General features: G+C 67.3%; 98 protein-coding genes (2 of these 98 cut by a window edge). 40 read left to right on the top strand and 58 right to left on the bottom strand.

The features are described 5' to 3' along the window. The 5 genes from ACQ1RG_RS00570 to guaB form a co-directional block, all read right to left on the bottom strand. A protein-coding gene (locus ACQ1RG_RS00570) for a substrate-binding domain-containing protein (protein ID WP_009376209.1) crosses the window boundary here: on the bottom strand, positions 1–172 show its start. 947 nt of this gene lie to the left of the window's left edge; 172 of the gene's 1,119 nt are visible here — the first part of the coding sequence; the start codon lies at positions 170–172; its stop codon lies off the left edge, out of view. A gap of 118 nt (positions 173–290) precedes the next feature. Next, entirely contained in the window at positions 291–1,358 is a 1,068-nt protein-coding gene (locus ACQ1RG_RS00575; protein ID WP_009376213.1) for a LacI family DNA-binding transcriptional regulator, read from the bottom strand. 126 nt (positions 1,359–1,484) lie between these two features. Further along, on the bottom strand, positions 1,485–4,079 hold the full coding sequence (locus ACQ1RG_RS00580; protein WP_119296729.1) for a GNAT family N-acetyltransferase: 2,595 nt from the start codon (positions 4,077–4,079) through the stop codon (positions 1,485–1,487). Next, positions 4,076–5,785: a lysine N(6)-hydroxylase/L-ornithine N(5)-oxygenase family protein gene (locus ACQ1RG_RS00585; RefSeq protein ID WP_144588713.1), complete on the bottom strand. Its 1,710-nt coding sequence runs from the start codon at positions 5,783–5,785 to the stop codon at positions 4,076–4,078. Before ACQ1RG_RS00585 ends, ACQ1RG_RS00580 begins: the two co-directional genes overlap by 4 nt. Before the next feature lie 462 nt (positions 5,786–6,247). Next, positions 6,248–7,774, bottom strand: a complete 1,527-nt coding sequence (gene guaB, locus ACQ1RG_RS00590; protein WP_009376220.1) for an IMP dehydrogenase — start codon at positions 7,772–7,774, stop codon at positions 6,248–6,250. A gap of 199 nt (positions 7,775–7,973) precedes the next feature. Here guaB and ACQ1RG_RS00595 point away from each other — a divergent pair, with 199 nt between their 5' ends. Further along, positions 7,974–8,375 carry a hypothetical protein gene (locus tag ACQ1RG_RS00595; protein ID WP_119296731.1) on the top strand — a complete coding sequence of 134 codons (402 nt, stop codon included), beginning with the start codon at positions 7,974–7,976 and terminating at the stop codon, positions 8,373–8,375. A 78-nt stretch (positions 8,376–8,453) separates the two neighbouring features. On the opposite strand, the gene ACQ1RG_RS00600 is transcribed toward ACQ1RG_RS00595, so the two are convergent. Continuing rightward, positions 8,454–9,116: a GntR family transcriptional regulator gene (locus ACQ1RG_RS00600; protein WP_009376224.1), complete on the bottom strand. Its 663-nt coding sequence runs from the start codon at positions 9,114–9,116 to the stop codon at positions 8,454–8,456. A 46-nt stretch (positions 9,117–9,162) separates the two neighbouring features. Beyond that, positions 9,163–10,329: a pseudouridine synthase gene (locus ACQ1RG_RS00605; protein WP_101624623.1), complete on the bottom strand. Its 1,167-nt coding sequence runs from the start codon at positions 10,327–10,329 to the stop codon at positions 9,163–9,165. 39 nt (positions 10,330–10,368) lie between these two features. On the opposite strand from ACQ1RG_RS00605, the gene ACQ1RG_RS00610 reads away from it, so the two are divergent. Further along, the gene (locus tag ACQ1RG_RS00610; RefSeq protein ID WP_009376229.1) at positions 10,369–10,767 is read left to right on the top strand and encodes a polyketide cyclase / dehydrase and lipid transport; all 399 of its coding nucleotides are present in this window, start codon (positions 10,369–10,371) and stop codon (positions 10,765–10,767) included. 2 nt (positions 10,768–10,769) lie between these two features. Here the strand turns inward: ACQ1RG_RS00610 and ACQ1RG_RS00615 are convergent, their stop codons facing one another. The 11 genes from ACQ1RG_RS00615 to ACQ1RG_RS00665 all read right to left on the bottom strand — a co-directional run bounded on the left by ACQ1RG_RS00615 (position 10,770) and on the right by ACQ1RG_RS00665 (position 23,354). Next, positions 10,770–11,414, bottom strand: coding sequence for a TetR/AcrR family transcriptional regulator (locus ACQ1RG_RS00615; RefSeq protein WP_009376230.1), 645 nt, complete (start codon positions 11,412–11,414; stop codon positions 10,770–10,772). 284 nt (positions 11,415–11,698) lie between these two features. Beyond that, positions 11,699–13,117, bottom strand: coding sequence for an FtsX-like permease family protein (locus ACQ1RG_RS00620; protein WP_009376231.1), 1,419 nt, complete (start codon positions 13,115–13,117; stop codon positions 11,699–11,701). Next, complete coding sequence (locus tag ACQ1RG_RS00625; protein ID WP_009376233.1) at positions 13,114–13,887, bottom strand: ABC transporter ATP-binding protein; 774 nt, start codon at positions 13,885–13,887, stop codon at positions 13,114–13,116. Before ACQ1RG_RS00625 ends, ACQ1RG_RS00620 begins: the two co-directional genes overlap by 4 nt. Positions 13,888–14,132: 245 nt before the next feature. Then, on the bottom strand, positions 14,133–15,725 hold the full coding sequence (groL, locus tag ACQ1RG_RS00630) for a chaperonin GroEL (RefSeq protein WP_009376235.1): 1,593 nt from the start codon (positions 15,723–15,725) through the stop codon (positions 14,133–14,135). A gap of 33 nt (positions 15,726–15,758) precedes the next feature. Next, on the bottom strand, positions 15,759–16,052 hold the full coding sequence (gene groES, locus ACQ1RG_RS00635; RefSeq protein ID WP_009376237.1) for a co-chaperone GroES: 294 nt from the start codon (positions 16,050–16,052) through the stop codon (positions 15,759–15,761). Between the two features lie 446 nt (positions 16,053–16,498). Further along, entirely contained in the window at positions 16,499–17,725 is a 1,227-nt protein-coding gene (locus ACQ1RG_RS00640; RefSeq protein ID WP_009376239.1) for a resuscitation-promoting factor, read from the bottom strand. 240 nt (positions 17,726–17,965) lie between these two features. Beyond that, on the bottom strand, positions 17,966–18,964 hold the full coding sequence (locus tag ACQ1RG_RS00645) for a TatD family hydrolase (RefSeq protein ID WP_119296732.1): 999 nt from the start codon (positions 18,962–18,964) through the stop codon (positions 17,966–17,968). Continuing rightward, positions 18,964–20,679 (bottom strand): methionine--tRNA ligase, encoded by a 1,716-nt coding sequence (gene metG, locus ACQ1RG_RS00650; RefSeq protein ID WP_119296733.1) that lies wholly within the window; start codon positions 20,677–20,679, stop codon positions 18,964–18,966. Before metG ends, ACQ1RG_RS00645 begins: the two co-directional genes overlap by 1 nt. Positions 20,680–20,954: 275 nt before the next feature. After that, positions 20,955–21,905, bottom strand: coding sequence for a 16S rRNA (cytidine(1402)-2'-O)-methyltransferase (gene rsmI / locus ACQ1RG_RS00655; protein WP_009376245.1), 951 nt, complete (start codon positions 21,903–21,905; stop codon positions 20,955–20,957). Then, positions 21,902–22,336: a DUF4190 domain-containing protein gene (locus ACQ1RG_RS00660; RefSeq protein WP_009376247.1), complete on the bottom strand. Its 435-nt coding sequence runs from the start codon at positions 22,334–22,336 to the stop codon at positions 21,902–21,904. Before ACQ1RG_RS00660 ends, rsmI begins: the two co-directional genes overlap by 4 nt. Positions 22,337–22,685: 349 nt before the next feature. After that, positions 22,686–23,354 (bottom strand): DUF4190 domain-containing protein, encoded by a 669-nt coding sequence (locus ACQ1RG_RS00665; RefSeq protein ID WP_205772206.1) that lies wholly within the window; start codon positions 23,352–23,354, stop codon positions 22,686–22,688. 230 nt (positions 23,355–23,584) lie between these two features. Between ACQ1RG_RS00665 and ACQ1RG_RS00670 the strand changes: the two genes are divergently transcribed. From ACQ1RG_RS00670 to ACQ1RG_RS00680, 3 genes are all read left to right on the top strand, one after another. Further along, a complete protein-coding gene (locus tag ACQ1RG_RS00670) occupies positions 23,585–25,666 on the top strand; it encodes a dolichyl-phosphate-mannose--protein mannosyltransferase (RefSeq protein ID WP_009376251.1) in 2,082 nt (693 codons plus the stop codon). An 83-nt stretch (positions 25,667–25,749) separates the two neighbouring features. After that, a complete protein-coding gene (locus tag ACQ1RG_RS00675) occupies positions 25,750–26,961 on the top strand; it encodes an acylneuraminate cytidylyltransferase (RefSeq protein WP_009376252.1) in 1,212 nt (403 codons plus the stop codon). A 131-nt stretch (positions 26,962–27,092) separates the two neighbouring features. Continuing rightward, on the top strand, positions 27,093–27,980 hold the full coding sequence (locus tag ACQ1RG_RS00680; protein ID WP_009376254.1) for an N-acetylneuraminate synthase family protein: 888 nt from the start codon (positions 27,093–27,095) through the stop codon (positions 27,978–27,980). A gap of 77 nt (positions 27,981–28,057) precedes the next feature. On the opposite strand, the gene ACQ1RG_RS00685 is transcribed toward ACQ1RG_RS00680, so the two are convergent. Beyond that, on the bottom strand, positions 28,058–29,686 hold the full coding sequence (locus ACQ1RG_RS00685; RefSeq protein WP_430600418.1) for a polysaccharide pyruvyl transferase family protein: 1,629 nt from the start codon (positions 29,684–29,686) through the stop codon (positions 28,058–28,060). Between the two features lie 225 nt (positions 29,687–29,911). Between ACQ1RG_RS00685 and ACQ1RG_RS00690 the strand changes: the two genes are divergently transcribed. Genes ACQ1RG_RS00690 through ACQ1RG_RS00705 form a run of 4 tightly spaced genes read left to right on the top strand, consistent with a single transcriptional unit; the run spans position 29,912 to position 34,592 of the window. Further along, a complete protein-coding gene (locus tag ACQ1RG_RS00690; protein ID WP_009376256.1) occupies positions 29,912–30,886 on the top strand; it encodes a glycosyltransferase family 2 protein in 975 nt (324 codons plus the stop codon). Continuing rightward, positions 30,883–32,274, top strand: a complete 1,392-nt coding sequence (locus tag ACQ1RG_RS00695) for a polysialyltransferase family glycosyltransferase (protein ID WP_119296764.1) — start codon at positions 30,883–30,885, stop codon at positions 32,272–32,274. The genes ACQ1RG_RS00690 and ACQ1RG_RS00695 overlap by 4 nt, the downstream gene beginning before the upstream one ends. Position 32,275: 1 nt before the next feature. Next, on the top strand, positions 32,276–33,259 hold the full coding sequence (locus ACQ1RG_RS00700; protein WP_009376259.1) for a hypothetical protein: 984 nt from the start codon (positions 32,276–32,278) through the stop codon (positions 33,257–33,259). Beyond that, complete coding sequence (locus tag ACQ1RG_RS00705; protein WP_009376261.1) at positions 33,246–34,592, top strand: DUF6716 putative glycosyltransferase; 1,347 nt, start codon at positions 33,246–33,248, stop codon at positions 34,590–34,592. The genes ACQ1RG_RS00700 and ACQ1RG_RS00705 overlap by 14 nt, the downstream gene beginning before the upstream one ends. 44 nt (positions 34,593–34,636) lie before the next feature. On the opposite strand, the gene ACQ1RG_RS00710 is transcribed toward ACQ1RG_RS00705, so the two are convergent. Then, positions 34,637–35,149 (bottom strand): GtrA family protein, encoded by a 513-nt coding sequence (locus ACQ1RG_RS00710; protein WP_063250666.1) that lies wholly within the window; start codon positions 35,147–35,149, stop codon positions 34,637–34,639. A gap of 304 nt (positions 35,150–35,453) precedes the next feature. Here ACQ1RG_RS00710 and ACQ1RG_RS00715 point away from each other — a divergent pair, with 304 nt between their 5' ends. Then, positions 35,454–37,592 carry a catalase gene (locus ACQ1RG_RS00715; RefSeq protein WP_040341229.1) on the top strand — a complete coding sequence of 713 codons (2,139 nt, stop codon included), beginning with the start codon at positions 35,454–35,456 and terminating at the stop codon, positions 37,590–37,592. A gap of 88 nt (positions 37,593–37,680) precedes the next feature. Here the strand turns inward: ACQ1RG_RS00715 and ACQ1RG_RS00720 are convergent, their stop codons facing one another. Continuing rightward, positions 37,681–38,958 (bottom strand): metallophosphoesterase family protein, encoded by a 1,278-nt coding sequence (locus ACQ1RG_RS00720; protein WP_119296763.1) that lies wholly within the window; start codon positions 38,956–38,958, stop codon positions 37,681–37,683. A 355-nt stretch (positions 38,959–39,313) separates the two neighbouring features. Between ACQ1RG_RS00720 and ACQ1RG_RS00725 the strand changes: the two genes are divergently transcribed. From ACQ1RG_RS00725 to ACQ1RG_RS00735, 3 genes are all read left to right on the top strand, one after another. Then, positions 39,314–40,288, top strand: coding sequence for a methionine ABC transporter ATP-binding protein (locus ACQ1RG_RS00725; RefSeq protein ID WP_009376266.1), 975 nt, complete (start codon positions 39,314–39,316; stop codon positions 40,286–40,288). Continuing rightward, positions 40,285–40,959, top strand: coding sequence for a methionine ABC transporter permease (locus tag ACQ1RG_RS00730; protein WP_063250668.1), 675 nt, complete (start codon positions 40,285–40,287; stop codon positions 40,957–40,959). Before ACQ1RG_RS00725 ends, ACQ1RG_RS00730 begins: the two co-directional genes overlap by 4 nt. Positions 40,960–41,055: 96 nt before the next feature. Continuing rightward, complete coding sequence (locus tag ACQ1RG_RS00735; protein WP_009376268.1) at positions 41,056–41,892, top strand: MetQ/NlpA family ABC transporter substrate-binding protein; 837 nt, start codon at positions 41,056–41,058, stop codon at positions 41,890–41,892. 112 nt (positions 41,893–42,004) lie between these two features. Here ACQ1RG_RS00735 and ACQ1RG_RS00740 read toward each other — a convergent pair whose 3' ends face one another. Next, positions 42,005–42,406 (bottom strand): VOC family protein, encoded by a 402-nt coding sequence (locus ACQ1RG_RS00740; protein WP_119296762.1) that lies wholly within the window; start codon positions 42,404–42,406, stop codon positions 42,005–42,007. Positions 42,407–42,512: 106 nt separating this feature from the next. On the opposite strand from ACQ1RG_RS00740, the gene ACQ1RG_RS00745 reads away from it, so the two are divergent. Genes ACQ1RG_RS00745 through ACQ1RG_RS00755 form a run of 3 tightly spaced genes read left to right on the top strand, consistent with a single transcriptional unit; the run spans position 42,513 to position 44,973 of the window. Beyond that, complete coding sequence (locus ACQ1RG_RS00745) at positions 42,513–43,571, top strand: helix-turn-helix transcriptional regulator (protein ID WP_119296761.1); 1,059 nt, start codon at positions 42,513–42,515, stop codon at positions 43,569–43,571. After that, positions 43,568–44,362: an NAD(P)-binding domain-containing protein gene (locus ACQ1RG_RS00750; RefSeq protein ID WP_119296760.1), complete on the top strand. Its 795-nt coding sequence runs from the start codon at positions 43,568–43,570 to the stop codon at positions 44,360–44,362. The genes ACQ1RG_RS00745 and ACQ1RG_RS00750 overlap by 4 nt, the downstream gene beginning before the upstream one ends. Positions 44,363–44,409: 47 nt before the next feature. After that, complete coding sequence (locus ACQ1RG_RS00755; RefSeq protein WP_063250675.1) at positions 44,410–44,973, top strand: antibiotic biosynthesis monooxygenase; 564 nt, start codon at positions 44,410–44,412, stop codon at positions 44,971–44,973. Between the two features lie 71 nt (positions 44,974–45,044). Here the strand turns inward: ACQ1RG_RS00755 and ACQ1RG_RS00760 are convergent, their stop codons facing one another. Beyond that, positions 45,045–46,754 (bottom strand): formate--tetrahydrofolate ligase, encoded by a 1,710-nt coding sequence (locus ACQ1RG_RS00760; RefSeq protein WP_119296759.1) that lies wholly within the window; start codon positions 46,752–46,754, stop codon positions 45,045–45,047. 129 nt (positions 46,755–46,883) lie between these two features. On the opposite strand from ACQ1RG_RS00760, the gene ACQ1RG_RS00765 reads away from it, so the two are divergent. Both ACQ1RG_RS00765 and ACQ1RG_RS00770 read left to right on the top strand, forming a co-directional pair. Continuing rightward, positions 46,884–48,170 (top strand): ISL3 family transposase, encoded by a 1,287-nt coding sequence (locus tag ACQ1RG_RS00765; protein WP_430600222.1) that lies wholly within the window; start codon positions 46,884–46,886, stop codon positions 48,168–48,170. A 171-nt stretch (positions 48,171–48,341) separates the two neighbouring features. Then, positions 48,342–49,229: an alpha/beta fold hydrolase gene (locus ACQ1RG_RS00770; protein WP_119296758.1), complete on the top strand. Its 888-nt coding sequence runs from the start codon at positions 48,342–48,344 to the stop codon at positions 49,227–49,229. Positions 49,230–49,260: 31 nt separating this feature from the next. Here the strand turns inward: ACQ1RG_RS00770 and ACQ1RG_RS00775 are convergent, their stop codons facing one another. From ACQ1RG_RS00775 to lhgO, 4 genes are all read right to left on the bottom strand, one after another. Then, positions 49,261–50,406 (bottom strand): FAD-dependent oxidoreductase, encoded by a 1,146-nt coding sequence (locus ACQ1RG_RS00775; protein ID WP_119296757.1) that lies wholly within the window; start codon positions 50,404–50,406, stop codon positions 49,261–49,263. A gap of 81 nt (positions 50,407–50,487) precedes the next feature. Next, on the bottom strand, positions 50,488–51,843 hold the full coding sequence (locus ACQ1RG_RS00780) for a sodium/glutamate symporter (protein ID WP_063250680.1): 1,356 nt from the start codon (positions 51,841–51,843) through the stop codon (positions 50,488–50,490). A gap of 92 nt (positions 51,844–51,935) precedes the next feature. Next, positions 51,936–52,928, bottom strand: a complete 993-nt coding sequence (gene galE, locus ACQ1RG_RS00785; protein ID WP_063250682.1) for a UDP-glucose 4-epimerase GalE — start codon at positions 52,926–52,928, stop codon at positions 51,936–51,938. A gap of 168 nt (positions 52,929–53,096) precedes the next feature. After that, positions 53,097–54,305: an L-2-hydroxyglutarate oxidase gene (lhgO, locus tag ACQ1RG_RS00790; RefSeq protein WP_119296756.1), complete on the bottom strand. Its 1,209-nt coding sequence runs from the start codon at positions 54,303–54,305 to the stop codon at positions 53,097–53,099. Between the two features lie 544 nt (positions 54,306–54,849). Here lhgO and ACQ1RG_RS00795 point away from each other — a divergent pair. Continuing rightward, positions 54,850–58,356, top strand: coding sequence for a choice-of-anchor G family protein (locus ACQ1RG_RS00795; RefSeq protein WP_119296755.1), 3,507 nt, complete (start codon positions 54,850–54,852; stop codon positions 58,354–58,356). A gap of 65 nt (positions 58,357–58,421) precedes the next feature. Here the strand turns inward: ACQ1RG_RS00795 and ACQ1RG_RS00800 are convergent, their stop codons facing one another. After that, a complete protein-coding gene (locus tag ACQ1RG_RS00800; RefSeq protein WP_063250687.1) occupies positions 58,422–59,138 on the bottom strand; it encodes an alpha/beta fold hydrolase in 717 nt (238 codons plus the stop codon). A 168-nt stretch (positions 59,139–59,306) separates the two neighbouring features. Here ACQ1RG_RS00800 and ACQ1RG_RS00805 point away from each other — a divergent pair, with 168 nt between their 5' ends. Beyond that, the gene (locus tag ACQ1RG_RS00805) at positions 59,307–59,489 is read left to right on the top strand and encodes a hypothetical protein (protein WP_095376297.1); all 183 of its coding nucleotides are present in this window, start codon (positions 59,307–59,309) and stop codon (positions 59,487–59,489) included. A gap of 6 nt (positions 59,490–59,495) precedes the next feature. Here ACQ1RG_RS00805 and ACQ1RG_RS00810 read toward each other — a convergent pair whose 3' ends face one another. Then, entirely contained in the window at positions 59,496–60,200 is a 705-nt protein-coding gene (locus ACQ1RG_RS00810; protein WP_095376296.1) for a peptidyl-tRNA hydrolase, read from the bottom strand. Between the two features lie 254 nt (positions 60,201–60,454). Here ACQ1RG_RS00810 and ACQ1RG_RS00815 point away from each other — a divergent pair, with 254 nt between their 5' ends. Both ACQ1RG_RS00815 and ACQ1RG_RS00820 read left to right on the top strand, forming a co-directional pair. Beyond that, positions 60,455–61,570 carry an alpha/beta hydrolase fold domain-containing protein gene (locus ACQ1RG_RS00815; RefSeq protein ID WP_095376295.1) on the top strand — a complete coding sequence of 372 codons (1,116 nt, stop codon included), beginning with the start codon at positions 60,455–60,457 and terminating at the stop codon, positions 61,568–61,570. 228 nt (positions 61,571–61,798) lie between these two features. Then, entirely contained in the window at positions 61,799–63,418 is a 1,620-nt protein-coding gene (locus tag ACQ1RG_RS00820) for a DEAD/DEAH box helicase (protein WP_119296753.1), read from the top strand. Between the two features lie 64 nt (positions 63,419–63,482). Here the strand turns inward: ACQ1RG_RS00820 and ACQ1RG_RS00825 are convergent, their stop codons facing one another. From ACQ1RG_RS00825 to ACQ1RG_RS00845, 5 genes are read right to left on the bottom strand one after another with little or no spacing between them, the layout of a single operon-like run. Next, positions 63,483–65,195: an ABC transporter ATP-binding protein gene (locus tag ACQ1RG_RS00825; RefSeq protein WP_179952594.1), complete on the bottom strand. Its 1,713-nt coding sequence runs from the start codon at positions 65,193–65,195 to the stop codon at positions 63,483–63,485. Beyond that, on the bottom strand, positions 65,195–66,103 hold the full coding sequence (locus tag ACQ1RG_RS00830) for an ABC transporter permease (protein ID WP_201671972.1): 909 nt from the start codon (positions 66,101–66,103) through the stop codon (positions 65,195–65,197). The genes ACQ1RG_RS00825 and ACQ1RG_RS00830 overlap by 1 nt, the downstream gene beginning before the upstream one ends. After that, positions 66,100–67,053, bottom strand: coding sequence for an ABC transporter permease (locus tag ACQ1RG_RS00835; protein ID WP_063250695.1), 954 nt, complete (start codon positions 67,051–67,053; stop codon positions 66,100–66,102). The genes ACQ1RG_RS00830 and ACQ1RG_RS00835 overlap by 4 nt, the downstream gene beginning before the upstream one ends. Before the next feature lies 1 nt (position 67,054). Beyond that, the gene (locus ACQ1RG_RS00840; RefSeq protein ID WP_119296752.1) at positions 67,055–68,602 is read right to left on the bottom strand and encodes an ABC transporter substrate-binding protein; all 1,548 of its coding nucleotides are present in this window, start codon (positions 68,600–68,602) and stop codon (positions 67,055–67,057) included. After that, a complete protein-coding gene (locus ACQ1RG_RS00845; RefSeq protein WP_119296751.1) occupies positions 68,599–69,684 on the bottom strand; it encodes a TetR family transcriptional regulator in 1,086 nt (361 codons plus the stop codon). The genes ACQ1RG_RS00840 and ACQ1RG_RS00845 overlap by 4 nt, the downstream gene beginning before the upstream one ends. A gap of 311 nt (positions 69,685–69,995) precedes the next feature. Between ACQ1RG_RS00845 and ACQ1RG_RS00850 the strand changes: the two genes are divergently transcribed. Next, entirely contained in the window at positions 69,996–71,180 is a 1,185-nt protein-coding gene (locus tag ACQ1RG_RS00850) for a CDP-glycerol glycerophosphotransferase family protein (RefSeq protein WP_223289930.1), read from the top strand. 48 nt (positions 71,181–71,228) lie between these two features. Here the strand turns inward: ACQ1RG_RS00850 and ACQ1RG_RS00855 are convergent, their stop codons facing one another. From ACQ1RG_RS00855 to ACQ1RG_RS00885, 7 genes are all read right to left on the bottom strand, one after another. Beyond that, a complete protein-coding gene (locus ACQ1RG_RS00855; protein ID WP_119296750.1) occupies positions 71,229–72,152 on the bottom strand; it encodes a glycosyltransferase family 2 protein in 924 nt (307 codons plus the stop codon). Continuing rightward, a complete protein-coding gene (locus ACQ1RG_RS00860; RefSeq protein WP_238614670.1) occupies positions 72,149–72,979 on the bottom strand; it encodes a CDP-alcohol phosphatidyltransferase family protein in 831 nt (276 codons plus the stop codon). The genes ACQ1RG_RS00855 and ACQ1RG_RS00860 overlap by 4 nt, the downstream gene beginning before the upstream one ends. A 143-nt stretch (positions 72,980–73,122) precedes the next feature. Further along, positions 73,123–74,883, bottom strand: coding sequence for a glycosyltransferase (locus ACQ1RG_RS00865; RefSeq protein ID WP_430600421.1), 1,761 nt, complete (start codon positions 74,881–74,883; stop codon positions 73,123–73,125). Between the two features lie 111 nt (positions 74,884–74,994). Continuing rightward, positions 74,995–76,440, bottom strand: a complete 1,446-nt coding sequence (locus ACQ1RG_RS00870; protein ID WP_119296747.1) for a glycosyltransferase family 2 protein — start codon at positions 76,438–76,440, stop codon at positions 74,995–74,997. A gap of 122 nt (positions 76,441–76,562) precedes the next feature. Next, a complete protein-coding gene (gene tagD, locus ACQ1RG_RS00875; RefSeq protein WP_009376334.1) occupies positions 76,563–76,952 on the bottom strand; it encodes a glycerol-3-phosphate cytidylyltransferase in 390 nt (129 codons plus the stop codon). A 134-nt stretch (positions 76,953–77,086) separates the two neighbouring features. Beyond that, the gene (locus ACQ1RG_RS00880; RefSeq protein WP_164672025.1) at positions 77,087–79,567 is read right to left on the bottom strand and encodes a glycosyltransferase; all 2,481 of its coding nucleotides are present in this window, start codon (positions 79,565–79,567) and stop codon (positions 77,087–77,089) included. A gap of 320 nt (positions 79,568–79,887) precedes the next feature. Continuing rightward, complete coding sequence (locus ACQ1RG_RS00885) at positions 79,888–81,132, bottom strand: CDP-glycerol glycerophosphotransferase family protein (protein ID WP_164672026.1); 1,245 nt, start codon at positions 81,130–81,132, stop codon at positions 79,888–79,890. A gap of 140 nt (positions 81,133–81,272) precedes the next feature. Here ACQ1RG_RS00885 and ACQ1RG_RS00890 point away from each other — a divergent pair, with 140 nt between their 5' ends. From ACQ1RG_RS00890 to ACQ1RG_RS00910, 5 genes are all read left to right on the top strand, one after another. Next, positions 81,273–82,277: a glycosyltransferase family 2 protein gene (locus ACQ1RG_RS00890; protein ID WP_009376339.1), complete on the top strand. Its 1,005-nt coding sequence runs from the start codon at positions 81,273–81,275 to the stop codon at positions 82,275–82,277. A 56-nt stretch (positions 82,278–82,333) separates the two neighbouring features. Next, positions 82,334–83,461, top strand: a complete 1,128-nt coding sequence (locus ACQ1RG_RS00895) for a magnesium and cobalt transport protein CorA (protein WP_081590957.1) — start codon at positions 82,334–82,336, stop codon at positions 83,459–83,461. A gap of 173 nt (positions 83,462–83,634) precedes the next feature. Then, positions 83,635–84,303 (top strand): HdeD family acid-resistance protein, encoded by a 669-nt coding sequence (locus tag ACQ1RG_RS00900; RefSeq protein ID WP_009376343.1) that lies wholly within the window; start codon positions 83,635–83,637, stop codon positions 84,301–84,303. Positions 84,304–84,544: 241 nt separating this feature from the next. Further along, a complete protein-coding gene (locus ACQ1RG_RS00905; RefSeq protein ID WP_236586966.1) occupies positions 84,545–85,171 on the top strand; it encodes a glycerophosphodiester phosphodiesterase in 627 nt (208 codons plus the stop codon). 72 nt (positions 85,172–85,243) lie between these two features. Continuing rightward, on the top strand, positions 85,244–86,419 hold the full coding sequence (locus tag ACQ1RG_RS00910; protein ID WP_009376347.1) for an MFS transporter: 1,176 nt from the start codon (positions 85,244–85,246) through the stop codon (positions 86,417–86,419). A 10-nt stretch (positions 86,420–86,429) separates the two neighbouring features. Here the strand turns inward: ACQ1RG_RS00910 and ACQ1RG_RS00915 are convergent, their stop codons facing one another. The 4 genes from ACQ1RG_RS00915 to ACQ1RG_RS00930 all read right to left on the bottom strand — a co-directional run bounded on the left by ACQ1RG_RS00915 (position 86,430) and on the right by ACQ1RG_RS00930 (position 89,839). After that, on the bottom strand, positions 86,430–86,789 hold the full coding sequence (locus tag ACQ1RG_RS00915) for a hypothetical protein (RefSeq protein ID WP_201671971.1): 360 nt from the start codon (positions 86,787–86,789) through the stop codon (positions 86,430–86,432). A gap of 44 nt (positions 86,790–86,833) precedes the next feature. Next, positions 86,834–88,192: a DUF2252 domain-containing protein gene (locus ACQ1RG_RS00920; protein WP_009376351.1), complete on the bottom strand. Its 1,359-nt coding sequence runs from the start codon at positions 88,190–88,192 to the stop codon at positions 86,834–86,836. A gap of 140 nt (positions 88,193–88,332) precedes the next feature. After that, positions 88,333–89,298 (bottom strand): formate dehydrogenase accessory sulfurtransferase FdhD, encoded by a 966-nt coding sequence (locus ACQ1RG_RS00925; RefSeq protein WP_009376352.1) that lies wholly within the window; start codon positions 89,296–89,298, stop codon positions 88,333–88,335. A 1-nt stretch (position 89,299) separates the two neighbouring features. Beyond that, positions 89,300–89,839, bottom strand: a complete 540-nt coding sequence (locus tag ACQ1RG_RS00930) for a MogA/MoaB family molybdenum cofactor biosynthesis protein (RefSeq protein WP_009376354.1) — start codon at positions 89,837–89,839, stop codon at positions 89,300–89,302. A 202-nt stretch (positions 89,840–90,041) separates the two neighbouring features. Between ACQ1RG_RS00930 and ACQ1RG_RS00935 the strand changes: the two genes are divergently transcribed. The 6 genes from ACQ1RG_RS00935 (at position 90,042) to ACQ1RG_RS00960 (ending at position 95,373) form a co-directional block, all read left to right on the top strand. Continuing rightward, on the top strand, positions 90,042–90,536 hold the full coding sequence (locus ACQ1RG_RS00935) for a MarR family winged helix-turn-helix transcriptional regulator (protein ID WP_119296767.1): 495 nt from the start codon (positions 90,042–90,044) through the stop codon (positions 90,534–90,536). Positions 90,537–90,648: 112 nt separating this feature from the next. Further along, positions 90,649–91,836 (top strand): LLM class flavin-dependent oxidoreductase, encoded by a 1,188-nt coding sequence (locus tag ACQ1RG_RS00940; RefSeq protein ID WP_430600423.1) that lies wholly within the window; start codon positions 90,649–90,651, stop codon positions 91,834–91,836. Next, a complete protein-coding gene (locus tag ACQ1RG_RS00945; RefSeq protein ID WP_009376358.1) occupies positions 91,833–92,399 on the top strand; it encodes an NADPH-dependent FMN reductase in 567 nt (188 codons plus the stop codon). Before ACQ1RG_RS00940 ends, ACQ1RG_RS00945 begins: the two co-directional genes overlap by 4 nt. 186 nt (positions 92,400–92,585) lie before the next feature. Continuing rightward, positions 92,586–93,059 carry a DoxX family protein gene (locus ACQ1RG_RS00950; RefSeq protein WP_009376360.1) on the top strand — a complete coding sequence of 158 codons (474 nt, stop codon included), beginning with the start codon at positions 92,586–92,588 and terminating at the stop codon, positions 93,057–93,059. A gap of 140 nt (positions 93,060–93,199) precedes the next feature. Beyond that, a complete protein-coding gene (locus ACQ1RG_RS00955; RefSeq protein ID WP_201672074.1) occupies positions 93,200–94,504 on the top strand; it encodes a calcium:proton antiporter in 1,305 nt (434 codons plus the stop codon). Positions 94,505–94,662: 158 nt separating this feature from the next. Continuing rightward, entirely contained in the window at positions 94,663–95,373 is a 711-nt protein-coding gene (locus tag ACQ1RG_RS00960) for a hypothetical protein (RefSeq protein WP_201671968.1), read from the top strand. Positions 95,374–95,444: 71 nt separating this feature from the next. On the opposite strand, the gene ACQ1RG_RS00965 is transcribed toward ACQ1RG_RS00960, so the two are convergent. After that, entirely contained in the window at positions 95,445–96,236 is a 792-nt protein-coding gene (locus ACQ1RG_RS00965; RefSeq protein WP_201671967.1) for a sulfite exporter TauE/SafE family protein, read from the bottom strand. A gap of 188 nt (positions 96,237–96,424) precedes the next feature. Here ACQ1RG_RS00965 and ACQ1RG_RS00970 point away from each other — a divergent pair, with 188 nt between their 5' ends. After that, positions 96,425–97,429, top strand: coding sequence for an aldo/keto reductase family protein (locus ACQ1RG_RS00970; protein WP_197932051.1), 1,005 nt, complete (start codon positions 96,425–96,427; stop codon positions 97,427–97,429). A gap of 35 nt (positions 97,430–97,464) precedes the next feature. On the opposite strand, the gene ACQ1RG_RS00975 is transcribed toward ACQ1RG_RS00970, so the two are convergent. Together ACQ1RG_RS00975 and ACQ1RG_RS00980 are read right to left on the bottom strand one after the other, a co-directional pair. Next, positions 97,465–97,896, bottom strand: a complete 432-nt coding sequence (locus ACQ1RG_RS00975; RefSeq protein ID WP_430600426.1) for a hypothetical protein — start codon at positions 97,894–97,896, stop codon at positions 97,465–97,467. Positions 97,897–98,157: 261 nt separating this feature from the next. Further along, on the bottom strand, positions 98,158–98,646 hold the full coding sequence (locus ACQ1RG_RS00980; RefSeq protein ID WP_119296738.1) for an SRPBCC domain-containing protein: 489 nt from the start codon (positions 98,644–98,646) through the stop codon (positions 98,158–98,160). Between the two features lie 16 nt (positions 98,647–98,662). Between ACQ1RG_RS00980 and ACQ1RG_RS00985 the strand changes: the two genes are divergently transcribed. Then, complete coding sequence (locus tag ACQ1RG_RS00985; protein ID WP_179952593.1) at positions 98,663–99,043, top strand: ArsR/SmtB family transcription factor; 381 nt, start codon at positions 98,663–98,665, stop codon at positions 99,041–99,043. Positions 99,044–99,145: 102 nt separating this feature from the next. Here ACQ1RG_RS00985 and ACQ1RG_RS00990 read toward each other — a convergent pair whose 3' ends face one another. Beyond that, positions 99,146–100,594: an MFS transporter gene (locus tag ACQ1RG_RS00990; protein ID WP_131247980.1), complete on the bottom strand. Its 1,449-nt coding sequence runs from the start codon at positions 100,592–100,594 to the stop codon at positions 99,146–99,148. Between the two features lie 182 nt (positions 100,595–100,776). Here ACQ1RG_RS00990 and ACQ1RG_RS00995 point away from each other — a divergent pair, with 182 nt between their 5' ends. Next, the gene (locus ACQ1RG_RS00995; protein WP_009376380.1) at positions 100,777–101,328 is read left to right on the top strand and encodes a hypothetical protein; all 552 of its coding nucleotides are present in this window, start codon (positions 100,777–100,779) and stop codon (positions 101,326–101,328) included. Positions 101,329–101,430: 102 nt separating this feature from the next. Here the strand turns inward: ACQ1RG_RS00995 and ACQ1RG_RS01000 are convergent, their stop codons facing one another. The 5 genes from ACQ1RG_RS01000 to ACQ1RG_RS01020 form a co-directional block, all read right to left on the bottom strand. Next, positions 101,431–101,868, bottom strand: a complete 438-nt coding sequence (locus tag ACQ1RG_RS01000; RefSeq protein WP_009376381.1) for an NUDIX hydrolase — start codon at positions 101,866–101,868, stop codon at positions 101,431–101,433. Positions 101,869–102,000: 132 nt separating this feature from the next. Further along, positions 102,001–102,612, bottom strand: a complete 612-nt coding sequence (locus ACQ1RG_RS01005; RefSeq protein WP_063248876.1) for a DNA-3-methyladenine glycosylase I — start codon at positions 102,610–102,612, stop codon at positions 102,001–102,003. A gap of 97 nt (positions 102,613–102,709) precedes the next feature. Then, positions 102,710–104,770: a choline BCCT transporter BetT gene (gene betT, locus ACQ1RG_RS01010; RefSeq protein ID WP_063248920.1), complete on the bottom strand. Its 2,061-nt coding sequence runs from the start codon at positions 104,768–104,770 to the stop codon at positions 102,710–102,712. Positions 104,771–104,976: 206 nt separating this feature from the next. Then, the gene (locus tag ACQ1RG_RS01015; RefSeq protein WP_009376384.1) at positions 104,977–106,356 is read right to left on the bottom strand and encodes a short-chain fatty acid transporter; all 1,380 of its coding nucleotides are present in this window, start codon (positions 106,354–106,356) and stop codon (positions 104,977–104,979) included. A gap of 129 nt (positions 106,357–106,485) precedes the next feature. Then, a complete protein-coding gene (locus tag ACQ1RG_RS01020) occupies positions 106,486–107,868 on the bottom strand; it encodes an NAD-dependent succinate-semialdehyde dehydrogenase (protein WP_009376385.1) in 1,383 nt (460 codons plus the stop codon). A gap of 137 nt (positions 107,869–108,005) precedes the next feature. Here ACQ1RG_RS01020 and ACQ1RG_RS01025 point away from each other — a divergent pair, with 137 nt between their 5' ends. Next, the gene (locus ACQ1RG_RS01025) at positions 108,006–108,359 is read left to right on the top strand and encodes a nuclear transport factor 2 family protein (RefSeq protein WP_009376386.1); all 354 of its coding nucleotides are present in this window, start codon (positions 108,006–108,008) and stop codon (positions 108,357–108,359) included. A 3-nt stretch (positions 108,360–108,362) separates the two neighbouring features. Here ACQ1RG_RS01025 and ACQ1RG_RS01030 read toward each other — a convergent pair whose 3' ends face one another. Further along, positions 108,363–109,340 carry a 3-hydroxyacyl-CoA dehydrogenase NAD-binding domain-containing protein gene (locus tag ACQ1RG_RS01030; protein ID WP_009376387.1) on the bottom strand — a complete coding sequence of 326 codons (978 nt, stop codon included), beginning with the start codon at positions 109,338–109,340 and terminating at the stop codon, positions 108,363–108,365. Between the two features lie 95 nt (positions 109,341–109,435). On the opposite strand from ACQ1RG_RS01030, the gene ACQ1RG_RS01035 reads away from it, so the two are divergent. After that, the gene (locus ACQ1RG_RS01035; protein ID WP_009376388.1) at positions 109,436–110,299 is read left to right on the top strand and encodes an oxygenase MpaB family protein; all 864 of its coding nucleotides are present in this window, start codon (positions 109,436–109,438) and stop codon (positions 110,297–110,299) included. A gap of 163 nt (positions 110,300–110,462) precedes the next feature. Then, entirely contained in the window at positions 110,463–111,758 is a 1,296-nt protein-coding gene (chrA, locus tag ACQ1RG_RS01040; RefSeq protein WP_009376389.1) for a chromate efflux transporter, read from the top strand. A 54-nt stretch (positions 111,759–111,812) separates the two neighbouring features. Here chrA and ACQ1RG_RS01045 read toward each other — a convergent pair whose 3' ends face one another. The 3 genes from ACQ1RG_RS01045 to ACQ1RG_RS01055 all read right to left on the bottom strand — a co-directional run. Next, positions 111,813–112,526, bottom strand: coding sequence for a YceI family protein (locus ACQ1RG_RS01045; protein ID WP_009376390.1), 714 nt, complete (start codon positions 112,524–112,526; stop codon positions 111,813–111,815). A 132-nt stretch (positions 112,527–112,658) separates the two neighbouring features. Then, complete coding sequence (locus tag ACQ1RG_RS01050) at positions 112,659–114,296, bottom strand: long-chain-fatty-acid--CoA ligase (RefSeq protein WP_009376391.1); 1,638 nt, start codon at positions 114,294–114,296, stop codon at positions 112,659–112,661. A gap of 62 nt (positions 114,297–114,358) precedes the next feature. Continuing rightward, on the bottom strand, positions 114,359–114,454 hold the final stretch of the coding sequence (locus ACQ1RG_RS01055) for an enoyl-CoA hydratase-related protein (RefSeq protein ID WP_430600428.1). Its footprint extends 663 nt past the window's final position; 96 of the gene's 759 nt are visible here — the last part of the coding sequence; its start codon lies beyond the right edge, outside the window — the gene reads right to left on this strand; the stop codon is at positions 114,359–114,361.

Below are 114,454 nucleotides of genomic sequence, written 5' to 3' on the forward strand. Positions count from 1 at the left end.
TGACGTCACCGTCGGAGCCGGTACCGGATCCGGCCTCGTCGTTGCCCTGGCCCTTCTGGTTGCCGCAGCCGCTGAGGGCGAGCGCGGAGATCGCGACGGCGGCACCGAGGACGGTGAGCCGGCGGTGGGCGCGCCTCGGCGATGCTGATTCGCGGGTGTGGGAACTGCGCATTCTCGAAACCTTTCCTCATTCTGACAACGTTGTCAGGATGGTAGTCATATTTCGCTCACCGATGAGGTTTGTCAACTGTCCGCGCGGAATTCCCTCCGAGGATCCGACAGCCGCCTGCTCAGCGTGCTGCGACCTGGCGCGGTGACTCCTCACCGCTGCCGCGACGGATGAGGCGGACCGGGGTGAGGCCGTTCGCCGAGGTGAGGAGGGGTATCGACCCTGTTCCGGAGCTGCGACGGTGGTCCCCCGTGAGGACCCGCACCGCCTCGGCGGACATCGCGTCGACATCCGGGTCGACGACGGTGACGTCGAGGAGGTCTGCTCCGGGGAAGTCGTCGATGCCGACGACCGCGGGCCATTGGTCGAGTCGCCGGCTCGCGTCGATCGCCCCCATCGTCACCGTCGCAGAAAGCGTGATGAGCGCGGTCGGGGCGGCCCGGGACCCGAGCAGGGCGGCGACGACGTTCTTCGCGCTCGACTGGTCGTGGGCACCCGTCTCGAGGTAGGCCCGCCAGCCGATGTCCCCGCGACCGGCGAGGACCTCGCGGATGCCTGCGAACCTCCGCGCCTGCGATTCGATCAGGGATCGGTCGCCGATGACGCCGATGCTGATATGACCGTGACGGACGAGCTGTTCGGCGGCTCGGCGGCCCGCGGCGACGTCGTCGGCGCCGATCGTGGTGATTCCGGGTCCGGCGACGGCGGGATCGAGGGAGACGACCCCGACTTCTCCTGGCTTCGCCGAGGCGGCCTGCCCTGCGACTCGGGCGTAGAGGTCCGCGGACTCCGGCTGCGAGCACACGACGCAGATCCCCGACATGTCCCCGCCGAGGCAGTCGTCGACGAAGCTGCGCTCGATGTCCGGGTCTCCCCCGGTCACGGTGACGACGGGACGCAGCCCGCGGTCGGCGAGGTCGTGTTCGAGGCGGGCGAGGATGCGCACTTGGAGGGGGTCGCCCATGTCGGAGAGCACGACTCCGATGTAGGGCGAGCGACTGCCCTCCCGCAGCCGGCGCGCGGCCGAGTTGAGCCGAAATCCGAGCTCCTCCGCAGCCGACTCGACCTTGGCGGCGGTGGTGCTGGCGACGTGCTTCTCCCCGTTGAGCACGCGGGAGGCCGTCTTGATGCTCACTCCGGCGCGCTCGGCGACCGTGGCCAGCGTCGGCCGGTCGTGCTGCTTGACCATGTGTGCGCCTTCAGGACAGTCCGGAGCATCGGCCCCGGCAGCCGCCTCGGAGCAGACGACCGTGGGATCGATGATAGCCGGAGGCCGGGAATTCCACCCAGCAGCGGGCAACCGGCGGCCCGCCACTCACCGTCCCACGGGGTTGCGCATCGTTCCCGCATAGATGAGCGAATCGGCCTGGTTGCCGAGGTCGACCATCTGCGTCGTGTTGCGCAGCTGCAGACGGTTGAGGCACGAGTGCTTGAAGCGTCCGGCGCGCAGGTCGATGTCACCCGCGAGCCCACGGGCGGTCTCGGGATGCGTGGACTCGTAACGGTCGAGCACCTCGGCGACAAGCGACCAGAACCGACCGGCGGCGAGGATGCCGTCGACGTCGAGGATCCCCGCGAGGTGGCGCAGCACCCCATCGAAGACGTCGGTGAAGATCGACAGCGCCTTCTCCTCCCCCGGCACGATCGCCCGGATCCGCTCGACCTCGGTCGGCAGTCGGCCCTCACCGAGGTAGGCGACCTCCTCGCCGATGTCCTTCATCAACGCCCCGGTGACGACGTCGTCCTCGAGCACGAGGATGAGGTTCTCCCCGTGCGGCATGAACACGAGATCGTGGGCGAGCAGCGCGTGAACGAGCGGCTGGAGATAGGTCTCGAGATAGGCCCGGATCCAGTCCTCGGCATCCAGTCCCGACCGACGGATGAGTTCCCCGACGACAGGGGCGCCGAGGTGATCGCGGTGGAGCAGCGCAGCCATCGTCATCGTCCGCTCCCCCTCGCCGAGCAGCGGCAGCGGGTTCTCCCGCCACAGCCCGGCGAGCATCTTCCGGTGCGGATTCGTCTCCCGAGTGCGGTGGTAGGCGTCACCGGTGTAGCCGATCGCGCTGCGCTCCCGCAGCACCCCGAACCCGGAGGCGGCGAAGGTCGGATCACCGTCGACGAGGCGGGCCACCCAGTCGTTGATCGCCGGGGTGTCCCGCATATAGGCAGGTGAGAGCCCGCGGAGGAATCCCATGTTCTGCACGGCGAGGGCGACCTTGGCGTACGGCGCTCCGGCACGGGTGTGGTTGAAGAACGTCCGCAGGGACTGCTGGGCCTGGTGTTCGTCGAGGCCGGGACCGAGAGGGATGAGATCGCCCCGCGCGATGTCGGAGGCGAACGTGATCGCCAGCCGGTGCTCGGCCTGCCACGGGTGGATCGGCATGAGGTGGACCTCGTCGAGGCGACGCCCGGTTGCGGTGAGGCGAGCGCTGAAGAGTTCGCGTTCATCGGCGCTGAGCGCCCAGGACAGGTGCCCGCTCTCGTCGAGTCCGTCACCGAGCGCCAAGTGCGCATGCTCCCGGCTCACGGCGACCCATTCGAGCCGGTTGCGCCGCCCGATCTCCGGGGCCCAGCGCCGGTAGTCGCGCAGCCCGAAGCCGATGCGGCCGTTGTTCGCGACGAAACCGGGGTGACCCTCGGTCATCGCCGCTTCGATCGTCTGGAAGTCCGCATCGGCGAGGCCCGCGGCAGTGGGTCTCCTGCCCTCACGCGCCTCGGTGAGTTTGAAGGCCCCGCCTGCCAGGGTCGACGCGATCTCCTCGAGATACGTTGACATGAGGTTCTCCGGCACCCCGAGGACGTCCTGGAGTTCGAGGACGAACTCCTGCGCGTCGAGACCAATGGCCTGCCCGTCCCGACGGCGCACGATCGTCGTCTCGTCGATGACCCAATGCTCGAGGGGCAGCAGCGAGGCGTCGAAGGTGTAGTGGATCGTGCCAGTTCCAGTGTCAGTGCCGGTTCCGGTGGGGATCGTGAGCACCCAGGACGCCGCAGTCCTCTCTGGACCACCGTCCGGACCGCTCTCCTCACTGCTCTCCCCGACGCGGACCGGGGCGATGAGGCGTTCGTGGGCGAACTCGGCGAGCGCTTTGGCCACGAGGTGCCTGTTGACCTCGGCGAACACCTCCGGGCTGAGGTGGGCATAGTCCTCCCCGTCGAGGTGAGCGCTGCCCTCCCCGCCGAGGTGGGTCCCGGCCCGCGTCGCCCCCGAGGCTGCGCCCGCGGAGTTCCCGTCGCCCACGCTTCTCGCTGCCGCACGCACGGGCGAGTCGATGAGCTCAGCGAGCCTGCTCGCCGCGAAGTCCGCCCTTGTGCACACGCTGACGAGCGCTGTCTTCGTCTCATTGCCCATCGGGATCTCGGCCTCGCCGATGACCTCGAACCCGGCCGCCGCGTTCTTCGCATGGATCGCCGCATTGCGAACGTCGGGTTCGACGATGACACGGGTGGCACCCCGTCCGCCCTCCACTCGCGGGCGGATGCAGAAGTCGATGACGTGCGCCATGATCCGATCGGTCAGCCCGCGGACGACGCGCCCGTCCGGTGGCGCGACGAGCAGGTGCATGCCGATGTCGCCCGGGGTCTCGGGGACCACCTCGGTGGGGATGAGGATCGCCGGCAGGTAGGTCTCGACGTAGAAGGTCGGTCTCCCGTCGACGAGCCCGATCCATCCGTTCTCATCGACCGAGGCGCGGATTGCGGCGAGGTAGTTCCGCACCGCCGGTTCGTCGAGGTCGGTCATCTGCCAGAAGTGCGAACGCGGATGGCTCAGCCACGTATGAACGTCTGCGGAGTGCCGGTCGGGGCGCAGGGGAAGGATGATGATCTCCGGCGCCGAGGTGCTCGTGCCCCTGGTCTCGGTCGTGGGGTCGACCGTCGGTGTGTCGGCCGTTGTCGTGTCGGTGCTCATGCGTGGGTCATCTCCTTGGATGGTGCGGCTGCGTCGCCGAGATGGGTGTCGTCGGGATGCGTGTCGTTGGGGTGGGCCGTGTCGCCGGGATGGGCTGGGACTCCGGGGTCATCAGGGTGCCCGGGCTGGGCCACAGCGGCCGCAGGGGACTGCGCAGGCGCCTCGGCGCTGGGGACTCCGAAGGTCTGGAAGGCGATCCGACGTTCGATCAGGTAGGGCTCCCGGCCGGTCACCTGCGCGAGCACGACCGAGGCACGCCACGGGCCGAAGCCGAGGTCAGGCGCGGTGACGCCGTGGGTGTGCTCCTCGACTCCGAGGACGTGGAGCGTCCCCGCCTCGTTGAGCGTGTAGTCGCGGTCGGCGGCGAACCGCCCCTGATCGTCGAGGCGGATCTCCTCTCGGATCGGGGTGAGGAAGTCGGGAACGCTCGCTCGGTAGCCGGTCGCCGCGACGATCGCCCCGGTCCGGCGGGTGAAGCGCTCATCGAGGACGGTGTGGCGGAACTCGAGGAGGTACTCCCCCGGGGCGCTGCGGGTGTCAGCTCCGTGCTCGTGCGGGTGCGCGGACGCACCTGGCCCATCAGGGTGGGCGGCGGCGCCTCGCTCATCGGTGTGCGCGGCGATGAGTTCGGCGTCGGTGACGAGGTTCGTCAGCAGCGATCGGCCGCCGCGGCTGAGCCGGTAGAGCGTGTCGTGGATGTCGTCGATGAGGTCGCCGCTGATGCCCTTGTAGAGGGTGCGCTGTTCACGGCCGATGCGTCCGCGCAGGTCATCGGGCAGGGCGCGGAAGTGGTCGGTGTATTCCGGGGAGGTCATCTCGAGGGTGAGCTTCGTGTACTCCATCGGGAAGAACCGCGGCGAGCGGGTCACCCAGTCGAGGCGGACACCGCGCGCCTCGGCGTCTTCGATGAGGTCGCGGTAGATCTCGGCGGCGGACTGTCCGCTGCCGATGATCGTCACGGATCCGCTCTCGAGCAGCTCCTCGCGGTGATCGAGGTAGTCCGCGGTGTGGATGACCGGCCCGCCCCTGCGAGCGGCGCCCGCGTCACCGCGACGAGTCCCGGCGGTGCTGATGCCGGTCTCGGTCCGCTCGCCTGTCAGCAGTTCGGCGAGGGCCTCGGGCAGGACCGGCTGGGTGCCGACGCCGAGGACGACGTGGCGAGCGTGGTAGCTCTCGATGTCGACGATCCGTCCGCAAGTGTCGGTCACCTCGGCGGTGATCTCATAGATCCCATCGACATCGGTCACCGAGGTGACGGCCCGGTTCCAGCGCAGACTCCCGAGCTGCGCGGCGACCCACCGGCAGTACTCGTCGAACTCGGCGCGCAGGGGATAGAAGGATTCGCGGATGTAGAACGGATAGAGCCGGCCGCGGTCCTTGAGGAATTGGAGGAACGAGAAGGGTGAGGTCGGATCGGCCATGGTGACGAGGTCGGCAAGGAACGGGACCTGGACCGTGGCACCTTCGATCATCATGCCCGGATGCCATCGGAACTCCGGTCGCCGGTCGAGGAAGACCGCGTCGACGTCGGGCAGCGGGTCGGACAGGGCGGCAAGCCCGAGGCCGAAGGGCCCGATGCCGATGCCGACGATGTCGTGGACACGGGTGTCAGCGGCGCTGATCTGCTGTCGACCCGGGTCGCTCACCTGGGGGTTCGATCGAGAGATGGACGGCGGTGCGTGCGTGTGAGAATGCTGGGCAGTCATGGGCGTTCGGCAGCCTCCTTCGTATGCGGACCGGGTCAACCCGATTGCATTAGGGAAACCTACCCTAAGTCGACGGAAATGTGCTGAGCAACCACCCGCGCGCGGCGACTACAGAAGTGACCTTGCCGGAATGCCCGTGCGGGAGATCCCCGCAGGCGCGCGGATCGCAGGGACCGCCTGCGCAAGGTCTCCTGCCCTGAGATCCGATCTGTGATTCCCGTCACACCCGCACTCGTGGGCACGTCTGCGGCCGGTCGGAGCCACTCCCGGTCCGCCGCGTCGCCGCCTCGCGCCCGCTTGATTCACTTTTCGCCCGATCGGTCGGTTCGCGACCCGATGGATCGGGCGAAAAGTGAATCAGAACGGCCGCGGCGCCCTGCGTGTGCGGGGTGCCGCGGCCGATCCGGTGTTCCGCGAGGCGTGCTCAGCGAAGCGCGCTGAGCGCAGCGCGCTCAGTGTGCCTCACTTCGAGACGTAGTTCGGGGCCTCGACGGTCATCTGGATGTCGTGCGGGTGGCTCTCCTTGAGCCCGGCCGTGGTGAGGCGGACGAACCTGCCCTTGGCCTTGAGCTCGTCGATCGTGCGCGCGCCGACGTAGAACATCGTCTGGCGCAGACCGCCCGTGAGCTGGTGGGCGACCTGCTTGAGGTGCCCGCGGTAGGCGACGCGGCCTTCGATGCCCTCGGGGATGAGGTCGGTGTCGGTGGCGATGTCGGCCTGGAAGTAGCGGTCCTTCGAGTACGACTTGCCCTTCCGCGGTGCCATCGCGCCGAGCGAACCCATGCCGCGGTAGGCCTTGTACTGCTTGCCGTTGACGAAGATGAGCTCTCCGGGCGACTCGTTGCAGCCGGCGAGCAGCGAGCCGAGCATGACGGTGTCGGCACCGGCGACGAGCGCCTTGCCGATGTCGCCGGAGTACTGGAGGCCGCCGTCGCCGATGACCGGGACGCCGGCGGCACGGGCGGCCTGCGCGGCGAGGTGGATCGCGGTGACCTGCGGGACGCCGACGCCGGCGACGACGCGAGTGGTGCAGATCGAGCCGGGGCCCACACCGACCTTGACGGCGTCGACGCCTGCGTCGATGAGCGCCTGAGCGCCCTCCTTCGTCGCGACGTTGCCGCCGATGATCTGGACGTGGGAGAACGCCGGGTCGGCCTTGATCGTCTTGATCATGTCGGTGACCCCGCGGGCGTGGCCGTTGGCGGTGTCGACGACGAGGACGTCGACGCCCGCCTCGGCGAGGAGACCTGCGCGCTCGTAGGCGTCGCCGTAGAAGCCGACGGCCGCGCCGACTCGCAGGCGGCCTTCGGAGTCCTTCGTCGCCAACGGGTACTCCTCGGTCTTGACGAAGTCCTTGACGGTGATGAGGCCCTTGATGACGTTGTTCTCATCGACGAGCGGCAGCTTCTCGACCTTGTTGTCGGCGAGCAGTTCGAACGCCTTCTCCGGAGAGACGCCGACGGGGGCGGTGACGAGCGGCATCGGGGTCATCGTCTCGGCGACGGTGCGCGTGGGGAATTCGCTGCGCGTGACGAAGCGGAGGTCGCGGTTGGTGACGATGCCGACGAGGACGTCGTTCTCATCGACGACGGGCAGGCCAGAGATCCGGTAGCGGCCGCAGATCTCGTCGAGTTCCTCGAGGGTCTTCTCCGGGGTGATCGTCAGCGGGTCGTTGATCATCCCCGACTCGGAGCGCTTGACGTAGTCGACCTGGTCGGCCTGGTCCTCTTTGGACAGGTTGCGGTGGATGATGCCCAGTCCCCCGATGCGGGCCATGGCGATCGCCATCCGCGATTCGGTGACCGTGTCCATCGCCGCGGAGACGAGCGGGATGTTGAGTTCGATGTCCTTGGTCAGGCGCGTCGTCGTCGAGGCTTCGGAGGGAATGACATCGGTGTCGCCGGGCAGGAGGAGCACGTCATCGTACGTGAGTCCGGTGAGCGCGAACGGATCGTGTGCGGCCTGTGATTCCTGCTCGGAGTTCCCCATGAGTCCAGCCTTTCGACGCGGAAGATCAGTTGATCCATGGTATCGGAGCGGACTGTGAGGCTTCTACGGTTTCAACTACCTCGGGCTGTGAGAATGGACACCTCGCCGAGGCGGTCGATCGCTCGGCAATCCTGTCCCCGTTGTCAGTGCCGTGGGCGAATTACCATAGAGGCCACCCGCTCGAAAGGCCTGCACTCGAATGACGTCGAAGTTCTACACGGTCCTGCTCGGCGCCACTGTGCTCTGCGCGTGGGGTCCCCTCGCTGAGATCGTCAAAGCTCTCCTACGACAGCAACCGGTGGCGGGTGCCGTCTGGACGGCATTGGTCATCTCGGCACTCGGTGCAGTGGGAGTCTGGTTGCTCTTCCGGTCAAAAGGTGTCCGCCCCGAGGTGAAGAGCTTCGTCGGCAGCATTCCGCGGGGCGCGGCACTGTTGTGCACCTATGTGTTCGCGTTCGTGCTTCCCGGTTTCGTCGCTCGTGGTGCCGACGTGGTCGAGCTGGTGTTCACCGCAATCGTCGCAGCCACCGTCGTCTGGTTCGTCCTGTATCTGCTTAGGAAACGGTACTTCACCCCGCCCGACAGTCCCGAGGGCCTCTGACCCTTCATGGAACAGCCGGTCGATCGCGTCGGCACGAACATCGACACAGTCAGTCATCCGCGCGGCCGACCAGCGGTGTCAGCGACCCGCGCCGACCGAACGCGCGAGGTCGAGGGTCGAGGCCTCTGAGTCGTCGAGGTGGATGCGCAGGAGTCCTTCTGCGCCTTGGCGGTCCCCGGACTTAATCTTCTCGAGGATGTCCCGGTGCGGGTTCGCCCAGTGCGAGTGGTACTTCCCCGGTTCGGGCGAGCGGGAGAACGTCGTCGACAGGCGGGCCATGAGATTGAGGTAGAACTCATCGAGCAGGGGCGAGCCGAGGAGTCCGACGATCGCGCGGTGGAACGACGCGGAGTGCTCCTGCGCATCGGCCCAGCCTTCGTTCTCCGGGGCGTTCTCGGCGCGGACGACCGAGGCCTCGACGGCCGCCATCGCCTCGTCGGTGGCGTCCTGGGACTCCTGGACGGCGCGGATCTCGAAGACCCGGCGGGCGCGGTAGAGATCCTTGAGCTCGTCGATGCCGAAGGTGCGGACGAAGAACCCGCGGTTGGGCTCCTGAGTGAGCAGGCCGGCGTGGCGCAGCAGGCTGAGCGATTCGCGCGCGGTGTTGCGGGAGACGTTGAATTCCTTGGCCAGGGCACCGTCGCGGACCGGGGACCCCGCAGGGTACTCGCCGGTGGTGATTCGGGTCCGGACCAAGGCGACGATCGCCTCTGACGTGCATCCGGGTGCGTTCGGGCTCATACCCTCCAGGCTACCGTGTCCACCCGTCGCGCGCGGAACGCCCCCACTACGTCTGCGGCACACCCGGTGTCTCTGCGCCTGCACTGCCCGGGTCGTCGGCCGTCCCCGGCGACGAGGTGAGCGTCGGCCCCGGCCCCGGCATCGGCGAGGTTCCCCGACCGCCGTCGTCGTCAGCGCTGCCGTCGAGGGCGAGCCCCGTCGCGAAGCGCCGTAGTCGCCCATCGAGCGGGTCCGTGAAGTCGATCGTCGCAGCGAGCAGTTGGAGGGCAGTGCTGAAGTCGTAGGGATCGGGGCTGAGATCGCGCGGATAGACGGGATCGCCGAGGAGCGGCAGCCCGAGCGCGTTCATATGCACCCGCAGCTGGTGGGTCTTGCCCGTGAGCGGCTCGAGCCGGTATTCGCTCACTCCCACACGCCCCGCCACCTCGCCGAGGTGGTCGATCCGACTGATCGCATTGGCCTCCCCCGGGACTTCGAGGACCTGGCGACCGCCGGGCGGCTTGTGCAGGCGCGAGCGCCGGGTGAGCGGGAAGTCGAGGTCGTACGGTGGGCTCGAGGCGAGCGCCCGGTAGGTCTTGGTCACCTGCCGGTCCTGGAAGAGGCGCTGGTAGCGACCGCGGGTCTCCGGCCGCCGCGAGAGGATGAGGAGGCCGGCGGTGATCCGGTCGAGGCGGTGGATGGCGACGAGGTCGGGTTCGCCGCGGTCGACGCGCAGTCGGGTGACGACGCTTTCGCGGACGAACCGGCCGTTCGGGGTGCTTGCGAGGAAGTGGGGTTTGTCGACGACGAGGAGATCGTCATCCTCCCAGACGATGCTCACCTCGAAGGGGATGCGCTCCTCGGCGGGAACCGGCCGGTGGAAGAAGTAGAAGCCGCCGGGGATGACGGGATCATCCCAGTGCACTGGGGTGCCGAGGCTGTCGCACATCTGCCCGGGCAGCAACGGGCCGAGTGCCTCGGGGGCGGAAAGTGGCTCGCCGAGCCTCCCCTTGCCTGCCACGTCAGCATCGACGATCTCTGCCGCCTCGGCGGGGGTCTGGGCGACGAGGGCGCGCCGGTCGGACTCCGCGGCGGAGGGGAACTCCTCGCTCAGCCAGCGGCCGATCGTCGCCGGCACCGGGAGGTGGGCCTTCGCATGGGTGGCGAGTCCTCCGGGAGCGCGGAGCACGGTCGCCGAGATCCCCTCTCTCGGCGGTAACGGACTGCGCGGCATGCCCTTCATTCTACGAGGACCGTGTGGTCTACTGGGCTCATGGAAGCTCACCCGCGCGACGTCGCCTGCACGATCTCCCGGCCCCTCGCCGAGGTGGCCGCCTTCGCCGGGGAACCTGCGAACCTTCCCCGGTGGGCGGCCGGACTGAGCACCGGCATCCGCAACGATGACGGCCGGTGGATCGCCGACTCCCCCATGGGCCCGGTCGAGGTCCGCTTCGTCGGCGACGTCGGCTCCGGTGTCCTCGACCACGATGTCGTCTTCCCCGACGGCACGGTCAATCGCAATCGCCTGCGGGTGCGCGTCTGCGGATCCGGCTGCGAGGTCGTCTTCACCGTCGCCCAGCACCCGGGCATGAGCGCCGCTGACGTCGACCGCGATGCCGCGGCCGTGGCCGCGGATCTCGAGCGATTGAGATCGGTGCTCGAACAGCGGTGACGTCAGCTGCCTGCGGGGACGCGGGTGAGAGGGGCATTGTCGCGGGGCAGGGCGGTCAGAGCAGCCCGTGAGTAGGACGCGATCGTTGCGATGTGCCACTGCACCTCGGCGGGGTTCGGTCGCGCCCGGTCCGGGTCGAGGAGATCGACGAGGTTCTCCGAGATCGCGCCGATGAGGGAGCGGGCGAAAATCTCGGCGGGATAGTCGCCTCCCAGGGTGCGCCGGAGTCCGGCGGCGATGACGGCGACGTACCCGCGGCGCAGGGCTCGGCGTTCGCGCTGCACGGCATCGGGGACGTCCTCGAGGAGGAGGGCATGGGCGAGTCCGCGGCCGGCGACGGCGCGGGAGACGAAGACGTCGACGACGGCGTCGACGATCTGTGCCGGGCTCGAACAGGACCCGACGGCGTCGGAGACGACCTCGAGTTCACGGCCGGCCGCACTCGCGAAGACGGCGAGGAGGAGGGCGACGCGGTTGCCGTAGAGGGTGTGGATGTGCCGCGGGGTGCAGTCGGCGGCGCGGGCGATCGCACCGATGCTCGCAGCGCCGAAGCCGCGTTCGGCGACGACGAAGCGGGCGGCGTGCTCGATGCGCGCGCGTCGCTGTGCGGCACCGGCGCGGAAGATCGCGGTCTGTCGGTAGTCCACTCGCCCTCGCCTCTGATGAGATCGTTCGGTTTTCAACAGTTCACGAGTATGGCACTCATCACAGGCGGTGGCAACGACAGGCGGCGAACTCACAGGCGGGGTCGGACGCGGGCGCGTGGACGAGCGCATGGGGCGGGGGCCGGAGGACGAGGTCACGGGCGGAGCAGGAGGCGGTCGACCGCCTCGGCGAGGGCGCGCGGCAACGCACGGATGGCCCGGACCGTGTCGGTCCGGGCCATCGGTCAGGCGACGGTGGTGGAGCTTCGAGACCGGCCCGAGTGGCTTCACACCGCCTCGAGGGCCTTGATGGGGCTGACCCGCGTCGCCGCGCGTGCCGGTGCGCGGCTGGCGAGAATCGCCGCCGCCCCGGCTCCCAGAGCGACACCGAGGAGAACCATCCAGGGGATCGAGGGCGCGAAGAATCCGGTGAGTTCGGAGAGCACCGTCAGCGCTCCGATCCACCCGTAGACGATTCCCAGGGGGATCGCGATGAAGCAGGCGGTCACGCTCAGCTGCGCGCTCTCACTGAGTACGGCCTGCCTGACCTGCCGTGGCGTCTGACCGAGCGCCATGAGCAGACCGATCTCCTTGGTCCGCTGACGGACCGAGAGCATGAGCGCATTGGCGACGCCGATGACGGCGATGACCACGGAGAACGCCACCATGCCGAGGAAGAAGAGCATCGTGTTGTCGACGACTCGCATGATCTCGGAGCTCGCATCGCCCATCCCCCGCTCGTCGAGAGACGCTGTGTAGGCGACGAGCTGGTCGCGGAACGTCGTCATCGCAGTGGCGAACATGACGATGAGGGTGACGCCGACGACGAGTCCGATGACTGTGCGGGCGCTGCGCGTCGGATGACGTTCGATGTTCTTCGCAGCCAGACGGGCACTCGACCCGCGGGCAAGGGTGCGGCCGATGCGCGACTGCAGCGGCGGAACGAACCAGGCGTTGCCGATCACGAAGCCGAGGAAGGAGACTGCCCCGCCCAGCGTCGCGATGAGCAGACCCAGCGGAGTCTTCACGCCGATGCTGAGGACGGCGCCGCCAGCGAGCAGAACCACTCCGATGGCCACGAGCACGATCGCGCTCACCAGCGACTTCCTCGACCCGCCTGAGTCCTCCGGACTGCGCTCGACGGACTGGGACGTCGCTTCGATGGGCGAGATCGTCGAGATCCGCCGCGCACCCGAATAGGCCGCACCCCACGTGACCAGAACGGTGAGGATCGCCGGCAGGAAGGTCGTCCACGAGAGGACTCCGGCCTCGGCGGTGATCTCATCCCCGAGGAGGAGCAGCACACCGAATGCCAGTCCTGTCGATGCGACGAAGGCGGCCAGAGCACTGGGAACAGCGACGAGGAGGCCCTCCAATCCGGCCGCCCGGCGAAGGCGCTTCGCCGAGGCGCCGATGAGCCGCAGCAGAGCGAGCTGGCGGCTGCGACCGGCAATGATGATGCTGAACGTGTTGGAGATCACGATGGAGGAGACGAACAGCGCGATGACGAAGAACGTCAGTCCGACGAGGGTGATGAGGAGCTGTGCGGTGTCGGAGCCCGAAATGAGGGCGGACGAGTTCATCCATGCGGTGAGGATCCCGATGCCCTGGACGATGGCCGTGCCGAACAGGGAGGCGACGAAGACGACGAGGAAGCTCGGAATGAACTGCCGAGGGTTCGACCGGATCTCGTTGAGGGGGTTCACAGGGTCTCCCCCGCGGAGAGGTCTTCGAGTCCGAGCATCGTCTGAGCGACGCGTTCGGCGGAGATGTCGTCGACGAGTTCGGTGACGGGACGCCCGTCGGCGAGGAAGACCACCCGATCGGCCGCTGCTGCGACGACAGGATCGTGGGTGACGAGGACGATCGTCTGTCCGAGGTCCCGCACCGCGTCGGCCATGATGTCCATGACCTCGCGACCCGACCGTGCATCGAGATTGCCCGTCGGCTCGTCGGCGAAGAGGATATCCGGTCGTGTCGCCAATGCACGGGCGATCGCGACCCGCTGCTGCTGTCCGCCCGAGACCTCTCCCGGCCGGTGGTCGAGCCGGGATCGGATGCCGAGGCGATCGACGAGGTGGTCGATCCATGCCAGCTCGTCGGCCGTGGGCTTCCTGTCGTCGAGTTCGAACGGCAGAAGGATGTTGTCTCGCACGGTCAGTGAGGGGATGAGATTGAACGCTTGGAACACGAAGCCGATCCGGCGTCGACGCAGTGCCGTGAGATCGTCGTCGGTGAGGTCGGTGAGTTCACGGTCGCCGATGACGACGTGCCCCGAGCTCGGCCGGTCGAGTCCGGCGAGGATGTGCATGAGGGTCGACTTGCCCGACCCGGATGGGCCCATGATCGCGGTGAGTCGTGCGGGAGCGACCTCGAGGGTGACGTCGCGCAGAGCGGCGACTGCCACCTCGGTGGTGTCATAGCGCTTGGACACATTGATGAGCCGAGCGATCGGGGATGAGTACTGTGACGGCACGTTGCACCTGTCTGTTCTGCGCGGGTCTGGTCAAGGACGCGCTTCGGTGGGGTTGACGCCTCCCAGCCTAGGAACGATGATTCGGCGGCACACTGCGGTTCTCCGACCGGAGAGCGGGACCAACCCGGCCTTCGTCTTAGGGCAAACCCGAACGCACGAAGGGCCCGGACCGAATCGGTCCGGGCCCTTCGTCAGGCGACAGCTGCGGCTGAGCGTTCAGGCTGAGCGCTCAGCGCGGTCGGAGGTCAGTCCTCGTCCTCGTCGTCCTTCTTCTCCACGACCAGGGTCTCGGTGGTGAGCACCAGGGCCGCGATCGACGCTGCGTTGCGCAGAGCCGAACGGGTGACCTTGACCGGGTCGATGATGCCTGCGGAGATGAGGTCGCCGTAGGAGTCGGTGGCGGCGTTGTATCCCTGGCCGGACTCGAGGTCCTGGACCTTGGACACGACGACGTAGCCGTCCTGACCGGCGTTCTCGGCGATCCAGCGCAGCGGCTGGACGATTCCGCGCTTGACGATCTCCACGCCCGTGGCACCGTCGTAGTCGAGGCCGAAGTCCTTGCCGTCGAGGACCTTGGCGGCGTGGATGAGAGCCGAACCGCCGCCGGCGACGACGCCCTCCTCGATGGCAGCACGGGTCGCGGACACAGCGTCTTCGACGCGGTGCTTGCGCTCCTTGAGCTCCACCTCGGTGGCGGCGCCGACCTTGATGACGGCGACACCGCCGGAGAGCTTGGCCAAGCGCTCCTGCAGCTTCTCGCGGTCCCAGTCGGAGTCGGTGTTCTCGATCTCGGAGCGGATCTGGGCCACACGCCCGGCCACAGCGTCATCGGCACCGGCACCATCGACGATGGTGGTGGTGTCCTTGGTGACGGTGATCGTGCGGGCATTGCCGAGCTCGTCCAGGGTGACCTGGTCGAGCTTCATGCCCATGTCCGGGGTGACGACCTGGCCGCCGGTGAGGACGGCGAGGTCCTCGAGGATGGCCTTGCGGCGGTCACCGAATCCGGGAGCCTTGACCGCGCAGACGTTGAGGATGCCGCGCAGCTTGTTGACCACCAGCGTCGACAGTGCCTCGCCCTCGATGTCCTCGGCGATGATGAACAGCGGCTTGCCGGCCTGCTGAACCTTCTCGAGGACGGGCAGGAGCTCCTGGATGTTGGAGATCTTGCCCTGGTTGATGAGGATGAGCGCATCGCCCAGGATGGCTTCCTGGCGGTCGGCGTCGGTGACGAAGTGCGGGGACAGGTAGCCCTTGTCGAACTGCATGCCCTCGGTGATCTCCAGCTCCACATCGGAGGCCTGGGACTCGTCGATGGTGATGACGCCGTCCTTGCCGACCTTCTCGAAGGCATCGGCGATGAGTGCGCCGATCTCCTCGGACTGGGCGGACAGACCGGCCACGTGGGCGATCTCCTCGGAGCCGGCGACATCGCGGGAGATGGAGCCGAGCTCGTCGGAGACGGCCTCGACGGCGGTCTCGATGCCGCGCTTGAGGGCACCGGGAGCGGCGCCCGCGGCGACGTTGCGCAGACCCTCGTTGACGAAGGCCTGGGCGAGGACGGTCGCAGTGGTGGTTCCGTCACCGGCGATGTCGTTGGTCTTGGTGGCGACTTCCTTGGCCAGCTGTGCGCCGAGGTTCTCGTAGGGATCGTCGAGCTCGACCTCACGCGCGATGGTCACGCCATCGTTGGTGATCGTGGGTGCGCCCCACTTCTTGTCGAGAACGACGTTGCGGCCGCGGGGTCCGAGCGTCACCTTGACGGTGTCAGCGAGAGTGTTGACACCCTTTTCGAGTGAACGACGGGCCTCGTCGTTGAATTCCAGATTCTTAGGCATTCGTCCTCCTGTCTTGAGAGTCGTTCAGGGGATTCAGCCGATGACGGCGAGCACGTCGCGGGCCGAGAGGACGAGGTACTCCTCGCCGGCGTACTTGACCTCGGTGCCGCCGTACTTCGAGTAGATGACCTTGTCGCCGACAGCGACGTCGACGGGAACGCGGTTGCCGTTGTCAGCAACGCGGCCGGGGCCCACTGCGACGACTTCGCCTTCCTGCGGCTTCTCCTTGGCAGTGTCGGGGATGACCAGACCGCTGGCAGTGGTCTGCTCGGCTTCGACCTGACGGATGACGATCCGATCTTCGAGTGGCTTGATGGAGACCGACATATCGGGCTCTCTCCCTTCGCTGGGTTCGATACTGGTGGAGTCAGACGGCGGCGTGCGCCTGAGGAACCTCTCGTCGTCGCGGGTGCCGAGGAGTTCGACCGTCCGATGAAACTGGCACTCACTGAGTGTCAGTGCTAATGCGACTCTATGACTCCTTTAGCACTCGGTCAACTCGAGTGCCAAGATTTCGCGGGGCTCTCGGGGAAAGCTCAGCCTCGGGGTGCGCGGACCGCCACCTCGGCGGCCCGCACCCCCGCCTCGGCGGCCAGGGCACGCTACCGCAGGGCCACGGCCCGAGCACCGCTACCTCGGCGGGACGCGCAAGCCCATGAATGCGCGAGAGGGACCCCGGACGGATCCGGAGTCCCTCATCGGTGCGCTCATCTCGGCTGCGACCGCGGACGGTCGGCTGGTGCCGGCGCTCGGTCAGCGCCGCAGCGCTGAGCTCAGGCGCAGGCCCACTGTCCCCAGCCGGCCTTGGCCTGGAGCTTCTTCGCACGGTCGAACTGCTCGCGCGGGCTGGCGTCGATCGGGTTGCCCGAACCGCCCACGCTGCGCCACGTGGCGAGCTTGAACTGGAAGAGGCCGAAGTGGGCGTTGTTCTGCTTGTTCACGGCGCGCGGGTTGAAGTTCGACTCGCACTTGGCGACCTGGTACCACTTGGAGCCGGGTCCGCCGAGCATCGCCTTGATCTCCTCGGTCGTCATCGAACCGCCGCCACCGGAGCTCGAGCCGCCGTCGTCGGAGCCTCCGCCGGAGCCGCTTCCGCTGTCATCGGATCCCGAGCCGGAGCCCGAGCCCGAGTCGTTCGAGGAGGGCTTCTCCTTCTTCTTCGTGCCCTCGACGACGACCTTGGCCTTCGGTTCGGAGAGGACCTTTTCGCCCTTCTTCTCCTTCTCGACCTCTTCGCCGTTGACGATCTTGACCTGGTACTCGACTTCCTTCTGCCCGGCCTTGCCCTTCTCCTCGACCTTCGTCTCACCGACGAAGAGGGAGTCCGACTTCTTCTTCTCGACCTTGGGCTCGATGTCCTGCTTCTCCTTGACGGTCTTGTTCTCCACCCGGTTGACGGTGAGGACCTGACCGTCGGTGACGGATGCGCTCATCGGCACGGAGAGGTAGTCGTCCTTGTCGAGCTTGATGTCGGCTTCCTTGAGGGCGGCGCCGGCGGTGTCGACGGGCGCGGTGACCTTGTGGTCCTTACCGTCGGCGACGACGGTGAGCGCCTTCGCGGTGGTGACGTCGATGCTCGTCTCGCCGTCGACCTTGAGCTTGTCGGTGGCTTCGGCGCTGAGCTCGGCATCCTTGGCTTCGACGCCGAGGTCGGCGAGAGCCTGCCCGACGGTGTTCGCGTTCGTCCACTCGTCGGTCTTCTTGCCGTCGACGGTGAGCGCGACGTCCTTGGCGGTGTTGACCGTGACCGTCATATCGCGGTCGATCTTCGTGTTCACACCCGGCTTGACCTCATCGCGCTTCTCGAGCTCGATGTTCTGGCTGTCGAGGATCTCACCGACGGTTCCCCCGAAGGTGCGGATCTCTTCGGCCTTGCCGTTCACCTCGAGGGTGACGGGCTTGTTCATGGTGAGCACGGCACCGGTGCCACCGACGAGTCCGGTGATGACGACCGCCTGTGCGGCGATCTGCACCTTGCGGTTCTTGAGAAAATCAATCACAGAAATATCCCCGAGCAGAGTTGATCAGCTGTTTGCGACTCATCCACTGTAACCGATTCGTTACATCGCTTGCAAAAGATTACGAAACCGTAACAGGAATCTCTCAGACTCCCGGATTTCCGGGGTTCACAGCAGTCGGCATCCGTCCAGGTCAGACGTCATCCACGGCACGACCGACGACCGTGATGTGACGTCCATAACGACCGTGATCTTGGCCCTCACCCTCGCCGAGGCGGGGGCTCAGTCCCAGCTGCCGAGCGCGGTCTCCGCGTTCGCCCACACCGCCTCGGCGAGGTCACCGGCGTCCATCTCCCGCACCTCGGCGAGCATCCTGGCCGTGATCGGGGTGAGGTAGGGGCCGCCGGGCTTGCCGCGGTAGGGATGAGGGGTGAGGAAGGGGGCGTCGGTCTCAGTGAGGAGGAGCTCGAGCGGGGCGCTCGCGGCGGCCCGGCGCAGCTCATCGGCGTTCTTGAACGTGATGTTGCCGGCAAACGACATGAAGTAGCCGTGCTCGGCGCATTCGCGGGCCATCGCCTCGTCGCCGGAGAAGCAGTGGAAGATCGTCACCTCGGGCGCCCCCTCCTCGCGGAGGATGCGCAGGACGTCGGCATGGGCCTCACGATCGTGGATCTGCAGGGCCCGGCCGGTCCGCTTGGCGATCTCGATATGCGCCCGGAACGACCGCTGCTGCTCGGCGATGCCGTCCTCACCGGTGCGGAAGTAGTCGAGGCCGGTCTCCCCGACCACGCGCATCCGGTCCTCACTCGTCACAAGCGTCTCGATCTCGGTGAGCGCATCGTCGAGGAGGCCGCGCTCTGCCAGCCGCGGGGCCTCGTTCGGATGGAGCGCCGCTCCCCCGAGCATCCAGGTCCGCCCGGTGACAGGCGGTGTCGGCACCCGGGCGGCGACGGCAGGGTCGACGTTCGCCGCGGCGGCCAGGGCCGCATTCCCCTGTCCTGCGTACTGGGAGGCGACGAGCGCGGTCGTCCAGCGGGCGGCGGGCAGGTCGCAGCCGATCTGGACGATCCGGCGCACTCCGGCCGCCTCGGCGGTGTCGAAGAAGAAGTCGAGATCGGGGAACTCCTCGTCATCGGACGGGGTGACCTCCGGGGAGGGTTCGCCGGCACCGAGCGGCAGGCGCACGCCCGTGCCGATGTCGAGGTGGGTGTGGGTGTCGACGATCGGGTGGGGCAGCGGTTCGGGCACCGGCGGGTACGTTCCGGCAGCGCGCGAGGCCATTACTCCGTCTCCTCCACGAACTTCGGGAACACCGGTTCGGGCTTGGGTAGCGGGGTGCCGGGCACGAGCGGGAAGTCGATGGCCGCGAACGAGCGGGGGTCGACGTCGGCGGCCGACACCCCGCCCTCGGCGGTCTCAGCGGCGGCCGGGGCGATGCCGGCACCGGCGAATCCCGCTCCGGCGGCGACGCCGACGGCGGCACTCGCGGTCACGGTGTCCATCACCTCGGCACCGGTGCCGGTCTCGATCGCGGTGGGCAGAACCTTCGCGCCCGCCTCGGCGGACCCTTCGGCGACGCCGAGGAGGTCGAGGATCCTCCCTGCGGATTCGGGCATGACGGGCTGGATGAGGATCGAGACGATGCGCACGACCTCGATCGTCACCCAGAGGACGGTGGCCATGCGCTCGGGGTCGGTCTTCTTCAGCTTCCAGGGCTCCTGCGCGGAGAAGTAGCGGTTGGCTTCGCTGAGGACCTTCCAGCACGCGTCGACGTAGAGGTGGAGGCTCTGGGTGTCGACGTGCCGGCGGGCGGTCTCGAGGGTGCCGCGGGCGAGGGAGAGCAGGGACTCGTCCGCCTCGGTGAGGTCGCCGGGCTGCGGCACCTGTCCGTCGCAGTTCTTCGCGATCATCGACAGCGAGCGCTGGGCGAGGTTGCCGTACTCGTTGGCGAGGTCGGCGTTCATGCGGGTGATGATCGAGTCCTTCGTGTACGAGCCGTCCTGGCCGTAGGAGAACTCGCGGAAGAGGAAGAAGCGGACGGTGTCGAGACCGAATGCGTCGACGAGGTCGATGGGGTCGACGACGTTGCCGACGGACTTCGACATCTTCTCCCCGGCGTTGAAGAGGAAGCCGTGGGCGTGGACGCGACGGGGCAGCTCGATGCCGGCGGACATGAGGAACGCGGGCCAGTAGACACTGTGGAAGCGGATGATGTCCTTGCCGATGATGTGGACGTCGGCGGGCCACCACTTGGCAAACGCCTCGGAGTCGTCGGGGAAGCCGGCGGCGGTGAGGTAGTTCGTCAGGGCGTCGATCCACACATACATGACGTGCTTGTCGTTGCCGGGCACGGGCACGCCCCAGTCGAAGGTCGTGCGCGATATCGAGAGGTCCTTGAGGCCGGAGGCGACGAACGAGGCGACCTCGTTGCGGCGGGAGTCGGGGCCGAGGAACTCGGGGTGATCGCGGTAGAGCTCGAGGAGGGGCTCCTGGTACTTCGAGAGGCGGAAGAAGTAGGACTCCTCCTCCGTCCAGGTCACCTCGGTGCGGGTCTCCTTCGACAGGCGCACGCCGTCGACGACTTCGGTCTCGTCCTCGGTGTAGAACGCCTCGTCGCGCACCGAGTACCAGCCCGAGTACGAGTCGAGGTAGATGTCGCCGGCCTCTTCGAGTCGACGCCAGATCTCCTGCGAGGCGGCGTAGTGGTCGGGGTCGGTGGTCCGGATGAACCGGTCGAAGGTCGAGCCGAGCGCGAGCTGCGTGTCGCGGAAGTTCTTCGCGTTGTCGTCAGCGAGCTGCTTGGGCGTGATCCCCAGCCTGTTCGCCGCCTGAAGCATCTTCAGGCCGTGCTCGTCGGTGCCGGTGGCGAAGAACACGTCGTGGTTGTCGAGGCGCTTGAACCGCGCGATCGTGTCGGCGGCGATGTACTCGTACGCGTGCCCGATGTGGATGGCCCCATTGGGGTAGGCGATGGCTGTTGTCACGTAGTAACCCATAGGCAACTCAGTCTAGATGACGCGCGACGCCCCGCTTGCCGCGGTTCGGCTCGTGGGCGCGGGCGACGTGGGGACGCGCGTGGTGGCGGTGTGCCGGGGCCCGCGCCTCCGAGCCGAAAGCCCTCAACCCGAAGTGAGTCGCATTCTGCCCGATCGGTCGGTTCGACACCCGACCCCACGGGCGGAGAGTGATTCAGCACAGACCCGAGACCCCGAGCCGATCGCACCGACCCGAGCACGGGTCGACTCCCAGCCGCCCGCACTCGAGTCACCGCTTACTCGCGGTGGAGCCAGGCCTCGTAGATCTCGCGCTTGGACAGACCGAAGCGCTTCGCGATCTGCCCGGCCGCCTCCTTCGCCCTCACCCCCGAGGCGACGAGGGTCTCCATCTCGCCGAGGTGGTCCTCCGGAGCCGTCTCCACCTCGGTGGCGCCGGCGAGGACGAGTGTGAGCTCGCCGCGCAGCCCGTCTGCGGCGAGCTCGCGCAGCGTCCCGACGGTTCCGCGCAGTGTCTCCTCGAACGTCTTCGTCAGCTCCCGGCTGATGCTCATCGGGCGGTCGGGACCGATGACGGAGAGCAGGTCGTCCATCGTCTCGGCGATGCGGTGGGGGCTCTCGAAGAAGACCATCGTGCGCTTCTCGCTCGCGAGCTCCTCGAACAGAGCAGTCCGCGCCCCCGACTTGCGAGGGATGAACCCCTCGAAGCTGAAGCGATCACTCGGCAGACCCGAGACCGCAAGCGCCATGAGGACCGCGGACGGCCCGGGGGTCGCGGTGATCGGCAGCCCCGCCTCGGCGCACGCTTTGACCACCCGATACCCGGGGTCGGAGACGGCGGGCATGCCGGCGTCGCTGAGGAGGACGACGGTCTGACCTGCGCGGATGAGGTCGACGATCTCCGGTGCCCGCCCCGCCTCGTTGTGGTCGAAGACGCTGATGACGCGTTTCGTGTGGCTCAGCCCCAGCCGCTGGGACAGCGAGAGGAATCGACGGGTGTCCTCGGCGGCGATGACGTCGGCGGTCTCGATCGCCTGCCGCATCCGCGGTCCCGCATCGCCGAGGTTGCCGATCGGAGTCCCGACGAGGATGAGTCGCCCTCCGGTCGGGTCGAAGTCGGGGGCGTCGCGGTCGCCCGCAGGCCCGTGATCGTCGCTTTCACCCAGCGGACCGAGAGCTGTGTCCGTGTCGTCCGCGTGAGGCGCACCCGAGGTGGGAGAGGGGCTCAACTGTAGGACGTGGTTCCGGCGAAGAGCCCGAAGCCGAGGACGGCGACGAAGAAGAAGATGTAGACGACCCAGAAGAGGATCCACAGTGCGGTGCCGATGTAGCCGACCCAGAGCGCCGCGATCGCCATCCCGTCGCCGCGTTCTCCGCGTTCCCGGATCTGCTTGCGGGCGATGTGTCCCATGACGATGCCGGCGATTCCGGCAAGGAAGATGCTCGAGACGACGCCGAAGATCGAGGCGACGAGCGCGATGATCGCGAGAGTGTTCGTCGGCGGCAGAGCCTGATAGGCGACTCCCGCGCTGCCGTAGCTCGACGCGGGACTGTAATTCGCCGGCTGGTAGCTGTTCGATCCGTAGTTGTCAGTGGCTTGCCCGGACTGGGGCTGCTGGTAGTACATGTCTGGGTTGTTCCAGTTGTTCTGGCTGCTCATGGCTTCTCTCCTCGGGGTCACCACCAACGGTACAGAGACAATCATCTCGGCAAAAGGCGAGCGTGTTGCAATCCTGCATCGTCGTCGCAGTCCACACAGGCGAACACAACACAGTCCACACAGGCGAACACAGCACAGTTCACCGTGACGAACACGGGCGGGAGCGCGCGCCGGTTCCGGTTGACGGCAGACGTAGGCAGACGTGCCGAGCGGTCACAACGCCGACAGATCCGGGGCGCCGGCAGATCCCGAACGCCGACCCGTTCCTGGCATCACTGGTCCTGGGCGCCGTTCGTCGTCCCGACATCCTCGCCGGTCCGCCCACCGGTTCAGGACGTCATGCGCCAGATCATGAGGTCGTCGACAGCAGCGCGAGAATGCCGACGCCGACGACCGCGGCAACGATGATGGCGAGGAGGCCGAGCCCTATGCTGATGTATCCCATGATGAGGCCTGCCATCGCCTGCCCTCGGCCGTCTTCGCCGGAGCGTTTGATCTGGCCCAGGGAGACGTGGCCGAAGATCACCGCGAGGAATGGGGCGATCCAGAGGAACATGAGGATGAAACTGAAGAACCACCCGATGAACGGGATCATCGACAGCAGTCCGCAGACGAACCCGCCCGCCAATCCGATGATGCCCATCCACATCGCCCAACCGGCGAGGCCGTTCGACTTGCGGTAGACGACCGTCGGCGTTCCGTACGTGCCGTAGGTGACCGGCTGGCTGTAGGACGCCGGCTGAACCGAATACGGCTGCCCGCCCGATGGTCCCACCGAATCGAGGTACTGACCGTAGTCGGTGTACTGCCCACCGCCGTACCCGGCCTGCGACGGGTCGCCATACCCGCTCTGACCGTATCCGGCCTGGCCGGAGCCGTACCCGGCCTGGCCGGAGCCGTATCCGGCCTGGCCGGAGCCGTAGGGCGACGGGGAGGCCCCAGCCCCCGAGCCGAACTGCTGCGATCCCACCTGCGGAGGATCGCTCGGGCGGTAGTCCGGGTTGTTCGACACTCTCATCACCGTCTTCGCTCGTGTGCTGGGGCGCTCGCACCCGTACCGGTGCGATAGCCGTAGTCTCCACCCTAACCGCCCCGGCTCTCCCGCGGTACCGTCAGCCCGGCCACTCCGCTCCGCGTGCACGGAGCCTGCCCGCCCGCAGAGGTCTTGCTCCGCTCCTGGCACTCCTCGGACACGACGCGTCCAAGGCTGGGCGGCTTCCGAGTGTCCGCACCCTAGACTTGGCCGTGATGACAGCACCCGCAGATCCCCCGACGCCGAGGCGACCGACCGATCCCCGATCCGGTTCGACTTCCCCGTCCGCCCCGCACCCGACCGCCGAGGCGACAGCGTCGACCCCGGGCCCCACAACAGCGTCGACCTCGAACTCCACGGCCGCGACGAGCCCGAGCTCCACAAACTCTGCCCCAGCCGCAGCCACCGCCACGAAGGACCGTCAGCCCGCGTCGGGCCGGATCGCCAAGGAGGAGCGGGCCCGCCGCCGCGAGCAGATCCTCGCCGGCGCCGCCGCGCTGCGCCGGAAGTCCTTCACCGCCGGCATGTGGGCGACACGGGCACCGCTGTGGATGTGGCCGGCGCTGATCGTCATCACCGTCATCAGCGGCATCCTGCGCCTCTTCCGGCTCGAATTCCCCGGCCGCCTCATCTTCGACGAGACGTACTACGTCAAAGACTCGTACTCGATGATCACCTACGGATACGAGCGCTCCTGGCCGGAGAACGCCGACGCCTCCTTCAACGCCGGCGACCCGAGCGTCATCGGATCGGCGCCGGCGTACGTCGTCCATCCGCCGCTGGGCAAATGGGTGATCGGACTCGGCATCGATCTCTTCGGCGCCGACGATTCCTTCGGCTGGCGATTCTCCGTCGCCGTCGTCGGCACGCTCACGGTCTTCCTTATGGGGCTTGTCGCCTGGAAGCTCTTCCGCTCCGCGTTCTTCGCGTGTGCGGCGGCGGTCCTCCTCTCGATCGACGGCGAGCATTTCGTCCATTCCCGCACGAGCCTGCTCGACATCGTGCTCATGGCCTTCATCCTCCTCGCCTTCTGGTTCATCCTCCTCGACCGGGAGCAGGTGACGAAACGCCTGGCCCGCTGGGCTGCCGACACCACGGACGGGGTCCCCGTGGCCGCCCGCGGCCGCCGGTCCGCCGATGCCGAGCGCGCGGACCTCATCAACTTCGGCCCCCGCCTCGGCGTGCGTCCCTGGCTCATCGCCGCCGGCATCGCGCTGGGCATGGCGACGGGCGTGAAATGGTCGGGTCTCTACGCGCTCGCGGCCTTCGGCATCCTCGTCGTCGCGTGGGACGTCCACTCGCGCTACCGGGCCGGCGTCGTCCATCCGTGGCTCGGTGCCCTCATCCGCGACAGCATCCCGTCGTTCCTCAAGCTCGTGCCCACGGCGCTCATCACCTATATCGCGACGTGGACCGGGTGGATCCTCTCCGACGACGCATGGAATCGGCAGTGGGCGGCCGAGACCCCCGGCTGGTGGCAGGCCCTGCCCTCGTGGCTCGACTGGCTGCCCTCGCTCGCGCAGTACCACTACACCGCGTACTCCTTCCACGTCGGCCTCGACGCCGAGCACCCCTACATGTCGAACCCGTGGGGCTGGATCGTCCAATGGCGGCCGACCTCGTTCTACTACGAATCGCTCAGCCGCGGCGACCTCGGCTGCGCGGCGGCGAAGTGCTCCTCGGCGATCACCTCGGTGGGCAACCCCGTGATCTGGGGACTCGCCCCTGTCGCGCTCCTCGTCGTCCTCGCCGCGTGGATCGTGCGCCGCGACGTCCGCGCCGGGGTCATCCTCTCCGGACTCGCTGCGACCTGGCTGCCGTGGTTCGCCTACCAGGACCGGACGATCTTCACCTTCTACACGATCGTCATGGTCCCCTTCGTCGTCCTCGCGCTCGTCTACTGCCTCACCCTCCTCTGGGGCCGTCGCACCCCGAACCCGCCCTTCGCCCCGCAGATCCGTACGTCGACCATGCCCGTCCCCTCCCCCGCCGAGGCGGGTCCCTCCACCGAGCCGAGCCCGACGTCCGCCGCCCCTGCCCCCGGTCCCGCCGAGGCGGCCGCCGCCGTCTCCGACGCACCGACCACGCCACCGACCGACGGCCAGCCTGCGCCGCCGACGCACCGCGGGCGCCTGGGCTCGCGCCCCCCGTGGCCGCTGCTCGGCCGCCGACTCGCCGTCGGCGCAGTCCTCGCCGCAGCCGTCCTCGCCTTCGCGTACTTCTGGCCGATCTACACCGGCGAGGTCATCCCCTTCGAGGCATGGAACAACCGGATGTGGAACGTCACCTGGCGCTGATCTGAACCGGACATGACCTCGTCGTCTGTCCGACACCGATCGTTCACCTCCCGGACACGACCCGTCGTTAGCGTCGGGGCATTGTGACTGACGAAGCGATACTGAACCACCCAGCACCCACCTCGGCGAATCCCTCTTCGGATACCGGCCCCGGACCAGGGGTCGTCGCCATCATTCCCGCCCGTGGAGGATCCAAGGGGATCCCGCTGAAGAACCTCCAGAAGGTCGCCGGCGTCTCCCTCCTCGCCCGTGCGATCAACGCGGCGAAGGCCACGCCGAGCATCGACCGGGTCGTCGTCTCGACCGACCATGAGGGCATCGCCGCCGAGGCGGTCCGGGCCGGCGCCGAGGTGTCGCACCGTCCCGCAGAGATCGCCGGGGACACGGCGACGAGCGAATCGGCGATCATCCACACCCTCGGCGACCTCGGTGAGGACTACGGGGTGACGGTCTTCCTCCAGTGCACCTCGCCGTTCATCGACTCGGCGTCGATCGACAACGCCGTGTGCCGAGTCCGCGACGACGAGGACGACGTCGTCTTCTCAGCTGTCGAAGACCACTCGTTCCTCTGGCGCCTCGGCGACGACGGGGAGGCGGTCTCCGTCGGCCATGACAAGGCGTTCCGTCCGCGCCGGCAGGACCGCCCCAAGCACTACAACGAGACCGGAGCGTTCTACGTCATGCGCACCGCGGGACTGCTCGAATCCGGTCACCGCTTCTTCGGCCGGGTCGGCATCGAAGAGGTCCCGCCCGAGCATGCGAGAGAGATCGACGACATGTCCGACCTCACCCTCGTCCGCGCGATCGCCTCGACGCAGGAGACCGCGCAGGTCATCGACGTCGATGCGCTGGTGACCGATTTCGACGGGGTCCACACCGACGACGGTGCCTACGTCGACGAGGACGGCAATGAGCACGTCCGCGTCCACAGGGGCGACGGAATGGGGGTCTCACGCTTGGCGAAAGCAGGTTTCCCTGTCATGATTCTCTCAAAGGAACGCAACCCCGTGGTCACCCGCAGGGCGGAGAAACTTCATATTGGCGTAACCCAGGGTGTCGACAATAAGTCGGAGGTCCTGCAGTCGTGGATCGACGAGCAGGGCCTGGACGCAGCACGCGTGGCCTATGTCGGCAACGACATCAACGACCTCGAAGCCTTCGACGTCGTCGGCTGGCCCATCGCCGTCGCGGACGCCCACCCCAAGGTGCTCGCGGCAGCCCGAGTGGTCCTCGACCGACCGGGCGGGCGGGGTGCGGTCCGGGAGGTCTGCGACCTCATCCCGGTCCGCGCCTGAGGCCGCCGTTCGGCTCGGCGCAGAGCCGAAGCCGCCCGGGCCCCGTCACCCCACCGACAACTTCACACGGAACAGCACCACCCACCCCAGCGCGGAGGCATCGCACCGCGTTCGAAACGAAAGCAGGACTCATGACTGATCACATCGCCCCCGTGGCCATCGGCGACCAGCTCGTCGGCCCGGACCAGCCCGTCTACATGATCGGCGAGATCGGCATCAACCACAACGGCGACGTCGAGATCGCCAAGCAGCTCATGGATGCCGCTGCCACCGCAGGCGCTCAGGCCGTGAAGTTCCAGAAGCGCAACCCCGATGTCGCCGTCCCCGAACACCAGAAGTCGAAGATGCGTCAGACCCCGTGGGGCGAGATGACCTACCTCGACTACAAGTTCCGCGTCGAGTTCGAGAAGGACGAGTACCAGGAGATCGACCGGTACGCGAAGGAACTCGGACTGCAGTGGTTCGCCTCGCCGTGGGACACCGACTCCGTCGACTTCCTCGAGAACGAGTTCGACGCCCTCACCTACAAGGTCGCCTCGGCGTCGCTGACCGACTTCGAGCTGCTGCGTGCGATCGCCGCGACGGGCAAGCCCGTGCTCTGCTCCTCGGGCATGTCCGACTGGGCGACGCTCGACGCCGCCGTCGAGGTCTTCGACAAGGACAGGCTCGTCCTCATGCACGCGACCTCGACCTACCCGCTGCCCCCGGAAGAGGTCAACCTCCGCGCGATCCCGGCGATGGTCGAGCGCTACGGCGTGCCCGTCGGCTACTCCGGCCACGAGCTCGGGCTCGAGATCTCGTTCGCCGCGGTCGCCCTCGGCGCCGTCACCGTCGAACGCCACATCACCCTCGATTCGACGATGTGGGGCTCGGACCAGTCGGCGTCGATGGAGCCGCGCGAATTCTCCTCCCTCGTCAAGGGCGTCCGCGTCCTTGAGAAGGCCATGGGCGACGGCGTCAAGCGCGTCATGCCCGGCGAGGAGTCGAAGATCGAATCTCTGCGCAAGGTCACTGCCTGAGCTGAGGCACTGAGCTGAGGCACCGCACTCACGGAACTGCCCCGAAGCCGCCCGGCTCCGGGGCAATTCTGCGTCCGTCACCGGGTGCGACGCAGGCGCCGCACGCGCCGCCTCAGTCCCTTCGCCGCCTTGGCCATGGCCGAACGCGCCTCGGCCTGTGCCGTCCTTCCGGCCAGCGAGCGCAGGTCGTTCTCGGCACGCTCGGCACGCGCACGCAACCCGTCCCGCTCATGGGCGAGTTCCCTCGTCGCCGCCGTCGCCTCGTCGACGGCCGACTGCGCGGTCTCGAGCGCCGCCTGTACCATGTCACGTTCGGAAGTGACCCGCTCGAGCGTTGCGCGGTCGGCACCCGCCTCTCGGCGCACCCGGGCCAGCGCCCGCGTCTGTGCGACGCCTGCCTCCTCCGATTCGGCGACCGCCGCGAGGTGGAACTCCTCTGCGCGCACGTGGTCTGTGCTCCGGGTCCGGACCGCTCGCCGCGGTCGACCGGACTCCCCCAGAGCGTCCCCGATGGCCCGATGATTGTCCCGGGTCAGCTCCCAGAACCGCTCCCTCGTCGCCGCGAGGTCCTCCTGCAGGTCGACACCGTAGGAATAGGCGTCCATCACCGCCGCAACGATCCGGTCCGCGAGAACGCGGGCGCGTCGGCCGACGCTGCCGTCGCTCGTGTCCGCACCGCACGCGCCCGTGCCTCGCGCGACGTCAGCCCCCAGCCTTCCCGCCTCGGCGGCCCTTTCCTCGGGACCGCCCGCGACCATCCCTTCGGGTCCGACCGGGACGACGAACTCGGGATGGCCGATGTCGTGGGCGAAGTACCCGAGCTTCGCGTGGAGATCGAGCGAGAGAGGGATCGAACCGACCCCGAAGGGGATCATCTGCGCATGACCCCGGCCGCCGAGGACGTAGGGAACGGAGGAGAAGAGTGTGAACCCTGAGAAGAAGCCGATGTCCGCACCCCACAGGCGGATCTCCTCGACCTCGGGCACCTCCGCGCGGAGACGGCGTGACACCTCGGCGTCGTCAGGATGGAAGGGCACACTGAGGACTCTCCAACCGTCCGCGACGAGCGCGCGGGCGCTGTCGACGACGGCCCGGTGGATCACTTCGGCGTCGTAGCCGGCCGCCTGCTGTCGGCCGTGGACGAGCATCTGGATCGCGATGAGTTTCTCTCGGGGATCCGGTCGGCTCCCCTGCAGCGGTTCGTAGAGCAGACCACCCAGGGTCGTCGGACACGGCTGGAAGTCGATCGGCACCGCTGAGGGACCGAGAAGCGCCGACATCGACGCGATGCTCCCCGAGTTCCGCAGACCGAAGAACACCGACTGCTCACGGACCTGCTCGACGTGGGTGCGGAGAAGATCGTCGAACTCCGGTTGACCGGGGAACCGATTGTCACCCACGGCGTAGACGATGAGGGGAACCTCGATCCCAGCCAGCGTCTCGGCGGAGATCTTCCACTGCCACCCGGAGAGCCGATTGGGATTCGTGTCCTGGAGGAACAGTCCCCCGCCGCCGATGACGACGGCATCGGCGCGGGCGTTGATCCGGTCGACCAGGCCGCCGTCGACCTCCCGCCGCAGGGCCGCCGCCGAGGTGAACGCCGCCTCACCGTCGAAGGCGCGGAAGGCGTCGCGGACGACGGGGAAGAGCGCTTTGTCCCCGTAGTTGCCCCAAGTCGGGATGTCGAAGTGGAAGAGATCCGCCATAGAGCGACTGTAGTGGACCCGACCGAACGGCAGATGAATGCGCCAGGCCGCTGTCTGCCACCGAACCGTCGACCCAGACAACTGGAATGCGAACTTCGGGTGAATAGCACGCACAGTCTGGTTCACCGCTCAGTCACCGCGAGTTACCCGACCCTGTCTACCATCGTCTGAGCACATGCACGCGTCGTGCTCCCCCGCGGCCGTGCTCAGCAGCGAAAGGACCCCATGACCACTCCCCTGACCAGCGTCATCATTGCGGCGAAGAACGCCGAACAGACCATAGGGAGCAGTCTCAAGAGCTTGACCATGCAGGGGTTCGCCCCCGATGAGCTGGAAGTCATCGTCGTCAACGACGGCTCGGAGGACCACACGGCCGACGTCATCGCCGAATACGAGAACAGACTCAACCTGGTGCCCATCGAGAATCCCGCGTCGCTCGGAGTCTCGGCATCCCGCAACCTAGCCCTCGAAGCATCGACGGGTCAGACGATCACCTACCTCGACGGTGACGACTGGTATGCGCCGGGACACCTGCGGAAGATGACTGACGCAATCACCGGGCTGGGTGTCGACTTCGTCAAGATCGACTACGTGCTCGTCGAAGGCACGAAGCGCAGCCTCAGTCAGGCGCCCTGTGCCGTCCGGAACCGCGCGCTCAACCCGCGCGACTACATCATGCCGGCGAACATGCCGACGATGGTCGACTATCCGGCCTGCTGGACGGGCATCTTCACCCGCAGCATGGCCGATCGCGGCCTGCTCACCTTCGACCCCGCGCTGCGGACCTGCGAGGACAGGCCGTGGACCTGGCGGCAGCACCTCGAGTCCGATTCGTTCGCCGTCATCAACTCGGCAGGTCTGTGCTACCGCAAGGGGATGTCGACCTCGCTGACCTCGATCTACGACGAAAGGCAGCTGGACTTCATTCCGGCGTTCCGGACCGTCTTCGCGATGCTGGAGAACGACCCGGAGATCGACGAATTCGAGACCAAAGCGGTGAGGAACTTCCTCTCGATCCTCTACCACCAGCTTGTCAGGCGATCGGACCAGATGACGACCGAGGTCAAGCAGAAGCTCCTCGCCGGGGCCACGACGAACGTGAAGATGATCAAGCCCGAGTTGGTCGAGAGGGTGGTCGAAAGATTCGGCGACGACCGGGTTCCGGTCATCGCCCCGGTACTCAGGAGGGCACAGGCATGACACAGCTCATCCAGATCTCAACGCTGTATCAGCTCGCGAACGTTGCTGCGAACATCGATGCGGGCCACTTCGGGCCAGCTGACGAACGCCGCATCCTGGTCGTCGCCAACAACGCCTACGCGCCCGAGATCACACCCTCGGCGACAGATCTTCTCGGCTCCGCGACCCTGCTCAGCCGCTTCGACTCGGTGGTCGACTGGAACGCGGCCATCTGGCCGAGCCACCCCAAGCAGTTCGGGGTCTCGCCCACTCGCGCACCGATCATGCGTGCGCTGCTCGAGCGGCTGTGGTCGTTGTCGCCCGACGAGGACATCTCACTCGTCGTCGAATCGCTGCCCGGTCATCCTGCACACGCACTCACTCAGGTCTTCGCCGACGCACTCATCTCTGTGCACTCCGATGGCCTCATGAGCTATGGACCCATCCGCAACCCACTCGGACGCCCGCTGTGGCAGCGCCTCGAGAACGCCCACTACACCGATCTGCTGCCGGGGGTCATGCCACGCCAGCTCGCCGAACATGCGCCCAATCGCATTGCCCTGACCGTCGACGAGCTGCGACCGGTCATCGAGGAGATGGCTCGTGAATCCGACGAAGCGCTCGAGGCCTCAGGCCTATCGGAGCCGATCGACGACAGCGCCCTCGTTCTCGGCCAGTATCTCGCAGAGATCGACCTCATCACCGAAGAGGAGGAGATCCAGCTCCACCTCGACATGCTCGACGAGGTGAAGACGCGCGGTGTGAGCACGGTGATCTTCAAGCCGCACCCGACCTCGGCCCGAACGGTCGTCGAACCCCTGAGGCGTCGCGCCGAGTCCCTCGGCCTGCGCTTCGTCCTCGCCGATGTTCCTGTCCTCGCCGAGGTGGTGGCCTCGAGGACGCAGCCCCGTCTCGTCGTCTCGTGCTTCTCGACCGGACTGGTGACCACACAGGCACTGTTCGGAACCGAGACTGCGGCCGTCGGCACGGAACTGCTCCTCGAGCGCATTGCCCCGTATCAGAACAGCAACCGCATCCCGCTGACGATCGTCGACGCGCTCAACCGCGGCGGCTACTCCCTCACCGACCGTCAGAACGGCCGCGGTCTTCGGGACTTCAACGCCCTCATCGACGCCGTCACCTACTGCATGCAGTCGAACATCATGGCGCATCTGCGGGAGCCGGCGATCAGTTTCCTCACGCGTGCTCTCGGGACCGACGACATGGTCTACTTCAAGCGCAAACGCCTCACCCGACTCGACCTGCCGGGCAGTCTCGAAGCGTCGAGCCGCGGGCGGGTCCTGAGGACGGGGAAGCGCTTTCTGCGCAAGAACGCGAAATCGGCGCTGTCGAAGCTCGACAAGCGCGGAATCAAGATCGACGTCGCCAAACTGACCGGACGCCGCTGAGATGCCGCAAACGGCCATCGCCTTCGTCGAATCGCCGTTGCAGTTCCTCTCTGCCCTCGAAGCCCACGACCCCGAGGGCGACCTCCTCATCCGGGCGCGGGCGAACGCGAAGGGGATGTCCTCGTTCCTCGACGCCTTCGACCCGGAGTGGCTCCCCGCGAACGTCCGCCTCGAACGCCAGGGGGCGAAGCCGGGGATCCTCCGGTCCCTCAACCCCTCGGTCATCTACCTCGGCGACCCGTGCTCCGGACAGATCCACAAGGCTCTGTCCGTGGCCTACCTCGAGCGGAAGATGCCGCACATCGTCCTCCTCGACGACGGGTTGGCGACCTATTCGACGATCGAGACGCTTGCTGCCAAGCGCGGGCCGCTCGTCCGTCCCAGGCAGAAGCTCAAGGCCCACCGGGCTGTCATGGCCGCCTACATCGCCGACCGTCTGCGCGGCCTGGCGGGTTCCGGACGGCTGCGGTGGCACACCGCGCTGCCGGTGCCGAAGGGACTGCGCACCAAGTTCCTCCGCGCCGGGGGCGAGATCACCCGGCATCGCTTCGAGCATCTGCAGTCGCTGCCGACCGGGGGCGGTCACTCTCGTGACACACCGGTGATCGGCTCCGCTCTCGTCGCCGACGGGCTCATCAGCGAAGCCGACTACCGCAGATGGCTCGACGGTCTCACCGCCGCCGGCCCGATCACCTACTACCCGCACCGGCGTGAGACCGATGAGTTCCTCGAGCGCCTCGGTTCCGACGATCGGGTGCGCATCAAGCACGTGGGGCTGCCGATCGAGCTGCGGCTGATCAACCTTCCCCCGGGATCCGTCATCCGCAGCCTGCCGAGCACGGCCGCGGTCTCGCTGTCGGTGCTCAATCCCGATGTGCGCATCGACGTCACCGAGATTCCGGCGGAATGGTGGACCGGCGCCTCACCCGATAGTCTGCGGAAGTCCCTCAACGCGCGAACGGTCACCGGTGATGTCGATTCCTGATTCCCCCGTCCCCCCACTGGAGCCGGACACGGCCTCACTGCCGGTCGCCGACACCGTGGTGCCCTCGCCCGCCGACAGCCCGTCGGGGGCAGCGCATGCCCACGGCACCGACGAGCATACGATCCCGTCCGGACACGAACCGATCAGCATCGTCTCCGTCTCCGACAGCGAGTCCTACCTCAAATGGGCGACCCAGCTGCTGAGCACACTGCCCGATGTCGAGGCACACGTCTACCTCGTCGACAATCCGATCCTGCCGACCGACGAGCAGATCGCCAACGCCGTCGCCGACACCGCATGGGAAGGTCACACCATCCCTGTCGTGTCCCGCAGCGAACTCGGAGCAGTGATCTCCCATCATCGACCGGACATCGTCCTCGGTGCCGCGACGGGCCCGATCGTCGCCCAGCTCTTCCTCACCGCGAGCGCCCTCGAACGACGACCCGCACTCATCTCCGGGCTGCCGGGGATGGGTCTGCCGGCCAGCGGCAAGGGAATGAACTACCGGCGGCTCATGGACGCCTTCCTTGCGCACTCGTTCACCGAGGTGAGCGAATACCGGGCAGTGAGTGCGATGCGACGAGTCCCCGCCGAGATCCTCCTCGGCAGGCTTCCGATGCTCCGCTCGGAATCGCTTCCCGAACCGCCGGCCCCACAGTCGCTGGCCGCAACCCCGCGAACGCTCGTCTTCGCCCCACAGGCGAAGGTGCCGGCGAGCGCCGCGCAACGGGAGGCGATCATCGCCGCTCTCGCGGAGTTCGCCGAGCGTCATCCCGAGTCGCGGGCCATCGTCAAGATGCGGTCGCGTCCCGGTGAGCATGAGACCCATCACGAACAGCATTCCTACTTCGACATCATTGCCGACTTCAAGAAGCGCGCAGTTCCAGGGGCCGAGCGGCTCGAGATCGGCTACGGCCCGCTCACTGCGTTCCTCACCCCCGGTGCGGCCCTGGTCACCGTGTCGTCGACAGCCGCTCTCGAGTCGATCGACCGGGGGATCCCGACGCTGCTCATCTCCGACTTCGGGTTCGATCGGGGACTGCTCAACGAGGTCTACGCCGGTTCGGGCGCCGAGGGGACCCTCGCCGACGTTGCGGCCGGGCGGATCGGCTTCCCGGATCGGGCGTGGCTGGCGGAGAACTACTTCCACACCGACGACGGAAGTCTGCGCCGCAGCCTCGGCCTGCTCGCCGTCCGCTCTCGACAGAGGCAGCTGCCCGACAGGCGGAGGTCGGTGTGGAAGCAGAAGCGCATGCTCATGCGTGCCGAGGTCCGGACATTCACACCGACGCCGTTCATCCGGGTGTACCGGAGGATCCGCTACGGCCGCTGAGCGAGCACATCAGCCGACGAGTATCGGCAACAGACCGTGCGATCTCAGGCCCGATCGTCGGTGGCGGTTCGGGATTCGTCCAACTCGACGACCACCTCGGCGGGCGGGGTGGAATCTTTGAACACCCACGTCCGGTAGGCATAGAAGCGGAAGGCCGTCGCCAGGGCGATGCCGATGACGTTCGTCGAGATGTTGTAGGTGAGCTGATCGCGCATGCCGAGCAGATACCAGGTCACCCCGAGCGGGGCGACGGTGATGACCATGCCGACGAGGTTGACGACAATGAAGAGGATGATGCCGCGGAGATTCGAACCCGTCGTCCGGTCGCCGTAGGTCCACAGCCTGTTGCCGATCCAGACGACGATCATCGCCACGATCGTCGAGACGATCTTCGCCTTGATCGGGCTTCCGTCGAGGAGCGCGGGGATCGGCCCCAGACCATACGCGAGGACGTTCGAGAGCCCCACATCGACGACGAAGCCGACACCGCCGACAGTGAGGAACTTGAAGGCTTCCACCGCGAGGCGCCGCAGCCGGGCCGATACAGACTCATTCATGACAGCACTACTCTAGGGCGCGAGCTTCCGGACTCGCTGAGCGTCCTCAGGTGTGTCTCGACGTTGTGCCCGCGCAGTGCCGAACCCGATGACGATGAAGAGAACCGCCCGCCAGATACTCGACACAACCCGCCTATCCGATGGCCGCCTCGCGGTCGTGCACTCTCGCGACTCGAGGCCCGGGGCTCCCGCATCTCTATCGACAAGCGACAATTTGCGCACAAGGGGGCTTGTGCTCCCGGCGATGCGGACCTACTCTCAGAAATGGAACCTCGCTCACACAGGAGAAGAAGGAGACGGCGAAATGGCAGACGATCGCCCGGGCGTACCTGGAAATCCGACCCCAGCTGAGCCCACACCCGAAGAACCCACGACCCCGCATCCGCCGCTGCCGCCCAAACCCGATCAGAGCGGTCCTCGGCCGACGACGCCGACAGGGGTGCCCAGCAAGGACAGTCAGGCGGACCAGGCTCAGCAAGGTGACTGGCTGACTAGCGCGCAAGGGGCACGGCTGGTCGACACCGATCATTCGCTCAAGGCCGGCCCCCGCGGACCGGTCCTGCTTCAGGATCACCACCTGCGCGAGAAGATCACTCACTTCGACCACGAGAGGATTCCCGAACGAGTCGTCCATGCCAGGGGCGCGGCGGCGCATGGAACGTTCGTCTCCTATGGCACCGCGAGCAACGTGACAAAGGCGGAGTTCCTTCGCAAGGGCGTCGAGACTCCGGTGTTCACGCGTTTCTCCTCTGTGGTCGGCTCCCGTGGTTCAGCCGATGCCGTGCGAGACACCCGAGGCTTCTCCACGAAGTTCTACACCTCTGACGGCGTCTTCGATCTCGTCGGCAACAACATCCCGGTCTTCTTCATCCAGGACGCCGTCAAGTTCCCTGATGTCGTCCACGCTGCGAAGCCTCAACCCGACCGTGAGATCCCGCAGGCGCAGAGCGCTCATGACACGTTCTGGGACTTCGTCTCGCTGCACACGGAGGCGACCCACCACACGATGTGGCAGATGTCCGATCGCGGCATCCCACGGTCCTTCCGCACCATGGAAGGCTTCGGAATCCACACATTCCGAGTCGAGAACTCAGACGGGGACACGTCGCTCGTCAAGTTCCATTGGAAGCCGACCGCCGGGGTGCATTCGCTCGTCTGGGAGGAGGCTCAGATGGTCAACGGCATCGACCCGGATTTCCACCGTCGAGACCTTGCCGACGCGATCGAAGCAGGGGCCTTCCCCGAGTGGGAGCTCGGCATCCAAGTGTTCCCCGACACCCCCGAGGAGACCTTCGAGGGGATCGATCTCCTCGATCCGACGAAACTCGTACCCGAAGAGCTCGTCGCCGTCCAACCGATCGGCAAGCTCACTCTCAACCGCAACCCGAGCAACTACTTCGCCGAAACGGAGCAGGTGGCGTTCCATCCTGGACATCTCGTACCCGGCATCGATGTGACGAACGACCCACTCCTCCAAGGAAGGCTGTTCTCGTATCTCGATACGCAGATCTCTCGCCTCGGCGGACCGAACTTCAGCCAGATCCCGATCAACCGCCCCCACTGTCCGGTCAACGACCTCTTCCGTGACGGGATGCACCAGACCGCCGTGCACACCGGGGTCGCCCCGTACAAGCCCAACACCTTGGACGGCGGAAACCCCTTCACTGCCGACCCAGATGACGACCATACGTTCGTCGAGATCGCCCAAGAGCTGCCGAAGTCGGTCAAGGAACGCCGCTCCCCGGTCTCGTTCGACGACCACTTCACGCAGGCCCGCATGTTCTGGCTCAGTCTCACACCCGTGGAACAGTCGCACCTCGTCGACGCCTTCACCTTCGAGCTCGGAAAATGCTGGGACGAGACGATCAGGCAGCGCGAGGTCGACGTACTGGCGGCAGTCGACGCCGAACTCGCCCAACGGGTCGCTTCGGGTCTCGGGCTGAGTCCGGGAAGGCCGAACACACCCCCTGCCGACGACGTAGCCGCCAGTCCCGCACTCTCCCAGATCGGTGAGAAGTGGCCGGTCGACGGCCGCAGAGTCGGAATCGTCACCGGGCCGAAGACTGACCCGAAGCACGTCGTCACGGCTCGCGACTTCCTGGTCGAGGCGGGGATGGTGCCGATCACCATCGCTCCTGTCGGCGGTCGGGTCGGAGATGTCCCCGTCGAGCGGACCTACCTCACCGCTGCCTCAAGTGAGCTTGATGCGCTGCTGCTCCTCGACGGCGTCGACGCCGACCCGGTGGTGGGTCTGCTGCTTTCCGAAGCGTGGCGGCACCTCAAGTTCATCGCAGTCGCCGGTGGTGCAGACGCCCTTCTCGAGGAGTATGGGGTCCCTGCTTCCGACCCCGGCATCTTCACCGGCGCTCAGGTCAAGAGCCTTCTGACGAAGCTGAGAACCGGATTGGAAGAGCATCGAGCCTGGTCACGGGCTGACAGCTGATCCGCTGCGGTCCTGAGTACGGCCCTCGCTGGAACCCGTGTGACACGGGTGACAGCGAGGGCCGTACTCAGCGTCCCGGACGCTCAGCTCACTTCACGTACTCGGGGAACTCCGCAGGTGTGCCGCGCTGGGCGGCTGGGCTGATGTCGATGCCGTAGTCGCGGGCGAACCTGACCTCGGACCCGGTGTAGACGCCATCGACGCCCTCTTCGAGGGTGAAGACGCGGGCACCGCGCAGTTGGTTCCGCTTCTCCCCCGGCAGCCCGTAGGGTCCGAAGCCCGTCGAGGGCGAGTAGCCGAGTTCGATGCCGAAGTAGTTACCCGAATAGGTGTTGATGTGGTCGTGACCGACGAACAGGCCTTGCACATCGCCTCTCGCGAGCATCGCGTTGAACATTCCGGAGTTGAACGGCCCCGGGCACTCGTTCTCGTTCCGCTCGCCGACGATCGAGTGCTTCTTCTTCGCCGCCGGGTGGGCGGACTCGCCGCGGAAGTCGATGCTCGAGTACCACATCATCCGGTGCTCGTGGAGCGCGATGTGCTGGAAGACGAGGCCAGGGACGAGACGACCGGCGCGCTCTTCGAGGGCTCGTGACGCCCGGGCGTACCATTCGATCTGGTCGAAGCGCAGCCAGTCCCAGTTCGGGTAGCCCTCGAGGCTCTGGCCGGCGATCTCCTTAGGGGCGTAGCGGCCGGAGTCGAGGAGCCAGATGGCGAAGGCGTCATCGTCGCCGGTCGACGAGGAGACCGTGACCACCTGATTCGAAGTGCCGGTGACGTCGGCTCCGGTGGTGTTGAGGTTGTAGCGGTACTGGCTGATGAAGTCGATCATGTCCGCTTCGTCGAAGCCCGTCTTGCCCGTGCTGTCCTCGTCGTGGTTGCCGAACGTGAGCGCCCAGGGAATCTGCCGCTGCTCCATCGGCAGGACGACGTTGTTGATGGCCTGTTTGACCTCGGTGACCGTCTTCGGACCGCCGTCGATGACGTCGCCGTTGATGACGACGAAGTCCGGCTTGGCATCGTCGAGGACCGCATTCTGCAGTTCAGTCGTGCGCAGATCCGTCGTGTGGGAGTCCTGAGTGTCGTTGAACTGAACGATGGTGAACGCGCCCGACGCGGGGAACGCGAGCTCCCCGCGCACGATCCCGTCCTCGGACCGACCCTTGTCCTTCTTGGCCTTCTTCGGCTTCTTGTCCTTCCACGGCTTCGCCGCCGCGGGCACCGCGCCGATTCCGGCCAGTCCGGCGCCGAGCGCCGTCACGCCTGCGGCTTGGAGCATGCCGCGCCGGTTCCATGCCGCCGAGCCCTTCGAGCGCTCGCTGTCTGCTCGGTGATCCTCGGTGCCGTTGGGGGTGTCGTCGTTCATTCTCCGCCTCTCTGTCGCGTTCGGCTGCGACGCGGTGCTGCGCACAGCCACGACGATCGAGACTATGGACGGACAATGTCGTCAGATTGAACCCAGAGGTAACTTCTGCGGACGAAACCACGACCCCAGAAGTTCACTCAGGGCGCGCGACCGCCTTCGACACCCCTCGCCGCTGAGGTCTTCGTCACGTTCGGCCCGCTATGCGTCCTTTTGTGTCATGGGCGCCACAGCCTCATCACACACCTTGGCATGCTGAATCGTCCGCACATGTGCCCCTACCCGGTGCCTGTGCGCCCTGACGAGGGAGCAGGCCACCGCCTGCGACCCACCCCAGAGAATCCAGGAGGAGGGACCCGTGATCGAACTGCGCGGTCTGCGGAAGGTGTTCGGCCACACCGTCGCGCTCGAAGAGATCGACCTGAGCGTGCCCGCGGGAGAGATCCACGGCATCGTCGGTCGCTCCGGCGCCGGCAAGTCGACGCTCATCCGCTGCCTCACCGGCCTCGAACGTCCGACCTCGGGCACGGTGTCGATCGACGGCACGGATCTCACCGAGCAGACGGGTGCCGGTCTGCGCCAGGCAAGGCGCAACATCGGCATGGTGTTCCAGCACGTCAACCTCCTCGATTCGCGCACCGCGCTCGACAATGTCGCCCACCCGCTGCAGATCGCCGGTGTCGGCAAGGCCGAACGTCAGGCGAAAGCCCGGGAGCTCCTCGAGTTCGTCGGCCTCGGCGACCGCCTCGACAACCATCCCGCGCAGCTCTCCGGCGGTCAGCGGCAGCGCGTCGGCATCGCCCGTGCTCTCGCCGCCGAACCGAAGGTCCTCCTCTGCGACGAGCCGACCTCGGCCCTCGATGCCTCGACGACCGAACAGATCCTCGGCCTCATCCGCTCCCTGCGCGACCGTCTGGGCATCACCGTCCTCATCATCACCCACGAGATGTCCGTCGTCCGCGAGATCTGCGACTCCGTGACCCTGCTCGCCGATGGTCGGGTCGCGAAGACCGGGAAGCTCGCCGAGGTGATCGCCGAACCGGGTTCGTCCCTGGCCAAGGACCTCGTCCCCCTCCCTCCCGTCAGCCTCGGCGACGGTGAGTCCGGGATCGTCGAGGTCGCTCTGGCGGGCACGACGCTGCCGCGGGTGCTCACGTGCGCCGGCAGCGTCGACATCGGTGCCGATGCGATCCTCGCCGGTGCCGTCGAGACCGTCGAGGACCGTCAGGTCGGTCGCATCCGCTTCTCCGTCTCCGGTCCCGTCCAGGCGGGGGAGCTCATCGCCGCCTTCGACTCTGAGGGCATCCACGCCGAGGAGGTGGCAGCGAAGTGAACGATCCCATGTGGTTCGACAACCCCGCGATCACCGACCAGATGTGGCCGGCGACGATCGAGACCCTGCTCATGACCCTGTGGTCGACGGGACTCGCCGTCCTCCTCGGGCTGCCCCTGGGGATCTGGCTGTTCACGACGTCGAAGGGCGGGCTCAACTCGCACCCCGTGCTCTACCGGGTGCTCTCCCTCATCGTCGACATCACCCGCTCGATTCCCTTCATCATCCTCATCATCGCCCTCATCCCGTTCACCCGGTTCATGGTCGGCACGGCGCTGGGGTGGCAGGCCACCGTCGTCGCGCTCACGGTCGGGGCGATCCCCTTCTACGCCCGCCTCGTCGAGAACGCCCTGCGCGAAGTCTCCGAGGGCAAGGTCGAAGCGGCGCTGATGATGGGGGCCTCGAACGGCCAGGTGATCCGGCAGGTCTACGTCCCCGAAGCCCTGCCCGGACTCATCGGAGCGGCTACAGTCACCGCGGTCACCCTCGTGTCGTACACGGCGATGGCCGGAGCGGTCGGCGGCGGCGGGCTGGGAGCGCTCGCGATCTCCTACGGCTACCAGCGCTACCAGTCGGACACGATGCTCGCCTGCGTCATCGTCCTCGTCCTCATCGTCGCCCTCATCCAGTTCACCGGCGATCGGATCTCCCGCCTCGTCGACCACCGCTGAGGCGGCCCGATCCACACCCTCCCGTGGTCACACCGCGGACCCGACAGACCTTCACCGACGATCGACACAATCGAAACGACACAATCAAGGAGAGTCATGAAGACCACGCTCATCGCAGTCGCCGCGGCAGCGACCCTGGCCCTGACCGGCTGCGGCCTCGTCGGCGGCGGCACCGACACCGTCGGGCAGAAGGACGGCGACGTCACCAAGCTCACCGTCGGCGCCACCCCGGTGCCACAGGGCGACATCCTCCGCTTCGTCGACGAGAACCTCGCCGCCGATGCCGGACTCGACATCGACGTCAAGGAGTACACGGACTACACCCTGCCGAACAAGGCGCTCTCCGACGGCGACATCGACGCGAACTACTTCCAGCACAAGCCGTACCTCGACTCCGAGATCGACGGCCAGGGCTACGAGATCACCGGCTTCGAACCGATCAACCTCGAGCCCTTCGCTCTGTTCTCGAACAAGGTCAAGGACGTCAAGGACCTGCCCGAGGGCGCGAAGATCGGCATCAACAACGACCCCGCCAACCAGGGTCGGGCGCTGAAGATGCTCGAAGAGGCCGATCTCATCACGCTGAACGACGGCGTCGACGCGGTGAGCGCGAAGCTCTCCGACGTGCGTGACAACCCGAAGAACATCGAGTTCGTCGAGGCCGACGCCGCCCAGCTCGCGCGCACCCTCGAAGACGTCGACGCCTCGGTGATCAACGGCAACAATGCGCTCGAGGCCGGCCTCAGCCCCGCCAAGGACGGCATCCTCATCGAATCGGCCGAGAACAACCCGTACGGCAACTTCCTCGCCGTGCGTACGGAGAACAAGGACGATGAGAACATCAAGAAACTCAACGACCTGCTCCACACCCCCGAGGTGAAGAAATTCATCGAGGAGAAGTGGTCCGACGGTTCGGTGCTCCCGAGCTTCTGATCGGCTGAGCGGCGCAGTCTCGCTGAGATCACAGAGAGCGCCCGTCCGAGGGTGGATCCCACGTGGATTCCACCGTCAGGCCGGGCGCTCTCGCGCGTTCGGCCTCGAGCCCTCAGTGCCGCCCTGCCCAATCGGGGCTGCGCATGAGCCCGAGGACGTTGCCGAAGGGGTCGATCACCGAGGCGGTGACGAACTCCTCCCCGCGCGGGGTCACCGGTGAGTGCACCGAGGCGCCCCGTGAGACGAGGTCGTCGAGCGTCGCATCGACGTCGTCGACGTGCCAGTACGTCACCGAACTGCTGCCCGGTGCTGTGCCCTCCGGCGCGAAGACCCGGCTCATGATGCCCAGTTCGTCCTCGTCTGGTCCGATGCGGAACTCGATGTAGGCCGGCTCGCCCTCGGGCGGCTGCCGGAAGTACGGTGAGATGCCGAGGACGTCGGCGTACCAGTCGGCCGCCGCGGCGACGTCGTCAGCGGTGAGGACCATCGTCGTCAGACCTGTCAGAGTGCTCATGTCGTTCTCCTTGATCGGCGTCGTGTCGACGCGGGTGTGGGGTCATCGTCGATGATTCCGCCCAAAGTGCTCGTCCTCTGACTACTTTTCCTGGAATACTCGGACCATGCGCGCGGACAGACTTCTCGCCCTCCTCCTCTTCCTCCAGAGCCGGGATCAGGTCACCGCCGCCGAGGTGGCCACCGAACTCGAGGTCTCCCTCGCCACCGCCCGACGCGACCTCGAAGCGCTGTCGGCCGCCGGAGTCCCGGTCCACGTCCGGCCCGGGCGCGGAGGCGGGTGGGGGCTGCTCGGGGGTGCGCGTACGAACCTCACCGGGCTCGGCGGGCCCGAAGCGCGGTCGCTCTTCTGGATGCTCGGCACGGCCGGGCTCTCCGACCCCGACACCCGGCTCGCCACGCGCAAGCTCATCCGCGCGCTTCCCGAGAGTCTGCGCGCCGAGGCGGAGGTCCTCGCCACGACGATCCACTACGACCACACCCCGTGGAGTCGGACGCCGATGAGCGACGACGCCGTCCGGGACAGACTCGAAGCTCTGCGCGCCGCTCTCATCGGCGACCGCCTCATCGAGGCCGACTACACCTCACGCGACGGCACACGCCGCCGCATCGCCCTGCGGCCGCTCGGACTCGTCGCGAAGGCCGGCGTCTGGTACCTCGTCGCCGACCCTGCGGACACCGCGGACACCGGTGACGGAGCTCGGACGTACAGGGTCGACCGCCTCGGCGAGGTCGTCGCCGAACCCCCGCGTCCCGACGGTTACGGGGCCGCGCCGAGGCCCGGCCGCCCGCGCGATTTCGATCTCGCCGGATTCTGGGCCCGCCACGTCGCCGATGTCGAATCCCTCCGCTCATCGGTCACGGCACGGATCCGCTGTCCGGCCTGGACGCTGCCGATCCTCGAGGCCCAGTTCGGTCGGTACCTCACGGTCGTCGCTGAGGACACGGACACCGTCATCGTGACGGTGGGCGGCAACCTCGTCGTCGCCCTCGCCGAGCAGCTCGCCGGCTGGGGACGGACCCTCGAGGTCCTCGACCCGCCGGAGGTCCGCACCGAACTCGCCCGTATCGGCGCCGAACTCGTCCAGGCCTATTCCCACTCCCCCACCGATGACACAATGCGAAGACACCCGCATCCGACTCGACGAACCCGGGAGGCACCATGACCACGACGATCGGCATCATCGGCGTCGGAGAGATCGCCTCGGCGATCGTCGACGGACTGTGCGCAGCTGAAACACCGGACGCAGCGGGCAGCGACATGATCGCCCCATCCATCGTCCTTTCCCCACGCAGCCGCGAGCGCGCCGCCGACCTCGCCTCACGCCATGCGGGCGTCGAGGTCGCCGCCGACAACCAGGACGTCGTCGACCGCAGCGACCTCATCATCGTCTCCGTCCTTCCCGACCAGGTCGACGAGGTCCTCACCGCCCTCGAGATCCCCGCCGACCGCACCGTCGTCAGTGCGGTGGCGGGAGTGCCGTTCGACAGGCTCCGCGCGCTCCTGCCCCGCGATCCCCGCATCGTCCGCGTCATCCCGCTGCCGGCCGTGCGCGAACGCCGCGGGGTCACCGCCGTCTTCCCCGCCGAGGCGACGACCGTCGAACTCTTCGACCGCCTCGGCGGCACCGTGGTCGCCGAGACCGAGGCGATGTTCAGCACGCTGTCGGCGACGACGGCGACGATGTCCGCGCACTTCGCCTTTCTCGAGGTCATCACCGACTGGCTCATCGACCAGGGTTGGGCGCGCACCGATGCTGAGACCATCGTCCGCGGTCAGTTCGTCGGTCTTGGGACGACACTGGCAGAGACCGATACGCCGATCTCCGAGCTCGTCGCCGCCCACGAGACTCCCGGCGGACTCAACGCCCAGCTGCGGGCCGCGTGGATGGACGAGGCCACACGGGCACGGCTCGCGGGGGCGCTGACGGCAGTGCTCGAGCGGGTGAGTGGCTGACCGACCCCGACGCAGGTCACATACGGCGGGTCCCTATAATCGCAATCATGCCTCAGCCGTCTCCGATCACCGTCTCGATCACCCGCACCGTCCTGCCCGGACAGCACCGCCGCTTCAACGCGTGGGTCCAGGCAGGACAGGAACTCGTCCGCGAACGCACCGGCTACCTCGGGTCCGGGTGGGTGCGGACCTCTCCGGACTCCGATGAATGGCACGTGCTCTACCGCTTCGCCGACGCGAAGTCGCTCAAGGCCTGGGACGAATCCGACGACCGGCAGTGGTGGATCGACAGCGCCGCCGAACTCGTCGAGACGACCAAGGTCGAGCACCGCACGGGAATCGAGGGCTGGTTCGAACCGCAGGGGGAGAACGCGGTGACGATCCCGGAGACCGTCGTCCCGCCGAGGTGGAAGCAGGCCGTGAGCATCTTCCTCCCCTTCTTCCCCCTCAGCCTGCTCTCGACCTTCCTCCTCATGCCGCACCTCGAGAGTTGGCCGCCGGTGCTCGCGGTCCTCCTCAACATCTGCATCCTCACCCCGCTGATGACCTACATCTTCCTGCCCGTGAGCACCCGGCTGCTGCGCCCGTGGCTGCAGAAGCCCCGGAACTGACGACGGGCACGCAGGGCGGCGCGGACCGCGCCGACTCGACACCCTCCGGGTGAGCCGGGGACGCCGATCGCTCAGAACAGCCCGGTGATGTCCCCGTCCTCGGTGACGTCGATCTTCAGCGCCGAGGGCTCCTTCGGCAGGCCGGGCATCGTCATGATGTCCCCGGCGATGACGACGACGAACCCCGCTCCCGCCGAGAGCCGGACGTCCCTGACCTCGATGACGTGGCCTGTCGGCGCACCGCGCAGGCTGGGATCGGTGCTCAGCGAGTACTGGGTCTTCGCGACGCAGATCGGCGCGTCCCCGTAGCCCTCATCGGTGATCTGCTTCAGCTTGCGCTTCACCTTCGCGGGGATCTCGACGTCGGAGGCGCCGTAGATGCGCTGGGCGATCGTGCGGATCTTGTCCTCGAGGGGCTGGTCGAGCTCGTAGCTGTACCGGGCCCGCTCCGCCGGGTCGCCGTCCCCGGCGTTCTCGGCGGCCTCGACGGCCGCCTCGGCGAGGCGGAGCGCACCCTTGCCTCCGTCGGCCCAGTGGGTCGATTCGACGGCGGCGATGCCGAGCGAGTCAAGGTGCTCGATCGCGGCGGCCATCTCCTCATCAGTGTCCGAGGGGAAGCGGTTGAAGCACACGACCGGGGTGAGGCCGTAGATGTCGCGGAGGTTCGTGCAGTGGTGGACGAGGTTGCTCATCCCCTCGAGCACCGCCTCGGTGTTCGGGGTCTGGACGTCCTTCACCTCAACGCCCCCGTGGTACTTCAGGGCGCGGAGGGTGGCGACGACGACCACGGCCGATGGCCAGATCCCGGCGGCCCGACACTTGATGTCGAGGAACTTCTCGGCCCCGAGGTCGGCGCCGAAGCCGGCTTCCGTGACGACCCAGTCGCCGAGGGTGAGCGCCGCCTTCGTCGCGAGCAGGCTGTTGCATCCGTGGGCGATGTTGGCGAACGGCCCGCCGTGGATGAACGCCGGCGAGTGCTCGAGGCTCTGGACGAGGTTGGGGGCGAGTGCATCGCGCAGCAGCGCGGTCATCGCGCCGGCCGCACCGATGTCGGCCACCGTGACGGGGGTGCGCTCGCGGGTGTGGGCGAGGACGATCCGTCCCAACCGTTCCTTGAGGTCCGCCACCGACGTGGCCAGGCAGAACACCGCCATGACCTCACTGGCGACGACGATGTCGAAGTGGTCCTCGCGGGGCACTCCCCCGTTGAGCCCGCCGAGGCCGACCGTGACGTTGCGCAGGGTCCGGTCGTTGAGGTCGACGACCCGGCGGATGTGGACGCGGCGGGGGTCGATGTCGAGTTCGTTGCCGTGGTGGATGTGGTTGTCGAGCATCGTCGCGGCGAGGTTGTTCGCAGCGGCGATCGCGGCGAAGTCCCCGGTGAAGTGGAGGTTGATGTCCTCCATCGGCACGACCTGCGCGTATCCGCCGCCGGCTGCCCCGCCCTTCATCCCGAAGACCGGTCCCATGCTCGGTTCGCGCAGGGCGAGCACGGCCTGACCGATCTCCGGATTCGTCTTCGCCAGTTCGTTGAGACCGTCGGTGAGGCCGATGCTCGTCGTCGTCTTGCCCTCCCCGGCCGGTGTCGGGCTCATCGCGGTGACGAGGATGAGCTTGCCATCCGTGGCCGACTCCGCGGCCGCGTCGAGGACATCGATGGGAACCTTCGCCTTCGTCCAGCCGAACGGGACGATGTCCTTCGGATCGAGGTTCAGCGAGGCGGCGATGTCGACGATGGGATCGAGCTCGGCGGCGAGGGCGATGTCCAGATCAATGCTCATAGTGCCCATCATGCCGGCTCTTCGCGGCTCGTGGTGAAGGAGAGCGTCGCGTCGCTGGCGTAGAACGGCCCGTGGTCCTGCTGTGATGGGTGTTGTCAAGACATCCACACCTCAGAGGACCACGAGCCTGTGCACGAGAATACTGGTTCGCAGCGTGATGCTGCGAGCACGATCTTCAACTTGCCCGATTACCGCGTCACAGACGCGATCGACCTGCCCGACGGAGGCCGTCGAGTGGTGATCGCCTCGACCGTCCCGCCCGGATGTCCGTCCTGCGGGGTGCTCGCGACCAAGGTCCACTCCCGCCGGTCCCAGAAGGTGCGCGACGTCCCCGTGGCCGGGGCGGTGGAGGTGGTGTGGGCCAAGCGGCGCTGGTTCTGCCTCGAGCCGGCCTGCGCCCGGGGCACGTTCTGGGAAGCCACCGACCAGGTCCCTTACCGTGCGCGTTCGACGACCCGGTTGCGGGATCAGGTCGTCTCCGCGGTGATCACCTCGGGCCGGGCTGCCTCCGAGGTCGCCCGGGCCCATGGCGTCTCGTGGTGGCTGGTCCAGGCAGCGCTGGCGGCGGCCGCCGTGGTCCTCCCCGCCGCCGAGGACGTGCCCGTGACGCGCCTGGGCATCGATGAGCACCGCTACCGTTCGGTGCGCTGGTTCCGCACCGATGAAGGTGCCTGGAGACGGTTCGAGCCATGGATGACGACCCTGGTCGACCTGACCACCGGGCAGGTCCTCGGCGTCGTCGACGGCCGGGACTCCACCGCCGTCGGGGACTGGCTGGCCCAGCGTTCGGACGCCTGGCGGGAGCGGATCGAGATCGTTGCGATCGACCCGTCGGCCGCGTTCCGCAAGGCACTGCGGACCTACCTGCCCCGTGCTGCGGTCTCGGTTGACAAGTTCCACCTCGTCAAGCTCGGGAACGACATGGTCACCGCCGTGCGGCAACGCCTGGCTCGCACTCATCGCGGTCGTCGGGGCCGGAAGGATGACCCGGCTTGGGCGCACCGGATGCTGTTGCTGCGCGGCGCTGACACCCTGAGCCCGCGTGCCTGGGAGCGGTTGGAGACGGTGTTCCGCACCGATGATCCCACCGACGAGCTCTCCGCCGCTTGGGGCATCAAAGAGCAGCTCCGCCGCCTCCTGGATACCGACACCCTCGCCCAGGCCTGGGACGAACGGATGCGGATGGGCTACTTCTCCCAGATCGCGAATATGCCCGAGGCGACCAAGCTCTACGACACCATCGTGACCTGGTGGGACGCGATCGAGGTCCTCATCGTCACCGGCGCGACCACCGCCCGAGTCGAGGCCGCGAACACCGGCATCAAGAACATCAAACGCACCGGCCGCGGCTTCCGAAACGCGGAGAACTACCGGATGCGTATCCTGCTGGCCAGCGCCGCGAAAACCGTAGCGTGAATACCCGCCCCAACAGGGTCATTCACCACGAACCGCGAAGAGCCATCATGCCTGCCGTAAGTCGTTTTGTGACAGCCGACACCCGGGGAATCTCCCGCACGGCACCTGAGTCCCCTCTCCCCCTGTCCGGCACCGTGATCTCGTGTCAGTCCGAGGGTCTATCGTCAGACCATGGACGAGGACCGCCCGCCACCCGAGTTCGTCTCCGTGACCGTCCGCTCCGATGCCCACTCGCCGCCGACGACGGCCGAGGTCGCGACATGGCAGCTGGGCCCGGTGAGCGGAGACAGCCGCGGCGACGTCGTCATCTGCCACGGCACTCCGTGGTCGTCACGGATGTGGTGGCCGTTGGCGCGCGCCCTGAACTCGACTCACCGTGTGTTCCTCTGGGACATGCCCGGCTACGGTGCCTCGATCGCCGCCGCCGAGGCGGGGGTCCCCGTCGATCTCGTCGCCCAGCGCCGTCGACTGGCCGAGCTCATCCGCCGGTGGCGTCTCGAGCGACCGCACGTCATCGCCCACGACATCGGCGGAGCCGTCGCCCTCGGGGCGCATCTGCTCGAGGGAGTCGAGTTCGCCTCGCTCCATCTAAGCGACATCGTCACCCTGCCACCGTGGGGTTCGCCGTTCTTCCGGCTCGTCGCGGACAACGAGGCGGTCTTCGCCGCCCTTCCCCCGCCGTTGCATCAGGCACTCGTCCACGCCTACATCACCGGCGCCGGCGGACCGGACTTTCCGCAGGGATGGGTCGATGAACTCGCTCGACCGTGGTCGACGCAGGATGGGCAGGCGGCGTTCTATGCGCAGATCGCCGCCCTGTCACCGGTGGACACGGAGCCGATCGCCGAGCGCCTCGGTCAGGTCCGCTGCCCCGTGCGGATCGGCTGGGGCGAGGACGATCCGTGGCTCCCCGTCGAGCAGGCAGGCCGTCTCGCCGAAGCGCTTCCCGGCCCGGTCGATGTCACCCGCTTCCCCGGGGTCGGGCATCTGGCCGTGCTCGAGGCTCCCGAAGCGTTCGCCGCTGAGGTGACCGCGTGGCTGACGATCAGCTCGGCGTGAGGTCGGCTGGGCGCTCCGTTTCAGGAGCGAACTACCCGGCGTGGTGCGCGACGCGGAACTCCTCCGGCACCCCGCCATGTCCGGTGGCGAGGTCGGCGGCGAGTTCGCCGATCATCGGGGCGAACTTCGCTCCGTGACCCGAACACGCGGAGACGAGGACGACGCCGTCGGCGGAGTCGATGAGGAAGTCCTCGCTCGGAGTGTTCGTGAACAGGCAGGTCGTCTCCGCGTAAGGTTCGGGGGCGAGGCCGGGCAGGTGCTCTCGGACGTAGTCGGTCATCCGCTCGCGCATCTCGGGGGTGATCCGGCCGTCCTGGTCGAGCGCGGAGGGGATCACCCTGCCTCCATTGAATTCCGCGAGCTTGAGCCCCGAGAAACCGGCGTCGCGCCCACCCGGCAGACCATAGGTGAAGATCTCCCCCGATTTGTGGATGAACGTCGGCCACGCTGCCGCAGGCTGTCCCGGGTCGTCTGCGCCGCGATAGGGGAAGTGGAAGGCCTGCTCCTGCCGCACGTCGAACCTCGGTAGCGCAGCCCGGAAGCCCTCCGGCAGACCGAGGTGAGGGAGGAGGGCCGGCAGGTAACCGCCGGCTGCGACGATGACGGTGTCCGCGTCGACGGCACCCCCGCTCGCCGAGGTGACACGGAAGCCGCCCCCGGACCGTCGCCCCACCTCGGCGACGGTCCAGTCCTCGAGGACGCGGACCCGATCGGTGGCGACGGCGAGGTCGAGCATCGCCGTCACCGCGGTCTCGGCGTCGATGACGCCGGCTGCGGGATGCCAGAGGACCTCGGTGTCGAACCTCATCTGCGGCCACCGCGCGGTCGCCTCTGCCGAGGAGAGCACCTCATGTTCGATGCCGACGGTGTCGAACACGGCGGCGAGCTCGCTCACGTGCCTGACCTCGCCGTGGTCGACGGCTCCGGTGGCGGTGATGAGTTCGAGACCGGCGGCCTGCTCGATGTCGGCCCACAGCGCGCGGGAGGCGACGACGAGGTCGACGTAGAGGCGCTGCGGATAGGCGAAGCGCAGTATCCGCGCCGAACCGTGCGAACTGCCCAGCGCAGTGGCCGGTGTGTGCTGCTCGAGGACCGTGACGTTCTCTCCGCGGTCGGCAAGCGCACGTGCCGTCGCAGCACCGGCGAGTCCCGCTCCGATGACGATGTGCTCGGTCATGGAGACCCTCCCCTTGGGTGACGACTGCGGCTGTCCTTCGAGCCTAGTCCGTCTGGCAGGATCCGGCGAACGCGGATCGCACTATGCGGTCGGCACGAGCTCCCGCCTGTTCGCGGCCATGATCGACAGGGCCACGGCCGCCGCGGCCACGGCGATGGCTCCCCAGATGCCGACGACCGCCCAGGCCGCACCGGCGATGACGAGCAGCGGGGCGAAGGTCACCGCGGCGATCTCGACGGGGATGACGGGCAGGTAGGCGAGCGAGAAGTCCTCGAGGGTGCGCGACTTGAGCTTGGGGTCGACGATGCGCAGCAGGGCGATGCCCGTGGCCACGGCTCCCGTCGCCCAGCCCCAGGTGAAGAGCTGGCGCTCGAACCACCCCTCGCTCATCACCCGCGGGGCGACGACGAGGCCGAGGAAGAGGCAGAGGGCGAGTCCGACGATGAAGAGGATGAGCAGCGACAGCCACTGGTCGGCGACGAAGCTCGGGACGACCGAGGCGATGCCGCAGACGATGAGGACGTCGGTCGCGGTGCCGGAGATCGAGTTCTGCGTCTCCTTGTCGATGAACTTCGTCGTCTTCGTCGACACGAGGATGCCGCGCAGCAGCAGTCCGACGATGAAGGCGATCGAGAAGAGGGGGAACGTCACCGCGGGCATGAGGTCGCCGAGGATGAGGTTGACCCCGTACGCACCGGCCGCGACCGCGACGATGATGCCGGCCTGGAACGTCAGGGATTCGATCGCACTGGCGGAGAACATGTGCGTGCCGATGCGCGGCTTGTCCTCGTCGTGGTCGAGGACTCCTGTGCGCAGTTCCGTGGGGACCGTGCCGATGCCGGCGAATTCGCGCGCGTAGCCCTTCTTGGCGCCGAACTTCGCCTGGATGATCCCGCCGATGATGCCCGTGAGCATGCCGACGGTCGCGGCAGTGAAGGCGAGCGACTGCACGGAGGGGTCGCCTGCCTCGGTGAAGACGGTGCCGATCGCCGCCGCCGAGCCGAACCCGCCGGCCCATCCGGCGAAGAGGAGGAGTCCGACATGGTCGGGTGCGCCGAGGAGGGGGCCGAGGAGGAAGAGGACGAGCCCCATGCCCAAGGCCGTCTGGGTGGCGTAGATGAGCACCCCGTAGCTGGCGAAGCCGGCGACCGAGCGGCCGATCTTGAAGATGTTGAAGTCGCTCGTCAGCGACAGGCACGCGAAGACGACGACGATGAGCAGGGAGCTGTACGTGCCGAGCTGGTCGGAGAAGGGCAGCCAGCCGAGACCGTTGGGTCCGAACGCGAGACCGATGAACCCGGCGATGACGCCTGCGGGGACCATCATCGTCTGCAGCACCCGGATCCGGGCACGGAGGATCGTGCCGATGACGAGGAGGCCGCCGATGAGTCCGGCGTCGACGAGCAGGGCGTACGGGGTGAAGGGTGTGGGATCCACGGGGCGGGTCTCCTAGCTCAGGGCATGCCTGAGGGCATGGCGGTGCGATGGGCGGCAGCCGGGGGGCCGACAGGCAGGCGCGGGGCCGGTGCCTACTTCGGGTCGGGCAGCATTCCCGCGGCGGCGACGGCGCTGCGGACGATCTCGGGCAGCCCGTACTCGGCCTTCCAGCTGAGCAGGGCCGAGATCCGGGTGACGTCGGCGACGAGGGCAGGCGGGTCGCCGGCCCGCCGCTGCCCCATCTCGGGCACGATCTCACGTCCGGTCGCCTCGGCGATGGCGTCGATGACCTCCCTGACGGAGGCTCCGGTGCCGGTGCCGACGTTGAACACGGTTTCGGTGGTGTCCCCGGACTTCATGTAGTCGAGTGCCGCGATGTGGGCCTCGGCGAGGTCCTTGACGTGGACGTAGTCACGGATGCACGTGCCGTCGGGAGTGTCGTAGTCGTCGCCGAAGATCACGGGGGCCTTGCCGGCGGCGAGACGTTCGAGGACGATCGGGATGAGGTTCATCACCGCGGTGTCGGCGAGTTCGGGCCAGCCCGCGCCGGCGACGTTGAAGTAGCGCAGCTTGACGGCGTTGAAGTCCTTGCCGCGCATCGTCGCCGAGGTGATCGCGTTGTCGATCATCCATTCGCCGATGAGCTTGGTCTCCCCGTACGGGTTGATCGGTCGGCAGTCGAGGTCCTCGGGAACGAGCGCGACGTCGGGCATGCCGTAGGTCGCGGCCGAGGAGGAGAAGACGAGCGAGTCGATGCCGGTGCGGTCGACGGCAGCGAGCACGTTCGCCAGCCCCCCGATGTTCTGTCGGTAGTAGTGCAGGGGCAGTTCGACGGATTCGCCGACCTGCTTCTTCGCGGCGAAGTGGATGATCGAGTCGACGCCGTGCTCCTCGATGGCGGCGACGAGGCGGTCCTCGGCGTCAGAGGCTGCGAGGTCGAGGTCGAGCACGGGCAGTCCGTCGACGCGTTCGGCGATGCCCGTCGAGAAGTCGTCGACGACGAGGACGTCGTCACCGCGCTCCGTGAGCAGCCGTACCACGTGCGAGCCGATGTATCCCGCACCTCCGGTGACCAGAACCGCCATGCATCTCCTTCTTCGCTGTGTCAGTGACCGGCATCCCGGGTTGCGCCTCGGCGATGCCGGGTCAAGCTTAGACGGGCCAAGGGTCCGGGTGCCACGTGCGCTCCTGACCAGCGCTGATTCGGCGTTCGGGCGCCTTGTCCGCGGCCGGCGGGGTGACCGGTGCGGAGATCAGGTGTCGGTGACCGCAGCCGTGACGAGGTGTTCGGCGATGGCCAGCGCCGAGGTGGCTCCCGGGGAGGGTGCATTGCGGACGAACATCGCCGGTCCGGCCCGGTCGATGACGAAGTCGTCGACGAGGGTGCCGTCGCGGTTCATCGCCTGGGCTCGGATGCCCCGGGTCGCCCGGTGCCCGGTGGCCCCGGCGAGCTCGGGCACATAGCGGGCGGCTTCGGCGACGAAGCGCTCGGTGGAGAGGACGCCTCCGATCTCACGCCAGGCGGTGGCCATATTGCCGGCGGCGAATCGCCAGAAGCCTGTGTCAGCGGCGACGGCAAGCGAATCGCGGAGGCTGAACCCGAGCCCCGAATAGCCCTCCCGGGAGAGGGAGAGGAAGGCGTTGGGTCCGATCATCAGGCCGCCGTCGATGCGGCGGGTGACGTGGACGCCGAGGAAGGGGTATTTCGGGTCGGGGACCGGGTAGACGAGGCCGTTGACGACGTCGCCGGCACTGTCGTCGAGGATGAAGTACTGGCCGAAGAACGGCACCACCGAGGGCTGGCGGCTCTCTCCGGAGCGGGCGGCAAGTCGGTCGGATTGGAGGCCCGCGCAGGCGATGACGGCATCGAATTCGTGGGCGTCCCTGTCCGAGCGGACGAGGGCACGCTCCCCTCGCGGTCCCCGACGGCGCTCGATCCGGGACACCGGCGTCGAGAAGCGCACCCGACCGCCTCGGCGTCGGAAGTCGGCGACGACTGCTGCGGTGAGTCCGGGATAGTCGACGATCGCCGTGTGGGGTGAGTGGAGGGCGGCGACGCCGCGAACGCCCGGTTCGACGGCACTGAGCTCATCGGCGTCGAGCATCGCGACGTCGGGGACGCCGTTGGCTTCGGCCCGCTCGAAGATGGAGCGCAGCCGCGTGACCTCAACGTCGCCGGTGGCGACGACGACCTTCCCGCACTCGTCGACGGCGACGTCGTGGGCGTCGGCGAACTCACGCAGCAGGGTCACCCCGCGACGGCACAGCGTCGCCTTGAGGCTGCCCGGTTCGTAGTAGAGACCCGCATGGACGACACCGGAGTTGTGTCCGGTCTGGTGCGCGGCCGGTCCGCTCTCCTTCTCGTAGAGGGTGACATCGACCGCGTCGTCGCGCAGGAGAAGCTCTCTCGCGACCGCGGCACCGATGATGCCCGCGCCGATGACGGCGACACGTCTGCCCATGGGCGCCCTCCTGCGGCGGCTCGGCCGCCCTCGATCATCACGGTTCTCGCACCCTATCGAAGGATGTCGACATACGCGATGAACGCCTCGCAGACTGGACTCCTCTCGAGGGCGTCACCTCTGTAGTTCTCATTAACGGCGCTTAAGACGGAGGTTTGATCAGGACAGTCCGGCGGGACCGATCTGCCTTCTGAGCGCTCATCCACGCGTCGGACACGGCCCGAATCTGCCGTCGCATCGCCACTCCTGCCAGGCAGGAAGAGGGGATTCGGCGGCCAGGTGCTCACCGATCGACCGAAGCCGCCCAGCCGGGTGTCCGGTGAATCTCGCCCGTAGTTGAATTAATAATTACCACCCACTACACCTCTGCTGGACTCTGCACTTTCTACCTTCCGGTAACAATAACGGATTTATAACGTTATGAATTACCTAGTGATTACTTTTTCATGACTCCGTAATCTCGTGATGGAACGCTCGGCAGACTGCCGGTGCGCACTCAGCCAATGCTCAAGAATCAACGCCGATCTCTTCCGAAGTGGGGGCCATGACGACTCGCAGCCGATCCAGCAACCGACGTCGCGCCACGCTGGGCGCAGTCGCCGCCGCCACGGCGGTCGGCCTCACCGTTCTCATCACCGCGCCGGGGACCGCTGTGCCCGTCGACCCGGATGAGCTCGCCGAGGCCCACGGCCAGCTGATCGACACCGACATCATCAGCGCCGACCTTCTCGACGTCTCCTCCGCCCGAAGCACCTACCCGTCGAGTCCGACCGCGGATCACACTCCTCTCGATGTGGCCGCACTGCAGGCGCTCAACGTCCAACTCCCGAACGTCTCGCTGCCGCTGATCAGCGGTGACGATGGAAACGGTCTGCTCCACCTCGGCGAGGTCGGCGCGCTCAACGCCTTCGGTCATGCTCCGTCGTACGACAGCGCAGTCGCGAGTGCAGGCGCAGTGGGCGAGGACGGGGCGATCAACGTCGATCCTGCCAACCCCGGCGCTTACGGCAATGCTCGGGTCAGTCTCACTCCCCTGCTGCGACAGCTCGGGCTCAGCGATGTCACCGATGAGGTCGTCGATGACCTCAGCCTCGAACTCGGTGCGCTGGCCTCGCGTGCCGAGGCTGACTCCGAGACCGTGAGTTCGGATTACGTCGTCGCAGACGGCGTGCTCACGCTCTCCAGCCCTGCCCTGGCGGACCTCTCGGATGCCCTCGAGACTGCTGTCGACGGCTCCGGCAGCGCACTCGAGGATGCCATCGGCGACGAGGGGCTCGCCGGCGAACTCGCGAAGATCGGTGTCAACGTCAACGCAGGCATCGCCTCGGTGAGGGTCGGCGGAGCGGACACCACAGTCAGTGTCGAGGTCAGGGATGCTCTCAACAGCGTCGTCGAGAACGCCGTGCGGGACAAGCTCGAGGACAAGTCGGGCATCGTGTCGATCGACATCGCAGAGGGGGACATCGCGATCGATCTCGCGAAGATCGTCGAGGGAGGCAACGGCGAGGATCTCAATGGACTGGCGCCGAACACGAAGGTGCTCACCTCGAGCACGATCTCGGCGATCACGACAGCCGTCGCCGATGCTCTCGGGGCGCTCAGCGGTCGTGTCAACGAGACTCTCACCGAGGCACTCAACGATGTGCACGTGAAGATCGAGCTGCCCGGACGGATCTCGGCCCTGGGTGTTCCCGCGGTCACCGGCACCGTGACTGTCGACGCGACTCTGGGGCAGCTCGCGGGAACCGATTCCTCACAGCCCACGGTGACGACCGATCTCTCGTTGCTCGGAGTCCCCGTCGGGACCGTGCTGGGCGCGATCACCAAGCCGGTGATCGATGCGGTCCTCGCGGTGACGAAACCGGTCGTCGGTTCGATCATCACCGCGACCGCCGAGGAGGTGTCGGGCTCCGTCACGGGACTGATCGATCCCGTCCTGAGGACTCTCGACCCAGTTTTCGGGGCACTTGACGAAGTCATCGACCTCACCATCAACGAGCAATTCACCACGCCGGTGCCACAGCAGGGCGATCGGGCGGAGGCGTTCGCAGCCGCGGCGGCACCGCGGGACATGTTCACGGTCAACGCGGTCAGCCTCGAGGTCCTTCCCGGCGCCGACGCGGTCGACGTCAACCTCGCGTCGTCGTCGGTGCGCACCAGCGCCGAGGACGAAGCCGACCCGGACGCGAACACGAACGCCGCGGCATCGGCGTCCGCGTCAGCCACCGCCGACGACGACGGCAACCCCGCAGCCCAGGCTGCCTCGGAGGCCGCAGCCGACAACGATGCGAACACGACCGCGTCGGCAGCAGCTGACGTCAACGCTGAAGCGGCGGCCGAATCGGCAGCCACCGAGGATGCGTCGTCGCAGGCTTCGGCCGATTCAACGACAGATCCGAGCGCCTCGTCGACCGCGGCGTCGCAGGCTGCGGCGCAGGCGGACAACACTGACGACACCAATGCGGAGGCCTCCGCAGCCGCTGACGCCGGACCTGCGGCCGCCGCCGAAGCCGCGTCGACCGCTGACTCGTCGAATGAAGCCTCGGCGCAGGCTGCGGCCGATGCCGACGCTTCGACGGATCCGGATGCTGCGGCAGACCCAGACGCCAACGCTGACCCTGACGCTGCGGCAGATCCGGACGCCTCGGCGGATCCGGACGCGGCCGCCGACCCTGATGCAACCGCCGACTCATCCACCCAGGCCTCCGTGGAAGCAGCCGCCAACGCCGACGCCTCCACGGATCCCGACGCCACCGCAGACCCGGACGCGGCAGCCGACCCTGACTCAGCCGCGGACCCGGATGCTTCGACAGACCCTGACGCCTCCACCGATCCCGACGCAGCAGCCGACCCGGATGCAGCAGCGGATCAGGACGCTTCGACGGACCCGGATGCCTCCGCGGATCCCGATGGCGCAGTCAACGTCAACGCCGCCGCTTCCGCCTCGGCATCGGCCAACGCCGACGACAACGGCGACCCCGCCGCACAAGCCGCGGCACAAGCCGCAGCCGACGAAGACGCGAACACCACCGCCTCGGCGGCAGCCAACGAGAACGCCGAAGCAGCAGCCGAGTCCGCAGCGACGGAAGACGCCACCACCGACACCACCGCCGATGCGACAACGGACGCGAACTCAGCGGCCAAGGGAGCAGCCAAGGCAGCAGCCAACGCCGACGGCACGGACTCGACGAACGCCGATCAATCAGCGGCAGCGAACGCCGACGCCTCCTCAGCAGCCGAAGCCGCCTCAACCGCCGACTCATCCACCCAGGCCTCCGTGGAAGCAGCCGCCAACGCCGACGCCTCCACGGATCCCGACGCCACCGCAGACCCGGACGCTGCGGCAGACCCAGATGCAGGCGCGGACCCCGACGCCGCAACGGATCCCGCTGCGACGGCAGACCCCGATGCGGCAGCAGGAGACGACGTGAATGCCGCTGCAACCGCCTCCGCCTCGGCGAGCGCAGACGACGACGCCGATCCTGCAGCCCAGGCAGCCGCTCAGGCTGCCGCCGAAGAGGACGCCACGACCACAGCGTCCGCCGCGGCTGACGAGAATGCCGAAGCAGCAGCGGAGTCCGCGGCGAGCGAGGACGCCTCCTCGGAGGCCTCTGCCGACGCCGCTTCGGATCCCAACGCCTCATCGCAGGCCGCTGCCCAGTCGGCGACGAAGGCTGACAGCAACGACGACACGAACGCCTCGGCAACGGCGGCCGCTGATGCCGACCCGGCAGCCGCCGCCTCGGTGACGGCAACGGCCGACTCCGCGACGAAGGCATCGGCAGAAGCCGCCTCGGACTCTGACGGGTCGTCACGCATCGGAGGGGCGTCCAGTGCCGCCGCCGACGGCTCGTCGAGTGCAGGCGGATCGACCTCCGCATCGTCCACCTCGACGAATGCGAGCTCGACCGCCTCGGGCGGTGGAGATCTGCCACGGACCGGTGCTGACGGGACACTCGCGCTGATCGGACTTGCCGGGCTGCTCGTCGCCGCCGGCACCGCGATCACTCTGAGCGTGAGACGCCGGCGGCTCTCAGCGCACCAACGCTGAGTGCGGCTCGACACCGAACAGCGCCGTCGCCGGCAAGGGCACATTCCTCCCCGGCGACGGCGCTGTCATGCTCGTGCGAAAGCGTCGGCCAGTTCGTCCGGTCGGGTGAATAGAGACTCATGACTGCCCGGCACCGGAACCGGCTCGACCCCGAGCCGCTCGGCGAAACGGGGCCAGCCGTACTCTCCTTCCGGCAGTCCGATGTCCTCGGCGCCGAGCAGATAGGACACATCGATTCCGAGTTTGGTCGGCATCACAGAGTCAACGGGAGTCGTGAAGTACTGCATCGGCTGGGAAACCAGCAGACTGTGGATCATCGCCTGAACGGACTCGTCGGCGTCCTGCATGAACGCGGCCTTCCATACCTCGAGCGGGAGCATCACGGAGTTGTCACCCGATTGGGCAGCCAGCCCCTCGAACAGCTCACGATAGTGCGGCGGAACCTCGTCCATGAGCGACCGGCCGGCGGCCGGAACGAAAGCACTCCAGTAGACGAGCCTGTGGAGCCGCTCGGCGATCCGCGGTGCCGCACCGGTGATGACATACCCGCCCCAGCTGTGACCGATGAGCGTGACATCGCGGAGGTCGTTCTCCTCGATCACCGTGACAATATGGTCGATCACATCATCGAGCCCGTATCTCTGCGGCTCATCCCCGTCATGCAACCCGGGCAGCGTCGGCGCATAGACCGTATGCCCGGCTTGCCGCAGATGCTGTGCGACCGGCCGCCAGGCCCATCCTCCATGCCAAGCACCGGATACGAGAACGAATGTCTTCAGCATGGCAAACTCCCTTGGTTGCACTTGCAGATGGTGACTCGATGTTACCGTACAGTCATATTCGTAAACAAGAAGCCGCGCAGCGCAGAAGCCCCGACCACCTCGGCCGATGATCCTTGAGAGTCGCGTCACACAGAGGTACCGTCGGACTAACCCAGAGGAGGCAGCGCCATGAGCGGAGTCAACGAGGACCACTATCAGCCGTCGACCCACCCGGGCGACATCATCGAAGTCATTGACGAGGAGACCGGCGAGATGGTCAAACGCCGGATCATTCTCGATGAGTTCGGGAACGGCACGAAGACGAGGCCGCTCGAAGAGGGCGAAGAGGACGAGCTCCCCGAGAGCACCTGATCTCCGTCACCACCAGGCGCGGACGGTCTCCGTCGGTCCGTCCACCTCGGTGAAGCCTGCGTCGATGACGCTCACGGGTCTGCCTGTCGTGCGCCAATCGGCCTTGCTCGGAGTGACGACGCGGAGACTGAAGTCAGCTTCTCGCCAATGATCTCGCTGCTCCGGCGTCATCCGCTCGAAGGCGAGTTGGGCCCCGTGGGCGACCTGAGCGGCGGCCTTGCCCGTCGTCAGAGTGACCAGCGGGGAGAGTTCGATCGTCACGACAGCCTCGGCGGAAGGAACGGATGTCTCTCCCTCATCGGGGAACTCCGTGCCCCCGACCTGCAGCTTCGACAGCTGCGGCGGCAGCGGGGAGACCGGCCCGGGCGGAAAGACCGACGCCTCTGCCGGCGCATAGTCTTCGGTCCCACCGAAGCTCACGGTCACGCTGCCGAGAGCACGGGCATCCTCGAGCTTCTTCCCGTCGCCGCGGCGCACGACCTTGCGGATCGCCCCGTCGCGCCAGTATGCGACAGCGTTGCTCCACTCCCCGCCCGGCTGCGAGCGCGGATCGTCGAGGAACGTGACCACGGCTCTCGCCGTGGCCTCAAGCACGTCGATGTGGCGAGACAGACCCGTCTTCGACTTGCGGACCACGATCGGCAGCGACCACGGGACTTCATGATCGGTCTCGTGTCGGCGCATCTGTTCGATCCGCGTCTGCTCTGACATCTGCTTCCTCCGTCCCCCGCCGGCTCCCCGGCCTTGGCACATTCGTCGACGCGAGCGCGTGTGCCTTCGCGTGCCCTTGTCGATCACTCACTTCGACTATGACAACGTCGCCGGCCACCGCTTATTCCCGCCGAGACCGGTTACGGGCGCGGGCCGCCGGGAGATCGCCCGGACCGCGCACTCCGGGGTCCGCGACCCCGCGAGTAGGCTGGACGGTGCACGTCCGCGCGTTCAGAGATCCGAAGAAGGACACGATGACTCACGATGCGACCTCCCCTTCTCCGCAGGGGTCGACCATGCCGCGGGACATCCGCGAGGCGCTGTCGACGCAGATGCAGGAGGTGCTCCGGGTCCAGGGTGCTCGCGCCGCCGAATGCCGGACGGCCGCCGACGATGTCGTCACCGCCCGCATGGGACGGGAGGCTGTCCCCGACGATTCCAAGGATGCCCTGGCGCCGACGGAGTTCGCCGCTGTCCGAGCCGAGTACCGCGCCGAACGCGCCTTCTGGAATGAGGACGGGCCGACGATGGCGCAGACCCTCGACGCGAACATCAGGGTCCGCGACGTCGAGGTGCCCGTGCGCATCCACCGACCCACAGACGACTCGACGCTCCCGGGCGTCGTCTTCCTCCACGGAGGAGGTTTCTCCCTCGGCGACCTCGATACCCACGACCGGATCGCACGGGTGATCGCCGTCGCCTCAGGAGCCGCCGTCATCGCCGTCGACTACTCGCTCTCTCCGGAGGCGGTCTACCCGCAGGCGCTGCTCGAATGCGCCGCCGTCATCGACCGCCTCGTCGCCCATGGCGGCACGTGGGGCATCGACGGCAGCCGGTTGGCCGTCGCCGGCGATTCCGCCGGGGCGATGCTCGCCCTCGGAGCTGCCCTCCTCCTGCGCGACGAACCCGAACGCATCCAGCACACACCCGAACGCGTCGGCGCCGAGAAGGCGTTCACCTCCATCAGGGCGCTCCTCCTCTTCTACGGCGGTCACGGTCTCACCGACTCCGAGAGCAGGCGACTCTTCGGCGGCGCATGGGACGGGATGACCCCGGAGGCTCTCGCGTCGATCGCCGCTCTGCACTACTCGTCCCCCGCAGACGCAGAGAGCCCCTACGTCAACCACCTCGGCGCCGACCTCAGTAGCCTTCCCCCGACCTTCATCGCCGCCGCCGGACTCGACCCTCTGCGCGACGACAGTCGCGCCCTTGCAGCTCTCCTGCGGCGGGCGGGCACCGACGTCGACTACGTGGAATACCCGCAGGTCCTCCACTCCTTCCTCCACTTCGGCAGGATGCTCGACGAGGCGAACGCCGCTCTCGAGGCAGCCTCGACGTTCGCTGCATCACACCTCGGTCGGGTGGACTGACGCCGACAGCCTCTGGGGTGTATCGTTGGAGGCCTTGCGATCTCCGCTCTGCGGAATCCCTGCGTCGTCAGGACCTCTCGACTCTGCGCACGCTCTCACCGGCTGCGGCACACGACATTCCTCTCGGCGAACCAGAACGCGGTCCCGCGTTCGGACACCCTGCCGGGAAGTTCCGCTCCCTCCGCACACGCGGATGCCGAGTACCCCGGCGCGTCGAAAGGCCACGCCATCACTGCGTCCACGACCACTTCCGCCCGTTCGTTCTCCGACCTCGGCGTCCCCACCGTTCTCGTCGATCAGCTCTCGGCCGACGGCAAGACCGCAGCGTTCCCCATCCAGCAGGACACGCTCGGTGACACCCTCGCCGGACGCGATGTGCTCGGCCGCGGGAAGACCGGTTCGGGCAAGACCCTCGCCTTCTCCATCCCCATGGTCGCCCGGCTCGCCGAGACGCAGCCGTCACGACCGGCCAGGGGCCGCGCCCCGCGCGGTCTGATCCTCGCTCCTACCCGTGAGCTCGCCACGCAGATCGCAGCGGTACTCGACCCGCTCGCCAAGGCGTGCGGGCTGACGACTACGACGATATTCGGCGGGGTCAAGCAGAAGCGGCAGGAGACCGCGCTGGCCGCCGGCGTCGACATCGTCGTCGCCTGCCCCGGTCGGCTCGAAGATCTCCTCCAGCAGGGCATCGTCTCCCTCGACTGCATTGAGGTCACCGTTCTCGATGAGGCCGACCACATGGCCGACATGGGCTTCCTGCCCGGCGTCACCCGACTGCTCGCGAAGACCCCGGTCAAGGGTCAGAGGATGTTCTTCTCCGCGACCCTCGACAACGACGTGGACAAGCTCGTACGACGGTTCCTCCACAACCAGGTGCTCCATTCGGTCGACGATCCGACCTCACACGTCGACGCGATGACCCACCATCTGTTCGAAGTCACCCCCGAGGACAAGAGCGAGCTCGTCCACCGGCTGGCATCTGGATCCGGTCGCCGGATCCTCTTCACCCGCACCAAGCATCGCGCCAAGAGGCTGGCCCGGCTGCTGACGAAGCAGGGTATCCCGGCCGTCGACATGCACGGCAACCTGTCCCAGTCGGCCCGGGAACGCAACCTCGCCGCGTTCGCCGAGGGCGGCGTCAAGGTCCTCGTCGCAACCGACGTGGCCGCCCGCGGTGTCCACGTCGATGCCGTCGAACTCGTCGTCCACGTCGACCCGCCCACCGAGCACAAGGCCTACCTCCACCGCTCAGGTCGCACCGCGCGCGCCGGCAGCGCCGGTGATGTCGTCACCATCATGACGCCCGAGGAGCGCAAGGACACCCTGGCACTTCTGCGCAAGGCGAAGATCTCGGTCAAGCCGCAGAAGGTCACCGCCGACTCCGCTCAGGTGAGCCCGCTCGTCGGCGAGGTCGCCCCGTTCGTCGAACCCCAGGAGGGCCAGCCGGAGAAGGTGCGGGGAACGGAGGCCGCACCTGCCGGCCAGGCTCCGTCGCAGAAGCGCTCCGCGCGTCGCCGCCGTGGTCGCCGCGGTACCGGCGGACAGACTGGTGCGAAGTCCGGCGCGCCGACTTCAGAGAACACCGCGTCGACGACGCGCAGCTCCCGATCCGGTGAGTCCCGTACCGGACGCGCCCACAACGGCACGAGGGGTCAGGGACGCACCTCTGACAGGTCCCGGTCCCGGTCTCGCGCGGACCAGACGCGAGGGAGTCAGTCCCGCGCCGCGGCCTCGTCCCAGGGCGGGACGCAGCGGAGTTCGGATGCGCGTGGGACCACCGCGGAGACCCGTCGCCGCAACCGCTCACGCGCCGGCGGCTCCCAGCAGGTCTACTCGACGAGCAGCTGAGGCGGCACGGCCGGATCCTCGGCCCTACCGCCTGACCCCGCGGCCACCGGTGAGCCGCCCGTCCTCAGAACGTCGGCACGTCGGCGATGAGGGACTTCGTGTACTCGTGCTGCGGATTCTCGAGCACGGCGTCCGCGGACCCGTAGTCGACGATGACGCCCTTGTTGAGGACGGCGAGGTTGTCGGCGATGTGACGCGAGAGCGCGATGTTGTGCGTGACGAAGAGCATCGCGAGCTGCCGTTCGGCCCGCAGGGTGCGCAGCAGCCCGATGATCGACGCTTGGACACTGACATCGAGCGCCGAGGTGATCTCATCGCAGACGAGCACCGACGGTGCGTTGACGAGCGCTCTGGCGATCGCCGCCCTCTGCCGTTCCCCACCGGAGAGATCACCAGGACGCCGGTGGTAGAACGACCGCCCCAGGCGCACCGAGTCGAGCGCCTCCTCGACGATGGCCTTCCTGCTCGCAGCCGTGCCCTCGCCGCTCATCTCGAGGGGAACGGTGAGCGACTGTCCGATCGACCGCCGCGGGTTGAGTGAGGAGAACGGGGACTGGAAGACGTACTGGATGCCGATGCGCTCGTCATTCGTCCGCTTCCGCGTCGACTTCGCGAGTTCGACTCCGCGCAGCCGCACAGCCCCCGAGTAGTCGTCGTTGAGACCGGCCACACATCGGGACAGCGTCGTCTTGCCCGACCCCGACTCCCCGAGCAGCATCGTGCACTCCCCCGGTTCGAGGACGAGGTTGATGCCGTCGAGGATCTGCGCCTTCCCGTACGCAAGCGCCACGTCCGAGACCTCGAGCAGGGGTGCCTCCGTGAGGAGGGTCGTCGCGTCATCGGGCCGCGAAGCCGTGGAATCGGAAGTCGCGACAGTCTCCTCGGACTCCGACACCGCGGTCCCTGACTGCTCTCCGATCGTCTTGTCACCGGCGAGGTCGGGCACGGCGGCGATGAGCATCTTCGTGTAGTCGTGCTGCGGCCTCGAGAGCACCTGCGCGACGGACCCCTCCTCGACGAGGTCTCCGCGGAGCATAACGGCCACCCGATCGGAGATGTCCTTGATGACGGCGAGGTCGTGGGTGATGTAGAGACCGGCGACGTCGTTGGCCACCGTCATCTGGCGGATGGTGTCGAGGACGACGGCCTGGGTGGAGACGTCGAGGCCGGTCGTCGGCTCGTCGAGGATGAGCACATCGGGGTACATGGCGAACGCCATGGCGATGCCGATGCGCTGCTGCTGTCCGCCCGAGAGCTGGTGCGGCCACCGGTTCTGATACGCCTTGTCACCGGGCAGGCCGACATCGACGAGAACCTGGGAGATCCGGGCCTCCCGCTCGGCGGCGGAGGAACTGAAGCCGTGGATGTCGAGGACCTCACGGATCTGATCGCCCACGCGCATCGCCGGATTGAGCGAGAGCGCCGGGTCCTGCGGGATGTAGGCGATCCGGGACCCCCGCAGGGAGCGCACGGCCACCTCGTCGAGGTCGAGGACCTCAACGGCGGTGTCGTCACCGCGCGGCCACAGACTCACCGACCCCGAACCGTACTTGAGTCCTGAACGGAAGTGACCCATGCAGGCGAGACCGGCCGTCGTCTTACCCGAACCTGACTCCCCGACGAGGCCGAGGATCTCTCCCCGGGCGAGGGCGAAGCTCACCCCGTGGAGGATCTCCTTCCCGGCGACCGTGTCGATCCTGAGGTCGGAGACCCGCAGGACGATGTTCTCGTTCGGCACTGATTCGTCGGGGGCGACTACGTCATTGGTCGTCGTCATCATTCCTCCACTGTGGTCGAGGCGGTGGCTCGGGCGAAGGAGTCCGCGAGCAGGTTGGTGCCGATGGTGAGCAGCGCGATCGCGATGACCGGCAGGAGCACGCCCCACGGCTGGATGCTCAGGGCGATGCGGTTCTCGTTGATCATCAGACCCCAGTCGGCAGCGGGCGGCTGGAGGCCGAGTCCGAGGAAGGACAGCGAGGCGATCGCACCGATCGAATAGGTCAGTCGCAGTCCGGCTTCGACGCTCAGCGGTCCGGTGATGTTCGGCAGCAGCTCGCGGACAAGGAGCTTCGTTCGCGGCATCGCGTACATCTCCGCGGCGAGGATGTAGTCCTCGTTGATGACGCCCAGGGTGGCCGAGCGCGCAACACGCGCGATGCGCGGTGCGTGCGTGATGCCGATGACAGTGAGGAGCACCCACCCCTGTGGACCGAGCACCGTGATCGCCAGCAGCGCGAACACGAGCTGCGGGATGGCGAGGAGCACGTCGTTGAGGCGCATGATGATCGCATCGAAGCGCCCGCCGACGTACGCGGCGAGCATCCCCACGGCAGCGCCGAGGACCATGCCCAGCGCGGTGGCGAGAACGGAGTAGATGATGAGCGTGAAGCCGCCGGCGAGGAACCGGGAGAGCACGCTGCGGCCGAGGTTGTCGGTGCCGAAGATCCCGTAGGCAGAGAACGGCTTGCCGACGAACTCGGTGGCCGTCGACCCGGTCGCCCACGGCAGGAGCAGAGGCCCGCAGAAGGCGAAGAGGACGACGATCGCGGTGAGCGTCAGCCCGATCCGTCCCTGCTTCTGCGCGAGCACGCGGCGGAAGAACGGGACGTAGGTCGTCTGTGATTCCTTGGGGACCTCCGCGGCTTCGATGGCCGAGGACTTCATGTCGTCGAGGCTGCTGCTCATGCTGCGCTCCTCAGTTTCGGGTTGGTGAGGATGCCGACGATGTCGGCAGCCAGGTTGACCACGACGTAGACGGCGGCGACGAGCATCGAGATCGCCTGGACGACCTGGACGTCGCGGTAGGTGACGGCGTCGATGAGCGCCTGGCCGATGCCGGGGTAGCGGAAGAGGAACTCGACGACCACGACGCCTCCGGCCAGCCACGCGAGTTGGATCGCGATGACCTGGGCGACGGGACCGAGCGCGTGCGGCAGGGCGTGGCGGAGGATGACGCGGCGCTCGGGGACGCCTTTGAGGCGGGCCATCTCGACGAAGCCGGAATCGAGGACTTCGATCATCGTCGCCCGCATCATCCTCACGATGTAGGGAGTGACGACGAGGACGAGGGTGGCCGTGGGGAGGACGAGCTGAGCCGGGATCGTCCACACCGGTTGGCCCGGCGGTGCCAGGGTGACGGCGGGAAGGATCTGGAACACCGAGGTGGCGAAGATCGCGATGAGGCCGATGCCGATGACGAACTCGGGCATGGCGGCGAGCACGAGGCTGATCCCGGTCAGCGCCTGGTCACGGCGGGTGCCGCGGTGCAGCGCCGAGTAGACGCCGAGAGCGATGCCCAGCGGCACCGAGATGATCGCGGCCAGAGCCATGAGGATGAAGGAGTTGCCGATGCGCTCCCCGAGGAGTTCGGAGACCGGACCGCCCGTGGCGGTCGAGGTGCCGAAGTCGCCGACGAAGAGCCCGCCGAGCCATTCGAGGTAGCGCTGCCAGGGCGGCAGGTTGAGTCCGAGCTGTTCGTTGAGCGCTGCGATGCGTTCGGGGGTGGCCTGCTGGCCGAGGATGGCCCGGGCGGCGTCTCCGGGCAGCAGGAGGGTCGCGCCGAAGACGATGAGGGAGACGGCGAGGAGGATGAAGGCGGAGAAGATCAGCCTGCGGATGATGACTTGGGCGAACATGTCACACCTTTCCGATCCAGACGCGGTCGAAGCGCCACCCGCCCAGCGGCCGGCCGGTCGCGTTGGGTCGCAGGCCGCCGACGTACTTCTGGTATGCGTCGACCTGGTTGGCGAAGCCCCAGATGATGTAGCCGCCGTCGTCGTAGAGCATCTTCTGGAGTTCGTGTTCGAGGTCCCTCCGGTCGGCGGCCTTGGGGATGACACGGGCCCGGTCGAAGACCTCGTTGAACTTGGGGTCGTTCCAATGCGTCTCGTTGAAGGGGGACTCCTCGAGAGCGCTGGCGATGACCTGCGGCATGAAGTCACGGGTGTACCAGAAGTCCTGTGCGAAATCCCATTGGAGGTACTCGTCGCCGAAGAACGTCGTCGAATCGACCCGGCGGGTGTCGACCCTGATTCCGGCGGCGGCGGCCTGCTGCGCGAAGACCTGGGCGGATTCGACAGCACCGGACTGGATCGGGGCGGTGACGAGTTCGACGTCGAGGCCGTCGGGGAATCCGGCTTCGGCGAGGAGCTGCTTGGCTTTCGGGATGTCCTGGGTCCGCTGCGGGAAGTCGGGGTAGTTCTCGCTCAGCGGACCGAACATGTCGTTGCCCAGCGTCCCGTACCCGGAGAGGACCTGTTCGATCATCTGCTCCCGATCGACGGCCAGGCGGAATGCCTGCCGCACCTTGGGGTCGTCGAACGGCGGACGGTCGACGCGCATCGTGAACGGCAGCCACATGCCGGTCTCGGAGTTGAGGATGCTCATCCGCTCATCGGCGTTGATCACCTCGACGAGTGCGAGCGGGATCTGGGCGATGGCGTCGAGCTGGCTGGAGAGCAGCGCGTTGATGAGCGCATCGGTGTCGTTGAAGTTGAGCAGTTCGACACGCTCGAGGTAGGTGTCGTCGTAGCCGTACCAGTATTCGTTGGCGACGAGCACCGACGAGAGCCCCGGGGTGAACGATTCGAGTTTGAAGGGTCCCGAGCATACCGGGTTCGCCGGGTCGTAGCCGCGCGGGACGATGGCAGCGGTGTACTCGGCGACGGCGTCGTTGAAGAGCCCGTTGGGCTCGGAGAGTCGGAACTCCACTGTGCGGTCTCCGGTGGGGACGACCTCGTCGAGCATCGTGAAGTTCGCTGCCGCTGTCTTGGGATCGTCGGGGTCGGTGATCCGTTCGAACGAGAACTTCACATCGTCACCGGTGATGTCGCTGCCGTCGGAGAACTTCAGCCCCTCCCTGAGGGTGCAGGTCCAGACCGTGGCATCGGCGTTGGAGGTGAAGGACTCGGCGAGAAGCGGGACCACCTGTGCCTCGTCGTCCCAGCCGTAGAGGGCGTTGTAGAGATTGACGGCACGCGCGACGTCGCCGCTGTTGACCGGGATGTGTCCGTCCACGGTATCGGCGGCATTGCCCCCGGTCACGCCCACCCGCAGGGTGCCTCCGCGGACGGGGTCACCGGCGCTGATCGCGCCGACGGCTCCCCCGCCGCACGCACTGAGCCCCGCGAGCGCTGTCAGGGACAGGCCGGCGCCGAGTGCTTGTCTTCGGTTCGGTGTGCTCATGTGCCTTCTTCCTGTGACGCTGCGTCCCGGGACGGACGACTTGGGGGCTGAGGCGCGGTGGCCTCGGGGGAAGGGGGCGACTCGGGGGCGAGGATGTGTGCTGCGAGGAACGCTTCGATCATGAGCCGGGCATCGTCGTCGCTGATCGTCATCTGCCGGGCGCTGCGGGCGATGCCTAGACCGTCGATGAACGTGCTCAGGCTCTTGACCATGAGATCCGTGTTGCCGGCTCGCATCTGCCCGGTCCGCTGACCGGCGACGATGACGCCGGTGACGAGCTCGAGCCATTCGCCGTAGACAGCGGTGAGGTTGAGACGCGAGCGTTCGTCGACGACGGCTCGCGCCCAGCTCTGGATCCAGATCGACCAGACGCGGCGGACGGTGGGATCGACCCCGGCGTGGACGTAGGCGAACCGTCGCAGCACCTCGACCGGGTCGTCGGGTTCGAGGAGATCGCGGGCACGGGCGATGATCTCAAGGGAATGGCGCAGTGCCGCTTCGAGAAGCTGGGTCTTGGTCCGGAAGTGGTAGTTGATCGCGGAGGCCGAGAGCCCGCTCGCCTCGGCGATGTCGCTGACACGGACCGAGTCGATGCCGCGGTCGGCGTAGAGCGCCCAGGCGACTTCGACGATGCGCCTGCGATTGCGGCTGCCCTTCGACATCCAGGCGCCATCGGAGTCGGCGTCGCCACCGGGGTCCGCTGCCGTTTCAGGTCCCCGGGAGGCCCGGGATGCCAGATCGCGGGCATCGGTGAGCAGGGTCCCGTCCGACGACGGTGGGGCGTTCCCGACCGCAGTGACCATGTGTTCGGCGGTCGCCGAGGTGGTCGTCCGCCGCGGCGGGCCCTCCCCCTGTCCTCGGGTGAGCCAGTCGGTGGTGACGTCGGTGAGCTCGGCGATCCGCGTGATCTCCTCGACGCGAAACTTCCGTGTGCCTGCCAGCGATTTCGAGAGCTTGCTCGGTTCGAGTCCGATGCTGCGGGCGACTTCGCTGTGGTTGATCCCCGCCCGGCGGATCGCGGCGCGCACACGTGTGCCGAGTCCGGCCTGATCGCCGTCCGCTGCCTCTTTGCCGCCGAACATTCCCCCAGTCTGTACGCGTGTTGCGATTTTGGCAAGAGTTACTAGGACACAATACAGTTTCGGTCTGTGTCGATCGGATCTCTGTCCCTCCGCACTCTTGCCGTACGCCATTCGGCAGATCGTCACAGCACATTGGTTTTGACTGGGCGTGATTCGGTGACACGATTTAGACCGTCAGTTCCGAAAACCGATCTTGTCGCTGAAAGTGGTTCCCTACAGTGTTCAACCCCCTCCGTACCGCAGCGTTGGCCACAGTTCGATCATCTGCCTGGAAGAAGACCAGCCAATGGATCCGAGGAACCGAGCGCTGGGTGCGGCTCGAGGAGGAGTACAACGGCGACTACGTCAAAGCTGAGGTCGTCGTCTACTTCGGTGACGCGAAGTCGAAGTTCTATCAGCTGAGTCAGTGGATCCCTGTCCTCGAAGAGCTCCATCGCACGCACAGGGTCGTCATCGTGCTCAGACGCCCATCGACCCTGCTCGCCGCGCGAGAGGTGACGCGACTTCCGCTCGTGCTCAAGCGCCGCTTCGACCCTCTGCACACCTTCTATCACGCCAACAGCTTCAAGCTCGCCCTCTACGTGAACAATGGAATGACGAACTTCCAGTCCTTGGGATTCGCGCCGATGGTCCATGTCCATGTCAACCACGGCGAGTCGGACAAGCTGAGCATGGTGTCGAACCAGGCTAAGTCCTACGACCGAGTGTTCGTCGCCGGAGACGCAGCCGTCGAACGACACCGGAGGGCGCTTCTGGACTTCGACGAGAAGGCGTTGGTCAAAGTCGGTCGTCCTCAGCTCGACATCGCCCGAGAGGCGGAACTCGAGCGGTCGTCGGCGCGCACGATCATGTACGCCCCCACGTGGGAAGGTGAGAACGACTCGAACAACTACACGTCGGTCGATCTCTACGGCCCTTCCATCGTCGAGGCCGCCTTGGCCCTGCCCGACACACGCGTCATCTACAAGCCCCACCCGCGAGTCGAGACGTCGAAGGATCCGAACATGCAGGCGGCGGACTCACGCATCAGAGAGCTGCTGGACTCAGCCAACGAGTCGATCCACGACCACTCGCTCCAGCACCAGATCCTCATGCAAGGGGACATCCTCGGGATGTTCGACGCGGTCGACCTGCTGGTCACGGACATCTCAAGCGTGGGATTGGATTTCCTCTATATGCATCCCGAGAAGCCCTTGGTCCTCACCGACCGGCGGGACGACCGAGAGCAGCTGCATGACGACGCGCCGATCAGTCGGGCAACACCGATCATCGACGGCGACTCCGTCAAGGACGCCCAGAACATCTTCGGTCAGGCGATGAACCAGGATGAGGCGGCCGGTGCTCGGACGGATCTCCGCACCTTCTACTTTGGGGCAGGCGAGAGGGGCACATCGACGAAGCTGTTCACCGCGGCAGTGTCCGAACTCATCGCACAGCGGTCGGCGGATCTTACGGGCTTCAGAGACTCAGGCTCGAACGCCGAATCAAGCGAGTGAGAGCGGCCCCGGAGTCCCTGCCCGGGCCACTGCAATCCGGCGAGCGGATCAGACGACCGGGGGGCGCCCGTGACGCGCCATTCTCAGCACGCCGCGACCCGAAAGCTTCTTGTGCCGTTCGTTCTCACTCCACGGATCGAGCTTCCACCCGTCACGCCACCCTTCGAACCACGGTCGCAGCTGATCGGGCTTGCTCGCCCACTTCAGGCACTGCATGAGCGTCCACGACCCGACGTACATCCAGTTGAACGGCCACGGCAGATTGCGTCTGGCCAACCAGACGCGGTTGCGGGCATTCATGTAGAAGTACTCGTCGTGGCGGCTGGGATCCATCACAGGGTGGGCGACAGCGAGGTCGCCCATGTACCACACCGAATATCCGGCGTCCCAGACGCGCCACGCAAGCTCGATGCCTTCGTGGGCGTACCAGAACGTCGACGGCCACCCTCCGCACTCGTCGAATGCCTTGCGCTGCATGCACACGGCGCCTTCCCACACGGAGAAGACGTTCGAGGAATGGTCGGCCTCGCCCTTCTTCAGGCGGGGAATCCACCGCTTGGGAGAGGCCGGGCTGCCTGGCTCTTCGACGCGGGGTTGGACGAGGCCGATCTTGGGCTTCGTCCGCATGAGCTGTGCCATGCGCATGAGGGTCGTGTCGTCGGGCAGCCACGCGTCGTCGTCGAGGAAGAAGAGGAACTCACCCTTGACATGCGGCACACCGGCGTTGCGTCCGGCGGGAATGCCGAGGTTCTCCGGCAGTCCCAAGCGCTTGACTGCCGGAGGTATGCCTTCGGGATCCCAGCCGTTTCCCACGCAGACGATGTCGAGTTCGACGCCCTTCTGTGCGAGGAGCGAGTCGAAGCCGCGGTTGAGCTCTTCGAGCCGCTTGCCCTGAGTGAGCACGACGACGCCGAAGGTGTACTTCCGGTTCGCTTCGAACCGCTGTACGAGGATGCGATTGGGCTCGGTCATGACAGCCTCTTCGACGCCATGATCGACATGAAGTGACCGATGACTGAGAGCAGGCACAGCGGCACGAGGATGAGGACGAGCCACCGTTCGCCGCTCAACGGTGCCGCGCCGAGCGGGACGATGATCGCCGTGACGATGCTCGAGACGAGGGCCAGCAGTGAGAGTTCGACCGAATGGTAGATGCGGTGGAACGGGACGAATCGTGCCGCGCGCTTGAGCTTGGCGGTGAAACCGGGGTTGAGTGCGGTCGCCGCCTGCGAATCTGCGAGCTTGTCCAATCCGTTGAAGGCGCGGGAGACGTGGACCATGTCGTTGAGGGCTTTGTTGAGCAGGACGAGGGAGGCGAGCATCGATCCGGCGAGCAGGTACGGGTACGTGCCGCCGGGATCGGTCTGGAGGTTCGACCATTCGCCGACGGCCCGCGCGCCGAGTGCGAACGCGACGAGGCCCTCAGTCGTGTAGTGGCCGACCTTGTCGAGGAAGACGCCCTTGGCGCCGCTCGTTCCCCGCCACCGGGCGACCTCGCCGTCGCAGCAGTCGATGTACATCTGCACCTGGGAGAAGAAGACCGCGAGCACCGCACCCCATACCCCGGGGATGAGCAGGGAGGCAGCGATGCACCATCCCGCGAGGATCATCATCCCGGTGACCCCGTTGGCGCTGATCCGGGTCCTCACCAGGAGCATCGTGAAGTAGATGGAGAAGTGGCGGAGGTAGAGCTGAGCGGTCCAATGCTCGGCGTTCTTCCGTGTCCGGACCTCGACAGGCTGCGCTTTCGCCCGCAATTCGGACAGCGTCGGGTACCGAGTCTGCTTCTCCGCGCTCACGCCCGACCTACCTTTTGACTGCATCCGTCCACGACAATTCACGTCAAGTTTACCGACTGTCCAACCGGCTCGCTACTTACGTGGCAGGAGCCGGAGCCCGCATTCTCTCGCGAGGACGCCGAGGTGAGCCGACCGGCAATCGTTCAATCGACCTTGAGGCTGAGATTGCCCTTCACCGTGCGATACGAAATCAGTCTTCCGAGCGCGGCCTCGTCCTTGTCACCGGCCCATGCGATGCGGTGACGCTCGATTCCGTGCCGTCCCGTCGTCTGCAGCCACACGTCGAGAATGGCATCCGATGGGAGAACGGCGAGCTCCTCGCCCGTGAAGGTCGCCGTTCCTGCCCCATCGACGGCCGAGGCGAAAGCGTAGTATCCGTCTCGAGTGCGCATCGCGATCACATCCTCGTTGCTCGCACGTTCCCTCCGCCCGGACACGGTGATCGCGATTCCGCCGTCCGGCAGCGGGAGTGCAGTTCCACGTTCGGGAGTCGTCCTGCGCGGCGGATGGATCTTCGTGGTGGTCGAAAGCGTCGAGAAGAGCTGCGACCAGCGTTCGGTGACGCGTTCGTCGCTGAAGGTTCGGGCTTTCTCGACGGCCGCTTCGCGCAGGCGCCCCATCGCCTCGGCATCGCAACCGAGGAGCTCGGTGATCGCCGCGGTCATCTCCCGCGGGTCGCGGACGAGGAAGCCGTTCTCGCCGGAATCGATGATGTCGGATGGGCCGTATCTGATGTCGTAGGCGATGGGGACGCATCCTCGTGCCATGGCCTCGATGAGCACGACGCCCATGCCCTCGAAGGAACTGGTGAGCAGGATGAACGAATAGTCGTTGAGCTGGTCGGCGGCACCATCGACGTGGCCTCGGAACGACACTCTTCTTGCCAGGACTTCACTCGCGTCGACCAGGCGTTCGAGTTCGGTGCGCTTCTCCCCATCGCCGAGGATGTCAAGGGTCAGTTCGGGACCGACTTCCCTCACCGCGCTCAGGGCATGATCGACCTGCTTCTGGCCGGTGAGTCGGGCGACGACAGCCCCGCGGTTCTGCTCCCGGCCGTCTCGGACGTCTGCGTCACCAGCGCTGACTGCCGTCGAGTTCGGGATGACGACAAGAGTCGGCGAATCACCGAAGGCCCGGACGAAATCCGCCTTCTGCTTCTCCGTGAGGAAGATGATGAAGTCGTAGTCGAACCAGTGGTTGAGGATCCCCAGACGGGATTTGGTGAAAGGTCCGTTAGGGGATGCTGACCGCGCGTTGAGGTGCGAGTTGTGGAGCACCTGGCCGATGCGGATGTGATCGCGACGGTAGTGAAAGAGGAAGGTCGCGATGTACTTCGACTCGTTGATGAGCACGGCGTCGTCGGATCCGATCGCGGCGTCGAGCCATGCGAAGTAGAAGTCCCGGGCCCGGGAGAACTCTGAGACGTAGCGCCCGTCGGGATCGATGATCACGAGTCGCCGCTTCTCGCCTGTACGGTCATCGATGACGCAGACGGACCCGTCGGCGCGCAGGTGATCGACTCGCACGACCTGACCGCTCGAGTCGAGGTATTCGACGTAGCGCGGGCATGACCGTGTCTCCAAGGATTCCATTGCTGCGGGTACGCCCGCGCCTGTGGCGGTGCCGCCGAAGGTCTGCAGCTGCCGGTGATCGAAGGCGGCCACCTCCGACCAAGCGTTGCGCAGTTCCATGCCATCGATGAGTTCACCTGACTCGCGCAGGCGCGCACGAGCCTCGCTGACGTCGAGGCGATAGTCGAGGGTGAGCACGTCGACTGACATCCCCAGTCGGGTGACGAAGTTCCTCGAACGACGCAGCATGACCTTCGTCAATCCGCCGAACTCGTCGGGAATCGACCACGTGAGGTCGTATACGCGATCGACGCTCCCGCGGCCCTGCGTCACGGACGGTCGGATTCTCCTGAGCAGTCGGTCGAAGATCATGAGTGGAGTTCCTTGCTTGGTGTTGTCGAGGTTCGGTTCGAAGAGCGGTGGGGCGAGCTCGTCGGTGTCACTTCATCGTCTGCGACCGAGGACCTGTCCGACCAGAGCTTTCGCTCCCGTTCGCACGTGGAGGTTCATTCCGCCGTATTTCGTCGGTGAAGACTCGATCGATACACCCCAATGCCGACGTCGGACCCGAGCGGATTCAGCGAGTCCGATACGGATGAACCCAGTTGTCCTTCCCTCATCGTCTGTTGCGCGAGCGTAGAGCTTCACCGTCCCCTGCGAGAGAAGCGCCTTGACCGGGATGGTCACCCGGAATCCGGTGACGGCGTTGGCTGCTCGATCGACATCCCCACCTCCAGCCCGCTCACCGGTGAGTTCTGCGCCGAAGAGAGCGAGTTCCTCGCCGTCCTTGCGCACCTGGATGTCGAGCCCGGTGATCTCACGTGTCGCCAGCACTGCGGCCGCCGTGCCCTCGACCACCACTGCGAAACCTCTGACCTGTACTCGATCGACCACATTCAGCACCGCCCTTGAACGGTTGCCTCTGCGGGCGACTGCTTCCACGAGCGCAGGAATGCCTGAGGCCAGGCTCCACACACGCGCCCGATTGAGCGGGCTGTAGAACTCGAAGAGCCTCTCGGGAAGACAGAATTCCCTCACCAGACGGGTTGATTCGGCGATCCACGCGAGACGGACTTCAACACGTCGCGTATGGAAGGTGTCGTTGAATCGGTTGAGGGTCACTCTGCGGAAGAAGTCCGCCACCGCTTCCCGCCGAAGCGCGTCCTCCCAGGGACCCGATTCAAGGGGTCTGAGGCTTTCGCGGATGCCTTCGGCGTGCAGCCGCGGTTCGGTTCTCGATTGGCTGATGTGACCGTCGCCGTGGTCGCAGACGAAGTAATACGTCCGGTCGGAGAGAATGGAGACTTTGCCAGCCAGCGCATAGGCGCGGAAGCAGAATTGAGCATCTTCGAGCCTGATCCTCTCCGCAGGGAACGTCAGGTCGTTCGCGACGAGGAAGGAACGGCGAAAGAGCTTGAAGCAGAAGTTTGAGCGAACGAGTCGGCGGATATCGCCAACCTCCTGCGTATCGGCGAAGACATCGTCATGCGTGTGGCGTCCTCCTCGTCCTTCGAGTCTGACGAGTACGACATCGCTGAGCTTCTCGTCGGCGTAGGCCACAGCGTTGCCCAGACAGTCGCCGTTGAGCCGGTCGTCGACATCGTGGAAGAACACATAGTCGCCGCGTGCCGCGGCCAATCCGGTATTCCGCGGCGCACCGGCCCAGCCGGAGTTCTCCTGACGGATGACGCGGACGCCGCGGTACTCTGCAGCCAGTTCGTCCAACACGGTCGGGGTCTCGTCGGTCGAACCGTCGTCGACGACGATGACCTCGACATCGCCGTCTTCACACGTCTGCGCTGCGGCTGATGCGACCGCAGTCCGAACGTGCTGCGGGCTGTTGAAGACAGGGATGACGATGGATAGACGCACCGGGCTCTTCTCTGTCATCGTGTGGCTCACTCAGCCGTCCCTCTTTCTTCTCCACGGGGACATGCCCCGCAGTTGGTGGTGGAAGTTCAGCCGTGGGCGGCTGGGCGCAGGTGATCTGTGCGATCCTGCAGATCGCAGCGTCAGGACTTGCCGAGTTCGGATTTGATCCGCGTGGTCGAGATCTCGGGGGTGCGCGGAAGGTAGACGACGTCGACCTTGTCCTTGAGGAAGTCGAATTCCCCTTCCCAGTCGTCGCCCATGACGAAGGTGTCGATGTGGTACTTCTCGACATCGGTGACCTTCTGCTCCCAGTTGTCCTCGGGGATGACGAGATCGACGTAGCGGATGGCCTCGAGCATTCGCTTGCGCTCTTCGAACGAGAAATAGGACTTCTTACCCTTGCCCGCATTGAACTCGTCGCTCGAAAGAGCGACGACGAGGTAGTCGCCCTGCTCCTTGCACCGCTGCAGAAGGCGGATGTGACCATAATGGAGCAGGTCGAACGTGCCATAGGTGATGACTCGGCGCATACGGAGACGGTCCCAACTGATCGATGAGGGCTCGAATCGACAGTCGGGCCCTGGAAGCTGCAAGAGTTCACCCACACTTTACCAGCCGGCCATCCAGCCATCGGAATCGGCGGGCGAGGCGCCGCCCGGGCCTGCTAAGGTGCGGCAGCGAACACGGCCGCCTCGAACTCGCCGATCACCTCCGCGTTGTACGCGTCGGGGTCGAATGCGATAGGCGTGATCTCACCCGCCAGGAACGCTCTCATCCCGGCTGCGAGCGATGCCTCGTCGCGGTCCACGATGAGACCTCCACTGCCTTCCATCGCACTTGTTGCGGATCCGAACCGCGTGGTGACGATGGGCAGCCCAAGCACTCGGGCCTCGAGGATGACGATCGGCTGACCTTCGTAGTCGCTCGAGAGGACGAAGCAGTCGCAACCGGACATCACGGCGTACGGGTTCTGAAGTCGGCCGGTGAACTCAACGGATCCGGCGACGCCGAGCGAGACGGCGAGCTCTTTGAGTTCGCCGCTCAGCGGCCCGTCACCGATGATGACGAGGCGCGCGTCCGGCTCTTCAGCGCTGACTTCAGCGAATGCTCGGAGCAGCCGAGCCTGGTTCTTCTCCGGCGACAGGCGTCCGACGGTGACGAAGGTCTTGCCCTTCTGCTCTCCGAGGAGGCCGCCGACGAGTGCCTGTCGCGAGGCCTCAGAGATGAGCTCGTCGAACGAGTAGTGCCTGCCGATCTCGGCGACGGCGTCGGCCAGTGTGCGCGCATCGATCGACACCGTGTGCGGGCGGGTCTCCGTCGAGCGTCCTGCGCCGTTGCGGACCCGTTCGACATCGATGACATTGCGGGCGCTGATGAACCGCTCGGGTTCGGCGTACCTGCTGAGACTCTCCGCATTGATCTCGCGCAGGTCGGGCGATACAGAGACGAGCGCGTCATAGTCGTGGTAGAGCTTGAAGACACCGGTGAGGTTGTTGAAGTGGGGCCTGGCGCCATCGACCTCGCGCATTGCGTCGGCTTCGAGGTCGTTGTGCAGCCAGACGGCTTTGCGGTCGGCTTCGGCGTGCGCCATGATCCTCGCCCAGTATGACGAGTATCCACTGAAGTCGACGGCCGCGTCGAACCTCGCGTGGCCGAACAGGCGTCGCCATTCCCAGCTCCACAGCGCGGTGTCGCGGTCAGCGGCGGCGAGGTCTCCGACGGGCGAGGCATCGAACTCCTGCATGCTGCCCAGCAGGGGAAGCTGCAGGCTTCCCTGCTCGCGGATGACCTGGCGGACGTGGGACGGAATCAGGGCCGCGTTGTCGAGTCGATCCCGCTGGCCGGACCGGTAGAAGAGTGCCGTGACATCGACTTCCTCGGGATCGATCCGATTGAGCAGGTTGAGCACGGATGAGGTGATTCCGTTGGTGATCAGCCCACCGAGGTAGAGCACGAGGGTGCGTCGCCCGTCCTCGAATCCGCGGATCACTCGGCCCTCGGATTCTCTGCCCCTGAACACGACGTCGAGGACGCGTGCGCTCGCGCCGCCGTCATCGCGTGGGGTCAGCTGCGCTGCGAGCTCGGAGAAGCGCGCGGCCTCCTCGGAGAATGCGCTCGACAGGTCCATCTCGTCCTCGGCGAGACGGGTCGCCTGCTCGAGGAGTTCGTCGATGCTCTCGGAGACCGGTCCCGGAAGCTCGTCGGGTCGCAGGTAGGTGCCGCGTTCGGCAGCGTACTTCCCCGCGTCGGGGAGGTGGAAGAGGACCGGGCGCCCGGTGCCGAGGAAGTCGATGAAGATGCTCGAGTAGTCCGAGACGAGGATGTCGGTGATCGCGAGGACGTCGTTGGCGGGAACATCGTTGGGGACGAGGAAGTCTGCGAGCTCCGGATCGTCGACGAGCTGATCGACGATCACCTGGTGGGCTTTGAGCAGAACGATCCATCCTTCGTCCTCGAGTGCGCTGCGCGGGGCCATGACCGTGGCTTTGAGGCGTCCCGCATCGGACTGCGGATTGTAGAAGGAGCCGCCTCGCCATGTCGGCGCATAGCAGATCACCTTCTTGCCATGGGTGGAGATTCCGCGGTCGCGCAGCACTGCCCTGGCTCGATCGCCAGCGCCCGGGCCGATCATCTTGTCGGTGCGCGGATAGCCTTCCTCGATGATCGCCCCGCGGAACACGTTGTTGAGCTTGTATGCGCCGAGGTACATCGTCTCGGTCATGAAGGAATTCTGCGACAGGAGATAGTCGGCGGACATGAAGTTGCGCAGGACGTTGCGGGCCCCGTCGGCACCGTTCTCGATGTCGTAGCCCATCTTCTTCAGCGGGGTTCCGTGCCACGCGTTGAGATACGTCTGTTCGGGGCGCTTGATGAACTCAGGAGGGAACGTCGCATTGTTGACGAGGTACTGGCTCGTCTCGAGTGCGGTGAAGTAGTCCCGGGATCGGTGTCGGACGAATGACACCCGCGGATGGGTGGAGAACTCCGAGCGGAAGGGCGATTCCCACGCGGCGTCATTGAGGACCCAGATATGGCGGTAGTCCGAGTAGTCGGCCGCTGCGATCATCGTGCGGAAGAGCGCTTCGGGATTGCAGAGTGCGCCGTTGCCGGAGAACGACTCCCAGACCACGGTGTTCTCTTCCACTTTGCTCGTCAGGGCCTTGGTGAACGACCGAGAGCTGATGGCCGCCGCGAGCGATTGTCTGTTGCGCCTGTACTGCTTCGACCATGACACTCGTTCTTTGCGCAGGTAGGCTGCCATCGCCGGTGGCAGTGCATCGAGCAGGAGTCGTTTGCCGGTCGAACGGACATTCACTCGTAGGGACCCTCTTCGCTTTCGGCGTGCCGCCGGTCCTTCGGCGCAACACAGCGCTCGGTCGAGAACCGAGCGCGCATCTGACTTTCCTGAAGATCCTATCCGAAATGCGCTCATCGGCGCACAGAAGTGCTCACCTCTGCTCATGCTCAGCCGTCGCCGAGCACACCCCGCCGAGCCGCCACCACGTGCCGTGCGGCGGTGATGAACCGCTCGATCTGCGATCCCGGGCTCGTATCGCCGAGGTAGTGCGCGCTCAACGAGCCTGAATCACGGTCGGCGGCGTCGGCGAGCCGGTCGACCAGGGAGACCCCACTCGCGGACTCCCAGTTCACTGCCCGATCGATGAGTCCGTTGCGCAGCACCTCGGCTCGCGAGTCGGTCGGAGCGATCATCACCAGCGGTTTCTCGGTTGCGAGCCAGTCGAACGCCACAGACGACATCTCGGCGACGGCGACGTCGGCGGCGTCGAGCTGCCACGAGACGTCGGAACTCGTATCGACGAATCCACGGGGGTGGGCATCGACCTGCTCGCGCACTGACTCCAGCGCACGTGCGAAATCACTGCGCAGAAGACCGGTGCGCGGATGTGTCCGAAGGATCACCCGGTAGCCCGCGTCGAGGAGCTCGGCGACCGCCGGGGCCCCGGTCGTCGCCATCGTTCCGTAGCTCATGCTCGGCGAATCACCCTCCCACGTCGGGGCGTAGAAGACCGTCGGTCCGGCAGGCGCCTCGGCGGCGAACCTCTGCCACGCCTCCGGGACGCTGAACGCACGGTCGAGCTGGGGGCGACCGACATCGATGAGAACCTCGGAGTCGATCCCGTGCAGGGTCGAAGTGATGCGATCGCGGGCTGCCTGACCTGCGGTGAAGACGTAGTCGTAGGCTTTGAGCTGGTTGGAGATCATCGAGATCTTCTCGCTCTCGCCATGGCTGAGATGCACGTGGGCAGGCGCCGGGAACCGCAGTGCCTGAAAGTTCGCCGTGGCCTGGTTGACGTAGAACACCGCGCTCAGGTCCGGAGTCGAGAAGAACGCCTCGAGGCCCGCGGTGAGGCGGGAGAAGCGCACGGGCAGGTCGGTGAGCGAGGCGATGTGCCGAGCGACGCGGGCGTCCCGGGTGAGGATCCCGAAAGGGGCATCGCCGGCTCCCTCACCGATGAGAGCATCGCGCAGCTGCTCGAAGGGCCACAGCCACTGTTCGAGCTGGTACATCGAATGGACATCCGACGAGAAGTAGGCGGCTGCGACGAAGGCGTCGTCGGCGTTCGGCCGGAACCCGCCGGGAAGGCGGGACTCCTCGTACCGACTGCTGATGAGATCGCGTCCGATCCGTGCAGTTCTGGAGACGACCTGCCACTTGCGCCGCATCGAGGCTGTGGAGAGCGAAGGCATGGAGACCATTGTGCCTGGACAATCCGAGAACGGTGGTCAGACAGTTCGGAGACGACGCGGCGCGGGGCTTGCCGCCGGTATAGTTGTCCATCGGCTCATCGCCACCAGAACCGCGAACCCAGAACCCGGAGTGATTGCCCATGGCGTTCTTCTCACGCACTCCCGACGTCACGATCGGCATCCCCGCTTACAACGCGGAGCAATATCTCCCGACGTGCCTGCAGAGCATCGCGGACCAAACTGCCGACCTCAGGCGCATCGAGACCATCGTCGTCGACGACGGATCCACCGACGGCACCGCTGAGCTCGCCGACCGTCTCCTCAAGGACCTTCGCCTCCGCGGCAGCGTGGTGAGGAGGCCCAATTCGGGCACCCCCGCCGAACCCCGCAATGCGGTCCTCGATCAGGCCAAGGGGAAGTGGACGTACTTCGTCGACGTCGACGACTTCCTCGGCCCGGAGGCGATCGAGTCGATGACCGGGCTCGGCAGGGAGGGGCGAGCCGACGTCGTCGTCGGCAAGTACGTCGGTGTCAACCGCGGGGTGCCCAAGGTGATGTTCCGCGAGACGCTCAGTCAGACGGACGCGCGCAGAACGCCCCTCATCGACTCGCTCAACGTCCTCAAGATGTATCGCACCGAATTCGCCCGCACCATCGGCTACCGGTTCAATCCTCGACTGCGCATGGCCGAGGACCATCCGTTCGCCCTGGCCGCCTATGCGCGCACCGACCGGGTCGCGGTGCAGGCCGACGTCGACTGCTATCACTGGGTCCGGCACAAGACGGAGGCCGGCTCTCAGGCGCACCTGACAGGTCATGTGCTCCCCGTCGACGAGTTCTATGCCTACATGTTCGAGTCCTTCGACGTGCTGGCGCGCGCCGTCGACGAGGGCCTGCCCCTCGCGGACTATCTTCGCGATCGGTACTGGCACCGGCTGCTCTCGTTCGACCTCCCCACGGAGATGCGACGGCACCGGGAACCCGAGGACCGGGATCGGTCGATCGCGGCTGCTCGTCGCCTCATGGTCGCCGAACGGGCGCGGGACTCATCGGCCGAATTCAACCTCAAATCGAGGACTATGCTCAGGGCGCTGGAACTCGACGACCGTGAGATGGCGGAGAACGTCGGCCAGCTCCTCAGGTGACGGGCACCGCACCTCGTCGAGTAGTTTGGGGTGTGAGCTAAAGCAAGGAGATCCCGATGGCACCCACACGCCGACTTCCCACTCCCCCGATTGGCCGTCTGCCGCGCCCGGCCGCAAAGCCGCGAACCACGCAGGAGTCCTCGGCGCCGGTGCTGCTCAGTCGTCAGATCGTCGACAGCGAGCCGCAGAAGGTGTCGGTGTCCACGAGCTTCGCCGAGGCGCTCGCGAGCTGCGCGTCCGACGGTCCCTCTCAGCCCGGAACGATCACGCAGGTCATCGTCCCGCATTCGACTCCTGAGCTGCTGGCGGAGATCGCGACCACGTGGGACCTCCACCCGCTCCTCGTCGAGGACCTCTTCCACGCCGATCAGCGCCCGAAGGTCGACCGATACGGTGATGTGCTCTTCGTCGTCCTCAAGTCCGCGCTCTACCTCGACGCCGAGGAGGAAGTCGACTTCAACGAGTTCCACCTCCTCATGAAGGGCAACGACCTCGTCATCATCTGCCAGGACGGGCGCTTCATCGACGGCCAACCCATCCCCTCGGACACGAGCGAGCTCGTCGCGCACTTCTCCGAGGTCGACTTCATCGGGAAGTCCGATCGCAAGCTGCTCTCACTCGGCCCTGAGGCTCTGGTCTACCGGCTCCTCGACGGTGTCGTCGACGGGTACTTCCCCGTCATCGACGGGCTCCAGAACGACAAGGACGGCATCGAGCGCCAGGTCTTCAGCGGCGACCCGGCTGCCGCCGAGCGCATCTACCGACTGAGCGAAGAGGTCATAGACGTCCTCCACGCGACGACACACCTCAACAGGCTCACCCAGGCTCTGGGCAACGGCGCCGCGAAGTATGCGATCCCCGAGGCCCTGCGGGCCTACCTCGACGATGTCGTCGACCACCTCACCCGTGTCCTCGCCGAGGCCGGCGAACTGCGCGAATCCCTGTCCCAGATCCTCAACGTCAACGCGACGCTGGTCGCGCAGAGGCAGAACGAGGACATGAAGAAGATCTCCGGGTGGGCGGCGATCCTCTTCGCCCCCTCACTCATCGGTGCGGTCTACGGGATGAACTTCGACAACATGCCCGAACTCCATTGGGCCTTCGGCTACCCGATGGCGATCCTCCTCATGATCGGCCTCAGCGTCACGCTCTACACGGTGTTCCGCAAGAAGAAGTGGATGTGAGACGGCCGCAGCGACCTCGGCGCCTTCGGCAGTTCTCCGCGCTGTGACCTGCCCTTTCCGCTGAAAGTTCCGTCCTTCCCGTTGGCAGTCAGTGGTCAGTGTTCCTTGCAAAGGGAGCCTGCAGGGATGACAATGGTCTCACCTCAGCACTTCCCCGAACCCTAGGAGCCGTGATGACCACCTCCCCGAACAGCCCCGAATCCTCCGATCTCCCCGGCGCGAACCCGACACCGGGATCCGAACCCGCCGCAGGCAGACCCGACCCATTGGATTCCACCCGTTCGCTCCTAACCGACCTCGGTCGCGGAGTGTTCTGGGTCGTGCTCCTGCGCGGCATCCTCGCCGTCCTCTTCGGACTGCTCATTTTCGCCGCCCCCGAGGCGGTGGCCATCGTCGTCGGGATCTGGATCGGCGCGTGGCTCGTCGTCGACGGCATCCTCACGATCGTCAACGCGAACACGGCGCGGAAGCAGGGCCTGTCGTGGGGTTGGGAGCTGACCGCCGGCATCGTCTACATCGTCGCCGGCATCGCGATCTTCATCGCCCCGCTCGCCTTCGCCCTCGCCTCCGGGATCGTCATCCTCTGGCTCATGGCCTTCGGCATGCTCGTCCGCGGCATCTTCACACTCGCGTCCAAGGCGTTCCGGGGATGGTCGAAGCTCCTCGGCGTCCTCGACATCATCTTCGCGATCATCGTCATGATCGTCGTCTTCACCTCACCCGCTGCGGCGGTCACCGCTCTGCTGTGGATCGTCGGCGTCTACGTCATCGTCTTCGGCATCTTCCTCATCGTCATGGCGTTCACGGCCCGTTCGCAGGCCAAGCGCGCGATGAACGGCTGAGGCGCACCATCGCATGACAGGAATCATGAGTCCGAAGGTCCTCCGTCGCAGGCAGAGAACCTTCGCCGCAGCAGCCGTCTGCCTGATCGGGGCCATCGCCACCGGATGCACCCCCTCACCGGCATCGTCATCCGACTCGTCTCCGACGGGTGAATTCGCGGCGCCATCGAGTGTCACGTCTCTGTCCTATCCGGTGACGATCTCTCACCGAGGCGGGGCGCTCGTCTATCCGGAAGAATCCATGGAAGGGTTCACCGCCTCGGCGAGGGATGGCTACCTTCCCGAGATGGACATCCAGTTCCTTCGCGACGGCACCCCCGTCCTCATCCACGACGACACCGCCGACCGCACATTGGACGGTGCGACCGGAGACATCCGCGACCTCTCCCGAAAGGAGTGGGATTCCGCAACGATCACCAGTCCGACCGGTGGACCTCCAGCGCAGACCGTGACGCTCGAGGAGCTTCTCGACGAGCTCGGAGGAGATGTCGTCCTCGTACCCGAGATCAAACCGGGAGCAACCTCGGCGGAGGTCGACGATGTCCTCGACGAGTTCGACGACCGCGGGCTTCAGGACTCGCTCATCGTCCAATCCTTCGACTTCGAAGCGGCTGCGACGGTGGCCGAGCGCGGCTACACCTCGCTCTTCCTCTTCGGCGGCGAGCTGCCTGAGGAGTCTCCTTCGCAGATCGTCGAGGCCGGCATCGACTGGGTCGGGCCCAACCGCGATCTGCCTGCCGGCGACGTCACCGCCCTGACACGAGCGGGACTCAAAGTGGCGCCGTACGGATTGAAGACCGCCGAGGATGTCGCGGTGCTGCCCGACGGAGTCTCGGGCTGGTTCACCGACGACCCTTGGGACGGCTGAGCGCTGAGCCCATCCGACGCCGCGGGATCCTGACGCGAACAGCCGCGTCGCCCGCGAGTACAGTGAGGACTCGTGAGCGACGCCGACGCCCCGTTGACCCCGACCCGCCCGCCGGTGGCGGTCTCCCTCGCCGCGTTCGTCAGCAGCTTCGATCGGTTCGCGGTCAGCCCGCTGCTCGTGCTCGTGGCCGCCGATCTCGGCGTCTCCCTCTCCCAGGCCCTGGTCATCGCGAGTGCCTACTTCCTCGCCTACGGCGTCAGCCAGCCTGTCTGGGGCATACTCTCCGACCGGGTGGGCCGGATCCGACTCATGCGACTGGCCCTCGTCGCCGCCGCGGTCGTCGGCGTCGTCGCGGCCCTCGCCCCGACCCTGACGGTCCTCATCATCGCCCGCACGCTCGGCGGTGCGTTCTACGGCGCCATCGTCCCGACCTCGCTCACCTACGTCGGCGACACCGTCGACGAGGACCACCGACAGTCGGCGCTGGCCGACCTCATGGCCGCCATCGCCCTCGGCACGGCCCTCGCCACGGCGCTGGCGGGCATCCTCGCCGACGTCGTCGACTGGCGCGTCGCCTTCGCAGTCCCCGCAGCACTCGCCGTGCTCTCCGTCATCGGGCTCTCCCGCGTGCCCGAATCCCACCGCGAGAGCCGAACCGGGATCCTCCAGACCCTCCGCACCGCTCTCGGCGATCGCTGGGTGCGCGTCGTCATCGTGCTCGTGTTCGTCGAGGGGGCGGCCGTCCTCGGCGTCCTCACCCTGCTCGCACCGGCCCTGCAGTCCCTCGGCGTCGGCGCCGCCGTCGCCGGTCTCGCCACCGCCGCCTACGGCGTCGGCGTCATCGTCACCACGCGCATGGTCCGGCCCCTGTCCCGGCGCCTGCCCATGCCCGGGCTAATGGTGATCGGCGGGTCCGCGACCGTCCTCGCCTTCGTCCTGCTCACCCTCCGCCTCTCGATCGCCACGGTCATCATCGCCGCCTTCCTTCTCGGCGCGACCTGGTCGTTCCTCCACTCCTCGCTCCAGACCTGGTCGACCTCGGTGCTCCCGCAGGTGCGCGGCACGGTCGTCTCGCTCTTCGCCGGCTTCCTCTTCGCCGGCAGCGCCTTCGGCGCCTGGGCCGGAGGACTCCTCGGCGAGCACGGCGAATGGCGCCCGCTCTTCGCCGTCACCGCGACCGTCGGCCTCGCCCTCACCGTCGCCGTCGTCCTCAGCCGTCGTGCCTACGAAGGGCACAGGCGGGCGTGAGGGTCCTCGGTCACCACGGGTTGGCCTGCTGCCACTGCCGTCGCCAGTAGCCATCACCGGCGTAGTGCGACTTGTTCGGCCGGCACCCGCGGAGGCTGGCGTTGGCCGCCAGCCACGCCCGCACGGACGCTGAGACCTCATCCATCCGCCCGATCCACTCGTCGAGTTCGAGAAGAAGAGTCGCCCCGTCCTCAGCGGTGAGCAGGCACGAATAGCGGGGCAGACCGCGCGTGTTCTGCGAATGCGTGTACGTCACTGCATCGCACCCGGTCGTGAGGTAGAAGCGGATGTACTCCCCCGACACCGCCGAGCACAGGGTCTTGAAGTCCTGATACGTCGTCAGCCACTTCGGCGCCCGATATTCGTTCATACGTTCTATTATGCGCCGAGGTGGCCGGAAGTCCCAGCGCCGGATCAGCCGTCGAGTGCCCCAGGATCCCCAAGGAGGGGGTACTCCCCGCTCTTCGCCGCCTCGACGAGGAGTCCGTGGTCCGCGGTGACCACCTCGGCGTACTTCTCCGCCCACACAGCCACGGCGGTCGCGAAGGTGTCCGACGTCCCGAGATACTCGGCGATGAGCCGAGCTCCCGGTGACTGCGAATGCGCCCGGGCAAGGACCTCGCCGCACAGTCGGGAGTATGCCTCGAGCTGCGGGGCAGTGAGCGCGGCCAGATCGTAGCTGCCCTTCATATCGCGGAACTGGCGCCAGTAGTAGCCGCTGCCCCGGAATGTCGTCCACCCGAGGAACGGGTCGGAGACCGACTGGAGGACGAGCTGGGCTCGGACGACCCGTTCGCCCTCCGAGGTGATCCTCTGCCCCTCGGGGTGATCGGAGAACTTCGGCTGACCGCCGAACGCCGAGACGACCGACTCCTGCGCCTCCTTGACCTGGAGCAGCAGCGGTTCACCGTCGGGCCCGGTGACGAGGACGAGGAAGCAGCGCGTGCCGACGCTGCCGACCCCGACGACGCGCAGCACCGAATCCGCCACCTCGAACTGCTCGAGGAGCACCGCGACGTCGGTGCGCGCGGTCCTCCGATACTCGGCGAAGAGCTTCTCGACATCGATCGACGGGTCATCGAGATGACGGGTCAGCGGCGGCTGGTCGACGATGCGCAGCCCCGAATCCGAGGACTCCGTGGCGAATTTCTTCAGCGCCTTCTCACCCGTGCGGCTGCGCGCCTTCTTCATCGCCTTCTTCGTCGCTGTGTGGTGATGCTCGCCGCTGATCGCCGCCAGCAGCGTGTCCGAGTCGACGATCGAATAGAAGCGATCGAGCGCAGTCACGGCCATCTGGGCACCCATTCGATACTGGTAGCCCTTGACCGCGGCGAATGCCGCCCTGCGCCCTGCCTCCTCACCGAGGCCGTGGACCTGCGCACTGAGGAACGCCGAGGCGGCCAGTCGCTTGACATCCCATTCGAACGGCGCGAACTCGGCTTCGTCGAAGTCGTTGAGGTCGAAGATGAGGGAGCGCTCCTTCGAGGCGAAGAAGCCGAAGTTGCCCACGTGCGCGTCCCCGCTGGAGAGGACGACGGGGCCGGTCGTCACCCCGGCGGCGAGGTCGACGGCCATCTGCGCGGCCGCACCTCGGAAGTAGCTGAACGGCGATTCGGCGAGCCGCTGGGTTCTGATGCCGAGCAGGTCAGGCAGCCGCGACTCGTTCTGCCGGCAGATCACCCCGACCGGATCACGATCGGGCGGCAGATCGAGTTCGGCGTGACTCGAGCGCGGTGTCGCTTCCCGCAGAGACCGGCCATCGGCCACGTCCATCTCTTCCACCTCGTTCGCTCGGCGCGGAGTTCGTCGCCCCATCGTAATGCCCGTCACCGTCCCCTGGATCGTCCCGTAGGCAACGATTTCGCCGAGGCGGTCGGACCCGATCGCACTGTCCGACCGCGGACCCGAGCCGCTCAGGCGATGCGTTCGGGGTGGGAGTAGACGTTGAAGCGGCCGGCCCGGTTGAAGCCGATGACGGTGACGCCGCTCGTGCGCCCGTAGTCGACGGCGAGCGCCGAGGGGGCGCTGACGGCCGACATCATCGGGATGCCGGCCATCGCCGACTTCTGGACGAGTTCGAACGACGCCCGGGCCGAGACCTGGAGGACGGTGCGGGCAAGCGGCAGCCCCCGCTCGGCCATCGCCCAGCCGATGACCTTGTCGACGGCGTTGTGGCGTCCGACGTCCTCACGGGTGACGAGGAGCTCGGGTCCGGCGTCGGGATCGTCGCCGACGGCGAAGAGGGCGGCGGCGTGGACTCCCCCGGTCTTCTCGAACACGGCCTGCCCCTCGCGGAGGCGATCGGGCAGTTCGCCCACGCGCGCCGGGGTGAGCAGTGGTGGGAAGACGATGTCGCCGTCCTCATCGAGGTGCGGGGCGTCGCTCGGGACCGCGATGCCGCCACCGCGTTCCGCAGGGTCCGCGCCGGTTCCGTCCGCCGGCTCCGCTCCCCCGACGCCGAGGAGCGGGATGAGCGGGTACGCCGAGGGTTTCGTCACCGCGTCGATGGCCGCGGTCCCGCAGATCCCGCACGATGATGAGGTGTAGACGGACCGGGCGGGAGCGGCTGCCGCGTTCCACACCCCGGGTCGCAGCCGGACACCGGCGACGTTGTAGTTCCGCGAACCGTCGGGGGCGAGGCCGGTCGAGAAGTCGATCTCCGCGATGTCGTCCATCGAGGTGATCACCCCCTCGGAGAGGAGGTAGCCGGAGACGAGTTCGACGTCGTTGCCGGGGGTGCGCATCGTCACGGAGAACTGCTCCCCGTCGAGGTTGACCTCGAGCGGCTCCTCCCCGGCCAGCGAATCGGGTCCGACCTTGATCTCACCGGTCGCGTCGAAGCGGTGGACGCGAGCCCGGACTGCCTTGCGCTGCTGCATCTCAGACCCTCGGCCCGTGGTCGGTCGTGTCCTCGACCGAGGTCTGGATGTGCTCGAGGAGATCGTCGATGACGGCGATCCCGTCACGCACCCCGCCCTTGGACCCGGGGAAGTTGATGACGAAGGACCGTCCTCTCACCCCGGCGACACCTCTGCTCATCACTGCCGACGACGTCGATTCGAGCCCCTTGCGCCACATCGCGTAGATGAGTCCCGGCGACTGCCGCTCGAGGAGTTCCGCGGTGAACTCCGGGGTCCGATCGTCGGGCGCCAGCCCGGTGCCCCCGGAGGTGACGACGATGCGGGGGCGGGCCGCCTCGGCGGGGGTGAGGAGAAGCTCCCGCAGCGCCTCACCGACGGGTTCGCCGTCACGGACGACGATCGGGTCGGGGCAGTCGTAACCGCGCCCGCGGAGCCAGTCGACGAGGATCGGGCCGGTCGTGTCCGCCGCCTCACCGCGCGCCGCCGAGGTGGACGCGATGATCACGGCCGCAGATCGGCCTTCGCCGAGGCGGTCGACGGTCGGCTCTGTGGTGGTCATCCTCGCACTCCCTGCTCCCGACGCTCATGGATTCCGCGCCCATTGTCCCATGTCGGGCGGACATCGACAGGGTGGGTGCCGACGGCGCTGCCGGCGCCCTGTCGGGATGATCAGTGCGGCGCCCCATCAGTACAGTGGCTGATCAGTACAGTGAGAGGCAGCGCTGGGGCAGAAGGGCCCGACGCGAGGACCGGGAGGGATGATGGACGATCTGACGCTGAGCACGCTCACCTGGCTGCGCATGGTGAGATTCGTCCAGAACAGCAACCAGATCTCGAACGACCACCTGCGCGGCTACGGGCTGACGATCGCCCAGTTCGAGGCACTGGCCAACATCCGCGCCTACCAGCCCATCACGCAGTCCGACCTCGCCGAGCGCCTCACGGTCAGCGGCGGCGGGATCTCGCGCATGCTCTCCCGGCTCGAGCGCGAGGGACTGATCTCGCGCCGACAGGACTGGAAGACGAAGTACATCTCGCTCACCGACACGGGGCGCACAGTCCTCGAAGAGGCCTTCCCGAGCCAGCTCGCCCTCCAGTCGTCGATGTTCGACGACGTCCTCAGCGAGGACGAACGGATCGAACTCCACGCGCTGATGAAGAAGCTCTACGAACGCAGCGTCGAGCGCCGCAGTCGTTCTGCCGACGGGATGTCGGCCAGTGACGACGGGATCGGCACCTCCGCCGGCAGAGGCTGATGCCGCGGGGACTGCTCGACATCCGACGGGGACCGGCACCATCGGGAATATTTTCCCTCGGTTATCAGTTGCCATGACAAACGAGAATGTCATCGGCACCCAAGGAGACACCGTGACCGAGTCCAGGAACCTCATGAACGAGCTGAACTTCGACCCCAGCCAGGGCCTGCAGTTCGGCATGTACACCCTCGGCGACCATCTGCCGAACCCCACCGACGGCTCTCGCATCAGCGCCGGCGAGCGCATCCGCGAATTCGTCGCGTACGCCGAGGCCGCCGAGGAGGCCGGCTTCGACTTCTTCAGCGTCGGCGAGAGCCACCAGCGGTACTTCGCCTCCCAGGCCCACGCCGTCATCCTCGGAGCCATCGCCGAGGCGACGGAGTCCATCCGGATCGGCAGCACCTCGACGATCCTCTCCACCTCCGATCCCGTCCGCGTCTTCGAGAACTTCGCAACGATCGACCATCTCTCCCAGGGCCGGGCCGAACTCGTCGCCGGTCGCGCCTCGCGCGTGGGTCTCTTCGAGCTGCTCGGCTACGACCTGCGCGACTACGAGGAGCTCTTCGAGGAGAAGTTCGACCTGCTCCTCCAGATCGCCCGGGAGGAGCAGGTGACGTGGAACGGGCAGTTGCGCGCCCCGCTTGCCGACGCCGAGGTGATCCCCCGTCCCGCCCAGGAGACCTTCCCGATCTGGCGGGCCGTCGGCGGCGCGCCGACGAGCGCGATCAAAGCCGGCCTCGCTGGCGTGCCCATGGTCATGGCCCACCTCGGCGGAACCGCCTCGGTGTTCAGGACGACGGTCGACGCCTACCGGGATGCCGCCCGACATGCCGGTCACGACCCAGCCACCCTGCCGATCGCCACCGCCGGGTTCCTCTACACCGCGCCGACGACGCAGGACGCGCTGCGGGAGCTCTACCCGCACATCAACGAGGGAATGAAGCGTGTCAACGGGCAGGGCATGCCCAAGCAGCTCTTCGCCCAGGCCGCCGACCCGCACAGCATCGTCAACATCGGCAGCCCGCAGGAGATCGTCGAGAAGATCCTCCACCAGCACGAGGTCTTCGGCCATCAGCGCTACCTCGGCCAGATCGACTTCGGCGGCATCCCGTTCGACCGCGTGATGCGGCAGATCGAGACGATCGGCTCGGAGATCATCCCCGCCGTGAAGAAGTACACCGCGGAACCCGCCTCCGCCCGCACTGCCGATTCCTCGGCGTTCGACCAGATCGGCGCCGAAACCGATGAGACGGGCCATGACCGCGACTCGGCCGACACGGACGGGGAGCTCGTGCGATGAGGATCGTCGTCCTCTCCGGCTCGAACGTCGGGACGAAGACCCGTACGGTCATGGAGTACGTCACCCAGGCCGTTATGGCGCAGGATCCGGATGCGGAGATCACGCTCATCGACCTCGCCGAGGCGGACATGGACTTCGCCGACGGCCGGAACTTCACCGAGTACACCGGTGACACCGGCCGCATCGCGCGGACGATCATGGACGCCGACGCGATCCTCATCGGCACCCCGATCTTCCAGGCCTCGATCCCGGCGTCGCTGAAGAACGTCTTCGACCTCCTCCCGGTGAACGCGTTCCGCGACAAGGTGACAGGCATGGTCGCGACCGCGGGCTCGCCGAAGCACTTCCTCATCCCCCAGCAGCAGCTCGTGCCGATCCTCTCCTACATGAAGGCGCAGGTCGTCCAGCCCTACGTGTTCGTCGAGGAGAGGGACCTCCACCGGAACCAGATCGTCAGCGACGATGTGCTCCAGCGCCTCGACCGCCTCGTCGAGGACACCCTCACCCTCACGCGCACGTACACGGCGATGCGCGAGGAGCGGGAGGCCGCGTACGGGTTCTGACGCTCGGGGCCGACACCGCTGACGGCGTCGGCCCCGGCCAGGTCCATAGGCTGCCGTGTCAAGGATTTCCGAGGTGCGGAATCCGGGGCAGAACTCACAATCTGCTGCCGAGTTCCGCACAGGCCTCTGCCAAAAACGATGAATAGGGTTCTGATTGTCATTTCAATCAAACCTGGAGGTCACCCCGTGTACGCCACGACCGGACTCCCGACCATCGCCCGCGACGTCATTGCTCTCATTGCCCGCATCGGACTCGGAACAATCCTCATCGCCCACGGCTGGCAGAAGTTCAACGAGTGGACCATCGCCGGCACCGCCGATTCGTTCGCGCAGATGGGTGTTCCCCTGCCCGAACTCGCCGCCCCGTTCGCAACCTTCGTCGAACTCATCGGCGGTGCCCTGCTCATCCTCGGCGCCTTCACCCCGATCGTCGGCGCGCTCATCGCCGTCAACCTCCTCGGGGCGCTCGTCATCGTCCACTTCGTGCCGGTGCCCTTCGTCGACCAGGGCGGCTGGGAGCTCGTCGCCGCCCTCTCGGCCGGCGCCCTGCTCATCGCGGCCATGGGGCCGGGTCGCTTCAGCGTCGACCGCTTCGTCTTCCGCTCGAAGTCAGCCCGCGGCAAGCGCGCCGACCGAGTCGGTTCGCCCGCCGCGGCGTAGGAATTCTCGGACCTGAGGCCCTGAGCGGCGGCACTGCCGCTGCTCAGGGCCTTTGCTATAGTGGATGTGCCGTGGCGAGCGGGACGACCCGATCGCTGACCGCCGTGATGAGGACGACCTCGCAGAACTGGATGACCACCATGTCCGCGACGCTGCGCAGCATCGTCACTCCCACCGCTATCGTCCGTCTCGTCCTCGGCTGGGGCACCGTCGTCGCCCTCCCGTTCCTCGCCGAGGCGCTCGCCCCGCCGGCCCCGGCCCCCGTGCTCATCACCGCCCTCGTCGTCATCGTCGGCGTGATCCTCACCTGCGCCTTCGGCGTCGTCCACGAAGCCGAGCACCTCGCCCACCGCCTCGGCGACCCCTACGGTTCCCTCGTCCTCACGCTCTCGATCGTCCTCATCGAGGTCATCCTCATCGCAGCCGTCCTGCTCGGTCCCGGCGATCATGCGACGATCGCGCGCGATTCCGTCATGGCCGTGTCGATGATCATCCTCGGGGCCGTCGTCGGGCTCTGCCTCCTCATCGGCGGCCTGCGCCACGGGGACCTCGCGCACAACCGGACGGGGACCTCGACGTACCTCGGGCTCATCGTCGTCCTCTCCGCGCTCGCGTTCGGGCTGCCGACTGTCATCGGATCCAACGGCAGCTACCTGCCGTGGCAGGAGATCCCGATCATCGTCCTCACCCTCGGCCTCTACGCGTTCTTCCTCACCCGGCAGATGGGGGCACAGGCCGACGACTTCCGTGAGGTCGATCCCCGCCTCGCCGAGGCGGCCGCCCGTTCGACCGAACTCACCGATGCCCTCGCTCCCGCGCACTCCGTCGCGGGGTGTGCCGGCGCCGTGGAATCCGACGCGACACCATCCGACGACATCGTCGCAGCCGAGCCGGCGGCCACCCCTGCAGCTCATCCGAATGGCGCCGCCCCACCGCTTCCAGCCGACACTCCAACGGTCCGCCCGGGCATCGTCGCGACCCTCTCGGCCCACCGGGTCGAGATCCTCGCGCGCCTCGGCCTCCTCGTCGTCACGGTGCTACCGATCGTCCTCCTCTCCCATGACATGGCAGCCCTCCTCGATGACGGGCTCGGCCGCCTCGGCGCCCCGACGGCTCTGTCGGGCATCGTCATCGCGATGATCGTCTTCCTCCCTGAGACGATCACCGCGATCCGCGCCGCCTGGCAGGGCGAGGTCCAGCGGGTGAGCAACCTCTGCCACGGGGCCCTCGTCTCCACGGTCGGTCTGACGATCCCCGTCGTCCTCGTCATCGGGATGCTCACCGGACAGCAGATCGTCCTCGCCGAGGAGCCCGCGAACCTCCTGCTCCTGTCTGTCATCATCGTGCTCTCGGTGACGACGTTCGCCGCGAAGAGGGTCACCGCCGTCCACGGCGCAGCCCTCCTCGTCGTCTTCGCCGTCTACGGGATCGCGGTGTTCGCGTAGACGAGGCTTTAGCAGGCAAGGTCCGCGTCAACGAGGCTTGCCCAGGCGAGGTCCGCCTCGTCGGCAGCCCGCTTGTGTCAGGAGCCGAACCGGTCTGCGCGTGTCAGGGGTTCGTGGCATGGTGGATAGACATCTGTCGCCGCGAGAGGAGGTCGTCGATGCGCCACGATGCCGAACGGGAGCGCACTCATGCGCTCCTCGACTCCGCTCCCGTGCCCGGACACTGGGAGGCGGTGCTCGCCGACCTGCGCGCCTCTCCCCTGACCTCCTTGTCGGATGCCGACATCCTCGCCGAGGCGACCGGCCTCCTCATCGTCGCCCCCACCGCCGAGGTGGTCGAGGCCTGCTTCGGAGACGTCCTCGCCGCTTTCGAGGAGCCCGTAGGCACTACCGATGGCGGTGACGGTTCTGGCGACGCGGCCGCGGGCCCGTCGGCCTTCACCCGCGTCGTCACTCCCGACTCATTTGTTCCCTCAGACGTCCCCGCGGGGACGTGGGTCTTCCTTCCTCACCGCAGCGACGGATGGGAGGAAATCGAAGCCGCCTCGGCGATGGTGCACCGTGCGCTCGTCGAGGAGAACGCCGGCCGCGACCGGGAGGCGACGATCACCGTCATCGAGTACGGGGTCAACCTGTGGCTGTGGGCCGAGCCGCCGTCTCACGGCGGGGACCCGGTCTGCCACGCCGGCGAGCTCATCAGCTGGGAGGGCGCGTGGGCGCTCGACGAGCGCAACCCTGTGCACCCGCCACAGAACATGACCTCCACCTCGGCGAGCCGTGCCGCCGGGAGGTCCGACCGAGCCTACGCGCGGCCTCCGATCTTCTTCGGCCTGCCCCGGGTGCTCCACGATAGGCGCAGGGCCGACTGAGGACCTCACGAAGCTCCGCGCGGCTCGAGAATGCGCTGACCGTGCCACCCGCGATCGCACCCTCCGCCTCCTCACGCGATCGCGACGACCGTCCCGGCGACGACGAGGAGGATGAGGTAGCCCCACGCGTGGACGAGGTCGGGGATCCGTGGCACACGCCTGCGCAGAAGCACGATGATCGGAATCGCCCCGAGGAGGAGAGCGGCCGCCGATCGCACGTCGACGGTCCCGAGGCAGCCGGGCGCCTCGACCTGCCCGTGCGCGGTGAGCGTGATGATCACCGCCGGGGTCATGATGATGAGCGTGAGCGGGTTCGCCAGGGTCGTCGCCACCGTCATCGTCGCTCCCGAGCGCCGCGTCATCGGCACGGTCATCACACTGCCTCCCACCCCGAGGAACGAGGCGAGCCCGCCGATCGGCACACCCCACACCGGTGAGATGCCGCGACCGCCCTCACCCGCCTCGGCGTCGGTCCCGGGTCTCCTCCGGAAGAATCCCGGGCGCAGCACGATGTCGACGGCCGTGACGGCGACGTAGACGACAAAGCCCCACTTAAGCAGCATCTCGGGGGCGTACCGCGCGGCGAGTGCGCCGAGTCCCCCACCGAGCGCGAGGAGACCGAAGAGCCACCCCCTGCCGGTCAGGTGACCCAGTGTCTCCCGCCTCGTCGAGACGGTGGCGACGAGGGCGCCGACGAGCATGACGAGCGCCGAGGTGGCCGCGGCCACGCGCGCGGTGTCGGCACCGAGGTCGGCGTCGACGACTGTGATGATCGGCACGGTGACGAACCCGCCGCCGAAGCCGAAGAGCACGGTCGTCAGGCCGACGAGCACCCCGACGAGCACGAGCACCGCGAAGTCCATCACCCCATCACACCGCACGCGCGCCCGGCGGACAAGGCCTGTGCCACGGCCGTCGCTCCCGAGGGGACCTCTCCCCGGCGAGCGGACCAGCCCGGCGCGGTCCCCTCACACCGGAGCGGTCCCCTCGAGGTGCTGCCGAAGTCGACCGGACCACAGGGGGTCTTGACTCCCGGTCGTAGGCTGAGGGTATGGAGTTCAGATATCTCGGCAACAGCGGTTTCAAGATCTCGGAGATCACCTACGGCAACTGGCTCACCCATGGTTCCCAGGTCGAGAACGACATCGCGACCAAGTGCGTCCATGCCGCGCTCGACGCCGGCATCTCGACCTTCGACACCGCCGACGTCTACGCGAACACGGCAGCCGAGCAGGTCCTCGGCGACGCGCTGGCCGGCCAGCGTCGCGAGTCGCTCGAGATCTTCACGAAGGTCTACTTCCCCACCGGCCCCAAGGGCCACAACGACACCGGGCTGTCCCGCAAGCACATCATGGAGTCGATCGACGGGTCGCTCACCAGGCTCGGCACCGACTACGTCGACCTCTACCAGGCCCACCGGTACGACTACGAGACGCCGCTCGAGGAGACGATGCAGGCCTTCGCCGACATCGTCCGGGCGGGCAAGGCGCTCTACATCGGAGTGAGCGAATGGAACGCCGATCAGCTGCGGGCCGCACACTATCTGGCCCGCGACCTGGGGATCCAGCTTATCTCGAACCAGCCGCAGTACAACATGCTCTGGCGGGTCATCGAGGAGCGGGTGGTGCCGACGTCGAAGGAGCTCGGCATCTCCCAGATCGTGTGGTCGCCGATCGCGCAGGGCGTGCTCACCGGCAAGTACAAGGTCGGGCAGCCGGCCCCGGCGGGCTCTAGGGCGACCGATGAGAAGGGCGGGGCCGACATGATCTCCCGCTACATGAACGACGAGACGCTCACCGCGGTCGCGAAGCTCGAGCCGATCGCCACAGATCTCGGACTGACGATGGGGCAGCTCGCGATCGCGTGGGTGCTCGCCAACGACAACGTCGCCACGGCGCTGGTCGGGGCGTCACGTCCCGAGCAGGTGGAGTCGAATGCGGCGGCGGCCGGGGTCAGGCTTGACGCCGAGGTGCTCGCCCGCATCGATGAGGCCCTCGGCGATCTTCCCGAGACCGATCCCGCGAAGACCCAGTCCCCGCCCACCCGCATCGTCTGATCGCAATCCCTCGCCGAGGCGGCTCTGCCGGGCCGTCAGTACGGAAGTCCCGTGAACCGGTCGATCCTCGGGTGCTTCGGCTTGACCGGTTCGACGATGCGGGAGGTCGCACACGCGGTGAGGATACCGGCTGGCAGGCCGAAGACGAGCAGGAACAGCACCGCAGGTCCATCTACGCCTGTGAATCTCCACGAGCCGCCGCTAGACCAGAGCAAGAAGGCGACGACGGAAGCGATAGCTGATGCGTACCCGAGCCCGAAGCAGAAGAGCACCGCGCTCCATCGGTGCCGCAGTCTGGGCACGACGAGGCGCACGACGATGTCGGCCGGTATGCCCATGAAGAAGCCGAAGGTGGCTCCGATCCCAACGAGCCAAGCGACCATGACGATGCTGCCGAGCGACTCGGCCCCGTACAAGATGGCGACAGAGAGTCCGATCGTCCCGCCGATCCCCGCGGTGAGGAGCACGAACCACCAGATCGGGAGCCGCTTACGGAATACCGAAGTCATACCGACACTCTCTCACGGCCACAGCCGAGCTCCCGAGCCCGCGAGTCAGCGCCCCCGAGGGGGATCCGAGTCGAAGAACGGCCAGATCTCGAACCGGATCCTCCTCGCAGAGCCACGCTCCACGCACTACAGGCTCGCGGAGCCGCGCCACCGGTACTGCAGGCTCGCCGACTGTGCGCACCCGCGCCCTGGGCAGGCACATCGCTTGAGCAGACCGGCCTACTTGTAGAAGCCCTCGCGAAGGTTGATGCCGTACTCGACCCACGCCTTGAGCGCGGCGAGCATGCCGGTCCAGCCCATCGAGTTGCCGAAGGCGCCCTCGGCTCCCCCGACGGTCGTCTTCCACGCCTGCTCGGTGATCGTCACCAGGGTCCGGGTCCCGTCGTCGACGGGAGTGAACTCGAAGGTCGTCTCCGTCTTCGGCGCGGTCGTGTGCCCGTTGCCCTCCCACGCGATGACGATCCGCTCATCGGGCACGGCCTCGATGACGTCGACGGGGAAGCGGCCCGGAAAGTCCGCGAAGTCCCAGCTCACCTCGACTCCCGTCTCGAGGCGCCCGCGGGCGCCGCCCGTCGTGAAGTACTTCGAGAGCTGCTCAGGATCGGCGACGGCCTCATAGGTTTCGTGCGGCGTCTTCGAGATGTACCCGGTGACGGTGAAGGAGAGCTCCTCCAGCTGCGCACTCTTGTCGTTCTGCTCATCATTCATGTGATATTTTTATCACATGTCGAGTGAGAAGGGAACAGGTGCGCAGTCGGAAGGTTACGGCTCGGACGCCGATGCCCGCGACGACGCCGTGTTCAAGGCGCTCGCGAACGCCACCCGCCGCCGCATCCTCGACCTCCTCCGAGCAGAACCGATGACGACAGGCGCCGTCGCCGAGGCGTTCCCCGAACTCGACCGCACCACCGTGCTCCAGCACATCCGCGTCCTCGAACGCGCCGAACTGCTCACCGGCCGCAGGGTCGGCAAGACGCGCGTGCTCGCGCTCGCACCGCTGCCGATCAAGCGCATCCACGACCGCTGGATCGGCGACTACGCACGGGCGGCCGTCGACATGCTCGCGATGCTCGACGATGAGGGGACCGCGACCAGCCCCGACTGAGACTGCCCGGCTCGGCCGAGCACGGCGGTCATGCTCGGGGTCGCTCAACTGATCGGTCAGGCACCGCCGTCCTCGCGCGCTGGCCGATCGCAGCACCCGCGGTCAGCGGCTCGTTCGACGGTTCACCGCGAGCCACGAGACGAGACCGGCGAGGACGAGCACTCCCGTGCACAGCAGGAACGTCGCCGTGTCCCCGAGGTAGGTGAACCCGAGTCCCCCGGTGACGCCGGCGATGCCGAGGCCGATGTCGAAGCTCATGTTCCATGCGACGCTCGCCCGCCCAGGTGTCCGGGCGGTGATGAAGGCCATGACGAGGCTCGCCGACTGCAGGGTGCCGAGCCCGAGGCCGACGATCGCCATCGCGATCCCGAGCACGACTCCCGCCCCGCTGACCGCGGTGACGGTGAGCCCGATGGCGGCCATCCCGACGCCGAGGAGGCTCAGGCCCAGCGGTGAGCGCGCATCGGCGACGGCGCCGGCGGCGAACCTGCCGATGACCGAGCACACCTGCATGATGAGGATGTAGACCGCAGGATGGGCGACGTCGCGGCCCGGCCCGAACCCGACGATGAGGCCGAAGGTGATCATGCCGACGAGGAACGGGGCGAGCATGATGAGGAGACGCAGCGCCCCGCGCTCGCGCGACGACGTCGACGAGCCGACGGCCTCCGCGCTGCCGGTTGCCTCCGCGCTGCCGGTTGCCTCCGCGCTGCCGGTTGCCTCCGCGCTGCCGGTTGCCTCCGCGCTGCCGGTTGCCTCCGCGCTGCCGGTTGCCTCGGCGTCCCGGGCCGCCTCCGCAAGCGCGGCCGCGTCGGGCTCGGTGCCCTCGGCGCGCGGCACCGCCCCGGGGCCCGACGAACTGCCACCGCGGCGACGATCATCGTGCGGTTCGTCGCCGCGCAGACCCTGCCCGTGCGGCCCGCCCCGATCGACCTCGTCACCGGGCACCGCCTCGGCGGGTGGGGAGGGGTAAGTGCGCCCGGGCAGGAACCGCACGAGCGTCGGCACCGCAAGCAGAAGCGTCCCGCACGCGATGAGCCGGAACGACCGCTCGGGAACGACGCCGATGAGCCACAGCCCGACCGGTGCCCCGATGGCCGCGGCGAGCGAGGTCACCCCGCCGAAGATCCCCAGCGCCCGACCGAGCCTGTCCGCCGACACGGTCCCCGGCACCGCGGCATTGGCGAGGACGACGAAGAGCCCGAAGCCCATGCCCCCGCTGATCCCGGCGAGGACGAGACTGAGCAGAGGAGGACCGACGACGAGCCCGAGCACCTGACCGAGCAGCTGCAGACCGAGGGCGACGAGGAGGGCCGCCCGCATCCCGAGCCGCTCCCCCAGCCTCGGGGCGAACGGCTGGACGGCGATGACGCCGACCATCATCGTTGTCAGCGCCGCCCCGCCGGTGACGGTCGAGAGGCCGTCGGCGACGCCGATCGAGACCATCGTCGAATAGCTGAGGAAGAACCCGGAGAATCCGAACATCGCCGACCACACCAACCCCAACAGCGCGGGGGTCAGGGTGCGAGCGTCATCGGATCGGAGTGCCATAGTCGGACCTTACCGCCCATCCTCGCCGAGGCGGCCCCACGTCTCACATCGCCCGAGGTCAAGTGCCCTTCCGCGCATGCTCAGAGGCCTCCCGCCCGTGGTCAGGAGCGCTCCCGTCCGTGGTCGATCCCGGATCCGCTGCCGTTCACCGAGGGGCCCTCGACGTTCTGTAGAATCGCGGCATGACCTCGTCGCAGCATCCCGAGAACGCGTCCTCCGGCCTCATCGACACAGGTTTCGTCCTCCGCTTCGAACCGCTCTACGAACTCTCCGACCTCGAAGCCGAGATCTTCGACGACATCGCCCCGAAGGTCGTGCGCAGGGAGGGCTACAAGCGCAAGAACTTCCTCAAGGTCGTCGAATGGAAGGCCGTGGCCGTGCTGCCGACCGCCCAAGAGCTCTCCGGCGACGACATTGACTATGTCACCGGGGTCGCCCTCGACGACGACACCCCGAACCATCTGCGCCTGCCCTTCCTCAAGGTCCTGCCCGGGGTCGGCAATCCCCTCGCCAGCGCCCTGCTCACCGTCTTCGACCCGAAGAAGTACTCGATCCTCGACTCCCGCGCCGTCGGGGTCCTCCACGGCCACGGTCTCCTCGAGACCCCCAACCCGAGCAGGGTCGACTACACGGCTTACCGGAAGCTCATGAAGTCCCTCGCCAAAGGGGCGAACTGCGCCCCGCTCGACCTCTACCGGGCTCTCATCGCCTACTCCCGCCAGCCGCAGGGCTGATAGGAGCGCAGGATTGACACGGCTGGCCGACGGCACGGGCCAGCGCACGATTCGAGGCGCGGCTGGCCGACGGCACGGAACACTGCAGGGCCCGAGGCGCGCTCAGAGGACGCCCTGCTCGGCGAGCGCCGGGACGACGCGATCACGAGTGAGCGGGGCGAACTGCCGCTCGGCGGTGTCGGCGGGCATCGGATCGTAGGGGAACCAGCCTGCCGCAGCGATCTCCGCCTGATGGCTGATCTCGTCGATGCTCAGCCCAACCGGAAGACCCTCGTAGCGGAACACATCGCCGATGACCCGGTGATCGGCTTCGTTCGCAGCCGCTGCGGTGAACGTGCCCACGGGGATGAGCCTCTCCGGGTCGAGGTCGAGCCCGAGCTCCTCGGCGATCTCCCGGATGATCGTCGCCTCAGGGCTCTCGCCGGTCTCGGGCTTGCCGCCGGGGAGCATGAACGACGTGGTACCGGTCTTGCGCACCATGAGGATCTCGGGTCGTTCGGGATGGGTGAGAACGAGGGCGCTGACGCGGATGTCCTTCATCGGTTCCTTTCGGGCTCAGGTGGTGCGGGCTTCGTCGCGGGGTTCGGCACGGTCGCGGGCGGGCGAGGTTTCGGCACGGCCGCGGGCTGGCCGGGTTCGGGCAGGGTCGCGGGCGACCCGAGCGCAGGATTGTCAGTTCGGCCAGACCCCGGAGGCACCTCGGCGGTGGGAGCCGATGAGGTGCGTGTCCACCATACCGATGGCCTCCATGAGGGCGTACATCGTCGTCGGTCCGACGAAGCGGAATCCCCGATTCTTCAGCGCCTTCGACAGGGCCACGGACTCCGGTGCGGTGGTCGGCACCTCGGCGACCGTCGCCGGCCGGGGAGTGTCCTCGGGCTGGAAGCCCCAGATGAAGTCGACGATCCCGCCGTCGGCGCGCAGGTCGACGATCGCCCGCGCATTGCCGATGCACGCCTCGATCTTCCCGCGGTGGCGGATGATGCCGGGGTCGGTGAGCAGCGCTTCGATCTCGGTCTCGCCGAAGCCGGCGACCGCCTCGGCGTCGAAGCCTGCGAACACCTCACGGAAACGCTCACGTTTGCGCAGAATCGTCAGCCATGAGAGCCCCGCCTGGAAGCCCTCGAGGCTGAGCCGCTCGAAGAGCCCGGACTCGTCACGGACCGGCAGACCCCATTCGGTGTCGTAGTACGTCAGCAGCAGCGGATCGCCGTAGGCCCACGGGGTGCGGGCGAGGCCGTCCTCGCCGACGACGGGACCGCCACGAGTCGCAGTGCCGTCCACAGCAGTGTCATCCACACTTGCGCCTCCGCCGGAGGCCGCGCCTTCGCCGTCAGTCGTCGTGGTCGCCGAACGCTCCGCCATCCTCAGTCCAGTCCCCTCAGTCCGTTCCGCCGGTGATGTTCTCCTGCATCTGGAGGAACTCGACGTGGCGTTCGTACTTGTCGAGGACGTCGTCGATGAGCTGGTCCTTCGTGTAGCCCATGATGTCGTAGCCCTGACCGGCACCGCCGTCGAGGTAGACCTCCATCCGGTAGTAGTCTTCGGTTCCGCGCGGCACCCGACCGCCGAACGAGGGCACGCTGACCTTGTGCGGCCACACCTGGTAGCGGAACGGGTACTGCCCCTCACCGTCGACTTCGAGTTCGACGAGGTCGCCCTCGTCGTCGAAGCGTCCCTCGTTGTCGACGCGACCGCAGCGGGCGGAGATTCCCCGCTCCCGCATCTCGGCCGCGATCTCGCCGAGGGTGGGGATGAGCACGGTCTGCTCGTAGTCGCGGACCTTGCTGCCGCTGGGGAACGCGAGGACGCGGGAGAGCTGCTTCTTCCACGTCTCGTGTCCGCGGGTCGACCGGCGGGCGAGCGAACCGGAGAGGCTCTGCTCGACGCTGTCGACGCGGTTGCCCTCGACCCGCAGCGCCTTGTAGAGGCCGATCATGACGAGGATGATGACGAAGGCGAACGGCAGGCCCATGATCACCGTCGCGCTCTGCAGGGCGCCGATGCCGCCGACGATGAGCATCGCGACGGTGAGCGCGCCGGTGAGCACGGCCCAGAAGATCCGCAGACTCGCCCGCCCGTCGTCCTGCGGGGTGGGCAGGAACGAGGAGAGGTTGGCCATGACCAGGGCAGCGGAGTCCGCTGAGGTGACGTAGAAGAGCAGCGCCGTCATCGTCGCGAGCGCAGCGATGACGATGAACGCCGGATACTGGGCGAGGAGTTCGTAGAAGCCGCCCTCCGGGTTGAGCATCGTCTGCTCCCCGAACTCGCGGTTGCCGCCGCGGATGATGTCGAGAGCGGAGTTCCCGTAGATCGAGATCCACATGAAGATGTAGATGAACGGGATCGTCAGGGTGCCGATGACGAACTGACGGATCGTGCGTCCGCGCGAGATGCGGGCGAGGAAGAGGCCGACGAACGACGCCCAGGCGATCCACCAGGCCCAGAAGAACAGGGTCCAGTCGGTCATCCATGTTCCCGTGTCCTCGAAGGCGAAGGTCTGCCCGACCATGTTCGGGAAGAGGCGGACGAAGTCGGCGACATTGAGGACGAAGGCATTGAGGAGGAACTTCGTGTTCCCGGCCACGAGCACCCAGATGCTCAGCGCGATCGCGGCGAAGACGTTGAGCAGGGAGAGGAACTTGATGCCCTTGTCGACGCCGGAGACCGCCGAGAGTGTCGCGACGCCGACACCGACGACGACGATGGCGACCTGCGCGGCGGTGCTCACGGGCAGACCGAAGATGACGCCCAGGCCAACGTTGACCATGACGACGCCGATGCCGAGCGAGGTCGCCACGCCGAAGATCGTCCCGAGGAGGGCGGCGAAGTCGACGGTGTCGCCGAGGGCGCCCTGGACGCGCTTGCCGAAGATCGGGGCGAGTGCCGAGCGGATCGCCAGGGGCATGTTCATCCGGTAGGCGAAGTACGCGAGGGCGATGCCCATGAGTGCGTAGAGCCCCCAACCGCTGAGCCCGTAGTGGAAGAGCGTCCACACGGTGGCCTCACGGGCCGCATCGACGGTCTCGGATTCCGTGCTCGGCGGCTGGAGGTACTGCGTGACGGGTTCGGCGACGGCGAAGAACATGAGGTCGGTGCTGATGCCGGCGGCGAAGAGCATCGCCGCCCACGGCAGCAGGCCGAACTCCGGCTTCGAGTGTTCGGGGCCGAGCTTCGTCGAGCCGTAGCGGGAGGCGGCGAGGTAGATGACGAAGACGAGGACGACGGCGACGAGGAGGACGTAGAACCAGCCGAACCAGTCCGAGGTCCACCCGACGACGGCACCGAGGACCGCCTGCGCGTTGGCCGGGGCGAAGAACGCCCAGACGGTGATGGCCAGGGTGCCGACCGCCGCCGAGATGAAGACGCGCTTGTTCACGGGCGGCAGCCGCTTCGCCCTGCCCTTCGCGTCGTCCGTGGATTGCTGCGTCTGTGCTGACATCTGCTCGCTCCCTCGTCCGGCGCTGGAGCGCCCCGACATGTCGTTGATCTCAGTGCTCTGGCCCATCGAAGCACCCTGACCGGGCGCTGGGGTGGGAACCGCCTGCGTCTTCGTGGGCACCCAACGATGCAGGCTACCATATCGTAGTTTTCAGTAGCCCTCCCTGCCGTGACGCGCCTGAGTCCGCTCGGAGCCGCAGCGGAGTCTCAGAGGGAGACGAGGAGGAGGGCGAGCGCCATGACGACTCCCGACCCGAGGAACGTGATGAATGTGTAGCCGAGGATGTCGCGCATCTTCAGCCCGGCGATCGCGAGCACCGGCAGCGCCCAGAACGGCTGGAGCATGTTCGTCCACTGATCGCCGTAGGACACGGCCATGATCGCGATCGACGGATCGACGCCGAGCTGGTTGGCCGCGTCGAGCATGATCGGGCCCTGGACGGCGAACTGTCCCCCGCCGGAGGGGACGAAGAAGTTGACGAGCCCGGCCGAGAGCAGGGCGAGGACGCCGAAGGAGACGGGGGTGGCGATCGAGACGAATGCATCGGAGAAGACGGCGATGAGTCCGGTTCCGCTCATGATGCCGAGGATGCCGGCGTAGAGCGGGAACTGGAGGAGGATCTCTCCGACGTTCGAGGCCGCGTTCTTCGTCAGGTGGATGAGTTCGAAGGGGTTCTTCACCAGCAGGAGGATGAGCGCGAGGAACGACCAGTTGACGATGTCGAGGGTGAGTCCGCCGCCCTGGGCGAAGTGGACGACGAGATAGGCGACGAGGGCGAGACCGAGGACGAGGGTGAGGACGCGGGAGGCGTCGATCCGGTCGGCGGGGGTGAGCACCTCCTCGGCGAAGGAGGACCGGGTCGTCGGATCGACGGCCTCGGGCATCTCGAAGACCGTGGCCCCGCCTTTGGGGGCGATGAGATAGAAGAGGAGGCTGCAGACGATGAGGACGCCGAGGATGGCGAGCAGGTTCCAGGTGGAGAAGATCGTCTCGCTCACCGGCACGATCTCCCCGCCGAGGGATTCGGCGAGGAACGAGTCCGGGGTCGCCGCGGTGAGCGGACCCGACCCGGAGTAGCCCATGTGCCACACGACCATGCCCGAGTAGCCGGCGGCGACGAGGAGCGGGAAGTGGACCCTGATGCCGCGCTGCCTGGCCTGCACGGCGACCTCACGGGCGAGCAGCGCGCCGACGACGAGGCCGAGGCCCCACGTGATGAGGCTGGCGATCGCCGCGACGAGGAAGACGAAGACGTAGGCGAACGCCGGACTGCCGGGCACCTGGGCGAGGCGGGAGAGCAGCGCCTGGACGGGGCCGGTGTTCGCGAGGATGTGGCCGAGGAGGAGGATGAGGCACATCTGGGTCATGAACTCGAGGAGACCCGAGAGGCCCACACCCCAGCTGGTGACGACCTCGAGCGGACTCGCCCCGGTGAGGACGAAGGCGAGGACGGCGACGATGAGGGTGAGGACGATGGCGAAGGTGAGAGCCGAGGGGATCCACCGTTCGAGGAACCGGTTGATCGGGCGCATCACCCCTGAGGAGGCGGCGGCGTTGATCTGCGACGACGGAGTGGGGGCCGGCATGGGAACCTCCTGCTGGGAAAGTGCTGTGCGTCACATCAGGATACAGTGAGGGCGTCGTCCGCGGTTGCGGACGACGCCCCCTTGTGGCCGAGTCTGAGTGGCCGGGTCTGAGTGGCCGGATGCCGGTGGTCAGCTGTCCTTCTGGAAGACGAGCTGCTTGTTGACGAACTCGTCCATCGCCAGGGGGCCGAGCTCACGGCCGACGCCGGAGCGCTTGACGCCGCCGAAGGGCAGGTATTCGCGGGATCCCTCGGGCGAGTTGATGAAGACCATGCCGGAGTCGATCTGCGCCCCGACCCGCTCGGCGCGCTCGACGTCGCCGGAGAAGACCGCGGCGCCGAGGCCGAACGGGGTGTCGTTGGCGAGCTCGACCGCCTCCTCCTCGCTGCCGACCCGGAAGACGATGACGGCGGGGCCGAAGAGCTCCTCGTAGTAGCCGCGCATGCCCTTCTCGACGTCGGCGAGGACGACGGGTTCGACGTAGGCTCCACCCCCGTCGTACTTCTTCCCGCCGGCGAGCAGGGTCGCGCCCTGGCTGACGGTGTCCTGGACCTGCTCGATGAATCTGTCGGCGGCGGCGACCGAGGACAGCGGGGACAGGCGCGAGCCCTCCTCCCCGGGCACCTCCGGGGTGGCCTTCTTCGCCGCCTCGGTGATCGAGGTGAGGAACTCATCGTAGACGTCGTCCATGACGATCATCCGCTTCGGCGAGTTGCAGGCCTGGCCCGTATTGCCCATGCGCGTGTTGAAGAACGTCTTCGCGCTCTTCGCGACATCGGCGGTGTCGAGGAGGATGTAGGGGTCGGAGCCGCCGAGTTCGAGGACGACCTTCTTGAGGTTCTTCCCCGCCTCGGCGGCCACCGCGGCACCGGCCCTCTCCGACCCGGTCAGGGACACACCCTGGTTGCGGGGGTCGGGGAGGATGATGTCGGCGACCTGCTCGTTGCTCGCGTAGATGTTGATGTACGCGCCCTCGGGCAGACCCGCCTCACGGAAGATCTCCTCCATGATCTGCGCCGAGCGCGGACACTGCGGGGCGTGCTTGAGGAGGATCGTGTTCCCGAGCGCGAGGTTCGGGGCGGCGAAGCGGGCGACCTGGTAGTAGGGGAAGTTCCACGGCATGATGCCGAGCAGGGAGCCCACGGGCTTGCGCCGGATCCACGCGGTCCCATCCTCGGGTCCGCGCAGCGGTTCGTCGGCCATGAACGCCTCGGCGTTGTCGGCGAAGTACCGGTAGATGTTCGAGCTCAGGGCCACCTCGCCCTTGCCCTCGGGCACCGCCTTGCCCATCTCGAGCTTGATCACCTCGGCGAGCTCCTCGGCGCGGTCGGCGTAGATGTCGGCGACCCGGGTGAGCAGTGCGGCACGCTCGGCGACCGGGGTCCGGCTCCACTCCGCGAACGCCGTCGACGACCGGTCGAGGGCGGCGAGGATCTCCGCATCGGAGGCGGTGGGGAACTCTTCGACGACCTCACCGGTCGCCGGGTCGGTCACACGGTAGATGGTGGACATGACTCTCCTCGTCTCTGCTGTCAGCCTGTTCTCCTCTCACGCTATGGCCGATCCCCTGCCGCGGCAATTCCCGCACCCTCCCAATTCCCTGACCCTTCTGCTCTTCCCACACGGCGCGCGACTGCTAGGTTGTGGTCATGACTGCAGTGAGAGAACTCGTCGAGCGCTACTACACGACCGTCGACGCCGGCGATCCCGTCGCCACCGCGGCACTCTTCGCCGCCGATGCCAGCTACGACCGCCCCGGCTATCCGACGATGGTCGGCCAGGCGATCACGGACTTCTACCTCGGGGAGCGGGTCATCGAATCCGGGGCCCACGAGCTCGGCGAGATCCTCGTCGAAGGCGCGCATGCCGCCAGTCGCGGGGTCTTCGCCGGGCGCCTCAAGGACGGATCGGAGACCCGGGTCGGATTCGCCGACTTCTTCCGCTTCGACGAGCAGGGGCTCATCAGCACACGGACGACGTACTTCTACCAGGCCGCCGTCTGAGGCTCACTCCTCCTGGCCGCGCGCAGTGAGCACGGCGCGTTGGATGCGGTCGCGTTCGGCCGCGTCCTCTGTGCTCGGGCTCGTCCCGTAGGCGTCCTCGACCTGCCCGAACACCTCCTCCAGCGCCTCGTCCCCGAGTTCGAGCGGCAACGGTTCGAGACCGGTGAGGGAGGGACCGATGTGGGCCATGAATCCGCGGATCCCCGCCTCTCCCCCGCCGAGGTGCATGCCAGCGAACTGCCCCACCGCCGCCCACCGCAGCCCGAGTGAGTTCCGCATCACCGCATCGAGTTCGCCCGCCGTGACGACCCCGTTCTCGACGAGGGCGATCGCCTCCTTCATCAGCGCAGCCTGCAGACGGTTGCCGACGAAGCCCGGCACCTCGCGGCGCAGCACCACCGGCTCCCGCCCGCAGCTGCGGTAGAACCCGACGGTACGGGCGACCGTGTCCGCGCTCGTGGTCGGCGCGGGAACGACCTCGACGAGCGGCATGAGGTGGGGCGGGTTGAAGGGGTGGCCGACGATGACCCGGGCGGCCGCCTCGGCGGGGAGATCGCCTGCGAGGTGCGAAGCGGGGATCGTCGACGACGAGGTCGCGAAGACCGCCGTCGACGGCGCCGCCTCGGCGAGGCGGGCGAAGAGCCGGGGCTTCTCCTCCGGGTCCTCGGGTCCGGACTCCTGGACGAATCCCGCCGAGGCGACCGCCGCCTCGAGCGAATCCGCGGCCTCGACGGAGCCGGTCCGTCGCCGCTCGGCGGCGATGCCCGACCCGACGAGGTCGGGGTCAGCGGAGCCGGCGTCGGCGGCTTCGGCGCGGGCATCGGTCGCGACCTCGGCACGGACGCCGGCGACCACCTCGGCGAGGTCGCCCCGCGGATCCCACACGGTCACGTCGTATCCGGAGACGGCGAAGAGGCGAGCGAAGGAGCGGCCGATGGTGCCGGCCCCGATGACGGCGACGGAGGGCTGAGGATCAGTCATGGGATCAGGCTATACCTGCCCACGAGCCTGCGGCGGGGACGAAAAATCGCCTCGCCGGCGGCTGTGACCGGGACGTTCGGTGGCACAATGTCACCATGACAGCGCGCGCAGGACTGAGAACGGTCGACTCGGAGATCATCGCCCTCGCCGAGGACGAGTCCACGGCCGCTGCCGAGGCCGCAGGCGTCGTCGTCCGGGAGCTGCACACGGCGGCCGAGGCCGCCGAGGCCTCCCTCCTCCTCGACGAGGTGTGGAACGTCGACAAGACGGGCACGAACATCCTCGAACCCGGCCTCATCGTCGCCTTCGCCCACGCCGGCAACTACGTCTCCGCCGCGTACAGCGCCGATGACCCCGACGAGATGATCGGGGTGACGATCGGGTTCTTCGGACAGCCGCTGGGCACGGTCATGCACTCCCACATCGCCGGGGTCCGCCACGAGCACGTCGGGCACGGCGCGGGGTCGGCGATGAAGCTCCACCAGCGCCTGTGGTGCCTGCGCCTGGGCATCACGGAGATGACGTGGACCTTCGATCCGCTCATCGCCCGCAACGCCTACTTCAACTTCCAGCGCCTCGGTGTGAGCATGGTCGAATACCTCGAGGACTTCTACGGGCAGATGCGCGACGGCCTCAACGAAGGTCAGGCGAGCGACCGGATGATGGTCTCGTGGCCGCTCGACCGGCCCGCGAGGGTGCCCGCCGTCGCCGCCGACACCGCGTTCGCGTGCCTGCGCGCCGACGAGTCCGGCGAACCGCTCGTCTCCGAGGTCCCGCGGGAGGCCGCCGTCGTCTCCCTCGACTTCCCCTCGGACATCGAGAGCCTCCGCCGCCATGACGCCGAGCTCGCCGCCCGCTGGCGTCTTGCCCTGCGCGAATCGCTCACCGCGCTCATCGCCGACGGCTGGGTCGTCGACACGTGCCTCAAAGGCGGGACGTACCTCCTCCACCACCCGTGAGAGCCGGGGCGTCGGTGCGGCAGCACCGCCCGTGACGTCGCAGCGTCCGTGACGCCGCACCCGTGAGCCCGACGTCCGTGACGCCCGCCTGCGCGTTCACCTCCGCGACACCTTCGCGCACTTGACTGGGCGCAGGCAGTTCACCGGAGGACGAGGAGCAGCGATGAGCGACCGAGAGGTGAGCAGGCGGCACCCGGGCACCGTCGGCGAGGTCTTCCGCATCTTCCTCCGCCTCGGGCTGACCTCCTTCGGCGGTCCCGTCGCCCACCTCGGGTACTTCCGTGAGGCGTTCGTCGCCCGCCGGAAATGGCTCGACGACGATGCCTACGCCGATCTCGTCGCCCTCTGCCAGTTCCTCCCCGGACCCGCCTCGAGCCAGGTGGGCATGGCCATCGGCCTGCAGCGCGCCGGCTACGGGGGTCTGCTCGCCGCCTGGTTCGCCTTCACCCTGCCCTCGGCCGTGCTCCTCGTCGCCTTCGCCTACGGCTTCGACGCGCTCGGGGATGCGCTCGGCACCGGCTGGCTCGCAGGGGTCAAGGCTGCCGCCGTCGCCATCGTCGCCGGCGCAGTGCTCGGCATGGCGAAGTCGCTCACCCCCGATGCCCGGCGCGCGACGATCGCCGGGCTCGCAGCGATCATCGTCCTCCTCATCCCGTCACCGGCGATCCAGCTCCTCGCGATCGCCGTCGGCGCAGCACTCGGGCTCGCATGGGTGCGCACCCCGGAGACCGCGGGTCCGGCGTCGCAGCCCTCCCCCGCCGAGGCGGACGCTGCCGGGGCCTCGTCTGGCGACTCCTCGTCCTCCGCTGCCACCGCCGACGCCGCCCCCACCGGGTTCCGGGTCCCGGTCTCCCGCCGCGCCGGGGCCGCGGCGCTCACCGTCTGCGCCGCGCTCCTTCTCGTCCTTCCCGCACTCTCCGCCCTCACCGGTGATCCGGCAGTGCGCTTGGCCGAGATCTTCTCGCGGGCGGGAGCGCTCGTCTTCGGCGGCGGGCACGTCGTCCTCCCCCTCCTCGAGACCGAAACGGTGCGGACCGGACTCGTCGACCACGACACGTTCCTCGCCGGCTACGGTGCCGCTCAGGCCGTTCCCGGCCCGCTCTTCACCTTCGCCGCGTTCCTCGGAGCCTCGACGACCTCGGGTCCTTCAGGCATCCTCGGGGCGAGCATCGCCCTCATCGCGATCTTCCTGCCTGCGGCGCTGCTGACGATCGGTGCGCTGCCCTTCTGGCAGCGTCTCCACTCCTCGGTCCACGCCAGGCGGGCCCTCCTCGGGGTCAACGCCGCCGTCGTCGGTCTCCTCGGGGCCGCACTCTTCGATCCCGTCTTCATCGAGGGCGTGACCTCACCGGCGACCCTGGCGATCGCGATCGCCGCGTTCATCGCGCTCACCCGCTGGAACGTGCCCGCATGGGCGGTCGTCCTCACCGCCGCCCTCATCGGGTGGATCGCCCTGTGAGCCCCAGCCTCTGCGGTGCGGTTCCCGGCCGCCTCACCGCCGCACCCGGGCTGCTCAGGCCCGGGTGAGGTCGAGGGCGAACTCGACGACGCCTGCGTCCTCGACGGAGACGAATCCGAGGTCGGGAGCGGTGACACCGTGGTCCTGCCAGGTGACGTCGATCGCCCCGACCACGCGCAGGCCGGCAACAGTGCGGGTCACGGTGCCCTGGGCGGTCGTCTCCCGGCTCTGTCCATTGATGTCGAGGGTTCCGGGGATCTCGATCTCCGCGGTTCCGGAGTCGGCGAGCGCGGTGAGGTCGACCGCCTCGGCGACGGTGAAGGTCGCCTCCGGATTCGCCGAGGTGTCGATCGCCCGGGAGGTGAAGTAGCCGTCCCGGCGGGAGCTGTCGGTGGTCACGGTGCGCAGGTCGACGATGACCGTGCCCGCAGTGAGCTCGGAGCCGTCGATCGTCACCTCTCCGGTGACGTCGTCGGTGCGCCCGACGACGGTGACGTCCTCACCGTTGAGGACCTCGTCGACGCGGTAGCCGGCCTCCGAACCCTCGCTGATCGACCACTGTCCGGCGATCGCGTCGGCCGAGCCCGAGGACTGCCCGGGGGTGGTCGCCTCGGCGACGTCCTCGCTGAGGAACTCCTCGGGAGCGGCGGCGTTCTGCGAGGAGACGTACATCCGTGTGGCGACGATCGCGGCGACGGTCGCGAGGACGGCGGCGATCGCGATGATCCACACGAGCGGGCGGGCGAAGAACGGGCGGGAATTCGTCATGAGTCGATGGTACAAAGTTCAACTACACCTGCGGAACCCTTTCCGTCCTGCCGAATCCCTGGACAGTCCCCGTCCGAATGCGGAGAATCCCTGAGGATGACTCCTCAGGGATTCTCCGGCTGCGGAGCGCGCCTACGCCTCGGCGCCCTCCCATTCCTTCCGGAGCAGCTTCTTGTCCAGCTTGCCCACCGAGGTGCGCGGGAGCTCGTCGGTGACGATGATCTCGTCGGGCAGCTGCCACTTCGCGAACCGGTCGCCGAGGACCTCGACGATCTTCTCCCGGGTCACCTCGGCGCCGTCTTCGGCGACGACATAGGCGACGGGGCGCTCCTGCCACTTCTCGTCGGGGACGCCGATGACGGCGGCCTCCTTGACGCTCGTGCAGTCGAGGATCGCGTTCTCCATGTCGATCGAGGAGATCCACTCGCCACCGGACTTGATGACGTCCTTGAGGCGGTCGGTGAGCTTGAGGTAGCCGTTGGGGTAGATGACCCCGACGTCGCCCGAACGCCACCAGCCGTCGAGGAACCGCTCGGAGTTGTCCGGCAGCTGGAAGTAGGACTCGGTGACCCACGGGCCGCGCATGAGGACCTCGCCCATCGACTTCCCGTCACGCGGCAGCTCCTCACCGGTGGGGTCGACGACCTTGACCTCGACGCCGATGATCGGCAGCCCCTGGAAGCGCTTGAAGTCCCAGCGCTCCTCTTCGTCCATGTCGAGGCCCGGTTTGATGTGCCAGTTCGTCGTCGCCAATGGGGTCGTCTCGGTGGCGCCGTAGCCGTGGATGACATCGGCCCCGGTGATCTCCTTGAACCCGCGCATCATCGACAGCGGCGGCTCTGAGGAGCCGGAGACGAGGCGGACGCCTGAGAGGTCCGGCGGCTGCGGCATGTCCTTCATCATCGCGAGCATCGGGGCGAAGATCGCCGGCGCGCCGTTGGCCAGCGTCACCTTCTCCTCGATGAAGGCCCGGGCGATCGCTCCGAACTCCTCGGCGGCGAACTTGCCCGGCAGGACGAGCTTCGCCCCGGCGGCGACGGCGTTCTGCGGGAAGCCCCACGAGAGGACGTGGAACATCGGGGTGATCGGCATGACCGTGTCGTTGAACGTCGCGCCGAGGGCCGCGAGGCCGCCGATCGTGTGGAGGTAGATCGACCGGTGCGAGTAGTACACGCCCTTGGGTCGCCCGGTCGTGCCGGTCGTGTAGCCGGCGTACGCGGCGGTCTTCTCATCGACGACGGGCCAGTCGTAGGTCTCGGGCTTGTCCTTGATGAGGTCCTCGTAGAAGACGACGTTGTCCAGACTCGTCTCGATCTCGCTCGCGGGCTTGTCGGTCATGACGACCCAGCCCTTGACGTCGAGCTTCGGGGCGAGCTTCTCCGCCACGGGCAGGAGGGTCTCGTCGACGAAGATCCAATCGGACTTCGAGTGGCTGACGACGTAGGCGAGGTCCTCGGGTGCGAGGCGGAGGTTGAGCTGGAGCATCGTCGCGGCCAGGCCGGGGACGGCGAAGTAGAGTTCGAAGTGGCGGCGGGAGTTCCAGTCGAGGACGCCGACCATGGAGCCGGCACCGACGCCGAGTTCGCTCAGGCCGTGGGCGAGTTGGGCCATGCGCCGGAATTCCTCGGCGTAGTCCGACCGTCCCCACGAGCCGTCGGAACGGCGGTAGACGACTTCCTGTTCGCCGAAGACCGTGGCTGCATGGCGGATCATCGAAGTGGTGTTGAGCTGGTAGCTGTCGCCGAGGGTCGACGGGATGCCAGTGAGCATGAGACTCCTTTGTTCGTTCACTCGTGGGTCGGTTCGGGTAGGGGAGGTGGGGGTCGGGCGGGCTATTCGCCGACGAACCTCGGGGTGCGTTTCTCGATGAAGGCCGACACCCCCTCGGCGAAGTCGCGGGTGCCGCGCAGGTAGGTCTGGTCGGCGGA

This window comes from Brevibacterium sp. K72, from assembly GCF_050562175.1.
Classification (GTDB): Bacteria; Actinomycetota; Actinomycetes; order Actinomycetales; family Brevibacteriaceae; genus Brevibacterium; species Brevibacterium casei.

What these genes read in the sequence shown, in the direction of transcription:
- ACQ1RG_RS00840 (WP_119296752.1), bottom strand. Translation starts at nt 68,602, where the DNA reads ATGAGCACACCGAACCGAAGACAAGCACTCGGCGCCGGCCTGTCCCTG.
- ACQ1RG_RS00970 (WP_197932051.1), top strand. Translation starts at nt 96,425, where the DNA reads ATGGAGTTCAGATATCTCGGCAACAGCGGTTTCAAGATCTCGGAGATC.
- ACQ1RG_RS00605 (WP_101624623.1), bottom strand. Translation starts at nt 10,329, where the DNA reads ATGCCGCGCAGTCCGTTACCGCCGAGAGAGGGGATCTCGGCGACCGTG.
- ACQ1RG_RS00990 (WP_131247980.1), bottom strand. Translation starts at nt 100,594, where the DNA reads ATGGCACTCCGATCCGATGACGCTCGCACCCTGACCCCCGCGCTGTTG.
- ACQ1RG_RS00685 (WP_430600418.1), bottom strand. Translation starts at nt 29,686, where the DNA reads ATGGCGGATCTCTTCCACTTCGACATCCCGACTTGGGGCAACTACGGG.
- ACQ1RG_RS01020 (WP_009376385.1), bottom strand. Translation starts at nt 107,868, where the DNA reads ATGTCCACCATCTACCGTGTGACCGACCCGGCGACCGGTGAGGTCGTC.
- ACQ1RG_RS01000 (WP_009376381.1), bottom strand. Translation starts at nt 101,868, where the DNA reads ATGAAGGACATCCGCGTCAGCGCCCTCGTTCTCACCCATCCCGAACGA.
- ACQ1RG_RS00680 (WP_009376254.1), top strand. Translation starts at nt 27,093, where the DNA reads ATGACTGATCACATCGCCCCCGTGGCCATCGGCGACCAGCTCGTCGGC.
- ACQ1RG_RS00920 (WP_009376351.1), bottom strand. Translation starts at nt 88,192, where the DNA reads ATGGACGTGGCCGATGGCCGGTCTCTGCGGGAAGCGACACCGCGCTCG.
- ACQ1RG_RS00695 (WP_119296764.1), top strand. Translation starts at nt 30,883, where the DNA reads ATGACACAGCTCATCCAGATCTCAACGCTGTATCAGCTCGCGAACGTT.
- ACQ1RG_RS00935 (WP_119296767.1), top strand. Translation starts at nt 90,042, where the DNA reads ATGGACGATCTGACGCTGAGCACGCTCACCTGGCTGCGCATGGTGAGA.
- ACQ1RG_RS00745 (WP_119296761.1), top strand. Translation starts at nt 42,513, where the DNA reads ATGCGCGCGGACAGACTTCTCGCCCTCCTCCTCTTCCTCCAGAGCCGG.
- ACQ1RG_RS00580 (WP_119296729.1), bottom strand. Translation starts at nt 4,079, where the DNA reads ATGAGCACCGACACGACAACGGCCGACACACCGACGGTCGACCCCACG.
- ACQ1RG_RS00815 (WP_095376295.1), top strand. Translation starts at nt 60,455, where the DNA reads ATGACTCACGATGCGACCTCCCCTTCTCCGCAGGGGTCGACCATGCCG.
- ACQ1RG_RS00585 (WP_144588713.1), bottom strand. Translation starts at nt 5,785, where the DNA reads ATGACTGCCCAGCATTCTCACACGCACGCACCGCCGTCCATCTCTCGA.
- ACQ1RG_RS00895 (WP_081590957.1), top strand. Translation starts at nt 82,334, where the DNA reads ATGGCACCCACACGCCGACTTCCCACTCCCCCGATTGGCCGTCTGCCG.
- groL (WP_009376235.1), bottom strand. Translation starts at nt 15,725, where the DNA reads ATGCCTAAGAATCTGGAATTCAACGACGAGGCCCGTCGTTCACTCGAA.
- ACQ1RG_RS00995 (WP_009376380.1), top strand. Translation starts at nt 100,777, where the DNA reads ATGACCTCGTCGCAGCATCCCGAGAACGCGTCCTCCGGCCTCATCGAC.
- ACQ1RG_RS00915 (WP_201671971.1), bottom strand. Translation starts at nt 86,789, where the DNA reads ATGAACGAATATCGGGCGCCGAAGTGGCTGACGACGTATCAGGACTTC.
- ACQ1RG_RS00715 (WP_040341229.1), top strand. Translation starts at nt 35,454, where the DNA reads ATGGCAGACGATCGCCCGGGCGTACCTGGAAATCCGACCCCAGCTGAG.
- ACQ1RG_RS01050 (WP_009376391.1), bottom strand. Translation starts at nt 114,296, where the DNA reads ATGCTCACTGGCATCCCGTCGACCCTCGGCGACAGCTACCAGCTCAAC.
- ACQ1RG_RS00665 (WP_205772206.1), bottom strand. Translation starts at nt 23,354, where the DNA reads ATGAGAGTGTCGAACAACCCGGACTACCGCCCGAGCGATCCTCCGCAG.
- lhgO (WP_119296756.1), bottom strand. Translation starts at nt 54,305, where the DNA reads ATGGGCAGACGTGTCGCCGTCATCGGCGCGGGCATCATCGGTGCCGCG.
- ACQ1RG_RS00945 (WP_009376358.1), top strand. Translation starts at nt 91,833, where the DNA reads ATGAGGATCGTCGTCCTCTCCGGCTCGAACGTCGGGACGAAGACCCGT.
- groES (WP_009376237.1), bottom strand. Translation starts at nt 16,052, where the DNA reads ATGTCGGTCTCCATCAAGCCACTCGAAGATCGGATCGTCATCCGTCAG.
- ACQ1RG_RS00800 (WP_063250687.1), bottom strand. Translation starts at nt 59,138, where the DNA reads ATGCTGAAGACATTCGTTCTCGTATCCGGTGCTTGGCATGGAGGATGG.
- ACQ1RG_RS00660 (WP_009376247.1), bottom strand. Translation starts at nt 22,336, where the DNA reads ATGAGCAGCCAGAACAACTGGAACAACCCAGACATGTACTACCAGCAG.
- ACQ1RG_RS00810 (WP_095376296.1), bottom strand. Translation starts at nt 60,200, where the DNA reads ATGTCAGAGCAGACGCGGATCGAACAGATGCGCCGACACGAGACCGAT.
- ACQ1RG_RS00965 (WP_201671967.1), bottom strand. Translation starts at nt 96,236, where the DNA reads ATGGACTTCGCGGTGCTCGTGCTCGTCGGGGTGCTCGTCGGCCTGACG.
- ACQ1RG_RS00870 (WP_119296747.1), bottom strand. Translation starts at nt 76,440, where the DNA reads ATGACAGAGAAGAGCCCGGTGCGTCTATCCATCGTCATCCCTGTCTTC.
- ACQ1RG_RS00710 (WP_063250666.1), bottom strand. Translation starts at nt 35,149, where the DNA reads ATGAATGAGTCTGTATCGGCCCGGCTGCGGCGCCTCGCGGTGGAAGCC.
- ACQ1RG_RS00985 (WP_179952593.1), top strand. Translation starts at nt 98,663, where the DNA reads ATGTCGAGTGAGAAGGGAACAGGTGCGCAGTCGGAAGGTTACGGCTCG.
- ACQ1RG_RS00835 (WP_063250695.1), bottom strand. Translation starts at nt 67,053, where the DNA reads ATGTTCGCCCAAGTCATCATCCGCAGGCTGATCTTCTCCGCCTTCATC.
- ACQ1RG_RS00960 (WP_201671968.1), top strand. Translation starts at nt 94,663, where the DNA reads ATGCGCCACGATGCCGAACGGGAGCGCACTCATGCGCTCCTCGACTCC.
- ACQ1RG_RS00845 (WP_119296751.1), bottom strand. Translation starts at nt 69,684, where the DNA reads ATGTTCGGCGGCAAAGAGGCAGCGGACGGCGATCAGGCCGGACTCGGC.
- ACQ1RG_RS00930 (WP_009376354.1), bottom strand. Translation starts at nt 89,839, where the DNA reads ATGACCACCACAGAGCCGACCGTCGACCGCCTCGGCGAAGGCCGATCT.
- ACQ1RG_RS00830 (WP_201671972.1), bottom strand. Translation starts at nt 66,103, where the DNA reads ATGAGCAGCAGCCTCGACGACATGAAGTCCTCGGCCATCGAAGCCGCG.
- ACQ1RG_RS00720 (WP_119296763.1), bottom strand. Translation starts at nt 38,958, where the DNA reads ATGAACGACGACACCCCCAACGGCACCGAGGATCACCGAGCAGACAGC.
- ACQ1RG_RS00855 (WP_119296750.1), bottom strand. Translation starts at nt 72,152, where the DNA reads ATGACCGAGCCCAATCGCATCCTCGTACAGCGGTTCGAAGCGAACCGG.
- ACQ1RG_RS00645 (WP_119296732.1), bottom strand. Translation starts at nt 18,964, where the DNA reads ATGGCCTCGCGCGCTGCCGGAACGTACCCGCCGGTGCCCGAACCGCTG.
- ACQ1RG_RS00760 (WP_119296759.1), bottom strand. Translation starts at nt 46,754, where the DNA reads ATGAGCATTGATCTGGACATCGCCCTCGCCGCCGAGCTCGATCCCATC.
- ACQ1RG_RS00735 (WP_009376268.1), top strand. Translation starts at nt 41,056, where the DNA reads ATGAAGACCACGCTCATCGCAGTCGCCGCGGCAGCGACCCTGGCCCTG.
- ACQ1RG_RS00795 (WP_119296755.1), top strand. Translation starts at nt 54,850, where the DNA reads ATGACGACTCGCAGCCGATCCAGCAACCGACGTCGCGCCACGCTGGGC.
- ACQ1RG_RS01025 (WP_009376386.1), top strand. Translation starts at nt 108,006, where the DNA reads ATGACTGCAGTGAGAGAACTCGTCGAGCGCTACTACACGACCGTCGAC.
- ACQ1RG_RS00955 (WP_201672074.1), top strand. Translation starts at nt 93,200, where the DNA reads ATGTCCGCGACGCTGCGCAGCATCGTCACTCCCACCGCTATCGTCCGT.
- ACQ1RG_RS00575 (WP_009376213.1), bottom strand. Translation starts at nt 1,358, where the DNA reads ATGGTCAAGCAGCACGACCGGCCGACGCTGGCCACGGTCGCCGAGCGC.
- ACQ1RG_RS00740 (WP_119296762.1), bottom strand. Translation starts at nt 42,406, where the DNA reads ATGAGCACTCTGACAGGTCTGACGACGATGGTCCTCACCGCTGACGAC.
- ACQ1RG_RS00700 (WP_009376259.1), top strand. Translation starts at nt 32,276, where the DNA reads ATGCCGCAAACGGCCATCGCCTTCGTCGAATCGCCGTTGCAGTTCCTC.
- chrA (WP_009376389.1), top strand. Translation starts at nt 110,463, where the DNA reads ATGAGCGACCGAGAGGTGAGCAGGCGGCACCCGGGCACCGTCGGCGAG.
- ACQ1RG_RS00610 (WP_009376229.1), top strand. Translation starts at nt 10,369, where the DNA reads ATGGAAGCTCACCCGCGCGACGTCGCCTGCACGATCTCCCGGCCCCTC.
- ACQ1RG_RS00925 (WP_009376352.1), bottom strand. Translation starts at nt 89,298, where the DNA reads ATGCAGCAGCGCAAGGCAGTCCGGGCTCGCGTCCACCGCTTCGACGCG.
- guaB (WP_009376220.1), bottom strand. Translation starts at nt 7,774, where the DNA reads ATGGGGAACTCCGAGCAGGAATCACAGGCCGCACACGATCCGTTCGCG.
- ACQ1RG_RS00980 (WP_119296738.1), bottom strand. Translation starts at nt 98,646, where the DNA reads ATGAATGATGAGCAGAACGACAAGAGTGCGCAGCTGGAGGAGCTCTCC.
- betT (WP_063248920.1), bottom strand. Translation starts at nt 104,770, where the DNA reads ATGTCAGCACAGACGCAGCAATCCACGGACGACGCGAAGGGCAGGGCG.
- ACQ1RG_RS00755 (WP_063250675.1), top strand. Translation starts at nt 44,410, where the DNA reads ATGCCTCAGCCGTCTCCGATCACCGTCTCGATCACCCGCACCGTCCTG.
- ACQ1RG_RS01035 (WP_009376388.1), top strand. Translation starts at nt 109,436, where the DNA reads ATGACAGCGCGCGCAGGACTGAGAACGGTCGACTCGGAGATCATCGCC.
- ACQ1RG_RS00825 (WP_179952594.1), bottom strand. Translation starts at nt 65,195, where the DNA reads ATGACGACGACCAATGACGTAGTCGCCCCCGACGAATCAGTGCCGAAC.
- metG (WP_119296733.1), bottom strand. Translation starts at nt 20,679, where the DNA reads ATGGGTTACTACGTGACAACAGCCATCGCCTACCCCAATGGGGCCATC.
- galE (WP_063250682.1), bottom strand. Translation starts at nt 52,928, where the DNA reads ATGGCGGTTCTGGTCACCGGAGGTGCGGGATACATCGGCTCGCACGTG.
- ACQ1RG_RS00595 (WP_119296731.1), top strand. Translation starts at nt 7,974, where the DNA reads ATGACGTCGAAGTTCTACACGGTCCTGCTCGGCGCCACTGTGCTCTGC.
- ACQ1RG_RS00905 (WP_236586966.1), top strand. Translation starts at nt 84,545, where the DNA reads ATGGAAGGGTTCACCGCCTCGGCGAGGGATGGCTACCTTCCCGAGATG.
- ACQ1RG_RS00750 (WP_119296760.1), top strand. Translation starts at nt 43,568, where the DNA reads ATGACCACGACGATCGGCATCATCGGCGTCGGAGAGATCGCCTCGGCG.
- ACQ1RG_RS00890 (WP_009376339.1), top strand. Translation starts at nt 81,273, where the DNA reads ATGGCGTTCTTCTCACGCACTCCCGACGTCACGATCGGCATCCCCGCT.
- ACQ1RG_RS01015 (WP_009376384.1), bottom strand. Translation starts at nt 106,356, where the DNA reads ATGCCGGCCCCCACTCCGTCGTCGCAGATCAACGCCGCCGCCTCCTCA.
- ACQ1RG_RS01045 (WP_009376390.1), bottom strand. Translation starts at nt 112,526, where the DNA reads ATGACGAATTCCCGCCCGTTCTTCGCCCGCCCGCTCGTGTGGATCATC.
- ACQ1RG_RS00670 (WP_009376251.1), top strand. Translation starts at nt 23,585, where the DNA reads ATGACAGCACCCGCAGATCCCCCGACGCCGAGGCGACCGACCGATCCC.
- ACQ1RG_RS01030 (WP_009376387.1), bottom strand. Translation starts at nt 109,340, where the DNA reads ATGACTGATCCTCAGCCCTCCGTCGCCGTCATCGGGGCCGGCACCATC.
- ACQ1RG_RS00885 (WP_164672026.1), bottom strand. Translation starts at nt 81,132, where the DNA reads ATGCCTTCGCTCTCCACAGCCTCGATGCGGCGCAAGTGGCAGGTCGTC.
- ACQ1RG_RS00690 (WP_009376256.1), top strand. Translation starts at nt 29,912, where the DNA reads ATGACCACTCCCCTGACCAGCGTCATCATTGCGGCGAAGAACGCCGAA.
- ACQ1RG_RS00775 (WP_119296757.1), bottom strand. Translation starts at nt 50,406, where the DNA reads ATGACCGAGCACATCGTCATCGGAGCGGGACTCGCCGGTGCTGCGACG.
- tagD (WP_009376334.1), bottom strand. Translation starts at nt 76,952, where the DNA reads ATGCGCCGAGTCATCACCTATGGCACGTTCGACCTGCTCCATTATGGT.
- ACQ1RG_RS00805 (WP_095376297.1), top strand. Translation starts at nt 59,307, where the DNA reads ATGAGCGGAGTCAACGAGGACCACTATCAGCCGTCGACCCACCCGGGC.
- ACQ1RG_RS00770 (WP_119296758.1), top strand. Translation starts at nt 48,342, where the DNA reads ATGGACGAGGACCGCCCGCCACCCGAGTTCGTCTCCGTGACCGTCCGC.
- ACQ1RG_RS00705 (WP_009376261.1), top strand. Translation starts at nt 33,246, where the DNA reads ATGTCGATTCCTGATTCCCCCGTCCCCCCACTGGAGCCGGACACGGCC.
- ACQ1RG_RS00900 (WP_009376343.1), top strand. Translation starts at nt 83,635, where the DNA reads ATGACCACCTCCCCGAACAGCCCCGAATCCTCCGATCTCCCCGGCGCG.
- ACQ1RG_RS00600 (WP_009376224.1), bottom strand. Translation starts at nt 9,116, where the DNA reads ATGAGCCCGAACGCACCCGGATGCACGTCAGAGGCGATCGTCGCCTTG.